This window comes from Sphingomonas lacunae, assembly GCF_012979535.1.
Classification (GTDB): Bacteria; Pseudomonadota; Alphaproteobacteria; order Sphingomonadales; family Sphingomonadaceae; genus Sphingopyxis; species Sphingopyxis lacunae.
On record NZ_CP053015.1, the window covers coordinates 2,616,021 to 2,728,620 of the forward strand.

General features: G+C 62.3%; 110 protein-coding genes and 4 tRNA genes (2 of these 114 only partly in view). 44 read left to right on the top strand and 70 right to left on the bottom strand.

The window, feature by feature from the left end; genetic code table 11:
- Positions 1–452: the 5' end (the start) of an arylsulfatase gene (locus tag GV829_RS12485; RefSeq protein ID WP_246202878.1), read on the bottom strand. It extends 1,369 nt beyond the left edge of the window; only the first 452 of its 1,821 coding nucleotides appear in the window; it begins with the start codon at positions 450–452; its stop codon lies beyond the left edge, outside the window.
- Entirely contained in the window at positions 449–1,528 is a 1,080-nt protein-coding gene (locus GV829_RS12490) for an MBL fold metallo-hydrolase (protein WP_246202879.1), read from the bottom strand. The genes GV829_RS12485 and GV829_RS12490 overlap by 4 nt, the downstream gene beginning before the upstream one ends.
- 136 nt (positions 1,529–1,664) lie before the next feature.
- Between GV829_RS12490 and GV829_RS12495 the strand changes: the two genes are divergently transcribed.
- Positions 1,665–2,777 carry an S-(hydroxymethyl)glutathione dehydrogenase/class III alcohol dehydrogenase gene (locus tag GV829_RS12495; RefSeq protein ID WP_169947135.1) on the top strand — a complete coding sequence of 371 codons (1,113 nt, stop codon included), beginning with the start codon at positions 1,665–1,667 and terminating at the stop codon, positions 2,775–2,777.
- A 36-nt stretch (positions 2,778–2,813) separates the two neighbouring features.
- Complete coding sequence (locus GV829_RS12500; protein ID WP_169947136.1) at positions 2,814–3,191, top strand: VOC family protein; 378 nt, start codon at positions 2,814–2,816, stop codon at positions 3,189–3,191.
- A 72-nt stretch (positions 3,192–3,263) separates the two neighbouring features.
- Here GV829_RS12500 and GV829_RS12505 read toward each other — a convergent pair whose 3' ends face one another.
- The 14 genes from GV829_RS12505 to GV829_RS14425 form a co-directional block, all read right to left on the bottom strand.
- Positions 3,264–4,043, bottom strand: coding sequence for an SDR family NAD(P)-dependent oxidoreductase (locus GV829_RS12505; protein WP_169947137.1), 780 nt, complete (start codon positions 4,041–4,043; stop codon positions 3,264–3,266).
- A gap of 212 nt (positions 4,044–4,255) precedes the next feature.
- Positions 4,256–4,486, bottom strand: a complete 231-nt coding sequence (gene rpmE, locus GV829_RS12510; RefSeq protein WP_169947138.1) for a 50S ribosomal protein L31 — start codon at positions 4,484–4,486, stop codon at positions 4,256–4,258.
- Between the two features lie 119 nt (positions 4,487–4,605).
- Positions 4,606–5,076 carry a 3-hydroxyacyl-ACP dehydratase FabZ gene (fabZ, locus tag GV829_RS12515; protein WP_169947139.1) on the bottom strand — a complete coding sequence of 157 codons (471 nt, stop codon included), beginning with the start codon at positions 5,074–5,076 and terminating at the stop codon, positions 4,606–4,608.
- A 28-nt stretch (positions 5,077–5,104) separates the two neighbouring features.
- Positions 5,105–5,788, bottom strand: coding sequence for an OmpH/Skp family outer membrane protein (locus GV829_RS12520; RefSeq protein ID WP_169947140.1), 684 nt, complete (start codon positions 5,786–5,788; stop codon positions 5,105–5,107).
- On the bottom strand, positions 5,788–8,454 hold the full coding sequence (gene bamA, locus GV829_RS12525; protein ID WP_169947141.1) for an outer membrane protein assembly factor BamA: 2,667 nt from the start codon (positions 8,452–8,454) through the stop codon (positions 5,788–5,790). Before bamA ends, GV829_RS12520 begins: the two co-directional genes overlap by 1 nt.
- 87 nt (positions 8,455–8,541) lie before the next feature.
- The gene (gene rseP / locus GV829_RS12530; protein WP_169947143.1) at positions 8,542–9,663 is read right to left on the bottom strand and encodes an RIP metalloprotease RseP; all 1,122 of its coding nucleotides are present in this window, start codon (positions 9,661–9,663) and stop codon (positions 8,542–8,544) included.
- Between the two features lie 35 nt (positions 9,664–9,698).
- On the bottom strand, positions 9,699–10,856 hold the full coding sequence (dxr, locus tag GV829_RS12535) for a 1-deoxy-D-xylulose-5-phosphate reductoisomerase (protein ID WP_169947145.1): 1,158 nt from the start codon (positions 10,854–10,856) through the stop codon (positions 9,699–9,701).
- On the bottom strand, positions 10,856–11,587 hold the full coding sequence (locus GV829_RS12540; RefSeq protein ID WP_169947147.1) for a phosphatidate cytidylyltransferase: 732 nt from the start codon (positions 11,585–11,587) through the stop codon (positions 10,856–10,858). Before GV829_RS12540 ends, dxr begins: the two co-directional genes overlap by 1 nt.
- A complete protein-coding gene (gene uppS, locus GV829_RS12545; RefSeq protein WP_169947149.1) occupies positions 11,587–12,288 on the bottom strand; it encodes an undecaprenyl pyrophosphate synthase in 702 nt (233 codons plus the stop codon). Before uppS ends, GV829_RS12540 begins: the two co-directional genes overlap by 1 nt.
- A gap of 147 nt (positions 12,289–12,435) precedes the next feature.
- Positions 12,436–12,993 carry a ribosome recycling factor gene (gene frr, locus GV829_RS12550; protein WP_169947152.1) on the bottom strand — a complete coding sequence of 186 codons (558 nt, stop codon included), beginning with the start codon at positions 12,991–12,993 and terminating at the stop codon, positions 12,436–12,438.
- A 4-nt stretch (positions 12,994–12,997) separates the two neighbouring features.
- Positions 12,998–13,723, bottom strand: a complete 726-nt coding sequence (gene pyrH / locus GV829_RS12555; RefSeq protein WP_169947154.1) for a UMP kinase — start codon at positions 13,721–13,723, stop codon at positions 12,998–13,000.
- 175 nt (positions 13,724–13,898) lie between these two features.
- Entirely contained in the window at positions 13,899–14,825 is a 927-nt protein-coding gene (gene tsf, locus GV829_RS12560; RefSeq protein ID WP_169947156.1) for a translation elongation factor Ts, read from the bottom strand.
- Between the two features lie 211 nt (positions 14,826–15,036).
- The gene (gene rpsB, locus GV829_RS12565; RefSeq protein WP_169947158.1) at positions 15,037–15,843 is read right to left on the bottom strand and encodes a 30S ribosomal protein S2; all 807 of its coding nucleotides are present in this window, start codon (positions 15,841–15,843) and stop codon (positions 15,037–15,039) included.
- A 178-nt stretch (positions 15,844–16,021) separates the two neighbouring features.
- On the bottom strand, positions 16,022–16,144 hold the full coding sequence (locus tag GV829_RS14425; protein WP_281356136.1) for a hypothetical protein: 123 nt from the start codon (positions 16,142–16,144) through the stop codon (positions 16,022–16,024).
- Positions 16,145–16,519: 375 nt separating this feature from the next.
- Between GV829_RS14425 and GV829_RS12570 the strand changes: the two genes are divergently transcribed.
- A complete protein-coding gene (locus tag GV829_RS12570; protein ID WP_169947160.1) occupies positions 16,520–16,756 on the top strand; it encodes a hypothetical protein in 237 nt (78 codons plus the stop codon).
- Here GV829_RS12570 and GV829_RS12575 read toward each other — a convergent pair.
- Both GV829_RS12575 and GV829_RS12580 read right to left on the bottom strand, forming a co-directional pair.
- On the bottom strand, positions 16,732–17,571 hold the full coding sequence (locus tag GV829_RS12575; protein ID WP_169947161.1) for a CDP-alcohol phosphatidyltransferase family protein: 840 nt from the start codon (positions 17,569–17,571) through the stop codon (positions 16,732–16,734). The genes GV829_RS12570 and GV829_RS12575 overlap by 25 nt on opposite strands.
- Positions 17,561–18,295 (bottom strand): phosphatidylserine decarboxylase, encoded by a 735-nt coding sequence (locus tag GV829_RS12580; protein ID WP_169947162.1) that lies wholly within the window; start codon positions 18,293–18,295, stop codon positions 17,561–17,563. The genes GV829_RS12575 and GV829_RS12580 overlap by 11 nt, the downstream gene beginning before the upstream one ends.
- Positions 18,296–18,499: 204 nt before the next feature.
- On the opposite strand from GV829_RS12580, the gene GV829_RS12585 reads away from it, so the two are divergent.
- From GV829_RS12585 to GV829_RS12600, 4 genes are all read left to right on the top strand, one after another.
- Complete coding sequence (locus GV829_RS12585; protein WP_169947163.1) at positions 18,500–19,720, top strand: NADP-dependent isocitrate dehydrogenase; 1,221 nt, start codon at positions 18,500–18,502, stop codon at positions 19,718–19,720.
- Between the two features lie 4 nt (positions 19,721–19,724).
- Positions 19,725–20,516, top strand: coding sequence for a hypothetical protein (locus tag GV829_RS12590; RefSeq protein ID WP_169947164.1), 792 nt, complete (start codon positions 19,725–19,727; stop codon positions 20,514–20,516).
- Between the two features lie 185 nt (positions 20,517–20,701).
- Entirely contained in the window at positions 20,702–21,712 is a 1,011-nt protein-coding gene (locus GV829_RS12595; RefSeq protein ID WP_169947165.1) for a hypothetical protein, read from the top strand.
- A gap of 106 nt (positions 21,713–21,818) precedes the next feature.
- Positions 21,819–23,597 carry a cation:proton antiporter domain-containing protein gene (locus GV829_RS12600; RefSeq protein WP_169947166.1) on the top strand — a complete coding sequence of 593 codons (1,779 nt, stop codon included), beginning with the start codon at positions 21,819–21,821 and terminating at the stop codon, positions 23,595–23,597.
- A 21-nt stretch (positions 23,598–23,618) separates the two neighbouring features.
- Here the strand turns inward: GV829_RS12600 and GV829_RS12605 are convergent, their stop codons facing one another.
- Positions 23,619–26,567 (bottom strand): M16 family metallopeptidase, encoded by a 2,949-nt coding sequence (locus GV829_RS12605; RefSeq protein ID WP_343042829.1) that lies wholly within the window; start codon positions 26,565–26,567, stop codon positions 23,619–23,621.
- A 145-nt stretch (positions 26,568–26,712) separates the two neighbouring features.
- Here GV829_RS12605 and GV829_RS12610 point away from each other — a divergent pair, with 145 nt between their 5' ends.
- Complete coding sequence (locus GV829_RS12610) at positions 26,713–27,546, top strand: carbon-nitrogen hydrolase family protein (RefSeq protein ID WP_169947169.1); 834 nt, start codon at positions 26,713–26,715, stop codon at positions 27,544–27,546.
- A 134-nt stretch (positions 27,547–27,680) separates the two neighbouring features.
- Here GV829_RS12610 and GV829_RS12615 read toward each other — a convergent pair whose 3' ends face one another.
- Entirely contained in the window at positions 27,681–27,923 is a 243-nt protein-coding gene (locus GV829_RS12615) for a hypothetical protein (protein ID WP_169947171.1), read from the bottom strand.
- Positions 27,924–28,152: 229 nt separating this feature from the next.
- Positions 28,153–29,001 carry an NUDIX domain-containing protein gene (locus tag GV829_RS12620; protein WP_169947173.1) on the bottom strand — a complete coding sequence of 283 codons (849 nt, stop codon included), beginning with the start codon at positions 28,999–29,001 and terminating at the stop codon, positions 28,153–28,155.
- A gap of 108 nt (positions 29,002–29,109) precedes the next feature.
- Between GV829_RS12620 and GV829_RS12625 the strand changes: the two genes are divergently transcribed.
- A complete protein-coding gene (locus GV829_RS12625) occupies positions 29,110–29,721 on the top strand; it encodes a DUF4126 domain-containing protein (protein WP_169947175.1) in 612 nt (203 codons plus the stop codon).
- On the opposite strand, the gene GV829_RS12630 is transcribed toward GV829_RS12625, so the two are convergent.
- The 9 genes from GV829_RS12630 to GV829_RS12670 form a co-directional block, all read right to left on the bottom strand.
- Positions 29,709–29,784 (bottom strand) — tRNA-Ala (locus tag GV829_RS12630). The genes GV829_RS12625 and GV829_RS12630 overlap by 13 nt on opposite strands.
- 121 nt (positions 29,785–29,905) lie before the next feature.
- The gene (trxB, locus tag GV829_RS12635; RefSeq protein WP_169947176.1) at positions 29,906–30,868 is read right to left on the bottom strand and encodes a thioredoxin-disulfide reductase; all 963 of its coding nucleotides are present in this window, start codon (positions 30,866–30,868) and stop codon (positions 29,906–29,908) included.
- Between the two features lie 790 nt (positions 30,869–31,658).
- The gene (locus GV829_RS12640) at positions 31,659–32,396 is read right to left on the bottom strand and encodes a proteasome-type protease (protein WP_169948347.1); all 738 of its coding nucleotides are present in this window, start codon (positions 32,394–32,396) and stop codon (positions 31,659–31,661) included.
- 87 nt (positions 32,397–32,483) lie between these two features.
- Positions 32,484–33,407 carry a transglutaminase family protein gene (locus GV829_RS12645; protein WP_169947178.1) on the bottom strand — a complete coding sequence of 308 codons (924 nt, stop codon included), beginning with the start codon at positions 33,405–33,407 and terminating at the stop codon, positions 32,484–32,486.
- Positions 33,379–34,308 carry an alpha-E domain-containing protein gene (locus tag GV829_RS12650; RefSeq protein ID WP_169947180.1) on the bottom strand — a complete coding sequence of 310 codons (930 nt, stop codon included), beginning with the start codon at positions 34,306–34,308 and terminating at the stop codon, positions 33,379–33,381. Before GV829_RS12650 ends, GV829_RS12645 begins: the two co-directional genes overlap by 29 nt.
- A 4-nt stretch (positions 34,309–34,312) precedes the next feature.
- Positions 34,313–35,725 carry a circularly permuted type 2 ATP-grasp protein gene (locus GV829_RS12655; RefSeq protein ID WP_169947182.1) on the bottom strand — a complete coding sequence of 471 codons (1,413 nt, stop codon included), beginning with the start codon at positions 35,723–35,725 and terminating at the stop codon, positions 34,313–34,315.
- A gap of 142 nt (positions 35,726–35,867) precedes the next feature.
- The gene (locus GV829_RS12660; protein WP_169947184.1) at positions 35,868–37,313 is read right to left on the bottom strand and encodes a tetratricopeptide repeat protein; all 1,446 of its coding nucleotides are present in this window, start codon (positions 37,311–37,313) and stop codon (positions 35,868–35,870) included.
- Between the two features lie 28 nt (positions 37,314–37,341).
- The gene (locus GV829_RS12665) at positions 37,342–38,130 is read right to left on the bottom strand and encodes a hypothetical protein (protein WP_169947186.1); all 789 of its coding nucleotides are present in this window, start codon (positions 38,128–38,130) and stop codon (positions 37,342–37,344) included.
- Between the two features lie 17 nt (positions 38,131–38,147).
- The gene (locus GV829_RS12670) at positions 38,148–38,870 is read right to left on the bottom strand and encodes a ParA family protein (protein ID WP_169947188.1); all 723 of its coding nucleotides are present in this window, start codon (positions 38,868–38,870) and stop codon (positions 38,148–38,150) included.
- Between the two features lie 263 nt (positions 38,871–39,133).
- Between GV829_RS12670 and GV829_RS12675 the strand changes: the two genes are divergently transcribed.
- Complete coding sequence (locus tag GV829_RS12675; protein WP_169947190.1) at positions 39,134–40,243, top strand: SPOR domain-containing protein; 1,110 nt, start codon at positions 39,134–39,136, stop codon at positions 40,241–40,243.
- Positions 40,244–40,260: 17 nt separating this feature from the next.
- On the opposite strand, the gene GV829_RS12680 is transcribed toward GV829_RS12675, so the two are convergent.
- Together GV829_RS12680 and serB are read right to left on the bottom strand one after the other, a co-directional pair.
- Positions 40,261–40,863: an outer membrane protein gene (locus GV829_RS12680; protein ID WP_169947192.1), complete on the bottom strand. Its 603-nt coding sequence runs from the start codon at positions 40,861–40,863 to the stop codon at positions 40,261–40,263.
- Positions 40,860–41,723, bottom strand: coding sequence for a phosphoserine phosphatase SerB (serB, locus tag GV829_RS12685; RefSeq protein WP_169947194.1), 864 nt, complete (start codon positions 41,721–41,723; stop codon positions 40,860–40,862). The genes GV829_RS12680 and serB overlap by 4 nt, the downstream gene beginning before the upstream one ends.
- Here serB and miaA point away from each other — a divergent pair.
- The 7 genes from miaA (at position 41,713) to GV829_RS12720 (ending at position 50,839) form a co-directional block, all read left to right on the top strand.
- The gene (gene miaA, locus GV829_RS12690; protein ID WP_169947196.1) at positions 41,713–42,669 is read left to right on the top strand and encodes a tRNA (adenosine(37)-N6)-dimethylallyltransferase MiaA; all 957 of its coding nucleotides are present in this window, start codon (positions 41,713–41,715) and stop codon (positions 42,667–42,669) included. The two genes, serB and miaA, sit on opposite strands and share 11 nt — an antisense overlap.
- Before the next feature lie 166 nt (positions 42,670–42,835).
- Positions 42,836–44,581: an acetolactate synthase 3 large subunit gene (locus tag GV829_RS12695; RefSeq protein WP_246203120.1), complete on the top strand. Its 1,746-nt coding sequence runs from the start codon at positions 42,836–42,838 to the stop codon at positions 44,579–44,581.
- A 3-nt stretch (positions 44,582–44,584) separates the two neighbouring features.
- Entirely contained in the window at positions 44,585–45,100 is a 516-nt protein-coding gene (gene ilvN / locus GV829_RS12700) for an acetolactate synthase small subunit (protein ID WP_169947201.1), read from the top strand.
- 145 nt (positions 45,101–45,245) lie between these two features.
- A complete protein-coding gene (gene ilvC / locus GV829_RS12705) occupies positions 45,246–46,286 on the top strand; it encodes a ketol-acid reductoisomerase (protein ID WP_169947203.1) in 1,041 nt (346 codons plus the stop codon).
- A gap of 245 nt (positions 46,287–46,531) precedes the next feature.
- The gene (locus tag GV829_RS12710; protein WP_169947206.1) at positions 46,532–47,158 is read left to right on the top strand and encodes a YceI family protein; all 627 of its coding nucleotides are present in this window, start codon (positions 46,532–46,534) and stop codon (positions 47,156–47,158) included.
- A gap of 230 nt (positions 47,159–47,388) precedes the next feature.
- The gene (gene leuA, locus GV829_RS12715; RefSeq protein ID WP_169948349.1) at positions 47,389–49,047 is read left to right on the top strand and encodes a 2-isopropylmalate synthase; all 1,659 of its coding nucleotides are present in this window, start codon (positions 47,389–47,391) and stop codon (positions 49,045–49,047) included.
- A 97-nt stretch (positions 49,048–49,144) separates the two neighbouring features.
- Entirely contained in the window at positions 49,145–50,839 is a 1,695-nt protein-coding gene (locus GV829_RS12720; RefSeq protein ID WP_212612127.1) for an amidohydrolase, read from the top strand.
- Here the strand turns inward: GV829_RS12720 and GV829_RS12725 are convergent.
- The 3 genes from GV829_RS12725 to GV829_RS12735 form a co-directional block, all read right to left on the bottom strand.
- Complete coding sequence (locus GV829_RS12725; RefSeq protein WP_169947208.1) at positions 50,836–52,188, bottom strand: PepSY-associated TM helix domain-containing protein; 1,353 nt, start codon at positions 52,186–52,188, stop codon at positions 50,836–50,838. The genes GV829_RS12720 and GV829_RS12725 overlap by 4 nt on opposite strands.
- A 10-nt stretch (positions 52,189–52,198) precedes the next feature.
- Positions 52,199–54,226, bottom strand: coding sequence for a TonB-dependent receptor family protein (locus GV829_RS12730; protein WP_169947211.1), 2,028 nt, complete (start codon positions 54,224–54,226; stop codon positions 52,199–52,201).
- Positions 54,227–54,352: 126 nt separating this feature from the next.
- Positions 54,353–54,748, bottom strand: coding sequence for a hypothetical protein (locus tag GV829_RS12735; RefSeq protein WP_169947213.1), 396 nt, complete (start codon positions 54,746–54,748; stop codon positions 54,353–54,355).
- 182 nt (positions 54,749–54,930) lie between these two features.
- On the opposite strand from GV829_RS12735, the gene GV829_RS12740 reads away from it, so the two are divergent.
- Positions 54,931–55,905, top strand: a complete 975-nt coding sequence (locus GV829_RS12740; RefSeq protein WP_169947215.1) for an NAD(P)H-dependent flavin oxidoreductase — start codon at positions 54,931–54,933, stop codon at positions 55,903–55,905.
- On the opposite strand, the gene GV829_RS12745 is transcribed toward GV829_RS12740, so the two are convergent.
- The 9 genes from GV829_RS12745 to GV829_RS12785 all read right to left on the bottom strand — a co-directional run bounded on the left by GV829_RS12745 (position 55,889) and on the right by GV829_RS12785 (position 63,662).
- Positions 55,889–56,446: an AHH domain-containing protein gene (locus GV829_RS12745; RefSeq protein WP_343042830.1), complete on the bottom strand. Its 558-nt coding sequence runs from the start codon at positions 56,444–56,446 to the stop codon at positions 55,889–55,891. The two genes, GV829_RS12740 and GV829_RS12745, sit on opposite strands and share 17 nt — an antisense overlap.
- Positions 56,389–57,228 carry a hypothetical protein gene (locus GV829_RS12750; protein ID WP_169947220.1) on the bottom strand — a complete coding sequence of 280 codons (840 nt, stop codon included), beginning with the start codon at positions 57,226–57,228 and terminating at the stop codon, positions 56,389–56,391. The genes GV829_RS12745 and GV829_RS12750 overlap by 58 nt, the downstream gene beginning before the upstream one ends.
- A 91-nt stretch (positions 57,229–57,319) precedes the next feature.
- Positions 57,320–59,284 carry a potassium transporter Kup gene (locus GV829_RS12755; protein ID WP_246202880.1) on the bottom strand — a complete coding sequence of 655 codons (1,965 nt, stop codon included), beginning with the start codon at positions 59,282–59,284 and terminating at the stop codon, positions 57,320–57,322.
- Between the two features lie 88 nt (positions 59,285–59,372).
- Positions 59,373–60,026 (bottom strand): tetratricopeptide repeat protein, encoded by a 654-nt coding sequence (locus tag GV829_RS12760; RefSeq protein WP_212612128.1) that lies wholly within the window; start codon positions 60,024–60,026, stop codon positions 59,373–59,375.
- Positions 60,023–60,427 carry a cytochrome c-type biogenesis protein gene (locus GV829_RS12765; protein WP_246202882.1) on the bottom strand — a complete coding sequence of 135 codons (405 nt, stop codon included), beginning with the start codon at positions 60,425–60,427 and terminating at the stop codon, positions 60,023–60,025. Before GV829_RS12765 ends, GV829_RS12760 begins: the two co-directional genes overlap by 4 nt.
- A gap of 59 nt (positions 60,428–60,486) precedes the next feature.
- Complete coding sequence (locus GV829_RS12770; protein ID WP_169947224.1) at positions 60,487–61,041, bottom strand: DsbE family thiol:disulfide interchange protein; 555 nt, start codon at positions 61,039–61,041, stop codon at positions 60,487–60,489.
- The gene (locus GV829_RS12775; RefSeq protein ID WP_169947226.1) at positions 61,038–62,999 is read right to left on the bottom strand and encodes a heme lyase CcmF/NrfE family subunit; all 1,962 of its coding nucleotides are present in this window, start codon (positions 62,997–62,999) and stop codon (positions 61,038–61,040) included. The genes GV829_RS12770 and GV829_RS12775 overlap by 4 nt, the downstream gene beginning before the upstream one ends.
- Positions 62,996–63,493, bottom strand: a complete 498-nt coding sequence (ccmE, locus tag GV829_RS12780; RefSeq protein WP_169947228.1) for a cytochrome c maturation protein CcmE — start codon at positions 63,491–63,493, stop codon at positions 62,996–62,998. The genes GV829_RS12775 and ccmE overlap by 4 nt, the downstream gene beginning before the upstream one ends.
- Positions 63,494–63,500: 7 nt before the next feature.
- Positions 63,501–63,662 carry a heme exporter protein CcmD gene (locus GV829_RS12785; protein WP_169947230.1) on the bottom strand — a complete coding sequence of 54 codons (162 nt, stop codon included), beginning with the start codon at positions 63,660–63,662 and terminating at the stop codon, positions 63,501–63,503.
- A gap of 509 nt (positions 63,663–64,171) precedes the next feature.
- Here GV829_RS12785 and GV829_RS12790 point away from each other — a divergent pair.
- Positions 64,172–64,702, top strand: a complete 531-nt coding sequence (locus GV829_RS12790) for a hypothetical protein (RefSeq protein ID WP_169947232.1) — start codon at positions 64,172–64,174, stop codon at positions 64,700–64,702.
- Positions 64,703–64,747: 45 nt separating this feature from the next.
- Here the strand turns inward: GV829_RS12790 and ccmC are convergent, their stop codons facing one another.
- Complete coding sequence (gene ccmC, locus GV829_RS12795) at positions 64,748–65,464, bottom strand: heme ABC transporter permease CcmC (RefSeq protein ID WP_169947234.1); 717 nt, start codon at positions 65,462–65,464, stop codon at positions 64,748–64,750.
- A gap of 228 nt (positions 65,465–65,692) precedes the next feature.
- Here ccmC and GV829_RS12800 point away from each other — a divergent pair, with 228 nt between their 5' ends.
- Together GV829_RS12800 and GV829_RS12805 are read left to right on the top strand one after the other, a co-directional pair.
- Entirely contained in the window at positions 65,693–67,861 is a 2,169-nt protein-coding gene (locus GV829_RS12800) for a putative bifunctional diguanylate cyclase/phosphodiesterase (RefSeq protein WP_169947237.1), read from the top strand.
- 380 nt (positions 67,862–68,241) lie between these two features.
- Positions 68,242–68,403, top strand: a complete 162-nt coding sequence (locus tag GV829_RS12805) for a hypothetical protein (RefSeq protein ID WP_169947239.1) — start codon at positions 68,242–68,244, stop codon at positions 68,401–68,403.
- A 31-nt stretch (positions 68,404–68,434) separates the two neighbouring features.
- Here the strand turns inward: GV829_RS12805 and GV829_RS12810 are convergent, their stop codons facing one another.
- Together GV829_RS12810 and GV829_RS12815 are read right to left on the bottom strand one after the other, a co-directional pair.
- Positions 68,435–69,502 carry a Leu/Phe/Val dehydrogenase gene (locus tag GV829_RS12810; RefSeq protein ID WP_169947241.1) on the bottom strand — a complete coding sequence of 356 codons (1,068 nt, stop codon included), beginning with the start codon at positions 69,500–69,502 and terminating at the stop codon, positions 68,435–68,437.
- 158 nt (positions 69,503–69,660) lie between these two features.
- Positions 69,661–69,737, bottom strand: a tRNA-His gene (locus tag GV829_RS12815).
- A 156-nt stretch (positions 69,738–69,893) separates the two neighbouring features.
- On the opposite strand from GV829_RS12815, the gene GV829_RS12820 reads away from it, so the two are divergent.
- Positions 69,894–70,547: a prolyl hydroxylase family protein gene (locus GV829_RS12820; RefSeq protein ID WP_169947243.1), complete on the top strand. Its 654-nt coding sequence runs from the start codon at positions 69,894–69,896 to the stop codon at positions 70,545–70,547.
- 184 nt (positions 70,548–70,731) lie between these two features.
- On the opposite strand, the gene GV829_RS12825 is transcribed toward GV829_RS12820, so the two are convergent.
- Positions 70,732–71,505: an SIMPL domain-containing protein gene (locus tag GV829_RS12825; protein ID WP_212612129.1), complete on the bottom strand. Its 774-nt coding sequence runs from the start codon at positions 71,503–71,505 to the stop codon at positions 70,732–70,734.
- Between the two features lie 166 nt (positions 71,506–71,671).
- On the opposite strand from GV829_RS12825, the gene GV829_RS12830 reads away from it, so the two are divergent.
- Positions 71,672–73,477 (top strand): ABC-F family ATP-binding cassette domain-containing protein, encoded by a 1,806-nt coding sequence (locus tag GV829_RS12830; RefSeq protein ID WP_169947245.1) that lies wholly within the window; start codon positions 71,672–71,674, stop codon positions 73,475–73,477.
- Here GV829_RS12830 and GV829_RS12835 read toward each other — a convergent pair whose 3' ends face one another.
- Positions 73,478–73,960 (bottom strand): DUF6456 domain-containing protein, encoded by a 483-nt coding sequence (locus GV829_RS12835; RefSeq protein ID WP_169947248.1) that lies wholly within the window; start codon positions 73,958–73,960, stop codon positions 73,478–73,480.
- Positions 73,961–74,070: 110 nt separating this feature from the next.
- On the opposite strand from GV829_RS12835, the gene GV829_RS12840 reads away from it, so the two are divergent.
- The 4 genes from GV829_RS12840 (at position 74,071) to GV829_RS12855 (ending at position 77,173) form a co-directional block, all read left to right on the top strand.
- Entirely contained in the window at positions 74,071–74,640 is a 570-nt protein-coding gene (locus tag GV829_RS12840) for a helix-turn-helix domain-containing protein (protein WP_169948358.1), read from the top strand.
- The gene (locus GV829_RS12845) at positions 74,637–75,848 is read left to right on the top strand and encodes a glycosyltransferase (protein ID WP_169947250.1); all 1,212 of its coding nucleotides are present in this window, start codon (positions 74,637–74,639) and stop codon (positions 75,846–75,848) included. Before GV829_RS12840 ends, GV829_RS12845 begins: the two co-directional genes overlap by 4 nt.
- 37 nt (positions 75,849–75,885) lie before the next feature.
- Complete coding sequence (locus tag GV829_RS12850) at positions 75,886–76,173, top strand: hypothetical protein (protein ID WP_169947252.1); 288 nt, start codon at positions 75,886–75,888, stop codon at positions 76,171–76,173.
- A 133-nt stretch (positions 76,174–76,306) separates the two neighbouring features.
- Positions 76,307–77,173, top strand: coding sequence for an alpha/beta fold hydrolase (locus tag GV829_RS12855; protein ID WP_246202884.1), 867 nt, complete (start codon positions 76,307–76,309; stop codon positions 77,171–77,173).
- Positions 77,174–77,182: 9 nt separating this feature from the next.
- Here GV829_RS12855 and GV829_RS12860 read toward each other — a convergent pair whose 3' ends face one another.
- From GV829_RS12860 to GV829_RS12880, 5 genes are all read right to left on the bottom strand, one after another.
- Positions 77,183–77,959 carry an enoyl-CoA hydratase/isomerase family protein gene (locus GV829_RS12860; RefSeq protein WP_169947254.1) on the bottom strand — a complete coding sequence of 259 codons (777 nt, stop codon included), beginning with the start codon at positions 77,957–77,959 and terminating at the stop codon, positions 77,183–77,185.
- The gene (locus GV829_RS12865) at positions 77,956–79,122 is read right to left on the bottom strand and encodes an acyl-CoA dehydrogenase family protein (RefSeq protein WP_169947256.1); all 1,167 of its coding nucleotides are present in this window, start codon (positions 79,120–79,122) and stop codon (positions 77,956–77,958) included. The genes GV829_RS12860 and GV829_RS12865 overlap by 4 nt, the downstream gene beginning before the upstream one ends.
- A 98-nt stretch (positions 79,123–79,220) precedes the next feature.
- Positions 79,221–80,111, bottom strand: coding sequence for an HpcH/HpaI aldolase/citrate lyase family protein (locus tag GV829_RS12870; protein WP_169947258.1), 891 nt, complete (start codon positions 80,109–80,111; stop codon positions 79,221–79,223).
- A gap of 304 nt (positions 80,112–80,415) precedes the next feature.
- A tRNA-Met gene (locus GV829_RS12875) sits at positions 80,416–80,492 on the bottom strand.
- A 73-nt stretch (positions 80,493–80,565) separates the two neighbouring features.
- Entirely contained in the window at positions 80,566–81,123 is a 558-nt protein-coding gene (locus GV829_RS12880; RefSeq protein WP_246202885.1) for a 2'-5' RNA ligase family protein, read from the bottom strand.
- A gap of 171 nt (positions 81,124–81,294) precedes the next feature.
- Between GV829_RS12880 and GV829_RS12885 the strand changes: the two genes are divergently transcribed.
- The gene (locus GV829_RS12885) at positions 81,295–81,723 is read left to right on the top strand and encodes a hypothetical protein (protein WP_169947260.1); all 429 of its coding nucleotides are present in this window, start codon (positions 81,295–81,297) and stop codon (positions 81,721–81,723) included.
- Positions 81,724–81,733: 10 nt separating this feature from the next.
- Here the strand turns inward: GV829_RS12885 and mltG are convergent, their stop codons facing one another.
- From mltG to GV829_RS12900, 3 genes are all read right to left on the bottom strand, one after another.
- A complete protein-coding gene (gene mltG / locus GV829_RS12890; RefSeq protein ID WP_169947262.1) occupies positions 81,734–82,684 on the bottom strand; it encodes an endolytic transglycosylase MltG in 951 nt (316 codons plus the stop codon).
- A 140-nt stretch (positions 82,685–82,824) separates the two neighbouring features.
- Positions 82,825–84,087 (bottom strand): beta-ketoacyl-ACP synthase II, encoded by a 1,263-nt coding sequence (fabF, locus tag GV829_RS12895; RefSeq protein WP_169947264.1) that lies wholly within the window; start codon positions 84,085–84,087, stop codon positions 82,825–82,827.
- Positions 84,088–84,276: 189 nt separating this feature from the next.
- Positions 84,277–84,513 (bottom strand): acyl carrier protein, encoded by a 237-nt coding sequence (locus tag GV829_RS12900; protein ID WP_169947266.1) that lies wholly within the window; start codon positions 84,511–84,513, stop codon positions 84,277–84,279.
- A 175-nt stretch (positions 84,514–84,688) separates the two neighbouring features.
- On the opposite strand from GV829_RS12900, the gene GV829_RS12905 reads away from it, so the two are divergent.
- Complete coding sequence (locus tag GV829_RS12905; RefSeq protein ID WP_169947268.1) at positions 84,689–85,645, top strand: phosphatase PAP2 family protein; 957 nt, start codon at positions 84,689–84,691, stop codon at positions 85,643–85,645.
- 37 nt (positions 85,646–85,682) lie between these two features.
- Here the strand turns inward: GV829_RS12905 and fabG are convergent, their stop codons facing one another.
- From fabG to GV829_RS12920, 3 genes are all read right to left on the bottom strand, one after another.
- Entirely contained in the window at positions 85,683–86,423 is a 741-nt protein-coding gene (gene fabG / locus GV829_RS12910) for a 3-oxoacyl-[acyl-carrier-protein] reductase (RefSeq protein WP_169947269.1), read from the bottom strand.
- Positions 86,424–86,426: 3 nt separating this feature from the next.
- Positions 86,427–87,362 carry an ACP S-malonyltransferase gene (fabD, locus tag GV829_RS12915; protein ID WP_169947270.1) on the bottom strand — a complete coding sequence of 312 codons (936 nt, stop codon included), beginning with the start codon at positions 87,360–87,362 and terminating at the stop codon, positions 86,427–86,429.
- A gap of 104 nt (positions 87,363–87,466) precedes the next feature.
- The gene (locus GV829_RS12920) at positions 87,467–88,357 is read right to left on the bottom strand and encodes an LD-carboxypeptidase (protein WP_212612130.1); all 891 of its coding nucleotides are present in this window, start codon (positions 88,355–88,357) and stop codon (positions 87,467–87,469) included.
- Positions 88,358–88,426: 69 nt separating this feature from the next.
- Between GV829_RS12920 and GV829_RS12925 the strand changes: the two genes are divergently transcribed.
- The 4 genes from GV829_RS12925 (at position 88,427) to rplI (ending at position 91,215) form a co-directional block, all read left to right on the top strand.
- Positions 88,427–89,818: a Mur ligase family protein gene (locus tag GV829_RS12925; RefSeq protein WP_169947274.1), complete on the top strand. Its 1,392-nt coding sequence runs from the start codon at positions 88,427–88,429 to the stop codon at positions 89,816–89,818.
- Between the two features lie 192 nt (positions 89,819–90,010).
- Positions 90,011–90,379 (top strand): 30S ribosomal protein S6, encoded by a 369-nt coding sequence (gene rpsF / locus GV829_RS12930; protein ID WP_169947276.1) that lies wholly within the window; start codon positions 90,011–90,013, stop codon positions 90,377–90,379.
- An 11-nt stretch (positions 90,380–90,390) separates the two neighbouring features.
- The gene (rpsR, locus tag GV829_RS12935) at positions 90,391–90,615 is read left to right on the top strand and encodes a 30S ribosomal protein S18 (protein ID WP_169947278.1); all 225 of its coding nucleotides are present in this window, start codon (positions 90,391–90,393) and stop codon (positions 90,613–90,615) included.
- 12 nt (positions 90,616–90,627) lie between these two features.
- On the top strand, positions 90,628–91,215 hold the full coding sequence (gene rplI / locus GV829_RS12940; protein ID WP_169947280.1) for a 50S ribosomal protein L9: 588 nt from the start codon (positions 90,628–90,630) through the stop codon (positions 91,213–91,215).
- A gap of 289 nt (positions 91,216–91,504) precedes the next feature.
- Here rplI and GV829_RS12945 read toward each other — a convergent pair whose 3' ends face one another.
- The 4 genes from GV829_RS12945 to folE form a co-directional block, all read right to left on the bottom strand.
- Positions 91,505–92,530 carry an AraC family transcriptional regulator gene (locus tag GV829_RS12945; protein ID WP_169947282.1) on the bottom strand — a complete coding sequence of 342 codons (1,026 nt, stop codon included), beginning with the start codon at positions 92,528–92,530 and terminating at the stop codon, positions 91,505–91,507.
- Between the two features lie 139 nt (positions 92,531–92,669).
- The gene (locus GV829_RS12950; protein ID WP_169947285.1) at positions 92,670–93,566 is read right to left on the bottom strand and encodes a PhzF family phenazine biosynthesis protein; all 897 of its coding nucleotides are present in this window, start codon (positions 93,564–93,566) and stop codon (positions 92,670–92,672) included.
- Positions 93,563–96,019 (bottom strand): zinc-dependent metalloprotease, encoded by a 2,457-nt coding sequence (locus GV829_RS12955; protein ID WP_169947286.1) that lies wholly within the window; start codon positions 96,017–96,019, stop codon positions 93,563–93,565. The genes GV829_RS12950 and GV829_RS12955 overlap by 4 nt, the downstream gene beginning before the upstream one ends.
- A gap of 122 nt (positions 96,020–96,141) precedes the next feature.
- Positions 96,142–96,753, bottom strand: a complete 612-nt coding sequence (folE, locus tag GV829_RS12960; RefSeq protein WP_169947288.1) for a GTP cyclohydrolase I FolE — start codon at positions 96,751–96,753, stop codon at positions 96,142–96,144.
- A 98-nt stretch (positions 96,754–96,851) separates the two neighbouring features.
- On the opposite strand from folE, the gene GV829_RS12965 reads away from it, so the two are divergent.
- Positions 96,852–97,094 (top strand): hypothetical protein, encoded by a 243-nt coding sequence (locus tag GV829_RS12965; RefSeq protein WP_169947290.1) that lies wholly within the window; start codon positions 96,852–96,854, stop codon positions 97,092–97,094.
- A 262-nt stretch (positions 97,095–97,356) separates the two neighbouring features.
- Positions 97,357–100,266: a TonB-dependent receptor gene (locus GV829_RS12970; RefSeq protein WP_169947292.1), complete on the top strand. Its 2,910-nt coding sequence runs from the start codon at positions 97,357–97,359 to the stop codon at positions 100,264–100,266.
- Between the two features lie 102 nt (positions 100,267–100,368).
- On the opposite strand, the gene GV829_RS12975 is transcribed toward GV829_RS12970, so the two are convergent.
- Positions 100,369–100,575, bottom strand: a complete 207-nt coding sequence (locus GV829_RS12975) for a DUF1674 domain-containing protein (RefSeq protein ID WP_169947294.1) — start codon at positions 100,573–100,575, stop codon at positions 100,369–100,371.
- A gap of 92 nt (positions 100,576–100,667) precedes the next feature.
- On the opposite strand from GV829_RS12975, the gene GV829_RS12980 reads away from it, so the two are divergent.
- Positions 100,668–101,996, top strand: a complete 1,329-nt coding sequence (locus tag GV829_RS12980) for an RsmB/NOP family class I SAM-dependent RNA methyltransferase (RefSeq protein WP_281356138.1) — start codon at positions 100,668–100,670, stop codon at positions 101,994–101,996.
- 70 nt (positions 101,997–102,066) lie between these two features.
- On the opposite strand, the gene GV829_RS12985 is transcribed toward GV829_RS12980, so the two are convergent.
- Complete coding sequence (locus GV829_RS12985; RefSeq protein ID WP_169947296.1) at positions 102,067–103,581, bottom strand: replicative DNA helicase; 1,515 nt, start codon at positions 103,579–103,581, stop codon at positions 102,067–102,069.
- 128 nt (positions 103,582–103,709) lie between these two features.
- On the opposite strand from GV829_RS12985, the gene GV829_RS12990 reads away from it, so the two are divergent.
- The 6 genes from GV829_RS12990 to GV829_RS13015 all read left to right on the top strand — a co-directional run bounded on the left by GV829_RS12990 (position 103,710) and on the right by GV829_RS13015 (position 108,077).
- Positions 103,710–104,192, top strand: coding sequence for a UPF0262 family protein (locus GV829_RS12990; protein ID WP_169947298.1), 483 nt, complete (start codon positions 103,710–103,712; stop codon positions 104,190–104,192).
- Complete coding sequence (locus GV829_RS12995) at positions 104,189–104,923, top strand: GH25 family lysozyme (RefSeq protein ID WP_169947300.1); 735 nt, start codon at positions 104,189–104,191, stop codon at positions 104,921–104,923. The genes GV829_RS12990 and GV829_RS12995 overlap by 4 nt, the downstream gene beginning before the upstream one ends.
- Positions 104,920–105,363, top strand: coding sequence for a cytidine deaminase (locus GV829_RS13000; protein WP_169947302.1), 444 nt, complete (start codon positions 104,920–104,922; stop codon positions 105,361–105,363). Before GV829_RS12995 ends, GV829_RS13000 begins: the two co-directional genes overlap by 4 nt.
- 13 nt (positions 105,364–105,376) lie before the next feature.
- Entirely contained in the window at positions 105,377–105,931 is a 555-nt protein-coding gene (dcd, locus tag GV829_RS13005; protein ID WP_169947304.1) for a dCTP deaminase, read from the top strand.
- 136 nt (positions 105,932–106,067) lie between these two features.
- Positions 106,068–107,246: a saccharopine dehydrogenase family protein gene (locus GV829_RS13010; protein WP_169947306.1), complete on the top strand. Its 1,179-nt coding sequence runs from the start codon at positions 106,068–106,070 to the stop codon at positions 107,244–107,246.
- 9 nt (positions 107,247–107,255) lie between these two features.
- The gene (locus GV829_RS13015) at positions 107,256–108,077 is read left to right on the top strand and encodes an acyl-CoA thioesterase (RefSeq protein WP_169947308.1); all 822 of its coding nucleotides are present in this window, start codon (positions 107,256–107,258) and stop codon (positions 108,075–108,077) included.
- A 9-nt stretch (positions 108,078–108,086) separates the two neighbouring features.
- Here GV829_RS13015 and GV829_RS13020 read toward each other — a convergent pair whose 3' ends face one another.
- The 4 genes from GV829_RS13020 to GV829_RS13035 form a co-directional block, all read right to left on the bottom strand.
- Positions 108,087–109,514, bottom strand: coding sequence for an ATP-binding protein (locus tag GV829_RS13020; protein ID WP_169947310.1), 1,428 nt, complete (start codon positions 109,512–109,514; stop codon positions 108,087–108,089).
- Positions 109,514–110,242 carry a response regulator gene (locus tag GV829_RS13025; protein ID WP_169947312.1) on the bottom strand — a complete coding sequence of 243 codons (729 nt, stop codon included), beginning with the start codon at positions 110,240–110,242 and terminating at the stop codon, positions 109,514–109,516. Before GV829_RS13025 ends, GV829_RS13020 begins: the two co-directional genes overlap by 1 nt.
- Positions 110,243–110,392: 150 nt before the next feature.
- Positions 110,393–111,058, bottom strand: a complete 666-nt coding sequence (locus GV829_RS13030; protein WP_169947314.1) for an EF-hand domain-containing protein — start codon at positions 111,056–111,058, stop codon at positions 110,393–110,395.
- 139 nt (positions 111,059–111,197) lie between these two features.
- Positions 111,198–111,271: transfer RNA gene (locus GV829_RS13035), tRNA-Gly, on the bottom strand.
- A 179-nt stretch (positions 111,272–111,450) separates the two neighbouring features.
- Between GV829_RS13035 and GV829_RS13040 the strand changes: the two genes are divergently transcribed.
- Both GV829_RS13040 and GV829_RS13045 read left to right on the top strand, forming a co-directional pair.
- On the top strand, positions 111,451–112,344 hold the full coding sequence (locus GV829_RS13040) for a CPBP family intramembrane glutamic endopeptidase (protein WP_169947316.1): 894 nt from the start codon (positions 111,451–111,453) through the stop codon (positions 112,342–112,344).
- Positions 112,345–112,423: 79 nt separating this feature from the next.
- Positions 112,424–112,600 carry the 5' portion of an N-acetylmuramoyl-L-alanine amidase gene (locus tag GV829_RS13045; RefSeq protein WP_169947318.1) on the top strand. Its footprint extends 609 nt past the window's final position, so only the first 177 of its 786 coding nucleotides appear in the window; its start codon is at positions 112,424–112,426; its stop codon lies beyond the right edge, outside the window.

Sequence of the window (112,600 nt, forward strand, 5' to 3'; positions counted from 1 at the left end):
TGCCATTTGCCCGACAAATAGGTCGCATATCCAGCGGCACCCAATTGTTCGGCGATCGTTACCACGCGGTCGTTGATGTGCGATTCATATCCCGGTTTGCCGAGGTGCTCGGGCGGGATTGTCTCGGGCATGTTGCCCAGGCCGGCGCGATGGTTGATCACCCCCGTCTGCAACATCGCCCGAGTCGGCGAACAACTGCCGGCGACGTGGAAATTGCTGAACCGGACTCCATTGGCCGCTAACGCATCCAGATTGGGCGTCGCCATCTCGCCGCCAAAGGCACCGACATCGGTAAAACCCCAGTCATCGGCCAGCAATATGACGATATTCGGCTTCGACGGATCCGGTTCCACCGGGTTTGCAGGGGAACCATTTGACGATTGTGCACCGGCCAGCGTCAGGCTCGTCAAACCCAACAGGATGATGCCCGCGCCATAAAGCTTCGTCTTCAAAGCAAGTCCTCCCGCTCGATAACCTCACTACCGGCGGGCAGCGAAAACAACATGCCATCCTCACCGACGATTATTGGTCCGTCAAAATCATCCACTGCATCGCCCAGAAAGGCGGCGTAAAAGGCGGATGACGGCAATGGCGGCACCAGATGGGTCAGCACCAGCTGGCGCACGCCCGCCGCCTTGGCGGCCTTGGCCGCATCCTCAGGCGAGGCGTGATAATTGAGGATGTCGCGGGTAATCTGCGCCACATTTGCCTGGCCGCGTGCATCCAGCGCCCGCGTCATGGGCCCGACCATCGCCGGTTGCAGGGCCTCGTGCAGCAAAAGGTCGGCGCCTCGTGCATTGCGCACAATATTGGGACTGGCTGCCGTGTCACCGCTTATGACGATCGACCGTCCCCTATAGTCAAAACGATAGCCAACCGCAGGGTCAACCGGCCCATGGTCAACGCGAAAGGCGGTAATTGTCAGTCCGTCACGCTCCAGCAGCACCACCGGCGTACCATCCGCAGGTGGCTCCGCAAACGGCATCGCCACACCCCCGGCTCCGCCTGGCGGGACAATGCGTTCACCATGGTGGCCAACGCGATAGCCATTGTCGGTGGCGTAAGCGGCGTTGAACCCTGCTACCACCGCCTCGACCCCGGTCGGGCCATGGATCGGCAACGGGCTGGTCGTCGTCCCTTGCGTCCAGCGCAACAGCATCAACGGCCCGATGCCGTCGATATGGTCGCTATGAAAATGGGTGAGCAACAAGCCGTTGATCCGGGCCACCGGGATTTGGCCAAGCCCCAGCTTGCGGGAAGCGCCTTCCCCGCTGTCGACGACATAAATTTGCCGCCCGGCTATCACTGCCGCGCAAGGGCCCGCGCGCCCGGCATCGGGCAAGGGCGATCCGGTTCCGCACAGATAAAGATGCAATCCATCAGGCAAATCGCGCGTCGAGTCACCGCCTGCCCTTGCCTCGACCGCCTGAGCATACAACCGTGCGCCAAGTTCGCGCTGGAACAGCAGCCAGCCCCCGACCAGCAACAGCGCCAGAATCACCAGTCCGATCAGCGGCCTGCGCATCATACTCTCCTCGTTACGCCGATCGTGGCTGATAATTTGGCACTTATACTGCCGATATATTAGCGGTCTGGCAAGCGGCTTGCGCCCTGCCCCTCCCGCTGCAATAGGTTGCAGCAAGAGACTGTTGGAGACCAGAGGAATGAAGACCCGCGCTGCCGTCGCCTTTGAAGCCAAAAAACCGCTCGAAATCGTCGAGTTGGACCTTGAAGGACCACGCGCGGGAGAAGTGCTGGTCGAAATCATGGCGACCGGCATCTGTCATACCGACGCTTATACGCTCGACGGCTACGACAGCGAGGGCATCTTTCCCTCGATCCTGGGCCATGAAGGCGCGGGTATCGTCCGTGAAGTCGGCACTGGCGTCACAAGCGTCGCACCGGGCGACCATGTGATCCCGCTGTACACTCCGGAATGCCGCCAGTGCAAAAGCTGCCTTTCGGGCAAGACCAACCTGTGCACAGCCATACGCGCGACGCAAGGCAAGGGCCTGATGCCCGATGGCACCACGCGCTTCTCCTACAAGGGGCAGCCTATCTATCATTATATGGGCTGCTCTACCTTCTCCAACTTCACCGTCCTGCCCGAAATCGCCGTGGCAAAAATCCGCGAGGACGCACCTTTCCAGACCAGCTGCTACATCGGTTGCGGCGTCACCACCGGCGTGGGCGCGGTGGTCAACACCGCCAAGGTGGCACCAGGCGACAATATCGTCGTTTTCGGTCTCGGCGGCATTGGCCTTAATGTGCTGCAGGGCGCGAAAATGGCCGGTGCCGGCAAGATCATCGGCGTTGACATCAACCCTGACCGGCAGGAATGGGGCCGCAAGTTCGGAATGACCGATTTCATCGACGGGCGAGGCAAGTCGCGCGACGAGATCATTGCCGAAGTGCTCACCCTCACTGATGGCGGCGCGGACTACAGCTTTGACTGCACGGGCAATACCGAAGTGATGCGCACCGCGCTTGAATGCTGCCATCGCGGCTGGGGGACCAGCATCATCATCGGCGTGGCTGAGGCCGGCAAGGAAATCAGCACTCGCCCGTTCCAGCTTGTTACCGGCCGCAACTGGCGCGGCACGGCGTTCGGCGGAGCCAAGGGCCGCACCGACGTGCCCAAGATCGTCGACTGGTACATGAACGGGAAGATCCAGATCGACCCGATGATTACCCACGTGCTGACGCTGGATGAGATCAACAAGGGTTTCGACCTGATGCATGCGGGTGAGAGCATCCGCAGCGTCGTCGTTTACTGAGACCCCACACCGACTTCACAAGGAGAGGAAAAGCCTATGTTCTCACATATCATGGTCGGCTCGAACGACATTGCCAAGTCAAAGGCCTTCTACGACGCGACCTTCGCGGCGTTCGGGGGCAATCCGGCGATTGTCGATCCCAATGGCCGCCTCATCTACATGCACAATGGCGGCATGTTCCTGGTTACCCCGCCGATCAATGGCGAGCCGGCAACCCACGCCAATGGCGGCACGATCGGTTTTGCGATGACGCCGGAACAGGCCGACGCCTGGCACGCGGCAGGTTGCGCCAATGGCGGCACCGCCTGCGAAGACCCGCCGGGTGTGCGCGCCGGCGGCTTTGGCGATCTCTACCTCGCCTATCTGCGCGATCCGGACGGCAACAAGCTCTGCGCCCTGCACCGCATGGGCTGAGGCAAACAGCCCCCTCCCCATCGTCTCGCGATGGGGAGGGGGCAATCCTCAGGGCTGACGGACGGCAAATCCTCAGAAAATCGTGTACCCCCCGTCGATCACCAGGCTGTCGCCGGTATGAAACCGCGACGCATCCGAAGCCAGATAGACAGCAACCCCGGCGAAATCCTCGCCCTCGCCCCACCGCCGCATCGGCACTCGGCCAATCGCCTTTTCGTTGAACGTGTCCCACGCCTGCAACGGCTTTGTCATGTCGGTGGCGATCCAGCCGGGCAGCACAGCATTGGCGCGAATGCCATATTTGGCATATTCAACCGCCAGTCCGCGCACCATAGCCTGCACCGCCGCCTTGCTCGAAGCATAGGCCTGGTTACGCGGCGCCCCGTGAATGGCCGATGTCGATGATGTCACCAGCAACGACCCGCCCCGATCCCCGGCCTCGCTGCGCGCGACCATATGTTTCAGCGCCTCGCGGAACGTCCAGAATACTGCATCCAGGTTGACCGTCATCACCCGGCGCCAGCCTTCGGTCGTCTGATCGGTGAATGGCGCCCCACCGCCGATCCCGGCATTGGCCGCGCAAAAATCGAGCCGTCCGAACCGCTCCAGCACGCCCGCCACGCCGGCCACCACCGCGGCTTCATCCGCAACGTCGACTTGCTGCACCAGCACCTCGATGCCATGCGCTTTCAAACGTGCTTCCGCCTCGGCATTTTTCTCGGGCTTCATCCCCCAGATCGCAACATTGGCTCCCGCTGCGGCCAGTCCTTCGGCCATGCCCAGCCCGATGCCGCCGTTGCCGCCGGTCACCAGCGCAACCTTTCCGCTAAGGTCAAAAGGTGTGAAGGCCATTTCTTTCTCCCATGGGCTGCTTTTCACCACAGTGGGCGATCACAAGGGTCATGCCAACCCACAGCCGTGACAGGAACGCATTCTCCCATCGCCATGCGATGAGAAGTTGGCAGCGCTCATGGCTGACGAAGGGGAAATGCCGAAACAGAAAAAGGGGCCGCCCGAACCCGGACGACCCCTTTTGATCCTGTACAAGCCAATGCGGCGTTCGATCAGCTCTTCTTGAGGCTGAGACCACCGAAACGCTTGTTGAACTTGGCAACCTGGCCGCCCGAATCGAGCATCGTGCCCTTGCCGCCGGTCCAGGCCGGGTGCGCCGACGGATCAATGTCGAGCTGCAGCGTGTCGCCTTCCTTGCCCCAGGTCGAGCGGGTTTCGAACACGGTTCCGTTGGTCAGCTGGACCTTGATCATGTGATAGTCGGGGTGGACATTCTGCTTCATGTTTGTGTCTCCAAATTGGCTGGTTTCCGACCAGCCGGAGGATGGCCGCCTGACGCGACCGGAAAAGGAAGGCCGCCCGTTAGACGGACAGACACCTAATGGCAAGCCTTTTGCCAGTCTCAGGCCGGCGGATCAGCGATCATCGCGGTAAAGCTGCACTCCGCTGCCACGCTGCCATCGTCGAACAGCGCTTTGCCGTTGAATTTGCAGATCGTCCGCTTGGCCTGCACGATTTCGGCATGAAGGTTCAGCAGGCAGCCGGGCTCGACCGGCTTCCTGAACTTCGCCCCTTCGATCGCCATGAAATAGACCAGCTTGCCACTGTCGGCGAGTCCCATCGATTCAATGGCGAGCACCCCGGCGGCCTGTGCCAGCGCCTCGACGATGAGGACGCCGGGCATGATTGGCCGGCCGGGGAAATGGCCCTGGAAAAAGGGCTCGTTCATGCTGACCGCCTTGACCGCATGGATGCTCTGGTCGGGAACCACAGAGACCACCCGGTCAACCAGCAGCATCGGGTAACGATGCGGCAACAGGGCCGTGATGCGGCGGACGTCAAATCCACCGGTCGTGGCTGGCGTGTCACTCATGCGTGCGAGCCCCCAATCAGCTGCCGGATCAGCGCGTCGGTGCGGCGGCAGGCGCCGGAACTGCAGGCGCGGCCGGAGCAGCAGCCTGCGCCTGGGCGCGCAGCAACATGCCCGGCTGGTAGCCGGCTGGCGGGACCGCCTGAACCGAAGGCACCAGACGATTGAGTTCGGCAGTGATCGCCTGCGTCAGGTCGGCGTTGGCATTGTTCCAGAACACGGCATCGCTATTGACCAGCATGTCGATCCGGCGTGCGGTGGTCACGGCATTGACCGCATCCTGCAACTTCAGCGTGATCTGCTCACGCACATAGGTGACGGCGAGTTCGATCGGCGCCGAGAGCTGTTGCAGTTCCTGCTGTGCAGCGGTTTCGCGCGTGCGATAGGCGGTGATGGCATTCTGCAGTGCGGTCGCATTCTGCGGCTGCCGGGCCTGTTCGGCCTGCACCGTCGCGCCCAGCGTCTGCAATTCGGTCTGCAGCGCCTGTGCACGGGTGGCGCGATTCTGGATCTGCGGGGCATAAGAGGTCTGGATCTGGGTGACAGCGGCGGTGAACGCCGTTGTGCCCTGGATCGCGCCGTCGATGTTGGCGGTGGCCACGCTGGGTGCAGCCGGCGCAGCCGTACGCGACTGGGCAAACGCCGGAGCTGTAGCAACGGTCGAAGCTGCGATTGCGGTCGCCGAAAGGGCGACAGCCTTGATCAATGTTTTCATCAGAATTGGGTTCCTACGTTGAATGTGAACAGCTTGGTGTCGTCACCCGGTTCCCTCAGCAGGGCGCGGGCAAGGTCGATACGGAAGGGACCAAAGGGTGAATTCCAGTTCACCCCGATACCGACCGAAAGGCGCGGCGAAATGGTGTCGCCAAAGAATCGCTCGTCGAACGGACGAATGCCGCCAAAACCGGTCGGGCAGACGTTGAACTCGCCACTGGTAGCGCCGGTCGGGCGTGTGCCAAGCTCGGTCGCACCGGTGGTCTGATTGCGGCACAAAGTCTTGTAATTGCCGTCAACGGGGTCACGGAATGTTGCCAGCGACGTCAGCGTCGGCTGGCGCACGTTGAACACCGCGCCCACATCCATGAATACCGAAGGTCGCAGGCCCAATTCGCGGGCACCGCTACCCAACGGCAGGTCGACTTCAAGCCTGCCCTGGTAATAGGCGCGGCCACCCAGGGCGTCATCGACGGTCGTGTTGCGCTCTTCGCCAACCACCGGTGCGGCCGTGTCGGTCAGGTCGACGGCAGTATAACGGATCACACGCGGACCGACGCCGCGAATGTCAAAGCCACGCATCTGTGGCTCGCCCAGGAAGAAGCGGTCGGTCAGGCGGACACGATCGGCACCGGCAGTGTTGCTGTTGTTGCCGAGCGGCTGGATATAGCCACCTTCGGCATAAGCCGAGAGGATGAAATTGCCGAACAGGCGCTGGTGCTTCGATGCATTGGCGCGGGCACGGATGTAGCGAACGCTGCCGCCAAGGCCGGCGACATCGACGCTGAGCACGGCGGACTGGCCGCGTGTTGGACGAATGCGATTGTCGCGATCATCATAGATCAGCGAGAAACCAAGCATCGAGGTTGTCCGCGTGCCCAGGGCATCGCACAAATAGCGCCCCGCAATCAGCGGATCGCACTGGCCATTGAAGAAATAGGTCGCGCGATCGAGCGTCACATCGTCATAGTTGAGCGAATAACGCAGCAACAACGACATATATTCGGTCAACGGTACGCCCGCCTGCACGGTCAGGCCGGTGGTCACCTGCTGGAAGGTGGTCTGCCGATTGTTGTTGATGAAGTTGAACGAATTCAGGTCGCGCCGATAAATGCTGCCCGCGACCGAAATGTTCCGGTCAAAAACATAGGGCTCGGTAAAGCCCAGCTCGATTGACTTGGAATAGCTCGAATAATTGACCGAGGCCGACACTGTCTGGCCCAGGCCACGGAAATTGCGCTGGCGGATCGATCCCTGCAGGATGAAATTCTCGATCGAGGAAAAACCGGCCGACAGCGAGAGTTCGCCGGTCGCCTTTTCTTCGACACTGGTGGTCAGCACCACCCGGTCGGGCGTGGTGCCCGGTTCCTGCCCGATCTCCAGATTTTCCTGGAAATAGCCCAGACTGTTGATCCGGTCCTGTGAGCGGCGAACAAGGAAGCTGTTGAACGCATCGCCTTCATTCAGACGGAATTCGCGACGGATCACCTTGTCCTGCGTCAGCGTGTTGCCATCCACGTCAACCCGCTCGACATAGGCGCGGGGGCTTTCCTGGACCTGGAACACGATTCCCATCGTCCGCGTTTCACGGTTGCGGGTAAAGCGCGGTCGCACTTCGGCAAAGGCGTACCCAAGGAGACCGGCGATTTCCTGCAACCGCTCAACCGTGTCTTCGACCATCTTGGCGTTATACCAGTCGCCTTCCGCCATCGGCAGCTGCGTCTGCAGTGTCTCGGGCGTGAAATCACGCAACTGGCTGTCCACCGAAACCGGGCCGAAACGGTAACGCTCACCCTCCTCGACCACATAGGTGATGATGAAATCCTGCCGGTCGCTGGTCAGTTCGGCCACTGCCGACACCACGCGGAAATCGGCATAGCCGTTGGTCAGGTAGAATTGCCGCAGTTTCTGCTGGTCATAGGCCAGTCGATCAGGGTCATAGGTAGTGTTGGACGACAGAATGGTCGTCAGGCGCCGTTCCTTCGTCGCCATTTCATCCTTGAGGTCGCCGTCAGAAAAGGCTTCGTTGCCGATGATGTTGATCTGGCGGACCCGGCTGCGGTCACCCTCGTGAATTTCAAAAACAATGTCGACGCGATTCTGGTCGAGCCGGACCAGCTGCGGTTCCACCGTCGCCGCATAACGGCCCTGGCGCTTGTAGAGCTCGATGATGCGGGCGACATCGGCGCGCACCCGGCTGCGGGTGTAGATCTGGCGCGGCGCGAGGCGCAGCTCTGGACGGATCTTGTCTTCCTTGAGCCGGCTGTTGCCTTCCAGGATGACGCGGTTGATCACCGGGTTTTCGGTAACCTGGATCACCAGGGCACCGTCATTGTCGGTAATCTGGAAATCGGCGAACAGCTCGGTTTCGGAAAGGTTGCGCAGCGCCGCATCCAGCGTCGCCCGCGAATAGATCTGACCAACACGCAACTGGGCATAGGACCGCACCGTATCCGCTTCCAGTCGCTGGTTCCCAACCACAGTGATTGCGCGGATCGCTCGCGCCGCGGGCGGCGTCGACGCGTCGGCAGCAGCCGGAGAGCCGGGCACGGGCGGCTGCAGCACAGGCGCTGTCTGGGCATAGACCGCGGCAGTCTGGCTGGCGAGCACCGACCCGGCGAGCAATGTCGACAGGACCGAACGGCAATAGGGGCGGCTAGCCTTCACGGGCAACTTTCCTTTTCGAAAAACATCTTGTTGGACCAGATGGTCGCGCGTGGGGCGATCGCGTGCCGCACCTCTGCCCCATGCTGGTCAGCCAATCAAGCCAGCGAGCTTCTGCCAGAGCCCAAATCCGGACAAATCGTTGAAGGTGACAATCAGCATCAGCGTTGCCAGCGCGGCAAAACCAAAGCGGAAAGCCCATTGCTGGGTCGCGATGCTTACCGGACGCCGGCGCACCGCCTCGATCGCGTTAAACAGCAAATGTCCCCCATCGAGCATCGGCAGCGGCAGCAAGTTGACAAAACCGAGGTTGAGCGAAACCATCGCGACAAACATGATGAACGGCAACATGCCCAGCGATGCCTGTTCACCGCTCGCCTTGGCAATCGCCAGCGGTCCGCCGAGATCCTTGATCGACCGCTGACCGAACAGCAATTGGCCGATCACTTCGCCAATCTGACGGGTGATCGCCCAGCATTCCTCGACAGCCGCGATCGGTGCCGCATACCATGCCACCGGCATCAACTCGATGCTCTGGTTGCCGACGCCCAGCATCCCGCGCTTGATCACATTGCCGAACTGGTCGGTTTCCTCCACCAGACGCGGCGTGATGGTCAGTGTGCGTTCACTGCCATTGCGCTCCACGACCACCGTCAGCGTCTGGCCGGGACGATGCGCGACTGCCATCGGAATATCCGGGAAACTGTCCATCGACCGCCCGTCAATACTGACGAAACGGTCGCCGGGCTCTACCCCGGCGGTCGCAGCAGCGGAACCGGGCTGTACCACTTCGGCCACCGGCGGCGTGCCGATCCGGCCATAGGTCGCAAGGAATACCGTCAGTATCACGATGGCGAGCAGGAAATTGGCCATGGGGCCGGCCAGCACCGTCAGACTGCGCTTCCATAGCGCCGCCGCACCAAAACTGCCCTGGGGCTCACTGCCATCCAGTTCATGCGGGGTCGACATGGCGTCGCTGTCGCCGGCAAACTGGACATAGCCACCCAAAGGCAGCCAGCCGACCTTCCAGCGCGTGCCGCGCTTGTCGGTCCAGCCAAATATCTCCTTGCCGAAACCGACCGAAAAGACGTCGGCGCGAATGCCACACCAGCGTCCGACCAGATAATGGCCCAGCTCATGGAAAAACACGAGCGGTCCCAGCACGGCGATGAACGCCAGAACGGTAAAGGGTATGGACGGCGCATCAAACATCGGCGGCATGTCCGGTCTGTGTCGTCATCATGCAATCAGGCTTTGGCAAATGTCACCACCAACTGTTCGGCTCGGGCCCGACTTTCCCGATCCAGGTTGAACACATCATGAAGCGAATGTGGCGCAATAGGGGCAGTCTCGTCAAACAGCCGGGCCGAAATGGCGGCGATGTCCAGGAAACCGATGCGCCGGTCGAGGAAAGCCGCCACCGCCACCTCGTTGGCGGCGTTCAACTGGGCTGGTCGTCCCCCGCCTTCCGCTATCGCCGCCCGCGCCAGCGTCAGGGCCGGGAACCGCTCGAAATCAGGCGCTTCAAACTCCAGTCTGGCCAGTTTGGCGAGATCGAGTGGCGAACAGGGCGTCGCCATCCGGTCGGGCCAGGCCAGCGCCGAGGCAATCGGCACGCGCATGTCCGCCGGTCCCAGCTGGGCGATCGTCGAGCCGTCGACATATTCGACCATCGAATGCACCACCGATTGCGGATGAACGATGATGTCGAGCCGCGCCAGCCCCACCGGGAACAGGTGATAGGCCTCGATCAGTTCGAGCCCCTTGTTCATCATCGTCGCCGAATCGACGCTGATCTTGGCGCCCATCGACCAGTTGGGGTGCGCCACCGCCTGTTCGGGCGTCACGCTGCCCATCTCATTGTGTGAAAAGGTGCGGAACGGCCCGCCGCTCGCGGTCAGCGTGATCTTCGCCACCCGGTCAAGATCGCCCGACAGACACTGGAAAATCGCATTATGCTCACTGTCGACCGGCAGGATCGTCGCGCCCGAAGCGCGCGCCGCCGCCATCATCAGCTCACCGGCCGCAACAAGACTCTCCTTGTTGGCCAGCGCCACCGTCTTGCCGCACTCGATCGCCGCCATCGTCGGTGCCAGCCCCGCGCAGCCAACGATCGCCGCCATCGTCACATCGGCGCCGAGCTTCGCCGCCTCGACCAGCGCCGCCTCACCCGCGGCGACAGCAATGCCCTCACCCGCCAGCGCATGGGCCAACAGCGCCTCGCACCCGGCATCGGCCACAACCGCAACTTCAGGCCTGAACTCGCGCGCCAGCGCCGCCAGCTCGGCGACATTGCCATTGGCGGTCAGTGCAACAACGCGCCACTCATCCCGGTTGCGCCGCACCAGATCAAGCGTCGACTGACCAACCGATCCGGTCGCGCCAAAGATGGAGATGGAGCGCATCACAGCAGGCTCCTCATGAGCATGACCACGCCCAACACAAAACAGACGGCCAGCAAGCCATCGGTACGGTCAAACAGTCCGCCATGCCCTGGTATCAGCGACCCGGAATCCTTCACTCCCGACCGCCGCTTCATCCAGCTTTCGAAGAAATCACCGGTCTGGGCGATGATGGCACACAGCAACGCCACACCAGCCAGCACCCACCAATCCAGAACGATGATATAATCATCATGGGCGACTTGATCGACCGACCCACCGCTTTGCAAGGCAGGATTGCCGTTGAAGCCGACCAACAGCACAGCCGCGGCCAACGCTCCGCCAATCAGCCCCGACCAGGTTTTGCTCGGGCTGATCTTCGGCGCAATCTTCGGCCCGCCAAAGGTCCGGCCAGCGAAATAGGCGCCGACATCGACCGCCACGACAACCGCCAACGGTGCCAGTGCCGCTGCCAGCCCCATCCAGCGCAGCATCACCAGCGTCCAGACCGCCACGCCGATATAGGTAACGCCCGCCACGGCCCACATCGCCGCATCGCCCCGCGTCTTGGCAATCCCGCGCGCAAGGTTCGACCATTCCCACAGCACGCCCAGCCCCACCGCGCAGGCAAACGCCGTCCACCACCAGCCGCCGAGCCACAGCGCCGTTCCCGCCACCGCGACCATGACAATCGCCGACAGCGTCCGCACACCAAGATCGGATTTCTGGCGCACCGGGGTCCCGCGTTCACCCATCACAATCCCCCGTACCGCCGCTCACGCCGGCCAAATTCCTGCACCGCTTCGGCCAGATGCGCCGGTGAGAAATCAGGCCACAACACATCGGTGAACCAGAACTCGGCATAGGCCGCCTGCCAAAGCAGGAAGTTCGACAGGCGCTGTTCCCCACTCGTGCGGATCACCAGATCGAGCGGCGGCATGTCGGCGGTATAGAGGTGCTGCTCTATCCCCTCGACCGTGATCGCCTCGGGTCCACCCGCCTCGACCAGCATCCGCGCCGCGCGCACCAGTTCGGCCTGCGATCCATAGTTGAGCGCAATCGCCAGCTGCGATCCCGTGTTGTCGGCGGTGCGGGCCAGCGCGCCCTCGACCACCTCACGCACATCGACGGAAAAGGCGGAAAGGTCACCGATGATCTTGAGGCGCACATTGTTGGCGTCAAATTCGTCAATGTCACTTTCGATGAAGCGCTTCAACAGGCCCATCAGCGCCGACACCTCATCCTCGGGCCGCTTCCAGTTCTCGGACGAAAAGGCATAGAGCGTCATCGCCTCCAGCCCCATGTCGCGCCCGGCGCGGGTGATCGTCCGCACCGCCTCAACGCCCGCCCGGTGCCCGGCGACGCGCGGCAGCAACCGCTTCTTCGCCCAGCGGCCATTGCCATCCATGATGATGGCCACATGGCGCGGCAGCGTCAGGGCCTTGGCGTCAGCCACCCAAATCCTCCCCGCTTGCGGGGAGGTGGCAGCCGGAACGGCTGGCGGAGGGGGCTATCCTGTTGCACCGAAGTTGGCGGGCCTCGAAAGCCGCCTCCGTCAGTCTTGCGGACCGCCACCTCCCCGTATCGGGGAGGGTAACATGACTCACTGTCCCAGGATTTCCTTTTCCTTGGCGACGGCGGCGGCATCGATGTCGGCAATCGCCTTGTCGGTCATCTTCTGCACTTCGCCTTCGAGCTTCTTCTGCTCGTCCTCGCTGATCTCGCCCTTCTTCTCGTCGGTCTTCAGCGCGTCATTGGCGTCGCGGCGCACATTGCGCACCGCAATCCGTCCCTTTTCGGCATATTGCCCGGCGAGTTTGGACAGTTCCTTGCGGCGCTCCTGAGTCATTTCGGGGATCGGCAGGCGCAGCGTCTGGCCATCGACAATCGGGTTGAGGCCAAGGCCCGCCGAACGGATCGCCTTGTCGACCGGGCCTACGTTCGATTTGTCCCACACCTGCACGCTCAGCATGCGCGGCTCAGGCGCGGAGACCGACGCGACCTGGTTGATTGGCATGTGGCTGCCATAAACCTCGACCGTTACCGGATCGAGCATGCCGACATTGGCGCGGCCGGTCCGCAAGCCAGCCAGGTCATTCTTCAGCGCCTCGACAGCGCCGTTCATGCGGCGCTCGACATCGGCCTTGTCATATTTGGGCATGGGTTCAGTCCTTCCTGTTGCCGACCAGCGTCGATGTTCCCTCACCCGCCAGCACGCGGGCAAGGTTACCCGGTTCGCGGATGTTGAAGACGATGATCGGGATATTGCTGTCACGGCACAGCGCAATGGCGCTCGCGTCCATGACCTTGAGGTTGTCGGCCAGCACCGTGTCATAGGAAACGACATCATAACGCTTGGCCGATGCATTGGTCTTGGGGTCGCTGTCATAGACGCCGTCGACCGACGTTCCCTTGAACAGCGCGTCGCACTTCATCTCGGCGGCCCGCAGCGCGGCGCCCGAATCGGTGGTGAAATAGGGGCTGCCGACACCGGCGGCAAAAATCACCACCCTGCCCTTTTCAAGATGACGTTCGGCCCTGCGGCGGATCACCGGCTCGCACACCTGGTCCATCTGCACCGCCGATTGCACGCGGGTATGGACGCCGATCTGTTCGAGCGCATTCTGCATGGCGAGCGCGTTCATCACCGTCGCCAGCATGCCCATATAGTCGGCCTGCGCCCGGTCCATGCCCTTGGCCGCACCGGCCATGCCGCGGAAGATGTTGCCACCGCCGATGACGAGGCAGATTTCGAGGCCGGTTTCCTTGGCCGCCTTCACCTCGGCGGCCATGCTCGCGACTGTCGCCGGATCAATGCCAAAACCCTGTTCCCCCATCAGCACTTCCCCCGACAGTTTGAGGAGGATGCGGCGATAGGTCGGGTTGGTCATGGTCAGCCTGTCGGTTGTGGGTCTTGGTCGGCGCGGACCCTAGCGGCGGGGGCAAGCCTTGGAAAGGGGAAGGTTGCTCCGGTAACCGGATCAACCGCCCTCAATTTGTCAAAGGGCCGCCCTCGCTTGCGGCAAGGACGGCCCTCCAAATGTCATGCGAACCGGAAGTCCGGGATCAGACGCCGGCAGCAGCCGCGACTTCGGCAGCGAAGTCGCTTTCCTTCTTTTCGATGCCTTCGCCCAGCTGCATGCGGACGAACTGCGTCAGGGTGATGGTCGCACCGGCTTCCTTGCCTGCGGCAGCGATCACTTCGGCGACCGGGGTCTTGCCGTCCATGACGAACGGCTGGCTGAGCAGCGCATTTTCCTTGCGGAACTTGGCCATCGAACCGTCGACCATCTTGGCGACGATGTCGGCCGGCTTGCCGCTTTCGGCAGCCTTTTCCTCGGCGATCGCGCGCTCGCGGGCGACGAGGTCGGCGTCGAGCGCCTCACCGGTCAGCGCCAGCGGGTTCGAAGCCGCGACGTGCATGGCAAGCTGCTTGCCCAGAGCTTCGAGGCTGGCAGCCGGCGCGGTGCTTTCCAGCGCGATCAGCACGCCGATCTTGCCCATGCCGGCGGTGGCGGCATTGTGGACATAGCTGACGACAGCGCCTTCCTTGACCTCGACAATCGCGGCGCGGCGCAGCGACTGGTTTTCGCCGATGGTGGCGATGTTGCTGGTCAGCACATCACCAACGGTGCCGCCGGCCGGATGCTCGGCGCCCTTCAGGGCTTCGACATCGGCCTCACCCTTGGCAAGGGCGATATCGGTGACCGAACGGACGAAGTCCTGGAACTGCTCGTTCTTGGCGACGAAGTCGGTTTCCGAATTGACTTCGACCAGCGCGCCGCGCGTACCACGGGTGGCAACGCCGACCAGGCCTTCGGCGGCAACGCGGCCAGCCTTCTTGGCAGCGGCGGCAAGGCCCTTGGTGCGCAGCCAGTCAACCGCTGCTTCGACGTCGCCATTGGTTTCGGCAAGCGCCTTCTTGCAATCCATCATGCCTGCGCCGGTACGGTCACGCAGGTCCTTCACGGTGGCGGCAGTAACTTCAGCCATTGTCTGTTCCTTCATATTGGCGGGGCGGGCGCAACGGCACTTCCCCAATCCCGTTCGGGCTGAGCCTGTCGAAGCCCCGTCCTTGCTTGCACTGGACGGCCTATCGACGGGCAGAGGGCGAACGGATCAAAAAGCGGAATGGCCCCATCGCCTGACAGGGCCGCTATCGGCGAAAAGCGACGGCGCCATGACAGCGCCGTCACCCTCAGTCTCAGGCTTCCGGAGCCGCTTCTTCGGTCGCGGCTTCTTCAGCAACCGGAGCGGTTTCGATCAGCGTTTCTTCAACCGGCGCTTCTTCCTGCGCACCCAGGTCGACACCGCGCGCGGCAGCGGCATTCTGGTTGCCCTTGGTCGAGGCGGCAGCGACCGCTTCGCAGTACAGGCGGATGGCGCGGGCAGCGTCGTCATTGCCCGGAACCGGGAAAGCGATGCCGTCGGGGCTGACGTTCGAATCGAGGATGGCGACCACCGGGATACCCAGCGTGTTGGCTTCCTTGATCGCCAGCTCTTCCTTGTTGGCGTCGATGACGAACATCACGTCCGGAATGCCGCCCATGTCGCGGATGCCGCCCAGGCTGGCTTCCAGCTTGTCGCGCTCGCGCGTCAGCTGCAGCACTTCCTTCTTGGTGATGCCCGAAGCGCCGTCAGCCAGCTTCTCTTCGAGCGTCTTGAGGCGCTTGATCGAGTTGGCGATGGTCTTCCAGTTGGTCAGCATGCCGCCCAGCCAACGGTGGTTGACGAAATGCTGGCCCGAAGCGCGGGCCGCATCGGCCACGGCCTGCTGCGCCTGGCGCTTGGTGCCGACGAACAGCACCTTGCCGCCGGCGGCAACCGTCTGGCTGATGAAGTCGAGCGCGCGCGCGAACAGCGGCACGGTCTGCGACAGGTCGAGGATGTGGATGCCGTTGCGATCGCCAAAGATGTACGGCTTCATGCGCGGGTTCCAGCGGTGGGTCTGGTGGCCGAAATGCGCGCCGGCTTCGATCAATTGCTGCAGGGTAACGGTGGGAGCCGCCATAACTAGTCTTCCTTCCGGTTGTTCCTCTGGCAGGCAAGAACCTCGGCAGTTTCCCGCTCCGGCACCGGTATGTGCGCCCACCATGTGGAGTTGAGGTGGCGCGCTTAGCCGCAAGGTCGGCGAAAAGCAAGGGGGCATAACCCGCCCGCCCGAGCGGCTTGCCCGGCATCGGGCCCGCTCAGCAGACAATCAAACGCCGGAATACCGATCCCCGCGTCTCGACGCCGCGGTCGCGGAACAGGATCAGCGCCCACTCGCGGCCGCGCCGGTCAAAGTTATAGTCGAGCACGCTGTGGTGCATGCTTTTGCGCACTGACGCGAACAGGCGACCGTTGGGCTCCGAGCGGATGTTGAGTAGAGTCCCCGATGTGTCTCACACGGTACGGGGCATTGGCTGCGCCTTTCTGGGAGTAGCCGTCAGAGCAACCGCTCGGGCCGATCCCGCAACCATCGCCAAGCCAGCTATCGAAGTTTGCGAAACATTCCGTCACCATTTCACCCAATCAGGCCGCCTGACCTAAAAGAACAAAAAGTGAAAATACCCTCTTGACGGACGAGCTGGAGCGGAACATGTTAGGAACATGGAGCGAAAGGCCCTGACCCGACGTTCCACCGCACTTCAGGACGCTTTGCGCAGCATCGACCGCGCCGGGCTTCCCAGCACAGGAACAGGCACATGGTCCATCTGATGCTCTCGCTTGGTTTCACCGCGCTACTGCTCGTCGGCTTCCGCTCGATCTGGCACGATCTCACCCGCCCGCTGGTCATGCAGCCCTGGGATGATGAGGTCGGGATCGCCCTGCCCGCTCCTGTCAGTGCCGCACGGCCGGCCATGACTGCATCGGTGACACAACTTCACCACGCCGCCCGCTATCGGGCGGACGCGGCTCAGGCGCTGCCGCTCGCCGCCTGATCGGCTGCCGCCGCCGACAGTCGCTGCCGCACCCGGCGATAGGTCAGGACGCTGAACGGGATGGTCGCGAGATAGACGAGCGCAAAACCGAGCAATGTCTGCAAGGGGGCGGAGACGAGGGCGGCGCCCAGCAAGGCGATGCCGGCAATGGCCATCAACCGCCATTCACGGCGGATACGCAGGCTCGACCAGTTGAAGGTCGCGATATTGCTGATCATCAGCAACGCAACAATGACCACCCAGGGCATGACCACATACCAGCTGCGGAACAGTGGCTCATGCGTGATGAGCCACAGCGCCAGCGGAATGAAGGCAAGGCCCGCGCCCATCGGCGCCGGCACGCCTGTGTTAAATCCTGCGGACTTGTGCGGCTGGTCAGCCACATCGATATTGGCATTGAACCGCGCCAACCGCAGTGCGCAACATACCGTCAGTGACAGCGCCGCCGTCCAGCCGAACTTGGGCGCATCCTCCAGCGACCACAGGTACAAAATCGTCGCCGGAGCGACGCCAAAGGCGATGACGTCCGACAGCGAATCCAGTTCCGCGCCAAATCGTGTGTTTGCCTTGAGCAACCGGGCGATGCGCCCGTCGATGCCATCCAGCATCCCTGCGCCGACCACCAGCAACAGGGCCAGCAACCATTCTTCGGAGATCGCGGCGCGCACGCCCGACAGGCCGCAGCACAGTGCCAGTGCCGTCACGGCATTGGGAACAAAGGCCCGCAGCGGTATGCCGCCCACCTTGCGATAGGCGCGCGGCGCCTCTCCGGCTGCGACTGCCTCGGTCGACGCGGCTTCAGCCTTATTGGGCAACGCCAAGCCTTTCGAGCGTGTCGCCGATTTCGGCAATCACCGTTTCGCCGGCCACCGTGCGCTGCCCCGAAAGCACGCGCGGCACCGTTCCGGCGGGGAGATAGACGTCAACCCGGCTGCCAAATCGGATCAGGCCGATACGCTGCCCCGCCTCGACATGGTCACCCGGCTTGGCATGGGCCACGATACGCCGCGCGACCAGCCCGGCGATCTGGGTAAAGCCGATGCGCAGCCGGTCGTGCCGCTCGATCAGGAAATGCTGCCGCTCATTCTCCTCGCTCGCCTTGTCGAGGTCGGCATTGAGGAAGGCACCGGCGATATAGTGGCGGTGCGTCACCGTGCCCGCGATCGGCGCGCGGTTGATGTGCACGTCGAACACATTCATGAAAATCGACACACGCGTCACCGGCCCGCTGCCCAGCGCGTCCGCGCCCTGCAATTCCGGCGGCGGCGGCACCATGGCGATCTGTGTCACCAGCCCGTCAGCCGGAGAAATGATCAGCGAGTCACCCTGGGGTGTTACCCGCACCGGGTCGCGGAAAAAGGCCGCGACCCAGATGGTCACGCCCGCCATCGGCCATGCCAGCGTTTCCCACGCCATCCACGCCAGGAACAACGTCACGGCGGCAGCGATCAGGATGAACTTGCGGCCTTCCGGGTGGATGGCCGGCCATGCCCAGCGAGCGCTGGAACCGGGGGTGTTGGCACTGGTGGGGGCAGTCATAAGCTCTTTCAGGCGACCTGGGGATGGCCCTTCCTAATGCCTTGTCGCCCAACGCACAATCGCTGCCTTCATTCTGACACCGAAATGAAGCATGGGGACCGGGCGCTGACGCCGCTCCGCTTATGCATATTGCGCGCGGGCCCGGCTTTGCCTAAGGGCAGCGCCATTCCACTCCCCAGTGATTGAACGAAAAGGCACGCGCGCATGGCCAAGATCAAGGTGAAAAACCCGGTTGTCGAGCTCGACGGCGACGAGATGACCCGCATCATCTGGCAGTGGATCCGCGAAAAGCTGATCCTGCCCTATCTCGATATCGATCTGAAATATTACGACCTCAGCGTCGAAAACCGCGATGCCACCGATGACCGCGTCACCGTGGAATCGGCCAATGCGATCAAGGAGTTCGGCGTTGGCGTGAAGTGCGCCACCATCACGCCGGACGAAGCCCGCGTCGAGGAATTCAACCTCAAGAAGATGTGGAAATCGCCCAACGGCACCATCCGCAACATCCTCGGCGGTGTTGTCTTCCGCGAACCGATCGTCATCCGCAACGTGCCGCGCCTCGTCCCCGGCTGGACCGACCCGATCGTCGTTGGCCGCCACGCCTTTGGTGACCAGTATCGCGCCACCGATTATCGCGTGCCCGGACCCGGCAAGCTTCGCCTCGTCTTCGAAGGCGATGATGGCACTGTCATCGACGAGGAAGTGTTCGTCTTCCCCTCGTCCGGCGTCGCCATGGCGATGTACAACCTCGACGATTCGATCCGCGATTTCGCCCGCGCCAGCATGAACTACGCGCTGGGCCGCGGCTGGCCGCTGTACCTGTCGACCAAGAACACGATCATGAAGGCCTATGACGGCCGCTTCAAGGATCTGTTCGAGGAAGTTTTCAACAATGAATTCAAGGCACAGTTTGATGCTGCTGGCATCAGCTATGAACATCGCCTGATCGACGACATGGTCGCTTCGGCGCTCAAGTGGAACGGCAAGTTCGTCTGGGCCTGCAAGAATTATGACGGTGACGTGCAGTCAGACACCGTCGCGCAGGGTTTTGGCTCGCTCGGCCTGATGACCTCGGTCCTGCTTTCGCCTGATGGCAAGACGGTCGAGGCCGAAGCCGCGCACGGCACCGTCACCCGCCACTATCGCCAGCATCAGCAGGGCAAGGCGACCTCGACCAACCCGATCGCCTCGATCTTCGCCTGGACGCAGGGCCTCGCCTATCGCGGCAAGTTCGATGACACGCCCGAAGTGGTCCGTTTTGCCGAAACGCTGGAACGCGTCTGCATCGAAACGGTCGAAAATGGCGACATGACCAAGGATCTTGCCATCCTGATCGGCCCGGATCAGCAGTGGCAGACCACCGAGCAATTCTTCGAATCGATCCGCGCCAATCTGGAAGCCGAAATGGGCAAGTGGTCATAAGGCGTTGAACCTCAACGCTTTCACTCGAAAGACGGCAACGGCGGCGGGCTTACTCGCCGCCGTTTTGCTGTCGTCCACCGGGCCGGCCAGTGCCGAGCCGACTGCTGCCAGTGCCGATGCCGAACTCTCCCCGGACAGCGGGCCCGCGGATGCTGGCGACAGCGATGACATCGTCGTCGTCGGCGACAATGGCAACCTGTTCCGGCTGACCGCGGATTCATTGCGTGATGCCGCCCGCGCCTATAGCCAGCATCGCGGCACTTTTGCCCCGGCGGCCAGCCTGTTTCTCCAGGTCGAAGCGGCCGATGGCAGCAGCCTAGATGATGTCGAGCTTTACTTGCGCGCCCGTCGCCTCGGCGCCGATGGCGACCGACAAGGCATCGACCTGCCGCTCGATGCCAACCATCGCGCCGTCCTGCCGGTGGATCAGGTCCTCAGCGGCCAATGGGAATTGCGCACCAACCGGGCACGTGGCGGCATCCGCATCCGGCCATTGGTGCTATCCCCCGGCAGCTCGCTGGCTGACCGCCGCTTTGGCGACCTCCGGGTGCAATGCCGTGTCTCAATCGCCTTCTCGCGGCTCAGCCTGCCGATGCGGGCACTCGCTGGCGCTCTTGGTCCCTGCGGCAGCAGTCGCGTCACCCTGTTGACCCGGGCCAGCCGCCCCATCACTACCGCCACCGTCACCGGCTATCCCGCACCGCTGCCGATCCGCGATGACGGAGTGACCTACGCCGTGCCCCTGCACGATCAGACCATCTCGAACGAAGCCCGCCTGCGCCTCACCTACCGCTGAGTGGCGTTGCACCTGTCCTCCCCATCGACCTGCGATGGGGAGGTGGCATCGCGAAGCGATGACGGATGGGCACGGATCAACGCACCGGGATAAGAACAAAACCAATACGAAATCCAGCAATGGATTGAATTACCGCCAGTCTTTCAGCTGTCCTACATATAACCAAATGGGTTATTCTTTGGCCCATGCCACAGAAACCCAAATGGACCGCCGCGACCCGTGCGGCCTTTATCGCCCGGCTTGCGGAATGTGGAGAGGTGCGCGCCGCCCTCGCCACCGTCGGCCTGTCGCCCAATTCGGCCTATCGCCTGCGCGCGACAGATCCCGACTTTGCCCGCGCATGGGACGCCGCGCTGCTCCACAGTCGCCAGACCATCGTTGCCGAACTGACCAGCCGCGCCCTGCATGGCTGGCAGGAGGAGGTGTGGTTTCGCGGGGAGCTGGTCGGCACCCGGACCCGGCACGACAGCCGCCTGTTGCTCGCCCTCATCGCGCGGCTCGATGCCGCAGCGGGCAAGGCGGATGAGGAGCGCGTCCGACGGGCCGCGCCTCATTTTGGCGATGTGTTGGCGGCATTGCGGCATGACGTGCCGCTTGACCCATGGTTTGCCGCTTCGCTCGCGGAAAAGCAGGAGCAGGCGATAGACAAGGCATGCCGCCGCCAGCGCTTCTGGCATTTTGCCGCGCTGATGGACGATGAGATGATCGCGGACGTCATGGGGCCTGACCCCCGCTGCGCGGACGAGGAAGAAGAGTGGCCTGAAAAAGACCAAGACGAAGAAGAGGAAGAGGACGACCAAGAAAGAGAAGCGCTGCCCACATCGGCCGTCGGACATCCGGCCTTTTCGTGCGCAGCGGACGCCCCGGGGAGCTCTAAGGTGCCGCCCTGCTCCAAGCCCGCTGGCGCACAGCCCCTCACCAGCATAGCCGAAGGGCTCGGGGCCGAGGCTGATCTTTCTCCGCCACGTGGGTGTCACCCTGTGTCAACCATGGCCAGCGAAGCACAGGGAAAACCGCCATCCGTCCTCGCGTTACCAGCCGATGTGACACCGCCGCCAACACCGCCTCAGCCCGAACCCATGCCCGGCCCGCTCAACGCCATCGAGCGTGAGGCGGTCGAAGGCGACATGGCGGTGCTCTGTCTCGCCCGGATCGGCTCGATGGACAGCCTCACGCCCTATCCATTGCCGCCATGACGTCATGACGGCGTGGCGCCACGCCCTGCCCGGTCACCAACCCCAACCACTGCCCAGCCCACGGCCGCCCTTGCATCCCCACATGCTTGCCGTAAAGATTTGACCCATGGCCCTTTCCCTCACCAATGCCACCCTGTCCGACGCGCTGGTCATCCTTGGTGCGGCGGGCATCGTCATTCCCGCTTTTGCCCGGTTAAAGATAAGTCCGGTCATCGGGTTCATCCTGGTCGGCATTGCCGTCGGGCCGCACGGGCTCGGCACATTGGTCGATCAGTTTCCCTGGCTGTACCACGTCACCATTTCAGACCCGCACGCGATAGAACCCTTTGCCGAATTCGGGATCATTCTGCTGCTCTTCACCATCGGGCTCGAATTGTCGTTCCGGCGATTATGGGCGATGCGCCGACAGGTGTTCGGCATCGGTGCCAGTGAATTGCTGCTCGGTGCTTTTGCCATTGCCGCCGCGCTGATCGCCTTTGGCGAAGAACCGCTGTCAGCCTTTGGCCTGGGCTTTGCCCTCACCCTTTCCTCAACCGCGCTGGTCCTGCCGATAGCGGGCACCACCGGGCGGGTCGGGCAGAATGCCTTTGCCATGCTGCTGTTCGAGGATCTGGCCCTCGTACCGATCATCTTCATCCTCGGCGCGCTGGCACCCAGCACCAGTGGCGATGCCGTGGGGGATTTTGTCACAACCATGACCGAAGGTGTGGCAATGGTCGCCCTGCTGGCTGTTGCCGGCTGGTTCTTGTTGCCCCGCCTGTTTGCCCAGGCCGCGCGCGCCAAAAAGCCTGAACTGTTCCTCGCCGCCAGTCTGCTCGTCGTCATTGCCGCCGCTCTCGCTACCACCAGCGTCGGCCTGTCGCCCATCGTCGGTGCCCTGCTTGCCGGCCTGCTAATCTCCGAAACCGATTATCATGGCGAGGTTGAATCCATCATCGAACCCTTCAAGGGGCTCGCGCTCGGCATTTTCCTGCTCACCGTGGGGATGAGCGTCAATATCGCCGCAATCATTGCCGACTGGCCTTCACTGTTGCTCGCCGTGGTTGGCATCATCCTCATCAAGGCTGTCGTCACTGGCCTCTTGCTGCGCCTCGCCCGTGTCCGACGTGGCACGGCGGCAGAGGTCGGCCTGCTGATGGCCAGTCCGTCGGAAACGACGCTGATTGTGCTCGGCGCGGCGGTCCAGGCTGGTGTTGTCGCCACCGAAACAGCCGCCTTCTGGCAGATTGTAACCGCGATCGGCCTGACGATCACCCCGCTGCTCGCCAGTCTGGGTCATCGCGTTGCGCGGCGTATTGATCTTGCCGCGCATGACGAGGTGCTGGTCCGGCCCGATACACCCATCGTCCTGATCATCGGTTTTGGCCGCGTCGGACAGATTATTGCCGCGATGCTCGACCGGCATGACCGGCCCTATCTGGGTATCGAGGCGGATGTCGATGCCGTCGCCCGCGCCCGTTCGCGCGGCTATGATGTCCGCTTTGCCGACGCCAGCCGCACCCAGTTCCTTGACCAGTTCGCTAACCAGCCACTGTCAGCCATCGTCCTCACCATGGATGATCCTGTGCAACAGTTGCAGCTGACCCGGCGTCTGCGCGAACGCTATCCCGAATTGCCCATCGTCACCCGCGCGCGCGATGCGACCAATGCCTCGGCCCTCTATGCCGCCGGTGCCAATGATGCGGTGCCAGAGGCGCTGGAAGGATCGCTGCAGATGGCAGAAGCGGTCCTGACCGACATTGGCGTTGCCGTCGGCCCGGTCATTGCCTCCATCCATGAACATCGCGCCGAAGTCCGCCGGGCGATCATGGAGCGCGGCGAACTCGAAACCGAGCCGAGCCCGCGCAAGGCAGTACCGGGGCGCGCGGGCGACACTCCACGCTGAAACCGGCACCGGGAGCGTTGCTCAGCGCGGCTGACCGGTTCCCGTCACTGCCGGCACTGCTGCGCTTTCGGGCAGGATCAACAGCGGGATACCGCGTTCGGGGCGCAAATAGGTCTGGGCGAGCCGCTGAATATCCTCCGGCGTGACGCTGTTCAGGTCGGTCAGATAGGTACGCAATGCATCAATCCGCCTTGGATCACGGGAGGCCCCTTCGGTTTGGATCATCCAGAACACATTGCCGGACGAAGCCCGGATGATCTGCTCCATCGCAGGGCCAATCGCCCGCCGGAGCTCATCGTCAGTCACCGGGGTTGTCATCAACTCCTGGGCAATAGCGGTCGCCGATTGGAGCATCAGTCCGCTGTCCTCCGGCTTCACCAGTCCGCCGACAAAAATATAGCTGCCATTCGGAAAATCGAGCGACCAGTTGCTCGTCACCGCCTGACTGTAGCTGGCCCCTGCCTGATCGCGCAGCCGCTCATACAGGCGGTCATTATAGATGGCCGCCAATATATCGAGTTGACGGGCCGTGCGGATCGCACCCAGTCCGCCGCCGGTGGGAAAGGCAAGCACAGCGGCGGCCTGCGTCTCCCCGCCGCTATGGCGAGCGACCAGCGGCGTCGCCGGAACCGGGGTCGGTCGCAAATCGTCGGCGCCGGGCGGTACACGCACGGGCGGCCGTGGCCTCAGTGCGCCGAAAGTGTCGAGCATCATGGTCTGCAAGTCGACGCCGGACACATCGCCAAAAATTTGCACCTCGACCGGCCCTTCGGCCAACAGCGGTTCCCAAAACCGACGAAATGCAGCCGGGGTCAGCGCTTCAACCTCGCTGCGGCTCGGCACGGCAAAGCGGCGGTCACCACTGAACAGCAACGACTGCATGTCACCTTCGAGCACCGCCATCGGCGAATTGCGCATCGCATCGTAACTCGCCAATCGAGCCGCTCGGGTCCTCTGCACTGGCGCGGGCTGCCAGCCAGGTTGGGTCAGCTTGGCCACCAGCAAACGCAACTGGTCAGCCAGATCCTCAGGGCGCGTTTCCGCAGACAAGGTAAAGGCGTCATCCCCAACCGAAAAGCGCATGCCGATCTGTCGCCCGCTTACCAGCCGGTCGAGGGTCGTCTGGTCAAATCGTCCGATGCCGCTTTCGACCAACGCGCCTTCACCAGCCCACAGCAAATTGGTCCCGGTCGCCGATACGGCACGGCGGCCTCCGCCAAATCGGACCGTGATCCGAATCTTGTTCGGTTCAATGTCGGTGCTGCGCACAAGGGCGGTTACGCCGTTGCCAAACTCCCATCGCTCGAGATCGAACCGCTCGATCGGCGTCCGCGAAACCAACGCGCCCCTGCGTCCAGGCGATGGCAAATCGGCAAAGCGGATGTTTGGCGTTGTCCGCCCGGCCGCGCTGGCTGCCGCAACGCTCGGTGGCCTGGCAATCAACTCGGCCAACGCTGCCTCGCCACCCTCGATCGGGACTGGGCTCGTCATGTGCACACGGGTCACTGGTCCATTGAAAATGGCGCGAGTGACTTCCAGCATCCGTTGCGGTGTCGCGAGCGGACGTATCGATTGCCAAATCGCCAGGGCATGGTCAGGCGATGTCACGGTTTCACCGATGTCCACAGCGTTCAACAGATCATCCGCCTGCTTTGTACCGGGTTCATTTTGTGCATTGGCCAGTTCGCGCCGCAAGAAAGTTTCCACGTCAGCAAATTCGCGCTGGATGTCAGCTTCGCTTGGAGGCGTCGCCATTGCAACGGCCACTACCGCTCGCGTATCATCGATCGCGCGCTGCCAATTGCTCTCCAGCGGTATGATCGAAATGGTTGTCATGTCGGCGGAACGGCTGGGCTTGTCTGTGGACACCTGAGCAGCAAGATAGCTGGCGCCCCCACGCGCCCGTTCTTCCAGCCGCCTGTTGATGATCAGACTGGCCAGAGTGTCGAGCATCAGTCCTTGGGTATAGGCAACACTGTCGGTCACTCGCTGCCATGGGCGTATGGTGGCCAAATGAACAACCATAGGTTGCGTCGGTTCAACGATTATGTTCGCGGTTGGCCGCGCTGGATCAGGTTGACCAAAGTCAGGTTCGGTCGGTGCAGGCCCTGTAGCTCGCCAGTCCGCAAAATTGCTGACAATGGCCTGCTCGAACAAGGCAGGGTCCATGTCTCCGGCAATCGCGATTACAACCCGTTCGGGCCTGTACCAGCGATGGTGAAAAGCCTGTACTGCAGAAGCGTTCGCAGCTGCCAATGTCTCTTCCGTACCAATCGTGGAACGTTCACCCAGCAACTGACCAGCGAAAAAATGCTGCCGACTTGCTTCGTTAATACGGAAATCCGGGCCATCCCGTTCGCGCCGTTCAGCCATAACGATCGGCCGCTCGGCGTTCACGGTCGCCTCTGTGAGCAACGGCTCACGGATCATCCCGGACAGCAAGCGGATGCTCTGAGCCACACTTTCAGGAGTAGCCGCAGGTATGTCGAGTTGATAAACGGTTGCCGTTGTACCTGTGGTGGCGTTGGAATCACTACCGAAACTGACTCCAAGTCTCTGCCACTCCCGCCGCGCTTCTCCGCTCTGCAGGTAACGCGACTCCCGAAAACTAAGATGCTCGATCAGATGCGCCCAACCCGCTTCGTGCGGCTGCTCCATCAGCGATCCCGCGTCGACCCGCAGACGGATGGTTACCTGGCCCGGTGGAACACCATTACGCCGGACCGCAAAACGCAGTCCATTGCCGAGGGCCCCAAACTGCCAGCCTCGATCTGGAGGAATGTCGCTACCGACGTAAAGCCAAGGGGTCCGGTCAACACTGGATCGGCTGTCGGCAGTCGGAACATTTGCTTGGCCAACCGCTCCACGATCAGTTGCCGAAGCTCCAGCAGGCGAAGTTACAACCAGAGACGAAGCCGCGAATGCAAGTGCCACTCGCCGAAGAAAGTTCAAACTCATTGGGACGAGCATAGGACAGGTATCTTTCGCTTGGCTGAACGCAGAGCCGCTTCAAGGCCGATGCGAGCCATGACAAAAGCGTGGTGGCGTTGCCAGCGCTTTATCAGCAAAAGACTGGGATAAACGCATTGTTGCCAGGAAGACTAGAGGATTACCCATGAGCCAGAAAGTCGCTCTTTTACAGATGAACAGCGGTGTCGACCCCATCGTCAATGGCGAGACAGTAGCCGACGCCGCGGAGCAGGCTTCGGGCGCGGGCGCGGTCATGCTCTTCGCTCCGGAAATGTCGGCAATACTCGACCGGAACCGAACCCGTGCCGCCAGCCAGATAGTGTCGGAAGATGAGAACCCCTTCATTGCCCGGGTGCGCAAAGCGGCGCGCGACAACGCAATTTGGCTACATCTGGGATCGCTCCCTGTTCTATCTGGAGCAAGTGGTTCCAAATGGCGCAATCGAAGTCTTGTAATTGATTCCCAAGGAGCAATTCGCGCCCGCTATGACAAAATTCACTTATTCGATGTCGATCTCCCTAACGGCGAACGCTGGCGGGAATCGGCTGCTTATGAACCTGGTGAAACCGCGGCAATTACGTCGACGCCGATTGGGCTTCTTGGTCTCACCATATGTTATGATCTTCGCTTTGCGGCACTATTTGATGCCTTGGGATCAGCCGGCGCCGATGTCATTGCTGTGCCGTCTGCCTTTACTGTGCCAACCGGAGAGGCGCATTGGCATACCCTGTTGAGGGCTCGAGCCATTGAGCAGGGTTGCTACATCATTGCGCCAGCACAAACTGGTCACCATGAGGATGGAAGGTCAACCTATGGCCACTCGCTGGTAGTCAACCCTTGGGGCGAAGTAATCCTCGACATGGGCTGCTCACCCGGATTGGGCTTTGCTTCTCTAGACCTTGATATGGTTCAAGCCGTTCGAAAACGAATTGCAGCTATCAGGCACCGACGGCCTTTACCCGCAGTTGAAACGAAATGAATTTAAAGAGAGCATACAAAGCAGCCAAGGTGGCAATCGACACGATACCAGCACCCCGCTTTCTGGCACGACAAAACCCGCCACCCAAAGGGCAGCGGGCATGTCAACCCACCAAAGGTGGTTTCAGGCTAAGATCAGACCGAAACCGGGTTATTCGAGCTGCCACCCAAGCCGACAGCCAGACCACCGAAGATTGCAGCGATCGCGGCCAAGGCAACAAACCAACCGCCGAAACCCTCGCCCTGAGCCGAGGAATCCTCAAGCTGAGCCGAAGCGCGCACGCTGTCGACAGCTACCGGAGCAGCCGAGGCGGCAACCGGCGACACAACCATCGAAAATGCAGCAGCAGCAATGGCGGCTTTCTTAAGGGTGTTCATACTTATCTCCACTGGCAATATCATGCTCAAATTTCGCAGCAATCGAGGGTGGCCCTAGAGCCGCTCCGCCGAGACCTCGACTACTCTTCTTGCAACTAACCTCTGAACGCGGGAATTGCAAGCCATTTGTAGAGCTGAGCAGGATTCATATAAGGCAGACTGCGGACGCGAGATCGTCCAACACCATACCATCTCCCAGCGGGCTACACCCGGATGGAAAAACAGGATGTCACTTCAGCGCGGTAGTGACTACCTCGCTCGTCACCGGGTACCCACAGTCCTCTCTGATGCACAGGTGCATTTCCCCGCCTACATCCGCCACAAAAGGTATGACCCGTCGTGGAGGGTATAATTCCGCCGATTGCCTGGCTTCGCCAAAATTGCTGACCATCGCCAAACGTTCGAGATTGCGCCGCGTTGGGAAGATGATCTGCAACTTGTCTTCCTGTGCCTCCGTCAGCGCAATCAGAGGGTCGATCCAGAAAATGTGGCTGTTTTCGCCATCTGAAACAGTGAGGTCAGGCAATGCCCCGGAGACGCTTGTCAGATAGAAGCGTGTATCAAACAAACGGGAGTGCTCAAAATTTGGACGCCAGCGGGAAAAGGCGACCAGCGATTCGAGATCGAAGCTGGACCGGGTATCCCTGATCAAATTTGACAGCAGTTCTCCTGCGTGGAGGCCGTCGCGCAGTGCCTGAGTCCGTTGGTCATCACCGTCATGGCTCAGTCCGATCAGCAGGCCTGTTTCCTCAAGTGTTTCACGAATCGCCGCAACTCGGGCCGCCGCATCCTCAATCGGCATGTGAGGTGCAAAAGACCTTGCGAGGACATGATCATCAGAATCAACGCGGCCGCCAGGAAAAACAGCTGCGCCGGCAGCGAATTTCATCGCAGCTGAGCGCCGTACCATCAGAACCGGCGAGCGCTGCGCGCCGGTGCCCTCATGATAAATGATCAAGGTAGCAGCCGGATGGGCCGGCATCAGGCCGCTATCGTCATCATCGTCCAAATCCAAGGGGCCGTTACCGAATCCGTGGCTAACCAAGGGCAAGACTGTTGTCATTTCAGGAGTATCCATGGCTTGCCTTGCTCCCTATCTCTGGCTGGTCCAACCTGCACCCGACCAAGTGAAACAAGCAAGTCCCGGACCTGCAAGCCTGCCACAGACAACAGGGGGGTGATCAAGATGTCAGCAGTAGAAATCATTGCACTGGCCGCGAGCTTTAGCCTGCTGTCCGGCTGGCGCTTGTATTTCACCTTGCTGGTCACTGGCCTGGCGATGCATTTTGGCTTGATCGCCCTGCCGGAAAAGCTTGCGATGCTCGACGTTCTGGCCAATCCGTGGGTGATGGTCGTGGCGACCTTGGGGTTTATCGCGGAGCTGTTTGCCGACAAGATTGCTTGGATCGACAGCATATGGGATGGTTTGCACACGGCCATACGGCCACTTGGCGGGGCCTTGCTGGCACTGGCGATAGTCGATCCCGGTCAGGCCGAATGGCAAGTCATTACCTTTCTGCTGGGTGGCGGTGCCGCCCTGTTGAGTCACGGCGTCAAGGCGAGCACGCGTGCGGTCGTGAATACGAGCCCCGAACCGTTCAGCAACGTCGCCGTATCGGCCGGAGAGGATGTGGCGGTGGCCGGTGTTGCTGGTCTGGCCTTGGCGTTTCCGATGGCCGCCATGGTGATCGCGGTTGCCATGGTGATCGCGTCAATAATCTGTCTGGCTGCCCTGAGGCGCGTTTTGCGCCGCATGTTCGGCGCTGCAACGGAACGTCAGAAAAATGGTGGAGCCTAGGGGGATCGAACCCCTGACCTCGTCATTGCGAACGACGCGCTCTCCCAGCTGAGCTAAGGCCCCACAAGCGACTGGGGCTTTAGCCATGGTCGCAAAAGCGCGCAACGGCTTTGTTGAAAGCGTGGGCGGCTCCTCCTGCTGAAAACCGCCAGTGACGTCGTCCTCTGATGAAGGCCTGCCCCGGTCAGGCGGACGTTGCGGCGAACTCGCTGGCGGCAAGGAAACGCTCGGCATCGAGCGCAGCCATGCAGCCCATACCGGCCGCCGTCACTGCCTGGCGATAGACATGATCGGCGACGTCACCGGCGGCAAAGACACCGGGCACCGAAGTTTTCGGCGTACCCGGCTCCACGACCAGATAGCCATTGGCATCCATCGGCAGTTTGCCGACGAACAATTCGGTCGACGGCTTGTGGCCGATGGCGACAAAGGCACCGTCAGTCGCGACGTGGCTCTTGTCCCCGGTGACCGTGTCAACAAGGTCCACACCGACCAGACCGGCCGTGCCCTCACCAGCGACAAAGCGTTCGACAGCCTTGTTCCACAGCACCGAAATCTTCGGGTTGGCGAAAAGGCGGTCGGCGAGGATCTTTTCGCAGCGCAGCGAATCGCGGCGGTGGATCAGGGTCACGTCATCGCTGTGGTTGGTGAGGTAGAGAGCCTCCTCAACCGCAGTATTGCCGCCGCCGATGACGACGACTTTCTTGCCGCGATAGAAAAAGCCGTCGCAGGTAGCGCAGGCGGAAACGCCCTTGCCGCCCAATTCCTGTTCCCCCGGAGCGCCAAGCCATTTGGCCTGTGCGCCGGTGGCGATGACAAGCGTGTCGGCAATATAGACATCGCCGCCATCACCAACGGCGCGAAACGGGCGGTTGGTGAGGTCGATATCGACAATCTGGTCCCAAATCATGCGCGTGCCGACATGCTCGGCCTGCGCCTGCATCTCCTCCATCAGCCATGGTCCCTGCACCACGTCGCGGAAACCGGGGTAGTTTTCGACATCGGTGGTGATGGTGAGCTGACCACCCGGTTGCATGCCCTGCACGACAATCGGCGTCATGCCGGCACGCGCCGCATAAATGGCGGCGGTGAGGCCAGCCGGGCCAGAGCCGATGATGAGCATGCGGGTTTCGTGGGTGGTCGGCATCGAAGGAAGCATCCTGCAAATCGAGAGCGAAATCGTCGCGGTGGCATGTGCTGTGCTTTACCGCTGATGGCAAGGGGGTGGATCGTCCGGAGGTGTTCCACTGTATTGTTCGAACAAGACGCATGGTTGACACAGGGTGACACCCACGTGAGGAGAAAGTGCAGCACTGGCGCAAGGATTTGAGCGGGTTTGGCGGCGCCAAGGGTGACGCATGGTTGACGCATGGGTGACACATGGATGACACCGGAGGCGGGTAAGGCGCTGTGACCCGCCCCTGACGGCCACCCTTGCAGGCATAGATTCACGCCAGACAAGACGGGTGTCACGAAGGCGCGTGTCACGAGGATGACGAAAGCGGCAGGGAGCAGGATTGCGGACATGCCGGGAGTGTCTCACGAATCAACTCGTGTAGGAAAGCAAAAAGAACATAGATAGAACACACCTCGTTCACAAGCGCCTTCTGTCCTCGTTTCGAACGGGGACCGATGGTCTGAGCTCTCCCGTAACGCCGGGTGAGAGGAGATGAGCAGGAGTCGCGCCAAGCCGCCAATTCGCCAAGCTGTTTGTCGCGTGGTTGGGGAGGCTCGGGATTGAACCGCTGTGCTCTTGGTGAGGCTCGGGCAATGGGTCGCCGATCAGGTCAGGGACGGCATTGTGTTTGGTATCGGGCCCTCCCCGCAAGGGAGGGGTTGGAGTCAGTGCGAGCGGTTAGCAAGCTGCGGGCTGCGCCCTCCCAATCTGACCCGGTTGAGGGGTTTGCTCGACCGGTCGACGGAATGTTGCGCGCCCGCTATTCCTCGAACGGCGGGAGTTCGGCGAAGGCGTGGCGGAGGGCTTCGGACCAGGCGGCCGAGACCTGGGCGAACTGGGGGTCGCCGGCTTCGATACGGCGGCGGGCGTGGAAGCTGTAGGTGTCGCGTTTGATCACTGTCAGATCGAGGGGCATACCAACCGACAAGTTTGAGCGCAGGGTCGAGTCCATTGAGACGACCGCGGCGTTGATCGCGTCGGCGAGCGACGTATCAGGGCGGATCACCCGGTCTAGGATCGGCTTGCCATATTTATGCTCACCTACCTGAAGGAAAGGCGTGTCGCGGGTCGCCTCAATGAAATTGCCGGCCGAATAGATGAGGAAGATGCGTGGACGGCCGCCCTTGCGCTGGCCCGCGAGAATGATCGAGGCTCCGGCCGAAACGCCCTGCTGGCTGATCGCCTCTCCATAGCTTTCCATCATCTCGCGCATCTTGCCGCCGACAATCTCCGCCGCACGGTAAAGGGTGGAGCAATTGAGTATGGTCTCAATGTCTTCGCCAGCCTCCGTCCGGTCGATCGCGGCCTGTATCCGGGTAATCACACCCTGGGTGATGGAGAGATTGCCAGCGGTCATCAACGCGATGGCGCGCTCTCCCGGCAATTCCCAGGTGAACATCTTGCGAAAGCGGGAGATATTATCGACGCCGGCATTGGTCCGCGTGTCGGAAAGCAGGACCAGTCCTTCTTCCACGTTGATTGCCACGCAATAGGTCATCGTTTCGCCTGCCCCCGTTCGTTGAGTCACAATCGCCAGCCTGCCCCCCGCGTTCCCGCCGGAGACAGGATGGCGTCATTTCAGTTTCTATTGCTGCTGGCTCTGCTGTTGCTGGGCGCGCAGCCGGGCCTCCATTTCGCCCTCCCCTGTGCCATGGCCGGCCGAGGGGGCGATGCGGACATCGGCGTGAACACCAACAGACCCTCCGCCGGTCGCATGGCCACGAATGGGCGACGCGTCAAATGCATCAAGACCGGTAGACATGCGAATGTAGCGTTCTGTCGGGCAAAGGCCGGTCGAGGGATCAAAGGCAGTCCAGCCGAGGCCATCGACCCAAGCCTCAGCCCAAGCATGGGTTTCATGCAGGTCCTGCTCACCTTCACCGGCCAGCATGTAACCGCACACATAGCGGGCCGGCACACCGTGGGCGCGGGCGGCAGCGATGAACAGATGGGCATGATCCTGGCAGACCCCTCCACCGGCCTTGAGCGCTTCCATTGCGGTTGTTTCAACGGTTGTCGCCCCGCTGACATAGGGCAGCCGGTCCTTGATCGTCGCCATCAGACTGTGCAGCCAGGGAATGCGGTCCTGCCCCGGTGGCGGGGCCAGATCGCGGATGGCCTTGTCGGCCCGGGTCTGATCCGTCTCCCGCAGGAAAATCGCCGGATTGGGGCGGACGGTAAGGCCGGTGACGAGGCCGCTGCGATCCTCTGTTTCGATGATGCCACTGGCGGCAATGACGACATCACCTGGTGCGGCGGCCGCGCTCCACAGGGCGCAACGGTCCCCATGGCCAGTGCGCGCGCCGGGCTGAACCACCTCGTCATTGACCGTTACCTGCCATTTGCGGACAACCTGCCCCGCGTGCGGTTCCGGCCACAAGCGCAGGACGAGTTGCAGGCGGCTGGCACCCATCGGGTAATGATAGGCGGTGCTGTGGCTGACCAGCAGGCGCAGCCGGCGCGGTGGGGTGGAGCGGGCTTCAGAAATGATACGCCTCCCCGATTTCACGCGAAATGCGATTGAGTTCGGCCTGCGATTCGAGAACGAATTCGTGAAGCCCGTACTGAAATATGTCGCCATCGCCCATGCGCGCCAAGCGGTCGTCGAACAATTCGATACTGCGGTGGCAATCCGTACGGCGGCCATGTTCCTGTGCCAGCCGTTCGAGATGATAGCGCATTTGCCCGACGCTGAAGGCCAGACTGCGCGGGAAGACACGGTTGGTCAGCAGGAAATCGGCGATGTGCCAGGGGCGGACATTGTCGCGATAGACATGATAATAGGCGCGAAGGCCCGACAACGTCTGGAGCAGCGCGTTCCAGCGGTAATGATCACGGTGACCGCCGATTGCGTCCCCTTCGGGCAGCAGCAGGTGATAATTGACGTCGAGCAGGCGCAAAGTCGTGTCCGCGCGCTCCACTGCGCTGCCGATGCGCAGGAAATCATGCCCTTCGTTGCGCAGCATCGAGGTGGAAACGGCACCGCGGAAGCGGGCGACGTAGCCGCGTGACCAATCGACGAGGCCAGCGAGATCGCGCACCGCCTTGTCGAGCGGCATCCGTTCGAGACGGCGCCAGCCATCGTTGAGTGCCTCCCACATTTCCAGCGTGATGGCGGTGCGAACGGCGCGGCCATTGGCCCTCGCCTTGTCGATACAAGCCCGGACCGAGGCGGGATTGGCAGGATCGAGCAGGAGGATGCCGACGGCATCGCCCTCACTGACATCGGCTTCGGGCGTGACAAAGGATTCCGAAGCAGTGACGCGCAGGACCGAGCGCCAGTCATCGCCCGAAACGCCATCAGGCAACATGGCGAGTTTGCGCCCCATCATCAGGAGGCGACCGGTCGAATCGGCCCGTTCGGCGTAGCGGGCCAGCCAGTATAGGCCATCGGCAGTGCGGCTCAGCATCGCATCAACCCTCCAGCACCCAGCTGTCCTTGACCCCGCCACCCTGGCTCGAATTGACCACCAGCGAACCCGGGGTCAGCGCAACGCGGGTGAGGCCTCCCGGAACCAGACGCACTTCCTTGCCAACCAGGCAATAGGGACGGAAATCGACGTGGCGGCCGACCAGGTCAGCATCGTCACCCAGCGTCGGCGCGGTCGACAGGTCAAGCGTCGGCTGGGCGATGAAATCGGCCGGGTTGGCTTTGATACGCCGGGCGTAGGCCTCGACCTCGGCCTTGGTCGATTTGGGACCGATCAGCATGCCATAGCCGCCGGAGCCGTGGACCTCCTTGGCTACCAGTTCATGGAGGTTATCAAGCACATATTGGCGCTCGTCCGGCAAGGCGCAGCGCCAGGTTTTGACATTGGGCAGGATCGCCTCCTCCCCCAGATAGAATTTGATCATGTCGGGGACGAAGACATAAATCGCCTTGTCATCGGCGATGCCGGCGCCGGGGGCGGACACGATGGTCACCTGCCCTGCCCGATAGGCATGGAACAGGCCGGGGACGCCAAGCAGGCTGTCGGGCCGGAAGGCGAGCGGATCGAGATAGTCGTCGTCTATGCGGCGGTAGATGACATCGACCCGGCGCGGGCCGGCGGTGGTTTTCATCCACACGCCCGCGGCATCGACAAACAGGTCAGCCGACTCGACCAGTTCGACGCCCATCAGGTCAGCGAGATAGCTGTGCTCATAATAGGCCGAGTTGAACGGCCCGGGTGTGAGGACAACCGCCATCGGCTCACCCTTCGCAGCGGGCGGCGCGACTTCGCGCAGGGTATCAAACAGGAGCTGGGGATAGGTTTCGACCGCGCGGACCGATCCGCCTGCGAACAGGCGCGGGAACATGCGCTGCATGATCGCCCGGTTTTCGAGCATGTAGGAAACGCCCGAGGGTGTACGGCAATTATCCTCCAGCACCGCATAATCATGTGGTCCGGTGCGGACGATGTCGATGCCGACGATATGGCTGTAAACGCCGCCGGGAGGATCAAAACCCAGCATTTGCGGCACGAAGGCGGCGTTGGAATAGACAAGGTCGGCCGGGATGATGCCGGCGCGGATAATTTCCCCGCGGTGATAGACATCATGGATGAAGGCGTTGAGCGCACGCGCCCTCTGGCGAATACCGCGATCCAGATGCGCCCATTCGGAGGCGGCAAAGACTCGGGGAATGAGATCAAAGGGAATCAGCCGCTCCGGGTCCCCGCCCTCCCCATAGACAGCGAAGGTAATGCCGATGCGTCGGAAGATGGCTTCTGCCTCTTCCCGCCGTTGCGCCAAATTATCGAGCCCGGTCGCCTCGATCCAGCGGGCGACCTCCGCATAAGCGGGGCGCACCGCACCTGATTCGTCGCGCAACTCGTCAAAGGCCATGGCGGCTCCTTTTGCCTATGACAGGCATATGACGATGGATTTTGTTGCAGTGCAAGAAAAATGCACGGATGCTCAAAAAGGCGCAAGGGGCCGCTGCCTTTTGGCAACGGCCCCGAAGCTGAGGATAAGGTGTGTCGACAGCTTAGCGGCTGGCCACGCGGGTCGCTGTCTGACGCGAGGCCCAGCGGACATTCTCTCCCGCCGGAAGCTGACGGACAAAGCAATCGCCACCGGCGCGAACCAGCGCAGCGCAGGTGCTGGCGGCAGCAGCGCGCGTGGCAAAGCCGGTCGCCGACAGACGGTAGACCGTGCGGCCATTGACCGTGGCCGAAGTGCTGACGCCATCATAGGCGGCGAGATGCGCGGCATGACGGCGCGACAGGCCCTGCCAACGTTCCTGTGCAACGGCGAGGCGTTCAAAGGCGCCGAGCTGGACCGACCAGCCAGTCGTGCGAACCGGACCGGTCGGCGCAGCAGCTGGCGCGACAGCCGGAGCCGCAGCGGTGCGCGCCGGGCGGGCAGCCGGAGCCGGAGCCGGACGGGCGGCAGGCGCTTCGTTGGCCAGCGGCGCAACCATGGCGACCATGCTGCGAAGCGGCTGGATCACCGGATTGGAAACGAAGACGATGCCGTTGCTTTCGACAACCGGAGCAGGTGCGGCCGCAACCGAAGCCGGGACATCCGCCTGGGCAATGGCAACAGGAGCGGGCTCGACCTCACCAGTGAACGGACCGGATTCGAGCGCGGCCGACACCAGTTCTTCGGTTTCCCCACGCGCTGGTGGCGCATAGAGAGCGAGCGGTGCCGGATCGTCACTGGCTGCAAGCATGGGCGCGATCGGAGCGGCCGGACGCAGGGCCAATTGCTGGGGCATGCCGCCATCATTGACCGGACGCGCGCCAATAAGGCTGGCCACACGCACGGCAGGGCTGTCGGCCTGCGCCAGCTGGGTCCATTGAGTCATGCGGGCCTGGACCTGATCAGGCACGAGATCCTGTGCGGCAATCAGGCGCGCTTCGAGCCAGCGGCTCGACAGGGCATAGGCAAGAGCAAGGTTCTGGCGGTCACGCGCCGAAGACCTACCGGCACGAACAACATCGGTAAGGACAAGCGCGCCGCGCTCTGCCTGACCGGCCATTGCAAGCGCAAGACCATAGTCCGAAGCCGGCAGCGACTGGGCGTTGCTATCCAGCAAGGCAACGGCCTCAGCTGACCGGTCCGTGGCGATCATGGCCAGGGCATGACCAATGATGCTGCGCGAATCGACCGCGCCAAGCTGGCTGGCCGCATCGAAACTTTCCGCCGCAGACTGGAATCGGCCTGAAGCCAGATAGGCCTGGCCCAGCAACGAACGATGCGCCGGATCATTCGGCGAAAGCAGCACGGCCGATTCCGCCAGCGTCACCGCCCGTTCAATGCGGCCGCGCTCCAGAGCGCTCTCGGCACGATCGGCAGTGCGGGCCGCACGTTCCGGGTTCGCACGCGGCGCTTCGCCACCGTTCGCCATGACGACCGCCGAAGGCGCGCCGAGGCCAATGGCAGCAACGACACCTGTTGCAGCGAGTTTGAGAAAGGCAGTGCGGGTCATGGTCATGATTCCCTGTTGCGCAGGCGGTTCAATTGGAGGTGCTCGATGCAGGCACCTGCGCGGCGAAAGCATCGATTTCAGGAAGATCGGCGAGATAGTCGTCGATCAGCTGGATGATGATCTGCTGGGCAGACCGGTTGCTGGTGGCGCTGGCCAGGCGCAGCCGCAGATGGCGGTGCGGGTCAAGGCGCAACGTGAAGGCGAAATTGCCCCGTGATCCGGCGCGCGAGCGCGCCCGCGGTTGCCGAGTCGCGGCAGTATCAGGCGCAGCCGGCATGGCGGTGCGTAACGAAGGTGTCGCCGCTGCGGTCACTGCCGAACGGATCGCTTCAAATGCGGTTTCCGAAACCGATTCAACCGGCAAAGGAGAATCGGAAACGGCCTGTTCAATGGCGCCAAGCGCCTGTTCGATCCGCTGCTGCTGTTCGTGGACGGCAGGCGGCATCACTGATTCTGGAATGGCAACCCGCGAGTCCAGCGGTTCGACGCTGGCCGGTTCTGTAGCGGGGCTGATCGCCCGTTCCACAGCCTGCCCCAGCGCGTCGAGCGCGTCAGGAAGATGACCGCCGGGCCGGGTTGCCTCCAGGCCCTGAACCGTCGCCATCGGCGACAGGCCGTGATCGACCATCCGGCCGTGATCCTGACCGCCATGCTGGGGATCAACATCATAGCCCATGTCGTTCCAGCCCAGGTCTTCCTGGGCGCCAAAGGCACCAAGGCCAAGCGCCTGTGCCTGCCGACGCATGGCTGGGCGAGCCGCCCCCTTGCGAGCGAGCAAACCTGCACTGAGCGAGGCGAGCGGTTTGGGATCGGCCATTATCGGTCCTTTCCCGTTCAATTCGCGACGCGGCGGCCAAAGCCACCACCAAGCGGACGAATCGCACCCGGCAAGGCCTGGGCGGTCATTGCGGGTGCGGAAAACACTGTCCGACGGAAGTTCTTTTCCAGACGGTCGGAAACATAGTCCCACAGCGCCCTGATTTCTGCTGCAGAACGGCCATTGGGATCGCATTCCATGACGGTGCGCCCATCGATCATCGACGCGGCATAATCGGTGCGGTGGTGCAGTGTGACTGGAGCAACCGTGCCATGTTGTGACAAGGCGACGGCGGCCTCGCTCGTGATCTTGGCCTTTGGCGTTGCGGCATTGACAACGAAGATCAAGGGTTTGCCAGCGCGGTCGCACAGGTCAACTGTCGCGCCAACAGCCCGCAAGTCATGTGGGCTGGGCCGGGTCGGCACGATGATAAGTTCGGACACCGAAATCACGCTCTGGATGGCCATGGTAATTGCCGGCGGTGTATCGATCACGGCGAGGCGGAAGCCCTGTTGGCGGAGTATCTCAAGATCCGATGCAAGGCGCGCGACGGTTGTCTGGGCAAAGGCGGGATATTCGCTGTCGCGTTCATTCCACCAGTCGGCAAGGCTGCCCTGGGGATCAATATCGATAAGCACCACCGGGCCGGCACCCGCCAGTTGCGCCTGAACGGCCAGATGCCCGGAGAGGGTCGTCTTGCCCGATCCACCCTTTTGCGAGGCCAATGCTAGAACGCGCAATCGCTGTCCCCTTGCGAAAAATCCGCTGAACGTGCGATCTCTTTTTCATTTCTGCCCTAAAATCTGGTTAACGCGTAATCGCCGGACAGTAACAAACGGCCCTCACCCGATGGGCTATGCTAACGGCAGGTTCACCATTAAGCTGTTAAGGCGTGCGCATGACCTGCCGCAAATGGGGAGCCCTAACGACCATGTCCCAACAACACAGCCGAGGCCTGACACGTCTTTTGCGCAACGCGGCCTTGGCCGCCGCGGCAGGGACCATGATGGTGGGCGGAACCACGGCATCCGCAGATGTGCGCGCCGGTGTGACTGCATGGGAAGCCGGGGATTATGCACGGGCAGTTGCCGAATGGCGCCCCTTGGCAGTGCAAGGCGACCCTGACGCGCAATTCAATCTGGGCCAAGCCTATAAGCTGGGCCGGGGCGTGCCCCAGGATTTCAGCCAGGCCATCATCTGGTTTCGTTCCGCGGCAGATCAGGGCCACTTGCAGAGCGAGGACAATCTGGGCCTGGTCATGTATGAAATGGGCCAGAAGGCTGAAGCCCTGCCCTGGCTGCAGCGATCAGCCTCACGCGGCGAACCCCGCGCCCAATATGTTCTGGGCGCCGAGCTGTTCAATGGCGAACGCATGTCACGCGACTGGCCCCGCGCCTATGCACTGATGAAGCGCGCCAGCGACGCTGGCTTGCAGCGGGCATCCGCGGCGCTGGTGCAGATGGACCAGCATATTCCGCTGGAACAGCGGCAGCAGGGACTCGCATTGGCGCAGACCATGGAACAGTCGGAAGGGCAGGCTCGCATGGCCGCCATGACCGCAGTCCCCCCGGCACCGGTCCCGGCCCGCGCACCCACTGTCCGACCCGCCCCGGTGCCGCCGTCGCAGCCGGGCACCAGCTATACGCCCCCGCCTGTCGGTGGGCCGGTCGCCGTCGCTGCCTTGCCCCCCGCTGTTCCATCTTCGCGCGCGCCGACCGGCCCGCTGGCCGACGGTGACTTGGGCCCGGGTCTGTCAGCCACCGCCGGCGTCAACGTGCATCAAGGCGTACCTCCGGCAGTTCGTGCCAATGTACGGAATGGCACACCGCCGGGAATCGACCCGAATGTATCGACGGCTGTGGCTCGACGCACGGGACCGGCCACCGCTGCACACGGCGCCTGGCGCATCCAGCTGGGCGCCTTTGGTGATCGTGGCCGAGCCACGGCGCTGTGGTCGCGCGTTTCCGGCCGGCTGGGGGATGCCGAACCAACCTATGTCGCGGTCGGGAACGTCACCAGGTTGCAGGCCGGTCCCTATGCCAGCCGCAACGCGGCGCAGAGCGCTTGTGCCGCCGTCCGCGGACTTGCCGACTGCATCGTGGTCAGCCGCTGAGCCACGGCCCTGGGGTTTCAGAAACGCAAGCCGACCGCCAACACACCCTGGTGGCGGTAAAGCCCGTCGTGGAAATTGGCGTAGCGATACTCACCGCGCAGCAGCCAGCGGCGTGACAGTGTCAATTCCACACCGGCACCCGTGTAAAAACCGTCGAGCGCTCCGGGTCTGGTGAAGCTGTGCAGATCAGTGCCGCTGCCCTGATAGCTGACTGATAGGCGGGTGTTGGCATAGCCACCCTTGGCATAGGCCGACAGGTTGGTGATGACCGGCAAGCCGACGCGCAGGCCGCCGCTGATGTCGAGGCCGTAGGCCACGCGGATGACATCGCCCGGCGCGGCATAGTCGCGCATCGTTTTGTCAGCGTGCGAGCTGCCCAGTTCCGCCTCAACACCGAAAAACCAGCCCGGACGCTGCCAGTCATGCCCGATGGCGATGGCTGCCATCGTCTCCGGGCCGTCCTTGTCGGGCAGTTCGCTGGCATCGTAACCCGCCATGATCGCGGCCCAGCTGGCGGGGCGCGGATCAGCCGGGCCGGTCAAACCGTGCGCTTCCGCAGGCGCTGCGCCGATCATTGCGGCGGCAGTCAGCAGGATGCCCGAGACAAGCAGCTGCTTCACACGCTCCATTGCTCCATCGGGATACCCTGTGCCCAGAGCAGCGAGGTCAGATTGCCGTGACGGACAGCCGCGTCAGCCGCCCGGACGGCAGCCGCATGACCATGATAGGCGACACCCAGCCCGGCGGCCTCGATCATTGGTACATCATTGGCACCATCGCCAATCGCCAGCACATCCGACGGGGTGATACGCAGAGCAGCGCACTCGGCATGGAGGGTGGCGAGTTTTGTGCCACTGTCCACGACTGGCTCGATCACCTTTCCTGTCATATTTCCATCTTTAATTTCAAGAACATTGGCTATTGCCTTATCAAACCCTATCAACTCGCCGACCGGTTCGGCAAAGCGGGTGAAGCCGCCCGAGACCAGCACGCAGCGCGTGCCATGCGCCTTCATCGTGCGGATGAGTTCGCGTGCACCGGGCATCGGCCGGACGCGTTCGGCTAGGCACAGTGCGATGACCTCTTCCGACAGGCCCTCAAGCAGCGCCACGCGTTCGGCCAGCGCGGAGCGGAAGTCGAGTTCGCCCTGCATGGCGCGCTCGGTAATCGCGGCGATCTGGGGCTTGATGCCGGCATAATCGGCCAGCTCGTCAATGCACTCGACGGTGATCATCGTCGAATCCATGTCGGCGATGAGCAACGTTTTGCGCCCACGTGCCGTTGCTGGCTGAACAAAGACGTCCCATGCCGCAAGCTGTTCCAGCGCGGCGCGAACCGCGCCAACATCGCCCGAACAGGCAATGTCGACGGCAAAACCGTCAACCACGGGACCTGCCGTGCCACCGACAGCGTCACAAGCGGCAGAAATGTCTCCAACCGCTATGCCATGCGGTGCTACGAGCGTTGCTATGAGTGTCATTCGTCCTCCGAAGGTCGCGCTTATCGCGGGACCGACCGCCAGCGGCAAGAGCGCATTGGCAATCGCGCTGGCAAAATCACTGATGGCGGCGGGACGCGAGGCGTTGATCGTCAATGCCGATGCCAGCCAGGTCTATGCCGATATTCCGATCCTGTCGGCCGCGCCAACCGCTGCCGAACAGGCCGCTGTGCCGCATGCGCTGGTCGGACATGTGGATGCGTCGGTCAACGTCAATGCGGCGATGTGGGCAGCGGAGGCGCGCGATGCCGTCATGACGTCATGCGCAGAGGGCGTCGTGCCGATCATCGCGGGCGGCACCGGCCTTTACATCAGGACTCTGATTGATGGCATTGCCCCGGTTCCCGACATTGACCCGAACGTCAGGGCAGCGGTCCGCGCCTTGCCCCCCGCCGAAGCCCATGCCCGGCTGGCACCACTTGACCCCGTAGCGGCGGCTAAGCTGCCGCCGACTGACCGGACCCGGGTGCAGCGGGCGCTGGAGGTGGTGCTGTCCAGCGGGCGTACTCTTGGCGACTGGCAGCGAGAAATGGTCGGAGGGATTGGCGGTGAGGTCAGCCTTGAACCCGTTGTGCTGCTGCCGCCTCGCGACTGGCTCAAGGCGCGTTGCGACCAGCGTCTTGACGTCATGATGGCAGCGGGAGCGCTCGCCGAGGTGGGCAGATTGATAGCACGCGGGCTTGATCCGGCCCTGCCGGTGATGCGAGCGATTGGCGTGCCCGAACTGGCCACGCATTTGGCGGGTGAGATGGATCTCGATGCGGCGGTGACACAGGCCAAGATCGCCACCCGCCAATATGCCAAACGGCAATATACATGGCTGCGCGGCCAGTTGCCGCAGAACTGGCAGCGGGACGGACGACCACTTAATGATTCGCTTGTTGACGAAATTGTAATTAAATTACGTCAAAGGCTGTTGACAGATTAGATTATGCCGCCTATCCGGCGCGGCCATATCGTGCTAGGGCGTCTCCGTTCACAAGAACCGACGGATACCCCGAGTGCCCAGCCAAGATTGACCTTTGACCATGACAGCGCCCTTCTCCACCCCCGCCTCCGGCCCTGCTGCCGGCCAGACCGACACCCCGCGCGAAATGTCGGGCGCCGACATCATCGTGCAGGCATTGGTGGACCTCGGCGTCGACACGGTGTTCGGCTATCCGGGCGGCGCCGTGCTGCCCATCTATGACGCGCTGTTCAATCATCCGTCAATCAAGCACATTCTCGTCCGTCACGAACAGGCGGCGACCCATGCAGCCGAGGGATATGCCCGTTCGACCGGCAAGCCAGGCGTCGTGCTCGTCACCTCCGGTCCCGGCGCGACCAATGCGGTTACCGGCATCACCGATGCGCTGCTTGATTCGATCCCGATGATCGTGCTGACCGGTCAGGTGGGCACGCAGCTGATCGGCACCGACGCCTTCCAGGAATGCGACACGGTCGGCATCACCCGCCACTGCACCAAGCATAATTATCTCGTCATGGACCCGGCGCGGCTCGGCCCGGTGATTCATGAAGCCTTTTACATCGCCACCAACGGCCGTCCCGGGCCGGTGGTCATCGACATTCCCAAGAATGTGCAGGTGGCGACTGGCGAATATGTCATCCCCGATGTGCTCGAGCACAAAAGCTACCGCCCGCAAGTGGAACCCGATGCCGCATCGATCGAGGCAGCCGTCGCGCTGATCGCCTCTGCAAAGCAGCCGATTTTCTACACCGGTGGCGGCATCATCAATGCCGGGCCGGAAGCCAGTGCGCTGCTGCGCGAACTGGTCGAGGCGACCGGCGCACCGATCACCTCCACACTGATGGGGCTCGGCGCCTTTCCGGCAAGCGATACGAAATGGCTCGGCATGCTGGGCATGCATGGCACCTATGAAGCAAATCTCGCGATGAACCGGGCGGACCTGATCATCGCCATTGGCTCACGCTTTGACGATCGGGTGACCGGCCGGCTCGATGCTTTTTCGCCAAACAGCAAGAAGATACACGTCGATATTGACAGAAGCTCGATCAACAAGATCGTCCATGTCGATTGCCCGGTGGTCGGTGATGCGCGCAGCGCGCTGGCCGCTATGCTCAAGGAATGGAAAGCCAAGGGCTACAAGAAGCAGGACCTGGGCGAATGGTGGCGGCGTATCGACGGCTGGCGCGCGGCGCGCTGCCTCGACTTCCCCGAGAATGCGGCCGCCGATGCCGAGATCATGCCCCAGCGCGCGGTCAAGGCGCTGTATGAGGCGACCCGCCATCTCGACCCGATCATCACCACCGAGGTTGGCCAGCACCAGATGTGGGCGGCACAGCATTTCGGCTTTGACGAACCCAACCGCTGGCTGACCAGCGGCGGGCTCGGCACGATGGGCTATGGCTTCCCCGCTGCCAATGGCGCGCAGATTGCCCACCCCGACCGTCTTGTCATCTGCATTGCTGGCGAAGCGTCCCTGCAGATGAACATCCAGGAGATGGGCACGGTCAGCCAATATCGCTTGCCGGTGAAAATCTTCATCCTGAATAATGAGTGGATGGGGATGGTGCGCCAGTGGCAGGAGCTGACCTATGAGAGCCGCTATTCAAACAGTTACAGCGACTCCCTGCCAGACTTCGTCAAGCTGGCTGAGGCCTATGGCTGGACCGGCCTGAAGGTCGAGCGGCTGGGCGATCTGGACGCAACGATCAAGACAATGATCGAAACGCCGGGTCCGGTGATCGTCGATTGCCGCGTGGCCAAACTCGCCAATTGTTTCCCGATGATCCCGTCGGGTGCCGCCCATACCGAAATGCTGCTCCAGCCGAGCGACGTCACCGGCACGATGGACGATGAAGCAAAGGCGCTGGTGTAAGTCATGAAAATTGCCAAACAAATGGCCGAGCGCCACGTCCTTGCCGTCACCGTCGATAATGAGGCGGGGATCCTTGCCAAGATCACCGGCCTGTTTTCGGCACGCGGTTACAACATCGAAAGCCTGACGGTGGCAGATATCAGCGCCGACCATGCGCTGTCGCGCATCACTATCGTCACCAATGGCCCACCTCCTGTGATCGACCAGATCATCGCGCAGCTCGACCGGCTGGTGCCGGTGCATAGCGTCACCGACCTGACCGATCAGGGCGCGCATGTCGAACGCGAGATCGCACTGGTGAAGGTCGCAGGATCAGGTGACAAGCGGATCGAGGCGCTGCGCATGGCCGATGTTTTCCGCGCCAAGGTGGTCGACACCACGCTGACCAGCTTCATTTTCGAGATTACCGGCACGTCGGACAAGGTCGACCGCTTCATCGCGCTGATGCGCGAATGCGGACTGGTCGAGGTCGGCCGCACCGGTGTGGTCGCCATCGCCCGGGGAGCGGAAGCGGCCTGAGGATTTCACGGGTTCAACCAAAAATATTTTCACCTTCGTCATTCCCGCAACAGCGGGAATCCAGCTGATGACATTGCCCATGGCACCGTCAGGTGACGGACCCCGGCCTTCCGCGGGGGTGACGAGCAGCAAAAGGAACAGGCACATGCAGGTTTATTACGACAAGGACACCGATCAGGAACTGATCAAGTCAAAGAAGGTCGCGATTGTCGGATACGGCAGCCAGGGCCATGCCCACGCGCAAAATCTGCGGGACAGCGGCGTCAAGGAGGTAGCGATTGCGCTGCGTCCCGGTTCGGCAACCGCCAAGAAAGCCGAAGCCGCCGGCTTCAAGGTGCTGTCGAACAAGGAAGCGGCCGAATGGGCCGATGTCGTCATGATCCTCGCGCCCGATGAATATCAGGCGAAGATCTATGCCGACGATCTTGCCACCAACATGAAGCCCGGTGCCGCGCTCGCCTTTGCCCACGGCCTCAACATCCACTTCGGCCTGATAGAGGCGCGCCCCGACCTCGACGTGTTTATGGTTGCACCCAAGGGCCCGGGCCACACGGTGCGCAGCGAATATCAGCGCGGCGGCGGCGTCCCTTGCCTGATCGCCGTGGCGCAGGAAGCCGAAGGGGCTGCTGCCAGCGGTAATGGCTATGCCAAGGCGCTCGCCCTTTCCTATGCATCAGGCGTTGGTGGCGGCCGGGCGGGCATCATTGAAACCAATTTCAAGGAAGAGTGCGAAACCGACCTGTTCGGTGAGCAGGCTGTTCTCTGCGGCGGCATCACCCACCTGATCCAGGCGGGCTTCGAAACGCTGGTAGAGGCCGGTTATGCTCCGGAAATGGCCTATTTCGAATGCCTCCATGAGACCAAGCTGATCGTTGACCTGCTATACGAAGGCGGCATCGCCAACATGCGCTATTCAATCAGCAACACCGCCGAGTATGGCGACATCACCACTGGCCCACGCATCATCACCGCCGAAACCAAGGCCGAAATGAAGCGCGTGCTGGCCGACATCCAGTCGGGCCGCTTCGTCAAGAACTTTGTCCTCGACAATCAGGCTGGCCAGCCGGAGCTGAAGGCCGCACGCAAGGCCGCAGCCGCTCACCCGATCGAACAGGTCGGGTCCAAGTTGCGCTCCATGATGTCGTGGATCGGAAAGAACAAGCTGGTGGACAAGGCGGTCAACTGATCGCTTTGTGCTGCTGGTACCCAACAGCGGGGGCGGTCCTTCGGGGCCGCCCTTTTTGCTTGGGGAGGAATGGGAGGCAGGCCAGCCCTCCAAAGCGCTTGATACGGGAGGTCTGCCGAAAAGACGGACGACATCATGGCTGCGCCATTCCTGGAAACGATCCGTTACGATTGTGGCCACTTGCTGCACAGGGCGAGGAAGCGCATCATGGTGGGAAGAGAGACAAATTCGAGGAGCACCCGACCATGCGCAAGCGTTTCATCCTGACTGCTGCCCTGCCCTTTGCCCTCATCGCAGGAGCAGGCACGCTGGCCGCGCAAAGTGCGCCGTCGCTGCCCGGTGTTGCCGATACCGGACGGGTCACGAGCGGCACCTATGCGCCCGATGCGGGACACACGCTCATAGGCTGGAAAGTCGATCATTTCGGGTTCAACGATTATTTCGGCCAGTTTGGCAATGCGACGGGCACACTGGTGCTGAACAAGGAAAACCCTGGCGCATCGACAGTGGACATCACCATTCCGGTCGATTCACTGAGCACGGTCAGCGCCGGTCTCAATCGCCATATGGCGACGGCGGATTTCCTTGATGCCGCCAACCATCCGACTGCGCGCTTTGTTTCCCGCCATGTCATGGTCAACGGCAATCAGGCGACGATCCATGGTGAGTTGACCCTGCGCGGGGTGACCCGGCCGGTGACGCTCGAGGCACGCTTTGTCGGCGCCGGAACCAATCCGATGAACCGCAAGGAAACCGTCGGCTTCCATGCGACGGCCAGCATCAAGCGCAGCGAGTTTGGCATGACCTATGCCGTGCCGATGGTCAGCGACAATGTGGACCTGACGATCTCCGTGGCGTTCGAAAAGCAATAAAAGTTCGCTCAGAGTCGAAAAAACGCAAGGCTGCGGTCGTGTCAGCACTGGACAGCGCTGCGGCCTTGCGCCTAAAGACGCGGGCAATGATCCGCTCCGGTCTCCTTCTTCTGCGACTTACACGCCCTTGGGCGTGAGATGGGCTGCGCGCGGGGCGCGCGGACAACGACCCAAGGGTGAACCTGCCGACCAGCACATCCCTTTCTGATGCAGAAGATTGACACATGACCATGCTCAAGGATCCTTCGGTCAAGTACCGACCCTTTCCCCAGATCAACATTCCCGACCGCCAATGGCCCAACCGGACCATCACAAAGGCGCCACGCTGGCTGTCGACCGATCTGCGCGACGGCAACCAGTCGCTGATCGACCCGATGAGCGCCGACAAGAAGCGGCGCTTTTTTGACCTGTTGTGCAAGGTCGGCCTGAAGGAAATCGAGGTTGGCTTCCCTTCCTCGGGCGCGACCGACTTTGACTTCATCTCGGGACTCGTCCGGTCGGGCGCGGTGCCTGATGATGTAACGGTGCAGGTGCTGACACAGAGCCGAGCCGACCTGATCGCCACCAGCTTTGACAGTCTGGAAGGGGCGAAAACCGCCATCGTCCATCTCTACAATGCGGTCGCACCGATGTGGCGCAAGATCGTGTTCCAGATGGAGCAGAGCGAGATCAAGCAGATCGCCATAGACGGTGCCAAGCTGCTCCGGGACAATGCCGCGCGGCTGCCCGGCACAGACTGGCGATTTGAATATTCGCCCGAATGTTTCTCCACCGCCGAACTGGATTTCAGCCTCGAGGTGTGCAGCGCGGTGATGGACGTGCTGCAGCCCACCGCTGAAAAGCCTGTCATCTTCAACTTGCCGGCGACGGTCGAGGCGGCGACACCCAATGTCTACGCCGACCAGATCGAATATTTCAGCCGCAACATCCCCAACCGGGAAGCGGTGGTCATCAGCCTGCATACCCACAATGACCGCGGCACCGGCGTGGCGGCTGCGGAACTGGGCGTGCTGGCCGGTGGTGACCGGGTCGAAGGCTGCCTGTTCGGCAATGGCGAGCGGACCGGCAACACCTGCCTCGTCACGGCCGCTCTCAACTTATATACTCAAGGCGTTGATCCTGAGCTGGATTTCTCTGACATTGATGAGGTGATCCAGACGGTTGAATTTTGCAACCAGCTGCCTGTCCATCCGCGCCATCCCTATGGTGGCGAACTGGTCCACACCGCCTTTTCGGGCAGCCACCAGGACGCGATCAAGAAGGGCTTTGCCGCACAGGCGGCGCGCAATGACCAGCTGTGGGAAGTGCCCTACCTGCCCATCGACCCGGCTGACATCGGTCGCAGCTATGAGGCGGTAATCCGTGTGAACTCGCAATCCGGAAAGGGTGGCGCGGCCTGGGTTATGGAACAGGACCATGGCCTGAAGCTGCCCAAGAAGTTGCAAGCAGATTTCAGCCGCGATGTGCAGGAACTGGCCGACAGCAGCGGACGCGAGCTGGTTTCCGCCGACATATGGCAAGCCTTTGAGAGCGCCTATCTCAGCGAGGAAAGCCGCAAGTTCCAGTTGATCGACTGGCAGGAGAATCACAGCGGCGCCGATCGCATCTTCGTCGGCTCGATCCGGGTCAATGGCCAGGAATCGCGCCTGTCCGGTCGGGGCAACGGCTTGATGTCGAGCGTGATTGCCGCCTTGTCGGAAGCCGGCGGTCCTGACCTCGACATCGTCGATTATTCGGAACATGCCATTGGCCATGGCAGCGACGCGCGCGCTGCCGCCTATGTTGAGTGCAGGACCAGCGACGGGCGCAGCGTGTTCGGCGCCGGCATTGACCCGGATGTTGCCACCGCCAGCGTGCGGGCGCTGTTGAGCGCGGCCAACCGCGTGTGATTTGTCTGATTCGTCGGGCTTCACAGTCCCGGCGAATAGGCTAGTTTGCGACGGCTCCGATGGTCCGTGAGAGACCGGGGCGTGTCAGGGAGAGATTATGCGCGTGATGATGACCGCCATCGGGTTTGCAGTGGCCGGTGCAACTGCAGCCAATGCCCAGGAGCGGCCGACCCTCTACAGCGGCGGTCCGATCATCACCATGGAGGGTGAGACTCCGCATCAGGCGGAGGCCGTTGTGACCCAAGGCGGGGTCATCCGTTTTGTTGGTCCGCGCACTCAGGCTGAAACCCGTTTTGGTGGGGAGCTGGATCGAGTGGAACTGAACGGGCGGACGATGCTGCCCGGGTTGATTGACGCGCATTCGCATTTCGGCATGGCCCTGATGCAGGCCGGCGGTGTCAATCTCGGCAGCCCCCCGGTCGGGCCAGTGAGCGATGTGGCCGGACTGATCGCAACGATACGCAGCCACATTGAACGCCAGTCCATCCCCGCTGGCAGCTGGGTGGTCGGCTGGAACTATGACCAGAGCCAGCTGGCTGAGGCGCGGCATGTGACACGGACCGAACTCGATGCCGCCTTCCCCGATCACAGAATCGTCATGCTTCACGTGTCGATGCATGGCGCAGTGCTCAATGGCGCGGCGCTGACCGCGTCAGGCATCTCGGCCGCGACAGCCGACATTCCCGGCGGCGTCATCGGCCGTGACGCCGATGGCGAACCCAACGGCCTGCTCATGGAAACCGCCATGTTCAGCGCCATGGCTCATCTGCCCCAGCCAACCATGGAGCAACGGCTGGCAGCACTGGAGGCGGCGCAGGCTGCCTATTTCGCGCAAGGCTATACCCATGCGCGGGAGGGTGCGGCGCAAATGGCAGATATCCGGTTCCTGACCAGCGAGGGCGCCCGCGCCCGGCTGCGCATCGACATGTCGATCGAAGCCCTGTTCACGGAACTGCCGACGCTGCTCGCCAATCCGGTCCAGCCCTTTGGGGAGTGGCGGGACCATGTGAAGCTGCAGGGGGTCAAGTTCATCCTCGACGGATCGCCACAGGCACGCACAGCCTACTTCAGCCGCCCCTATCGCCACGGCGGACCGAACGGCGAACGGGACTGGCACGGCACGCCGATTGTCGATCAGGCTACGTTCAATGCGCTGGCCGCGCAGGCCCATGGCGCGGGATTGCAGCTGTTCATGCACGCCAATGGCGATGCCGCGATCGACATGGCGGTGACAGGGCTGGAAGCACTGGGCATACGGGCAGCCGACAACCGCCGCCCGGTGGTAATACATTCGCAGTTCCAGCGGCTTGACCAACTGCCCCGCTATGCGGCGATTGGGGTGGGCCCCAGCTATTTTACCAACCACACCTTTTTTTGGGGCGATGTCCATGTCGACAATGTCGGTGAGGCCATGGCGAGCGGTATCAGCCCACTGGTTGCCGCGCGGGCTGCAGGCCTGCATGTGTCCAACCACAGCGACTATCCGGTGACCGCGCTCGACACGCGCTTCATGCTGTGGTCGGCGATGGCGCGAACGTCACGCAGCGGCCGAGTGATCGGTACCGATCAGCGAGTCGATGCCTATGCCGCGCTGCAAGCGCTGACGACGGGGCCGGCATGGCAGTTGTTCGAGGAAGATCGAAAGGGACGCATTTCCGAGGGGTTGCTGGCCGATTTCGTTATCCTCGACCGCAATCCGCTCGAAACGCCGGTGGACGCCATCCGTTCGATCAGCGTGGTAGCGACGATCAAGGATGGCGTTACCGTCCATGGTGGCCTGTCTCGGGACTAGGCAGAAGCGGGCTTGTTCTCCCAGCCGATCACATGATCCACCAGCGCGACGATGATCAGCGAAATCAGCATCATCGGCAGGAAAAGGGCGGGGATGACAACCAGCAGCAGCAAGCCTCTGCGCCGGCTGGTTGGCAGTGGGGGCGCGTCAAGACCTGATCCAGGAGTCCGGCGGCGCCACCACATGATGCTGCCGCTGATCGCTATGGCTATCAGCGCCAGGCCGGTCAGGACGCCAATCAGCTGATTCACCCAGCCGAAAAGCTGGCCCTCATGCCAGGCAATGCCATAGTTGATCACCCGGTCGATTGGATGCTTGTCGGCAAATCCCTGCCGGCCGGTCACAGCCCCGGTCTGCGCATCATAGGTGACGGTGCGAATAAGCGGACGATTCTGTGCTTCGCTGGACAGTTTCCAATCCGGGCCATTGGGCGGCCCGAAACGGGAGGGCGCATGGGGCGGCTGGATGATCACCGGAAAGGGGAGCCTTTCCCGTTCGGACAAGGCCACGATGCTGGCGAAATTCTGCCCTTGCGTCATCCGGCTATCGGCTGGGGACGCCGTGGATGCGTTGCCGCCATGATGGTCATGAGCGGCATGACCTGGCGCGGCTTCAACCACCATGCCGCCCTTCCAATCCTGTGATCCCTGATTGACCCAGCCAGCCTGTTGCCTGACCATCCTGAAAGCCGTGGCCCACCCATCGGTCCAGGGCAGGCCACTGACCAGCAAGACCAGCGCGAGACCCGACACCCAGAAACCGGTGACGGCATGAAGGTCGCGCCACACCAGACGCTTGCCAGCCGCAGACAATCGAGGCCAAACAACGCCAGCCAGCCCCCTGCCGCGCGGCCACCAAAGGTAGAGGCCGGAGAGAATCAGCACAATGGCCCAGCTGGCTGCGGTTTCGACAAGCAAGCCGCCGGCCCGGCCAAGCAGCAGCGATCCGTGAAGCCGTTGCAGCCAGTTGCTCCAACGTTGATCGGGATTGATGATGACCGTGACCTGGCCGGTTGCGGAGACGAAGACCTCCCGTTGTCCGCCACCATCTGGCAGGTCAAGCCAGACGGCAGCTGGCTCACCCACGCCGCGCGGCAGGCGATAGGACCTCAGCGTCGCCCCAGGCGCGACAGCCAAAGCTGCCGCGACCTGTGCATCGGGCGACGCCACAGGTGCACCGGATTGCAGCGGTGGACCGCGCCACGCACTTTCTTCCCAAGCGTCAATCTGGGGTTTGAACAGAAAAAGACTGCCGGTTGTAGCCAGCAACAGGATGAAAGGTATGACGAACAGGCCAGCATAGAAATGCCAGCGCCAGATCATCCGGTAGAGCGTGGAGCGGTCCATCATCGACCTCCGCTCAGAAGCGCATCCGAACGCCACCAAAGACGGCTCGGCGCTCGACTGGCTGATAGATTGCAGAGGCAGCGGTAGCCGTTATGACCGCACTGATGTCACCAATCGCCTTCTTGCCGGTCAGGTTGCGGGCATCAAGAAACAGGTCGATGCCATCAGCAATCTGTGCACCGGCCGAAAGGCCGAGCAAGGCATAGCCACCGGTGCGGGTCGTGTTGCGATAATCGGCGACACCACCATTGGGCACCCATTCAACATTGGGTGAAACGTGCAGCGAGTCTGCGCCAATCCGCAGCTGGGCACGATAAACATGGCGGGGAACGACCGGCAGACGATTGTTGCCGAACTGGGCATCATTGCGGAAGCGGAAATCGGAATAGCTGTAAGCTTGTCTAAGACGCAGCCATTCGGTCGGCGCAATGTCCAGACCCACCTCTATACCCTGGTGCAATGTCCGGTCAGCATTGAAGGTCGCCGCCGGGATGCCTGTGCCGGGGCTGACTACATATTGCAGCATTTCATCGCGCAATGTCGCGCGGTAAGCGGCGATATCCCAGCTGACAATGCCCGCCTCGCCGCGCGTGCCAATCTCGGCTGTCCATGCCCGCTGAGGCTTGATTGTGCTGATCAGCGTGCTCGTTGTCCCGACCGTCTGAAAAACCTCGCCAAACCCAGGGAACTCAGCCGACCTGCTGTAATTGGCGAAGAACTGGATCGAACTGGCCGGTTCGAACAGCACACCGAAACGGGGCGAGAAGGTATCGAAACTGATTCCGCCATTTTGCGCCGGACTGGCTGAAAAGTTGATAGTACGGCGGCGGAATCCGTCGGCATAAATGCCGCCGGCGATAAGCGAGAGATGATCGACCGGTCGGACCCGCACTTCGCCATAGAGGCTTGCAGTCCGCGCTTCCTGTTGGGCATCGAAGGTAATGGCGCCGCGCCGGCCGGCCAAATTGACAAATTGGCGCGCTCTGGTGGAACCGCGGCGATACTCTCCACCGAGGGTCAGCGACAGGGGCCCTGCCTCATGTTCCAACCGGGCAAAACCGCCGCGGTCTTCCGAATTCTGGTCGATCACCTGAAAAATAGGGTGATAGAGCGATTTAAAGTTGCCGAAAATACCAACGTCGAGACGGGTCGCACCCCAATCAAAGCTGGTCCGGTTTTGCAGCCTGATCGAATCAATATCGCGCGCCTGATTACCTGCCAACGCCGCAGGAGCGGCGGTCCGCGGCGCGGTCAATGCCACGGCTTGCGTCAACGCACCCGGCAAACGCTGATTGATATTGTTGAAGCTGACATAAAAACGTGTCGAGGCAACAGGTGAAAGGGCAAGTCCCACATTGCCGTGAAACCGCAACGAGCGCCGTTGGGCGTTGAGGCGGTCGCCATCGGACGTGTCTGCGCTGATCGCTCCCCACGCGTCGACCCTATCGTCTGCCACTCCCATCGCCGCAAGGCCACGAGCGGTGTTGAAACTGCCGCCGTCGGCACGCAAATAGAGACCTTCTGCAGTGCGGCCCGTCGGAGTCACACCATTGATCGCACCGCCAAGCGTGCCCGAACCGAACCGCAAAGCATTGGCGCCGCGATAAACGGCAAGATGATCAAAGAAGATTGGTTCCAATTCCTGGAAATCGCCATTGTCATCGGCAAGGTTGATCGGGATACCGTCCTGCAACAGCGTCAGGCCGCGCATGTGAAAGCCACGCGATATACCCGATCCACGGATCGAGATGCGCACTTCCTGGCCATAGCGCGGCTGGAGGTACACGCCGGGCGAGAAGGCAAGCACATCGCGCAGTGATACGGGCATTCGGTCTGCATAGTCGCGATAGCTGACGACATCAGTACCGCCAGCGGTGGATTCAGCCTGCTGTTCTGCAGCGCTGGTCTGTGTATCCGCAGTGACGATGATCACCGATCCGTCACCGCTGCTGTCTTCGACAGCTTCGGCAGAGGTGTTGGCAATGGCAGGGTTGGCCGCACAGAGCAGCGACGCGGCAAGCGCGAAACGGGAAATAGTCATGTTCGAATCTCATCTGATTTTGCCGGCCGGTCAGGTAAGGCCATCAGGCAGGCAGGAATTGGAAAGCCGACATGGACCGGCCTGCCCGATGGAACTGGCCGTCAACAGGTCGGAAATTTCATGGGATCAGATGAGAGCGGGTGGGCCCCGCAGCGGCGGCGTCTGGAAACGGAGAGACCGCCGCTCGGGCACCGATACCGGAGCAAAACCCAGAGCGAGAATGAAGGCAATGGCCGTGGCCAGCAGGAAAGGATCAGCCCCGCCCAAGGTCAGCTGATCAGCAGCCCCGGCATGGCAGGCATGTCGGTCAACCGCATTCTTCTCCGCATCACGCGGCTGTTTGGGAATGGTAATCATGGTCTGCTGACCTGCCATCCCGGAACAGACGCTGACGGTGAAGCTGTCGCTTGTAGGTGACAGCATGTAGCCAGCAGGCAAAAACGCCTTCATCGCCAGCGCCAATGCCAGCATGATCGCAAACACTGAGCGATGACGCAGGAAAAAGATGCGCAGGCGGAACATTTGGCAGCGGCTAGCAAAAGCGCACGGACAAATAAAGGCCTGAGCAGCCGCAAAATCACCTGGGTTGTCACTAAGCGGTCGAGACCACGGCGTATGCCGGAAGCGGCTTGCACTGCTTTCCGTTTACGTTAAGGTGAGCCAATCGGTCGCGAAACGGCCCCCGGACATTCCACGGAGAGATCATGCCCCTGCCCGCCATTTTCGACAAGCTGCGCCTGCCGGTCATCGGTTCACCGCTGTTCATCATCTCTACCCCTGAACTCGTCATCGCACAGTGCAAGGCAGGCGTGGTCGGATCGTTCCCGGCGCTGAATGCGCGTCCACAGACCCTGCTCGATGAATGGCTGCACCAGATTACCGAGGAACTGGCGGCTTGGGATCGGGACAACCCCGATCAACCGTCGGCCCCCTTTGCGGTCAACCAGATCGTCCATCGTTCGAACAACCGGCTCGAAGGCGATCTCGCCATCTGTGAAAAGTGGGCGGTGCCGATCACGATCACCTCTTTGGGTGCGCGTGAAGAACTGAATCAAGCGGTGCATGGCTGGGGCGGCATCACGCTGCATGACATCATTGACAACCGCTTCGCCCACAAGGCGGTGGAAAAGGGCGCAGACGGCCTGATTCCGGTGGCAACAGGCGCTGGTGGCCATGCGGGCACCCAGTCGCCTTTTGCCCTGATGCAAGAAATCCGCGAATGGTTTGACGGACCGATTGCACTGTCCGGCGCAATTTCAAATGGCCGCTCGATCCTCGCTGCACAGGCGCTGGGTGCTGACTTTGCCTATATCGGCACGGCCTTCATTTCGACCGAGGAAGCAAATGCGGTCGATGGCTACAAAAATGCAATCGTTGAAGGGGACGCTGCGGGCATCGTTTATTCAGACCTTTTCACAGGCGTTCACGGCAACTACCTGCGTTCATCAATTGAGGCTGCGGGCATGGACCCCGACAATCTGCCAAAGGGTGACATCAGCACGATGAACTTTGGTTCGGGTGGCAACACTGAAGCCAAGGCGTGGAAGGACATCTGGGGCGCCGGACAGGGTGTCGGCGCGATCAAGAATGTCACGAGCGTCGCTGAACTCGTGGCCCGTTTTGAGGGTGAGTATCACGCGGCCTATGATGCGTTGGGTCCGCTCATCCGTCGGCGCTGACCGGCAAGTTGACGCCGTGCAGCGCGCCAATCGCGGCATCGAGCTGGCTATAGTCCTGAAACAGACGCAACGGGTCCCGACGGTTGAGCTGCACCAGCCGCGGGCCCGCGCCGGACAGAATATGCGCCAATACCCGCTGCAAGCGGCATAATCGCCGAAGGGCAAGCAACTCACGCTGGGAAGCAGAAAGCCCCTGTCCCCCTGACCTGATCCGTTCGACACGCGCCGCCACAACCTCGGTGTAACGCGGGTGGGGGCCACGATGCAGGGCGGATCCGGTACGCCAGGCCAATCGTTCCTCGGCCGGAAGCCACAAGCAATTGGCTTGGCGATCAGTCAGGCGAAATCCGACAGGACCAAGAGAAGCCAGAAACTGCGCTATTTGCGCGCGCCGGGCCAAGGCCAAGGGAAGCAGGTGATGATGCTGATAACCGGTCTTTGCCGGGGCAATGACATCTGGACCGCGGGATGCCCGCCTGACCATCAGCGATTTTGCCAACCGCTGATGGTAACCGGCAACCACCAATGCCCGTCTTGCCATGCCAGCGGCGCGATACTTACAGTTTCTCCTGCTATGAGACCGGGCAAGTCGACCGGCCCCGACGGATCGCCGTTGAGCAGTGAGTCTATTGCCAAACGCGCCGCACGCCGAACCACCTCCTGTTCCGGCATATCAGCAGGGGCATCCACCATCATCTCAAAACCCGAGAACCAGTCAAGGCCACGGGTGCTCACGTCCAGCCTGCGGCCTGAACTGGCCACGCTTGCAACAAAGGCGATAAGGTGCAGCACGGGAGGCAGGCCGGTTGCCTCCATCGCGGTGACAGCCTGTGCCAGCGCATCAACCGCACTCCACAAACGAGCAGGCTGCCAATAGAGATGACGCGCCCCGACAAAGGGCGCCAGCAGCGCTGCAAGCGCACATAAACGCTGCGTTTCCATCGCTCGATCCAACGATGGTTGACCATGTTCCAAAGCGATTACTGCGCTGCCCACTGCGGCCATGTGCGGCGGCAACTCTGCCACACTCTTGGTTGTCCGTGTGGCATCTCGCGACAGGCTGTCATCAAGCATCGCCCGCGCTGCGCCCCCCTGAACCATGTCTATGCGGGCATCGCCAAAGAGAAGCCGTACAGGTTCCCCTCCCATTTCCGGGAGGGGAAGGGACAGCAAACCCAGGCGAAGCAGCAGATCGCTCCATTGGGCGGGTTGGCTTATAGCGGCCTCTGCCCGTTCCGGATCACACAGCATGAACAGCCGCCCCGGTCCATTGGCTGGAATCAGGGGGGGCAGTTGGCCGGGCAGATCGTCTGGCAACGTCATGGCAGTGACATGGCTGGCCCATTCGCCAGCCGGATGCCAGTGAATTCCTCTTCATTGCCTCGGGATTGGAGCAATCCCCGAACAGGCAAGGTCAGATTTCCACCTGGCTGCCCAGTTCGACCACCCGGTTTGTTGGCAGACGGAAAAACTCCATCGCGCTTTCCGCATTGCGCAACATCCAGGCGAAGAGCTTTTCCCGCCACAAGGCCATGCCCGGCCTTTGCGCGGCAATCAGCGTTTGTCGCGAGAGGAAGAAGCTGGTGTCAATCATCCGGAACTGTGGCCCACAATTCTTCACATTAGCGAGCGCGACAGGAACATCAGGCGTCTGCATGAAACCGTAGCGCAAAATGACCCGATGGAATCCCTGCCCAAGATCTTCGACTGCAAGCTGCTTGTCGTCATCGACATAGGGCACGTCCTTGATCTGGACGGTCAGCAGGATGATCCGTTCATGAACCACCTTGTTATGTTTGAGATTGTGCAACAGGGCGTGCGGCACACCCTGCGCGGTCGACGTCATGAAAACAGCGGTGCCGGGAACGCGGATGGCGCTGTTCGCTGCGCTTTGCACAAACAGGCTTACAGGCATCGACGCCTCGGCCATGCGATCATGCATCAGTTTGCGCCCGCGCGCCCAGGTGGTGAGCATGGTGAAGATCACCCCGCCAATCAGCAGCGGCGCCCAACCGCCATCAGGCACCTTGGTCAGGTTCGCGCCGAGATAGGCGAAATCAACGATGAAGAAGATGATCAGCAGAGGCAGGGCATAATAGAATTTCCAGCGCCACAGGTTGAACAGCACAACCACCAGGAGGAACGTGTCGATGGTCATCGCGCCGGTCACCGCAATGCCATAGGCACCGGCAAGGTTTGTAGACGACTGGAACGTCATCACCAACAGCAAGACCATGATCATCAGGCCCCAGTTGATGCTGGGGATGTAGATCTGGCCTGCCGCCGTTTCGCTGGTGTGCTGAATCTTGAGCCGCGGAATGAAACCGAGCTGGATCGCCTGCTGGGTGAGGGAAAAGGCGCCGCTGATCACCGCCTGGCTGGCGATGATCGAGGCAAGGGTCGCCAATATGACCAGCGGCAACTGGAAGCTTTCAGGTGCCAGCAGGAAGAAGGGGTTTTTGATCGCTTCCTGAGCTTCGGCAGGTGTGAGAGCCATGATCATGGCGCCCTGCCCCAGATAGTTCAGCATCAACGCCGGCAAGACAAAGGCCAGCCAGGACACCCGGATGGGATTGCGGCCGAAATGTCCCATGTCGGCATAGAGCGCCTCAGCCCCTGTCACTGCGAGCACGACCGATCCCAGCGCGAGAAAAGCCAGCCAGCGGTCGGTCAGGAAGAACTGGAAGGCGTACCAGGGATTCAGAGCCATCAGGATTTGAGGATGATCGACGATATGGCCGATCCCCAACACTGCCAGGGTCAGAAAATAGATGAGCATGATCGGGCCAAACAAGGCCCCGACCTTGGCCGTCCCGCGCGCCTGGATGAAGAACAGGAAAAGCAGAATGCCGATAGCAATAGGCAGCACCAGCGGTTCGAACCGCGCTTCCACAACGGTCAGGCCTTCTACCGCGGACAATACGGTCATCGCTGGCGTGATCATGCTGTCGGCATAGAAAAGCGCAGTCGCAAAGACGCCGAGCAGGATGATGGAGGTCGACCAACGCCGTGTGCCGCCGGTTTCACGGTTGATCAGCGCGAGCAGGGCCAGGCTGCCGCCCTCCCCCTTGTTGTCAGCACGCATGATGACCGACACATATTTGATCGTCACCACCAGCATCATCGACCAGAAGACGAGGCTCAACACGCCGTAGATGTGCAGCGCATCGGGAGCGAGCGGGTGATGGCCGGCAAAGGTCTCGCGGAAAGCATAGATCGGACTGGTCCCGATATCGCCAAACACGACACCGACCGCTCCGACCGCCAGTTTCACAAAAGGATCGCGCCGGTGACCACCAGCCGACTCGAGCTGATCATCCCCATCATGTCCGGGCCCCATCGGGGACTGGGCAGATTCCTCAAGGCCTTGTGCGGTCATGCCGCAACTCCGCTATCAACCGCTGCCGCTTGGACAGCGGGCGCGCCTATCACGCGCGCTGGCTCGATTCAATCGCCATTACGCGGCGTCACCGGACCGGCACGCCAGCGGCATCAGTCGGAGAAGAAGATGCCGCCGGAGGTAGCATCTGTAGCCGACCGCTGAGATCCTCACGCCATGGGGCGCCCGGCGGGGAGCGGTCAAGCAGCGCCTGCCACACTCGTCGCGCGCCCTCTATATCTCCCGACTGCGCCAGTCCCAGTCCGGTGAAAAAGGCCGGTGCAGGATGTTCAGGGTCGAGCTGCGCTGCCCGCTGAAACGCCATTTCAGCCGCCGGCGTGACCATGCCATTGCCATGCGCGACCAGCGCGTTGCCATAACCTACCCACAAATCAGCATCGCGCGGATGCTGTCGAAGTCCACTTTCCAGCGCAATCGCCGCCATCTGGCTGTTGCCGGACCTGAGCATGCCATCGGACAATCCCAGCCACATAGCCGCAGGACCCCGCACATTGGCCAAACCATTGCGCGGATCGCGCATCGCCTCGCCAAACCCTTCCAACTGGGGGGGCGGCTTCGACGCACCGGGCATTGAAGGGCTGCCGAGCAGGAAATAGGCCGAGAGCCCAAGCATGATCACAGCCGCCATCGGCAAGCGCTGTGACGGTGCTATCCGCCCGCCGAAAGCAATGGCCGCCCAGACCAGGCCGCCAACCAGAAGAGCGACGCCTATCATTATCATGCCGCGTCCCCCTGACCCTTGCCGGATTGATCCTTTCCAGCATCGCGCCGCATCCGGCCGATCGCAAGCCAAAGGCCAAAGGCAAGCGCCAACAACGGCGCGATGTAGAGGATCAGCGTATCCATCCCCAAGGGCGGATCATAGGTCACCCAATTGCCATAGCGGTCGATCAGAAACTGGCGAATGGCATCCGGACTTTCCCCCGCCGCAATCTTTTCCCGAACCTGGCTGCGCATATCGCCGGCAAGCGGGGCATCGCTGTCGGCGATCGATTGTCCCTGACAGACGAGACAGCGCAGTTCTTCCATCAGCAACTTGGCCTTGGCCTCCTGTGCCGGATCCTCAAGCTGCTGATAGGCATAGGGTGCCGGCGGCAGACGGTTCTGCGCCGCGGCGGTCATCGGCAAAAGTGTCAGACAAAACACCGACACAGCAACGAAACAGGCAAAAAGGCGAAGCATCAGCGCATGGCCTCCAGCTTCGCAATCAGTTCATCTACCTGTTCAGGCAGGATCACCCCTTGGATCTGTTCGCGAATAACGCCACGTCCGTCCACAAGAAAGGTTTCGGGCACACCGGACGAACCCAGCGCGATCTGCACCTCGCTACGGTCATCTGCGCCGATGCTGGCATAGGGGTTGCCGTGTTCGGCAAGAAAGCGCTGCAAATCATCGCGCCGGTCCCGGATGGCAATGCCTTCGATGATGACACCGCGGCGACTCAATTCCTCAAGCACCGGAGCCTCCACCTTGCACGGAATGCACCAGCTGGCAAACACGTTGATCAGGCGCGGGCGGCCATCACTGAACACCCTGCTGGACAGTCCTGGCCGCTCAGGCACCGCTGCCGTCAGGGCAAAGGTCGGCACCGGCTTGTTGATCCATTGTGACTGGATCGCCTGTGTGTCACCACGAGTCAGGCCCCAGACGAACAGGACACCGAGCACAGCGATAACCGCCAGAGGTGCCCAACTGATCCAGCGGGAAGAGGACGGCGGCGTCTCCAACTCGCTCATCGTCCATATCTCCCGTTCGGGATGCTGCGGCTTTGCAATCTGGCGAACCAGACCTTGACCATTCGCACCGGCTGCATCCGGCCGATTAGCGCCAAGAGTCCGCCAAGCGCGATCAAACCGCCCCCTGCCCAGATCCACCAGACCAGCGGTTTCCACCACAAACGTAGCTGCCAACGCGGCTTTGCTCCATCTGTGCCATCGATCCGGTGACCCAACACCGCATAAAGCTGGCCATTCCAAGTCGTCAGCAGGGCTGCTTCGTTGGTCTCGGTCGACGGCTGGCTGAAATAGCGGGCCTGCGGCCGCATTATGTCTGAAGAACCGCCCCGACGTGCCGTCAGCACCGCTTCGACCGCTGTCCAGTTTGGACCAGCGACCGGCCGGATTTCATTAAAGGTAACCTGCCAATCACCCACTTCAACCCTGTCGCCGGGGCTGGCAGCAACCAGCCTTTCCTTGATGAAGGCCGTTTCGGTAGCCATTCCGGCCAGAGCCATGGCCACGCCGAAATGAGCGATTACCATGCCCCAGATCGGCAACGGGGTGCGCAGCAGATTGCGCCCGGCGAGCGGCACGAGGCTAACGATCGCGATCGCAGCCGCAAGCGCCAGCCCGAGCAACGGCAGGAGGCGCATGCCTGGCGCCAGCCAGACGAGCAGGCCGATGCCGAGCATTGTTACAACCAGCATGACCGGAGCCCAGCGCCTGACCTTGACCCCATCATCACGGCGCCAGCGCAGCAGCGGCCCAATCACCATGACGGCAAACAGGGGCAAGGCAAAAATCGCTGATACCGGGTTGAAATAGGGTGGACCGACGGAAATTTTTGACCCCATCGCCTCGGCCACAATTGGGGCCAGAGTGCCTGTCAGGACGACGACGAGGATAACCGAGAGCAACAGATTGTTGATCACCAGCGATCCTTCGCGACTGAGCAGGGCGAAACGTTTTCCTTCGGCCACCGCGCCGATACGCGCACCGAACAGTGCCAAGGCGCCGCCGATATAAAGGGCCAGCAGCGCAAGGATGAAGCTGCCGCGCTCCGGATCGACGGCAAAGGCGTGGACCGATGTGAGCAAACCCGAACGGACAATGAAGGTGCCTATCATCGACATCGAAAAGGCGACGACCGCCAACATGACAGTCCAGGCGCGCAGCGCATCGCGGTTGGCAGTGACACTGACCGAGTGCAGCAGCGCCGTTGCGGCCAGCCAAGGCATCAACGAGGCATTTTCCACCGGGTCCCAAAACCACCAGCCTCCCCAGCCCAGTTCATAATAGGCCCAATAGCTTCCGGCGGTGATGCCCAGTGTCAGAAATATCCAGCTGGCCAACACCCAAGGGCGCATGGCGCGCGCAAAGGCGGGACCGACATCGCGCGTGATCAAGGCACCGACCGCAAAGGAAAAAGCGACCGACAGGCCAACATATCCAAAATAAAGGGTCGGCGGATGGAATGCGAGACCCGGATCCTGCAATAGCGGGTTAAGACCCATACCTTCGGTCGCTGGCGCGGGCAGGCGCTTGAACGGATTGGAGACGAACAGCAAAAAGGCAAAAAAGCCCAGCGACAGGGCGCTCTGTGCAACCAGGGTCGCGGTCAGCGTGCGGGGTTTGAGGCGCTGTTCGAACAGGGCTACTGCCGCACCCGCCGCACCAAGCACCGAGAGCCATAGCAGCATCGAGCCTTCATGATTACCCCAGGCGCCCGAAATCTTGTAAAGCATCGGCTTGAGCGAATGGCTGTTACGCACCACCAGATCGACTGACAAATCCGTGACAATGAACAGCCAAATCAAGAGCAGGAACGCCAGGCCGGTAAGCGTACCTTGCGCAATGGCGAGCGGGCGGGCCGGCGACAGCGGCCCGCCACGTAACTCTACAACGCCCGTGTAAATCTGGAACAGCGCCAAGGCCGCAGCGATCCACAGAAAGACATGGCCGATTTCCGCGATCATTGGCCGGGCGCCCGTGCCGGAGCCGTCGCAGCGGCGGTTGGCGCGACCGGCGCGCCCCCATCCACGACGGTGTCAGTCAGATGTTCTGGCATCTCACCCATCTGTGGCGGCATGTAACGCTCGTCATGTTTGGCGAGTATTTTCTCGGCGACGAAGGTGCCGTCGGCATTGAACTGGCCATCGGCAACCGCGCCGGACCCTTCAGCGAAGAGATCAGGCACAATCCCTGTATATCGCACTGGCACAGATGCCTTGCCGTCTGTCAGACTGAACAGGATGGTCAATCCGTCGGCATCCTGGCGGAGAGTTCCGACTTCCACCATGCCACCCAAGCGGGCCGCCTCGCCAGGTGTGATCGTTGCCGCCTTGGCTTCCGAAGGCGTGTAGAAATAGGCGGCCTGATCACGCAGGGCAGCTGCGGCCAACAAACCGGCGCCAACCACGGCGACCAGCGCGAGGATGGCGAGAATGAGACGCTGCTGCTTGGGTTTCACTCGTGGCTCACTGCTGAGGCGGGGGAACAGGGGTTTCGCCACGGTCGCGCAGGCCATCCGCCTGCTGCTCGGCGCGGCGCAGGCGCATCCAGCTGTGCAACAGCACAGCCACCGTCCCCAGCGCGGTGACGGCATAGGCAGCGATGACAAAGTCCCACTGGCTGGTCATGGCGGTCGCTTTGCCGGACTGGCGTCAAACTGTCGAGAGCAGATCGACCGAATTTTTCGTTCCTGAAACAGGCGATGCCGTGACGGGCATCACGGACAAGTCCGGCCTGATCAACCAATAACCGCTTGTCGGCTGCGTGGGGGGGGCGGGGCGTTGATGCGATACATGATCAGGGCATTGGTTGCGACGGTCGTTATGGCCGACGTCGCATGGCCAGCGGTCGTTCAGGCCCAGGTGGAGGCCGCCGCTTCTGGGCGGATCCCTTGCTCCCCTCGCGATGGGTATCGCAATCCTGTTACCGGGGGCCGCTTGCCCCTTTGTCCGCCCGGGCAGATCACAACACAGGATGACATCATCAGCGCACGGCGGGAAATGGAACGCTACGAACGCGATTTAAACGAAGCCCGCCGTAACAGGACGCTTGACCCAGACATTTTGAGGGAAGCCGAGAAAGTAGATCGCGCCGCCCGAGTAGTGCTTGAACGCGCCGAACGCGCACCGGAGGGATCGTGAACGACATTTTGCCGGCCTTTGTCGATTTTTTCGATTTGGCGGTACCAACCTTCACCATCATTGCCGCAGTCACGCTATTGGCATGCTTGCTGATGTGGGCGGCAAATCGGGCAATCCACCGCCATCAAATCGGCCTCATCGGTGCCTTTGCCATAATTGGTGGGTGCCCCGGTCTGATCGCCGGCTATTCCCAACAGGAAATCGCAGGGGCCTTTCTCAGCGGCCTTATCACCATTGTCGCAGCGCTGGGCACCTATGCGCTGGGCAAGGAGTCGCTAGCGATTTACCGCCCCGCGATTCCCTTTGTCATAGCGGCGACCGCCTTCACGGCTGTTGGCGGTTTTGCCGCCGGCTCTTACGCCAAGAAGCAATGGCTTCTCTATGATCAAGGCGTGCAAGACCGTCGCGATGAGATGCAGATGGTCGAACTTCCGGTGGAAAGGGAACGACAGTTGCTCAATCTCCGCGCTTTGGCAGCGAAGCAAGCAGAGCCGGTATCGCGACAGGATTTGGACCGGATTCGATGACACAATGGATCGATCCGGCAGGGCCAGTCAGGACGCCCGCTGGGATCAACCCATCGCCATCCGGCGCAATCGCGCCTCGACCTTTGCCTCAGCCAATATGGTACGCATCCGCATCAGGACGATGGCGCCGAACAGGCAGGAAAAACCGAGCACGGTCATGCCCAGAGGCCAAAGCAGTTCGTTGGCGATCTTGCTACCGCCGACGGTGATGCTGGCCGGCTGGTGCAAGCTGTTCCACCAGACCACCGACCGGTTGATGATCGGCAGGTTGACCGCACCAACCACTGCATAAACCGCGGCGCCGCGGCTGATCGAGGCTTTATCCTCGTTGGCGTTGGCAAAGGCGATAAAGCCGAAATAGAGGAAGAGCAGAACCAGCATCGACGTCATGCGACCGTCCCATTCCCACCAAGTGCCCCATGTCGGCTTGCCCCAGATTGAGCCGGTGGCAAGGCAGATGGCAGTGAACAGGGCACCGGGCACTGCGATGGCCCGGGCCGAGACGCCGGCCAACGGATGACGCCAGACGAGTTGCACCAATCCGGCTATCGCGAGCGCCGACCATCCGCCCATGCCAAGCCAGGCAGCGGGCACATGGATGTACAGGATCCGTGCCGAATCCCCCTGCCGCGCTTCGGCAGGGACGACTGCTAGGCCGGCATAGGACCCGGCCACTATCAAAATCAGACCGACAATTGTCAGCAAAGGGGTGAGCGGGCGCGCGATTGACAGGAATCGCTGTGGATTGGCAAAACGGTGCATGGGCAACGCCTTTATTCCGTCCCCCTGCCAAGGTCCATTGATTTGGGACAATGGCACGCCGCAAAAACCCGAATCCCTTGGCGAGCCAATCTGTGTCGTCATGACGCAACAGCCCTAGGAAGGCACCGTGCGTGAGCGTGAGTTCCTCCAGCCTAAAATCGGCTGTGGCTTATCTAATGTTAAGATTGGCGAACTATCAACCTTCCCGGTCAGGGAAACGATAATCACATGTTCAAAAGGCGTCGCAACAGGGATCGGTTCGGGCTGTCGACGCCCGTTCTCGCTATCCTTGCGACCTTTCTGATCGCGATTATTGTAACCTGCCTCAGCCTTTTGCGTACGGCGAGCGAAACCAATTTCGCGGACAATCAGCGCACCGCCTTAGCAGTCGCCAATGCTCTCGACAGTCAGGTCGATGCGCTGGCGAGTGTGGCAGACGACAATGCCTATTGGGACCTCGCCGCAGCCCACATCATGGCGGACACCCAGGTTGAACGCTTTGCCCTCAGGACATGGGGGGAAAGCAGCAGGCTGGGCAGCAATTACGACTGCGTCATCGTCGTGGACAGCAACGGCCGTATCCGTTTCATGTTGACCGACGGAAAAATCAAGGCTGGCGCACGCAACAGCGCTGCCAGCCCGGCCTTGATGCAATTGGTGAGCACAATCTCCGCCGACGCCGCCCCGAAAGGCGCCATATTGAACGGCAGCGACGGGGTCCGCATCGCCGGCGCCGCGTTGGTCCGTCCACCATCTGCCCCGAACCAAGGCGAAGCGGTCTATCTGATATTGTCCAAACGACTGACACCGGCCATGCTTGAGCGCATCAGCGAGCGGTTGATCGTAAGTGATCTGCGCCTGGCCGACCGTGCGACTGACAGCAGCATAACCTTGTGGGACCCAACCGGCGTCAGCCTGGGTCATCTCAGCTGGCAGGCAGCGTTGCCGGGCACTCTGGCGTTGTGGCGTTCCTTACCCTTTTTCGGCCTCGCTTTCTTTGCCGGATTGCTCGCTATTGGCCTGCTGATGACGCGGACGGTTGCAGCCATGCGCGAACTCAACCGCAGCGCCTTGATTGACTCGCTGTCTGATTTGCCAAACCGCCGCGCCCTTCGCCATGCTGCGAAATCATCTCTTCGCGAAGGGCAACCGATCGCCATCGCCTTTATAGACCTCGACGGATTCAAGGGGGTCAATGACAGTTATGGGCATGCGGTCGGCGACGAGCTCATTCGCCAATGTGCGGCCATTGCCCGCCGATTGCGCCCGCCGGGCGGCATGGTGGCCCGCCTGGGCGGTGATGAATTCGCCATCCTTTCCTGCGGTCCGCGTGCGGATGATGACCTATGCACGAGTGTTGACGCCTTGCTGGAGCAACTGCGCCAAACGTTCCGCATTGGCGAACGCAGCATTTCGATCGGAGCATCAGTTGGCCTGTCGAGCAGTTCGTTGGGCGCCGACCGGGTCAGCGAACTGATGCGACAGGCGGACATCGCCATGTATGCCGCCAAACGCAGTGGCAAGATGCGCCGCCTGTGGTTCACCCCGGAAATGGATCGCAATCAGGCAGTCGCCCGAGCGATCGAAGTCCGGCTCAAGGATGCACTCGACGCCGAAGAATTCGAGGTGCATTACCAGCCGATACTTGATGCCCGCACCGGACAGGTGGCTGGCGTTGAGGGCTTGTTGCGGTGGGACCAACATGGACTGGCCGATATCGGGCCGGACCGCTTCATTCCCGTGGCAGAAGAAACCGGTCTGATCGACCGCCTTGGCCAGTTCGTCCTTCAGCGCGGCTGTCGCGACGCAACAGCGTGGGACGACATCCGGCTGTCGGTCAATGTGTCCGCCGCCCAGTTGCGCAATCCCGAGTTCCCGACACAACTCAAAAGGCTGCTCGATACCAATGGCTTTCCAGCCAGTCGGCTCGAACTCGAGGTGACCGAAACCTATGTGGTGATCGACCCGGTGTTGGCAGGCAAGGTTTTGTCGGACATCCGGGCGCTTGGCGTTCGCTTGGCGCTGGACGACTTTGGCACCGGCTATGCCTCGATTGGCTTTCTGCGACAATTTGCCTTTGATACTCTGAAGATAGACAAGACTTTGATCGCCAGTGCCATTCAAGATCCGGGCGCCCGGGCGATGCTCCATGCCAGCATCGCCGTTGCCCGCGCGCTCAAGATGGTGACGGTCGCGGAAGGCATTGAAAATGAAGCCCAGGCCCATTTCATGCGCGCTGCGGGATGCGACTATCTGCAAGGTTGGCTTTTCTCTCGTGCGGTGGATGCGGAAACCATCCTTGGCTATCTCGCAACGCCTCGAGAAGCGCCGGACACACAATCCGGAAGCGCCGGGGCGACTTCAGTTTCTGACGATAGGCAACGGCTAACAGCCTGATCAGGCAAGGTTGTCCCGGGAGCAAATCGGCGCGGTTGATTGCACAAGAGCCAGCTGCAACTCATAATTGCTAATGCGAGTTAGTTGCATTAATAGGCTTCCGTTCGCCATGGAGGTCCAGAGTGAAAACACCTTTTCCAGCCCTGCCCGAATCTCTCACAAGCCAGGCTCAAACCGGCACTCTTCGGCCATCAGCCCACCGACTGCTTGCCGCCTTGCGTGCTACCGTGATCATTCATCGTTCCGGACAATGCGCGCTACAGAGGCTCGCATCATTGCTGGGCAGCGAAAAACGGGCAACAAGCTGGGTCTTGTTACTGGACAGCGCGGCAAATGTTTGGCCGGAACCTCTGGCCGTCTATGCCCCATGTTGTAGCGTCATGACGCCTGACGAGCGAACGGTCGTCGATCTGGTGGCACTGGCTGCCGCTGACAATCGCCCCGGTTTTGACCAGTTGCTGAGCGACATGATCAACGACGATGGCCGCGAGCATATCTATGCTGCAGCCTGTCGGTTCATCGACAGTTGCCGCTATTGCTGAGGCTTGGCTCGGAAAAAAACCAGGCCTGGGTTCAACCACGCCCGATCAGGCGGCGCGCCATGGTGTCGGCGACGTCACTCGCGGGGATGCCGGTTGTTGCGCTTTCAGCCCAGATGGCTTCGAGGCGCTCCGGAATCTGAGCGATGCGCGCCAGCACGTCGTCCCGGCTGCCGCCTTCACGGCCCTGTGCACCGAGATATTCGAGCGCGACGTTGATGATGCCGCCCGCGTTGATGACATAGTCGGGCGCATAGAGGATGCCGCGATCCTGCACGCGCTGACCGTCGGTCGCCGTCGCCAGCTGGTTGTTGGCACCGCCCGCGACGACCGGTGCCTTCAAGGCGGCAATGCTCGCTTCGGTCAGGATCGCGCCGAGCGCATTGGGGCTGAACACATCGGCCTCAACCGTCATGATGTCATCCGCATCGACCCATTGTGCGCCCAGTTCCGCAGCCAGCGCCTTGGCCCGGTCAGCATTGACGTCAGCCAGCGTCAGCTTCGCGCCATCAGCGGCAAGCTTGCGGGCAAGACCGCCGCCGACGCTGCCAACACCCTGGATCGCGACATGCACGCCCTTGGCACTGTCCTTGCCCAATCCACGCCGGATCGCCGCCAAGACGCCAAGATGCACGCCAATCGCCGTCAGCGGGCCGGGGTCACCGCCGGCCATGCCGCTTGCCACAGGCAGGCCGGAGACGTGGCGCGTCTCGCTGGCAATCGCCAGCATGTCGGCATCGCTCATGCCGACATCCTCGGCGGTCACATAACGGCCGTTCAGCGACTCGATGGCCCGGCCAAAGGCGGCAAGCTGCTCGCGCGTCTTGGGCGGCGTGCCGGCATCGGCGAGGATCACGCCCTTGCCTCCGCCCATCGGCAGACCGGCCATGGCGTTCTTGTAGCTCATGCCGCGTGACAGGCGCAGGGCGTCGGTCACCGCATCGGCGCTGTCGGCATAATGCCAATAGCGCGCGCCACCCGCCGCCGGACCCAGATGCGTCGAGTGAATGGCGATCACCGCCGTCAGGCCAGCATCAGCATCACGGAACAGGTGGACGCCCTCATGATTGTCAAAATCAGGAAGGTCAAAGATGGACGGCATGGCGGCAGCCTTTCGTGCGCATTACGATCGATGCGGAATGAAGTTACAGCCGCGCGCAATAATATGTCACGAGGCGGGAGTCACTAGGGGAGTGCTCTTGCAAGCTGGACACCCCCTGCGACGGCAGGGGAACATGTTGGCGGCTGATGTTGGAAAAATGGGGCGACCAATGGGGCTCGAACCCACGACCTCCGGTACCACAAACCGGCGCTCTAACCAGCTGAGCTATGGTCGCCACACATTACGACAGGTCAAATCCCTGTGCGAGACGGCGCGAATAGGCTGTGGGGGGGCGAATAGTCAAGCAAAGATAGGGCTGGGCGAGCATAAAGCAGCGAAGGCGGTGATCGGCCTTGCCTGACCTGCGCCGGACCGGGCAAAAGCGGTGATCATGGCCTATGACCTGACCCTGTCCGGAGCGGACCTCACCGCCAGCCGCCTTGCCAGCACCCCCGGCGCACGGAAGGTTCCTTCGCCACGGCTGACCCAATTCCTTATCCCGGCCTTCCTCTCAGGCGAGGAATGCGCCGGACTGATAGAGCGTATCGACCTCGCCGTGCGACCATCGACCATTACCGATTTCAACGGTGACGAAGCGTTCCGCACCAGCTGGACCGGCGACCTCGACTATGCCGACCCGTTCGTTCAGGCGATCGACGCCAAACTCTGCGCCCTTGTCGGCATCGATCACCGCTTTGGCGAGCCCTTGCAGGGGCAACGCTATGACGTCGGGCAGGAGTTCAAGGGCCACACCGACTATTTCGAGCCGACCGGCGTAGATTATGAAGAGCATACATGGCGGTCCGGCCAGCGGACCTGGACGGTGATGGCCTATCTCAACAAGGTCGATGCCGGCGGCGGCACCCGCTTTTTCGGGCCGGACAAAATTGTCCAACCCGAACCCGGCAAGATCGTTGCCTGGAACAGCCTGCGCCCCGACGGCACCGTCAACCCCGACACGCTCCACCATGCGATGAAGGTGCGCAAGGGGCGCAAATATGTCATCACCAAATGGTTTCGCGAGCGGGAGTGGCCGTGGGGGTGAGGCTAGACCATCGGTCTGAAAATGCCTCAATGCGCCCCCGACCTGATCGGGGCCCCATGGCCAATACTTTCGCTACATCCAACCGTCAGAATTCAGAAGCCCCGCTGACTTCGTCTGCAACCCGTGACGGTCGACCATGGGTCCCCGGTCGAGCCGGGGACACACGGGTTCGGATAGGATCGTTTTACCTCACCAAACGGTACTGCACATTCAGGGTGATGCCGTTGCTCACCTGCCCCGGCTGGATGACATTGCCGGCGTCGGCGGATTCGGCGCGGGCCATCATCACCGGCATCGGCATGGGCGGTGTGAAGCCACCGCCTTCGGAGACGCTGACCAGCCGCGCGCTGCTGTAGCCGGCGGCCCGGGCGTAACGGTTGGCGCGTTCGGTGGCGCGGCGCAGCGCGGTTTCTCGCGCCGTGTCGAGTGATGCGTCAGGATCAGCGAGGAAGAAGCTCGGCCCGTCGATGTTGGTGCCGCCCGCGCTGACCAGCGCGTCAATCAGTGCGCCGACGCGGGTGGTGTTGGCGGTGATGACGCTCAGCTGGTTCGACACCTGATAGCCGATCAGGCGCGGCGGCTGGCCCTGTTGCTGCGGGGTATAGTCATATTGCGCCGACAGGTTGAATCCGCTGGTCTGGATATCGCGCTGTTCAATCCCGGCACGGCGGGCGGCGGCGATCAGATTGTTCATCGCGGCGGTATTGGCGCGCATTGCCTCAACAGCGGTCGTTGCCGTCGTGGTGACACCGGCGCCAATCCGGGCGCGGTCAGGCGCGCTCTTCACCTCTTCGGTGATCGAGAAAGCGAGCAACGGGGAATCAACATCGGCCATGCTGTGCATCATTCCATGCGGCGTTTGGGGAGCGGGGACAGTCTGTGCCTGCGCAGCAAAGGGCAAGGCGGCGCTGGCGGCGGCCATCGCGAAAGTGGCGGCGGCGGCATGAAGGCGTTTCATCGGGTCTGATCCTCCTTGTGATGGGCAACCCACCGAACGGATCATCGCCCATCCGGTTTCATATGGGTAATGAATAATGGCCTTTGGCTTGCGAGCGGCTGAACCGGCGGCTAGGCGCTCGTTCAGACAAGCTCCTCCCCCATCCATACCCGGAATTTTCCCGCCCATGGCCGCCCCGCTCCTGTCCTATGAAAATCTCGGCCTGATCCAGGGCAGCGGCTGGCTGTTTCGCGGGCTCGACATCTATATCGGCGAGCGGGAGCGGCTGGCGCTGATCGGCCGCAACGGCGCGGGCAAATCGACTCTGCTGCGCCTGCTCGCCGGCACCATCGACAGTGACGAGGGCACGCGGATGATCGTGCCGGGCACCCGTGTCGTCATGCTCGAACAGGAACCCAGCTTCGCCGGATGCTCCACGCTGATGGACTATTGCATCGCTGGCGATGGCGCGCCCGCCATGCATGAGGTCGCGGCGATTGCCGACCAGATGGGCATTGACCTTGGCCGTGACGCCGCCACCGCCAGCGGCGGCGAAAAGCGCCGCGCTGCCCTGTCAAAGGCTTTGGCGAGCGAACCTGACATTTTGCTCCTCGATGAGCCGACCAACCACCTGGATCTTGCCGCGATCGACTGGCTCGAAAGCTGGCTGCAACGCTATAGCGGCGCCTTCATCACCATAAGCCACGACCGGACTTTCCTCACCCGGCTGACGCGCGAGACTTTGTGGCTCGACCGCAGCACCATCCGCCGCAAGCAGATCGGTTTCGGCGGGTTCGAGGCGTGGATGGAAACCGTCTATGCCGAGGAAGCGCGCAACGCCGAACGGCTCGACGCCAAGCTCAAGATCGAGGCGCACTGGCTTGAGCGGGGTGTCACGGCGCGGCGCAAGCGCAATCAGGGGCGGCTTGAGAAACTCTATGAAATGCGTGCCCAGCGCGCCGCCATGCTCAGCCCGCAGGGCACTGCCAAGATCGGGCTGGTCAAGGACGACAGCAAGACAAAATCGGTCATCACCGCCGAGCATGTCACCAAAAGCTATGGCGGCCGGACGATCATCAAGGATTTCAGCTTTCGCGTGCAGCGTGGTGACCGCATCGGTCTGGTCGGGGCCAATGGCGCGGGCAAGACCACCCTGCTCAAGCTGCTGACCGGCGAGATCGAACCTGACAGCGGCAGCATCGCCCGCGCGAAGACGCTCGACGGCATCGTCATCGACCAGCAGCGCGCATTGATGCAACCCGACAAGCGCGTGCGCGACGTTCTCGCTGATGGCGGCGACTGGATCGACGTGCGCGGTGAGCGCAAGCATATCCGCGGGTACCTCAAGGACTTCCTGTTCGACCCGTCGCTGACCGAGGCCAAGGTTGGCACGCTGTCAGGCGGCGAAAAGTCGCGCCTGTTGCTCGCCCGCGAATTCGCTCGCGAATCCAACCTGCTTGTCCTCGACGAGCCGACCAACGACCTCGACCTTGAAACGCTCGACCTCTTGCAGGAGGTGATCGCCGATTATGAGGGCACGGTGCTGCTCGTCAGCCACGATCGCGATTTCCTTGACCGCACCGTGACTGTCACCCTCGGCCTTGATGGGTCGGGCACAGTCGATGTTGTCGCCGGCGGCTATGCCGACTGGGAGGCGCGCAAGAAGCAGGCAAAGTCGAACACGCCCAAGGCGGTGACCCAGGCCAAGGCCGCCGCCACCGCCGCGCAGCAGGCCACCGCCGGCGGCGGCGCGAAGAAGAAGCTCTCCTACAAGGACCAACGTGATTTCGACCTGCTGCCCAGCCAGATCGAGGCGATGGACGTCGCCATCGCCAAAGCCGAAGCCGAACTTGCCGATCCGCACCTCTACACCAAGAACTTCGCCCGATTCGAGGCGCTGACCGCCGAGCTTGAAAAACTGCGCGCCGACAAGGAAGCGGCGGAGGACCGCTGGCTGACCCTCGCAGAAGAAGTGGAGAGCCTCGGCGGCTGATCATCCCGGCAGGCGGTAATGCGCCGCCAACCGGTCAAGCGCCAGCGTCAGCACCAGCCGCCCAGACCGCGCCGGCCAGCCAAGGCCACGCTCGGCCCCGGCCATCCCCTCGCCTGCGCAAATAACCCGCCAGCAAATGTCGGCAAGGCCGCTGCCGACATGCGCCATCGCCGCGTCAAATCGCCGCCTCGCGTCAATCTGCGCGACCGTCGCAGCATCATGGCTGCGCAGCGTGCGTGGTGAACCATCGGGCGGCGCCGCATCCCAGCGCATTGTCAGCCTCGGCGCGAGGCCCGACCGCTCGAAATCGGCTCGCAACGCGTCCCCCGCGAGCAGCTGCCGGTCGCTGATCAGCCCGCGCGCGTGCAACCAGCCTAGCGGACTCTCGGCCAGATTGACCGTCACCTTCCTGCCGCGCCCTTCCGGTGCGGCACAATCAGGATGGCGACGGGTGACAAGCGAACGGACAGCGGCAGGAACCATGGCGATTCTCCTCAACTTCAGCGAATCGACTCTTGTCATATGGTAATAGATGTAGGAAAGAAGTAACCTCTGTGGTTCATTGCTTTTGCCAGCCGCAAGGAAGAAGAATGATGATCAACAGTATTCGCGCCGTTCGCCGTACCAAACGAATGACATTGGACGACGTCGCCAGCCGTTGCGATCCGCCGACCACGGCGCAAACCATCGGACGACTCGAAACTGGCACCCGCACCCTGTCACTCGACTGGCTGAACCGCATCGCCAAGGCGCTGGGTGTCGAACCGCGCGATCTGGTGCAAATGCCCGATGACGAGGAGCTGAGCCTTGCCGCCATCATCGGCCATGATGGCGCCCACGCACCGACACGCGTTGAGAGTATCGCCCTGCTCCGTCCGGAAACTGGCACGGTGGCGGTCCGTTTCGCCGCCAGCGTCGGCGATTATCGTGGCGGCGACATCCTTTGGTGCCGCAAGCTGGCGCGCAATGCCATTGGCACGGCGCTCAACCGGGACATTCTTGTCCCACGTCCTGCCGGGCGCTATCTTTTTGGCCGGCTGCTCGCGGTTGATGGCGACAAGCTCCAACTGCTGCCCTTAATTGACGGCGCCAGGCAACAGGTGCTGACTATCCCAGAATGGGTAGCAGTAACCACACGCTTGGTCAGGACCCTTGGAGCATGAGTGAGGCGCAAGACCAGGCCAACCCGCTTCATATCGTCAGCATCGCCACTCTCTTCCCTGACGCGACACGACCAAATTTTGGCATATTTGTTGAACGCTCGCTTGCCGCGCTCGCCCGACAGCCGGGCATAGCACTGACCGTTATAGTCCCTTTAGGCATCCCGCCCTGGCCATTGTCATTGCACCGCCGCTATGCGGCGCTGCGTCGCCTGCCGCACCGCGAGAACTGGCATGGCCTTGAGGTTGTGCGACCGCGCTTCACACTTTTGCCCAAAGTCGGCAGCCGTTTGAATGCCACCGCCATCGCCCGCGCGCTGTTGCCGGTTGTCAGGCGGATGCAGCAGGAGGGCCGAGTGGATGTGCTTGATGCGCAGTTCTTCCACCCTGACGGACCGGCCACCCATCAGCTGGCAAGCGCGCTGGGTGTGCCTTTTTCAATCAAGGCGCGCGGGGCGGACATTTCGCTGTGGACGCAGCGCCCCGATACTGGCCCGGCAATTCTCGCGGCGGCTCAGGCGGCGACCGGGTTGCTTGCGGTCGGTGAGGCCTTGAAGAAGGACATGGTGACCGCTGGAATGCAGGCGGAGAAGATACGGGTTCATTACACGGGCGTCGATGCCACACGGTTCCACCTGAAGGACCGCGCAACTGCCCGTCGTGAGTGGAATGTACCGGAATCAGCAAAGCTTCTGCTCACTGTCGGAGCACTGATCCCGCGCAAGGGACAGTGGCTGGTGCTGGAAGCGATGCGAGACCTGCCTTACGATGTCCAATATTTTATGGCAGGCGCTGGCGAGGATTCGGCAAGGCTGAAGGCTATGGCCTCCACACTCGGCCTGTCAGAACGGGTCAGACAGCTGGGCCCGGTCCCCAATGACCAGCTCCCTTCACTCTATGCCGCAGCCGACCTGATGGTCCTGCCGTCTGCAAGCGAAGGCTTGGCAAATGCGTGGGTGGAGGCACAGGCATGCGGAGTGCCGCTGGTCCTGAGTGACATTTCCCCGGCGCATGAAATGATCGATAGTCCGGATGCTGGCAGCATTGCCGCGGCAGACCCGTTCGCGCTCGCCAAGGCTATCATCGAAGTCCTGTCGAGACCGATTGACCGCCAGGCCTTGTCAACTCGCACCCATGGGCGGTTCAATTGGGATCGTAATGGCAGCGAACTCGCGGATCATCTGCGCAGGCTCAACAGGGCGAGGGCTTGATCACCTTGCGCGCAACCCCGGTGGCAAGAACAGGGGCATGGAGCGGCCATTCATCTGCCGTGGTAGCCGCTCCATGCGGGGGAACTTTGAATCGTTGGCATCACTCTTGGGAAACCTGCCACTTTCCGTTCCAGTGTTTTTCGAGCTTTTTGCCACAATATTTGCACGGGGCGCGAGCGATATGGCGGTCATCATAGGCCGCACGCCGGCCATCACGCCGATGGAACCCCAAAGTGCAAAGAAACAACCTGCGGATCATCGATACCTCGACACCATGAGCCGTCACCTGATGATGAAGGCTATCCTTGATGGCTGCATCCGTTGATCGGACGTCCGCGCCCCAATGCGATCCGTAGGGCCATCAGATACAGACATTTCTTTGCAAAAATTGGATATTTTTGACATTCGTCGAACATGATGATCGGAACGCCCAGCAATAAACAAAGGCAGTTACGGCGATGATGGCGAAGGCTACACACCATATGATCAACGGCAGCGGCGGACTGAAGCTCTCAGTCGATGTTTCAGGACCTGTCGATGGCCAGCCAGTACTTCTTGCCCATGGCGGCGGCCAGACCAAAAGGGCCTGGCGCAAGACTGCCGAAGTTTTGGCCGAAGCCGGATATCGGGCCATCGCTGTTGACCTTCGTGGTCATGGACAGAGCCAATGGGCGTCCCCCGACGGATATGATGTTGGCCATATGGCGGCGGACCTGCTGGCGATTGCCAATACGCTGGATCGCAAACCCGCAATGGTCGGCGCTTCTCTTGGCGGCTTGTCCGGGCTTGTAGCCGAGGGTGAATTGCGTCCCGGCAGTTTTCAAAGCCTGACCCTTGTCGATGTAACACCCAACATGTCGCCTGCCGGAGTTGATCGTATCGTTGGCTTCATGCTGCGTCACATGGACGACGGTTTCGCAACACTGGACGAAGCAGCCGACGCCATTGCCTCCTACACGGAGAACCGCGAAAGGCGCAGTTCGTCAGAAGGCTTGTCCCACTATCTGCGACTGGGTGACGATGGTCGATATCGCTGGCACTGGGACCCAGCATTTCTGGGCAATGCGCAAGAAAGGCGGGGCAACGGTCTGCAGGACGACCGGCTCGAACTCGCGGCACGCTCGCTTTCCTTGCCGGTGCATCTTGTCAGGGGGGCAAACAGCGACCTGGTCACCGTTGAGGCCGCCCGAGCCTTCCTCGACTTCGTCCCTCATGCACGTTTTGACGACATTGCCGGCGCCGGTCACATGGTTGTCGGCGACAAAAATGACATTTTCAGCGCCGTCATCCTCGATTTCCTCAAGGGTCTGGAGGCAAAGGGATAAAGCGTCCAATCAGCGGCCAGTGAAGTTGGCTTCACGCCGTTCAAACACCGATGCCACACCCTCCGCATAGTCAGCGGTCGCACGCAGCACCGCTTGCTCGGCATGTTCATGATCCAAGCGGGCGCGAATCTCCTCGACCATGCCTGAGCGCAATGTGGCCCGCGTAGCGACCAATGCCAGCGGTGCATTGCCGGCGATTTCGGCTGCCAGAACATGCGCGCCCTCCAGCGCTCCGCCCGACGGTGCCAACCGGTCAACCAGACCCCAAGGGGCAACATCTTCAGGCTTATAGCGCGCCGAGGTCATGAACATTTCGAGCGCACGCTGGTGGCCGATCAAGCGCGGCAGAGTCACAGTCAGCCCGAAACCGGGGTGAAAGCCGAGCCGGGTGAAATTGCCGGAAAAACGGGCTTCCGGGGCCGCCACACGAAAATCGGCCGCAACAGCGAGGCCAAGGCCCGCGCCAATCGCCGCGCCCTGAATCGCCGCCACGATCGGCTTCTTCGCCGCAAAAATCGTCAGCGCCTGATCGTAAAACTCCCGGATTGGATCGTCAGTCGCCCCGCCAAAGCCATCGGCGGAGGCAAGGTCAGCCCCGGCGCAGAATGGCTTTCCCTCGGATGCCAGCACGACGGCGCGGACGTTGATGTCGGCATCAAAGGCTGCCAGCGCCGCACCCAGATCCTTGAGCAGGCCAACGGTCGCATGATTGTGCGGCGGATTTGACCAGATGATCTCCACGACATGGCCAACAATGCGGGTGGAAATGCTGTGCGAATGGCTCATGGGCGGGTATCCATCAAATTGCGGGCAACGACCATGCGATGCACCTCGGAGGGGCCGTCGTAAATGCGCATCGTGCGCACCCGTCCGGCAAGCAGTTGCAGCGGCATTTCCTTGGTCATGCCCATCGCGCCAAAACATTGCATGGCATTATCGATGACCTGCTGTGCCATCTCGGTGGCCTGCACCTTGAGCATCGAGATTTCAGTGCGCACATCGCGGCCCTGATCCAGCTTCCATGCGCAATCATAGGCCATCAGGCGTGTGGCGTGGATCGCCATGGCCGCATCGGCCACCCACCATTGCACCGACTGGCGGGTTGACAATTTTTCGCCGAACGTGACGCGCTGCGGCGCATAGTCGGTCATCATGTCGAGCGCGCGCTGGGCGGCACCAATGCACCATGCGGCCATTTCCATGCGGCGGGTACCGAGGCGGATCTGCATCGGGCCAAAGCCCTGCCCTTCGGTTCCCAGCAGCTTCCAGCCGGGAACCCGGCAATCCTCCAGCGCGACCTCGTAGGTGAATTCGCCACCAACCATCGGAATGCGGCGCAACACGTTGAAACCCGGCGTGTCGCGGTCGACCAGAAAAGCGCTCATGCCGCCGCGCGCACCTTTTTCCGGATCGGTCAGCGCCATGAGGATGGTGAAGTCCGATTCAGCCGCGCGAGTGATCCATATCTTTCGGCCATTGATTACCCAGTCATCGCCGTCACGCACCGCCTTGGTCTTCATGCCCGCCGGATCGGCACCCGCACCGGGCTCGGAAATGCCAATTGCTGACACGGTCTCGCCCCGGGCATAAGGCTGGAGATAGGCGACACGCTGTTGCTCATTGACCGTCGCGGCCAACATCCTGAGGTTCGGGCTATCAGGCGGCAGCGTATATTTGGCGACGGTGCTGCCCAGCGCCTCGTTGACCGCAACCAGCGCGACATGCGGCATGCCCATGCCACCGTCCTCGACCGGGGCATCAAGACTCCAAAGGCCCAGTTCCTTGGAGACAGCATCCAGCCGGGCCTTCTCCTCGGGCAGCAATTCGCCATCGCCGGTCAGGCCTTCGCGTGCCATCACCGCTTGTTCCAGAGGCATCAGGTGGTCCGCGACAAAGCGCTGAACCAGGTCACGCAGCATACGGTGATCGTCTTCGAGTTCGAAATGCATCTATGCCTCTCCCGGGTGGGTCACCCTCTCTCTTCAGGCGTTAGGACGCGGCCACCTGCTCGCCAATCTGCCATTCCTGCCAGTCGGCCTTGCCCAGTTCAGCTCTCTCCCGCCTGCGCCAGCAATTGTTGCGCGCGGGACAGGTGCGGCCGGTCCAGCATGCCGCCCTTGTGACCAATCGTCCCGGCACCGGGGTTGGCTGCAAATAGCGCGACTACTTCGCGGGCATGGGCGATCTCGGCCTCGTTGGGCGTAAAGGCAGCGTTGATCACCGGCACCTGGTCCGGATGGATGGCCAGCATCCCGCGGTAGCCCTGCTGCCGGACCGTCTCCGCCCTCATTCGCAGCGCATCGATGTTGCGGAAGTCCGGCTCGACGGTGTCAATCGGGGTTACCTCGGCCGCCGCCGCACCGAGCAGACACAGGCTGCGCGCCATTTCATAGGTGAAGCCATAGCTGCCGTCGGCATTGCGATTGCTTGATGCGCCAATGGAATCGGCCAGATCCTCGGCACCCCAGGTAAGGGCAACCACTCGCGGCGCTCCCTTGTAATCGCCGGTGGTGAACATGGCGGCTGCAGTTTCGGTTACAAGGACAATCACCGGCGTCGTCCCCTCGGCAATGCCATGAGCCACTTCCAGCGCCGACAAATAATGATCGAGCCGCTCCACATCGCCGCGCCCTGATGCCTTGGGCAGCATGATGCCGCCCGGCCGACCCGGCATGATTGCCGCCAGATCCTCCAGCGTATGCGGCCCGTCAAGCGGGTTGACCCGTACGAAGAGCCGCTGCCGAGCTTCCTCATCAGCGGAATTCAGAGTCGCCAGAACCATGGCACGCGCACCAGCTTTGCTTTCGGGCGCCACCGCATCTTCCAGATCAAGGATGACAATGTCGGCCTCGCTTGCCTGCGCCTTGGCCATCTTGCGCTCGCTGTCACCCGGGGCAAACAGCCAGGACCTCATCGGCAGCGCACTCTTCAAGGTCATCACACCCTCCCCTGGGAATCACGGAACCAGCGTTGAATTCTTCCCTTTTCGTGAATCGGCGCAAAGTCGCAAGAACATGCTGTCGATAACCAACGCCCAATCGCCCTGACTGGCCCAATCCGCACCCGCGACATCGCACTGACGTCAAGGGAATGGCCGTTTTTAACCAAGCTGATGGCGATCCAAACAGGGTGCGACAGATGCCCAGCAATCGAGACCGCCAGTCCGGGACCAAGGCAGGGCCATCGTGCCCAATGCCCAATGTACTTTCGGGTAGCGATGCCGTTGCGAACCAAAGAACGGATGGTAGCGGAGGAGGGACTTGAACCCCCGACACGCGGATTATGATTCCGCTGCTCTAACCAACTGAGCTACTCCGCCGCACCATCGGCATCATCCTGAGAGGGATGTCAGGCGGCGGGCTATAAGAAGCGGGACCCGGCCGGTCAAGCGGTCAAGGACGCGAAGCACCGCGAAATTTGACATGGCCTACCGCTTCCCATGGCCCACCTCGGTAATAATGCGCAGCCAACCCGACGATGCTGAATGGTCGTGGTCGAAAACCGCGCGACAGTTCCTCAAACAGAGCCTTGGCCTGCTGTGGATCAACCTTGTTCTGAATTGTGATGTGCAATCGGGGCGGCTGTTGATCCTGAGGCGTGAGCAAACCGTGGAATGACTCGGCGATCCGCTGCCGAATTGCCAGCAGTTCGGGCGATTCCAAGCGATAAGCTACGCCCCTGCCCAGTGACATGACGGCTGCAAGCCGAACCTTCGGCGGCGCGGCTCTACATTCCAAGCGCAGCAGGGGCATGAGCTGCTCAAGGCTGCTTGGCGGCAGATGGTGGAAAAGGGTGATGTGCGCCTTTAGCCAGTTCCTTTCGGCAGGAAAATGCTGTTTACGCAGGGCGTCTGCCCATGCGAAATCTGCTGACCCCATCATCGCTGTCACGATTATCGGGGCTGTATCTTCTGAGCGATCGTCAACAGCGGTGTGGATGTCCATAGCCATCCGACATGCGGTGGTCCGCAGATTTCCGGCAGTCAAGGCGCTTTCCTGTAACTTTCATCACGCGTTCCTCCCTTCCTTTTCCGAATGCCCTTGCGCCGGTGATATTACCGGCCCACCCTTGGCCACATTGAAAAAATGCGCAGGTACCTCGCCATGCACAGGAGAAAAACTATGGCAAACCAGGAAGTACAAACGGCGCCCCGCTGGTTCGTTCCGCTGGCTGCTATCGCCCTGCTGTGGAACCTGTTGGGATGTGCGGCGCTGACCATGGACGCACTGGCCGTTGGTCCACCATTGACCGACGCGCAATTGGCTTATGCTTCAACGGTGCCTTTGTGGGCCAAGGCCGCAAGCTGGACGGCGGTCGGAGCAGGCGTAGCGGGCAGCATTTTGCTCTTGTGGCGCAAGGCGAGCACAATTTTTGCCTTTGCCGTCAGCCTCATTGCAGTGCTGATTCAGGATCTGTGGATGTTCATCCTGTCTGATGCACAGGCAGTCTTTGGGTCCAGCCCATTGGTCATGCAGGCTGGTGTCGCCGCGATTGCCATGGTTTTGCTTTGGCTCGCCAACCAAGCGCGAACGCGCGGCTGGATAAGCTGAACACAACAAATCAATTGCTGGCAGAATCCCGGGCAGCCCGCTGCGCGCGAATTTCCCGCCAGCGGGCGTGGTTGGCGTTATGTTCGGCCAATGTGCGCGAGAACACATGGCCCCCAGTGCCATCGGCGACGAAGTAATAGAGATCGTGGGATTCCGGGTTCAAGGCGGCCCTCAGCGATTCTCTGCCGGGGTTGGCAATGGGCCCCACAGGGAGTCCGGCCATGCTGTAGGTATTGTAATCGTTGACCGCATCAATCTCTGACCGCCGGATGGCCCGGCCGAGTGGCTTGCCGCGGGTAATGGGATATATGATGGTCGGGTCAGCCTGGAGCCGCATGCCGACACGCAAGCGGTTTGTATAGACACCAGCCACCCGGCGGCGCTCTTCGGGCTTCGACGTTTCCTTTTCAATGATCGAAGCAAGCGCAAGCACTTCGGTGCGGTTGTTGACCATCGCGTTAGCACTCCGCCCGGCCCATGCCTCTGCAAAGGCACGGTCCATGGCCTGCTGCATTCGCTGCAACACCGCAGCACGGCTTTCCCCTTTCCGATAGGCATAAGTGTCAGGAAGGACGCTGCCTTCAGCCGGCACGTCAATATCCCCGGTAAGGTTAGGATTTGCCATCAGCCGATCATAGACCATGATTGATGGCATGCCTTCGGGTATGGTCACGAACCTCTGGAGAATACGGCCTGACTGCAGGAGAGCAAGGACCTCACCGTTGGTTGCGCCGGCCTCGACCTCATATTCGCCCGGCTTGATCGGCGTATCTCCGCCAAACAGGCGCGCATTGCGCAGAAAGGCCCCGGCGTCTTCGATTGCCCCGGCTTCTTCCATGATCGTGGCGGCGCGGCTCATGCTTGCCCCCTCCGGAATGATGAAGGTGGCATCGCGCGGCGCGCCGCCGGAACAGGCGGCGAGCAGCAGGGCAAGCAACATGGCAAGGAGGGCTCTGGTCATCGTCACCAATTTACCACGGGGTGTTGCACGTAGGAAAGACGATAGTGAAAAGACAGTCGCAGCCATGCCGGCCGAGCTGATAACCGGCCAATTTCCGCTCACCCTGAGCAAGGTCAGCAAGGGGGCGGGAATGCCGTTACTCAGTCATCCAGCGCCTTGACGATCAGGCTGGCGTTGGTACCCCCGAAACCGAAGCTGTTGTTGAGGGCTGCCCGGACACGACGTTTGCGCGGCACATGGGGAACGAGGTCAACTCCTTCCGTGCCTTCGTCAGGATTGTCGAGATTCAAGGTGGGCGGGACAATCTGATCGCGAATGGCAAGGATGCAAAAGATCGTTTCGGCCGCGCCAGCGCCACCAAGCAAGTGACCGATGGCGGATTTGGTCGAACTCATCGAGACATTGCCGATGGCGTCGCCAAACAACTCCTTCACAGCGCCCAATTCGATGGTGTCAGCCATGGTCGAGGTGCCATGGGCGTTGATATAGTCAATGTCAGCAGGAGTCATGCCTGCCTTTTTCAGCGCCATTTCCATCGAGCGATAGGCGCCATTGCCTTCCGGGTGGGGGGCCGTCACGTGATGCGCGTCGCCCGAGAGGCCATAGCCGATCACCTCGGCATAGATTTTCGCGCCACGTGCCTTGGCATGCTCATATTCCTCAAGGCAGACGACGCCGGCGCCTTCGCCCATGACGAAGCCGTCACGGTCGCGGTCATAGGGCCGGCTCGCTTTCTCCGGCTCATCGTTAAAGGCGGTGCACAGGGCCCGCGCCTGGGCAAATCCCGCAATACCTATCGGGCAAATTGCACCCTCGGCGCCACCCGCAAGCATCACGTCAGCGTCACCGTCGCGAATCATGCGCGCCGCGTCACCGATCGAGTGGGCTCCGGTCGAGCATGCCGTGACAACGGCATGGTTCGGGCCCATCAGACCATATTTGATGCTGACCTGGCCGGAAATCAGATTGATCAGGCGCCCGTGGACAAAGTGCGGCGAAACGCGGCCCGGACCCTTTTCAGCGAGAACCAGCGATTCCGACTCGATACCGGGCAGTCCGCCGATGCCGGAGCCAATCGAGCAACCCATCCGATAGCGCAGTTCCTCGCTGGCATCGGTCAGTCCTGCATCTTCGAGAGCCTGTCCGGCCGCGTCGATGCCGTAAATGATGAAGGGATCGACCTGCCGCTGGATCTTGTGATCGACGCGCTTGCCGGGATCAAAACCGTAGGGATGATCGGCCGGCTTTACTTCACAGGCGATGTGGCACTTCTGGTCGCTGGTATCAAAGCGGGTAATCCGCCCTGCCCCCGACTTTGAAGCGAGAATGTTCGCCCATGTTGTTTCCACATCCGCGCCGAGCGGCGTGACCAAACCAAGACCCGTGACGACAACGCGCCGCATATATCTTCCTTCCAGCTGTGCTGAACTCTTTCCCGAGGGATGGCTTTAACGGAAAGGTACCACCGACGACAAGGCTCCCCGGAAACTGTCCGCAAAGGGAAGTCGCCGGGGAGCCTTGCTGCCAAATCAACATGGCCATGTCATGGCGATGCATGACGAACCAATGCCGGCGGACCGGCGCTGGCCAGATCAGCCGTTGGTGGCGTCGATAAAGTCGATGGCATCCTTGACGGTGCCGATCTTTTCAGCGGCATCATCAGGAATTTCAACGCCGAATTCTTCTTCAAAGGCCATCACCAGCTCGACAATGTCGAGGCTGTCTGCACCCAGATCATCGATGAAGCTTGCGTCTTCGGTGACCTTGTCGGCTTCGACGCCGAGATGCTCGACGACGATCTTCTTCACCCGGTCTGCGGTGTCGCTCATGGCGTATGTTCCCTTAGAATTATGAACGTGGGTTCAGGCGCTGCACTAGAGGCGCAGACGCCGGTGCGCAAGAGGGGGCAGACGATCGGCGCCATCGAACCCGTTAACCATGTGGTGGCTTTTCGAGCTTAAGACAGCGCCCATCATGAACCTTTGCCCATCTGTCCGGAGCAACATGGCTGAAACTCGCAAAGGCAGGGATGATCTGGCCTGGATCACCCTTGCCCTCATCCTCCTCTCCATTGCCATTCTGCAAGGACGGGGGCCGTTGTGGATTGAGCTAGCCAGCTTGCTGCCCATCAGTCTTGCGACCGTGGCGCTGGGTGCCGCCTCGATATTTTATACGAGAGTGCGCCAACGGCCAAATTTCGCCGCCATGTGCCTGTCCCTCCTGCAAATCCTGCTGTTCAGCGCCGCCGGCTCTCTGCTCTCCTATCTGCTTGCCCGTGAAGGTGGTGCATTGTGGGATTCAACGTTCGCACAATGGGATGCGGCTATCGGATTTGACTGGCTGGCTTATGTCCGATGGGTCGATAGTCATGGGTGGATGGTTCTGCCGCTCAAGCTGGCCTATGCATCGCTCATTCCCCAAATCCTTGTGCTTGTCCTTGCCCAGGGCTTTTCCGGTCAGATCCGCGACATGCGGCGGATGATCCTGGCCGCCATGCTGTGCGGTACGGTGACCATCCTGCTCTCCCCGCTGTTTCCCGCCGTATCCAACTTTGTTCATCTCGGCCTGACCACCGCCGATTTCCGACATGTTGACCCTTGGGCCGGGTACATTCACCTGGCCCATTTCGAGGCCCTGCGCGCTGGCACCATGGAAAGCCTGTCGCTCACCAAGGCCCAGGGCATCATCACCTTCCCCAGCTACCATGCCGGGCTTGCCACAGTGACACTATGGGCCTTCTGGCGCACGCCATGGGTCCGCTGGCCAGGCGTGATCACCGCTATTCTGACCATTGTCGCCACACCGGTCGATGGCGGCCACTATCTGGTCGACATTCTAGCCGGGACCGGGCTTGCGCTGGCTTGCATTGCTGTTTCGGCCAAGGCGGTCGACTGGGATTCCAACCGCCTGCTGGCTCTGCTGACGGCCCGCCAGCGCCAACCGCAACTCGTCACCACCTGACACGGCAAGTAGCGACAGAGCGCGATTCGCGCTGGTATCAGATCATCGCCATGCCGCCGTTGACGTGCAGTGTCTGACCAGTGACATAGCCGGCCTCACGGCTCGCCAGATAGGCGACGGCAGCGCCAATATCCTCGCCTGTACCCATGGCTCCGGCCGGAATGCGGGCGTTCAGCGCTTCCTTTTGCGCGTCAGGCAGAGCGTCAGTCATCGCCGAGGCGATAAAGCCCGGTGCAACGCAATTAACGGTGATGCCCCGGCTGGCGAGTTCCTGTGCCAGCGCCTTGGACATGCCGATGATTCCCGCCTTGGACGCGGCATAATTGGCCTGTCCCGGGTTGCCGGTGACGCCGACGACGCTGGTGATCGAAATGATCCGGCCGAAACGCGCCTTCATCATCGGGCGACAGGCAGCGCGGGCGAGGCGGAATGCGGCTTCGAGGTTGATCCGGATGACATCCTCCCATTCCTCATCCTTCATGCGCATTGCGAGATTGTCCCGCGTCACACCGGCATTGTTGACGAGAATGTCGAGCTTGCCGCCCAGTGCCTCGACCGCTTGGCCGACAAGGGCATCGACGGCCGCGGGATCTGAGAGGTTGCAGACGAGCTGGACATGATCGCCGCCCAGTTCAGCAGCAAAGGCAGCGAGTTTATCGGCATTGCTACCCGACAGCGCGAGGCGTGCGCCCTGCGCCGCAAGGCTGCGGGCAATCGCTGAACCGATACCGCCCGAAGCACCGGTGACCAGTGCGGTCATCCCTGTAAGGTCGAACATAACTCAGATTTCCTTCAACAGAGCTTCAATATCATCCATGGTGATGATGCTGGTTGCGGTCACGTCGGGGGCGATGCGCTTGACCATGGGGGTGAGGACCTTGCCGCCGAGTTCGACGGTGCTGTCAACGCCGCCGACGACCATGTTTGCAACGCTTTCCCGCCAGCGGACGCGGCCGGTGACCTGTTCGACGAGCTGGGCGCGGATGGTGTCGGCATCGCTGACCGGTGCGGCGGTGACATTGGCGTAGAGCGGAACGAGCGGCGCGACCGGCGGGTTGGCGCCGAGCGCTTCGGCCATGGCGTCGGCGGCGGGTTGCATCAGCGCGCAATGGAACGGGGCAGAGACGGGGAGCAATACGCCGCGCTTGATGCCATGATCCTTGACCAGCGCGACAGCACGTTCGATCGCAGCGCGATGGCCGGAAATGACGACCTGCGAGGGGTCATTGTCGTTGGCGACCGTGCACACTTCTCCTTCGCCAGCAGCGTCGCACAGGGCCTGTGCGGTCTCGATGGTCGCGCCCAACAGGGCCGCCATGGCGCCGACACCTACCGGAGTGGCGGCCTGCATCGACTGGCCGCGCAGCTTGAGCAAGCGGGCTGTGGTGGCCAGATCAAAGGCTCCGGCGGCGCACAAGGCAGTATATTCACCGAGGCTGTGTCCTGCGACAAAATCTGCCTTGTCAGCAAGGCGGATGCCGCCTTCGCGTTCGAGAACCCGGAGCGTGGCGATGGCGTTGGCCATGATCGCCGGCTGCGCATTTTCAGTGAGGGTCAGCTGATCCTCGGGGCCTTCGCTCATCAAGGCAAAGAGCTTTTGCCCTAGGGCGTCATCGACCTCCTGAAACACTTCACGCGCGGCGGCGCTGGCGGCGGCCAAGGCTGATCCCATGCCGACTGACTGGCTGCCCTGACCCGGAAAGATGAATGATCGCATTGCTTGTTCCTGTTGTTTTGTCCCGGATAGGATCCGGGTGAAAGTCCTGCGGGTCGCTGCATCGACAGTCGCTCTGGGTCAAGCCCGAGGCAACGATCATCGCATCATCCTCCGAACAGGCCAAAGGGGACAATCTTGTTGTCCGGATAGTGTCCGATTTCACAACGGCCACCGTAGCGGATGTTGCTGCGCTGGCACCAATCACGGGCTATGCCGACCTCGTCCTTGCCGAAGGGTCGATCATTTTCCTTGATGTCGGTGACCTGCCCCAAGCGGATTTCGGCGGGCTTGTCGCGCCAGACCGCAGAGGTCAGTGCAAAGAAGCACCGATCGACGGCATACAGATATTCGCCGACTTCCTCGACCATGAGCACATGACCTGAAATGTCAGGGAACAGGGGTGTTCCGACCATCATCGCCGCGCTGATGAGGTTGAAGGCGACATATTTCTCCCCACGCTTCAATCCCGGCTCCAGACTGCGGGGGTCCTTTCGCGCCATCCAGGCGAGCGCACGGGACAATTGCCCCTCACTGCTGTCGATCACCATCGGGCCGTGGCAGAGATGCGGAAAGCCGGCGCGATAAAGCAATGCAAGCATATAGCTGGCATCGCTGTAGCCCATATAGGTTTTGCGCCGAGCTGCGGGACCGAGTTGCGGCAGCACGTCGAGCGCGATGCGCCCTGCACCATAGCCACCGCGGGCGAACCAGATGGCGTCAATATCCTCGCGATTGGCCATTTCGACAAAGGCGGCGGTGCGCTGCGCATCACTGCCAGCGAAGTGGCCATGATGCGCCGGTTCGGGAACATGGGTGAGATCGGAAAGGACAAAGCCGGTGTTTCCGCTGACCTCATCGGGCGAACGGGCAAACACCTGGGGGTGCCAGACCAGCTCGACATCGGGGAATTGCGCGGCGACCAGAGCGTTCACGCGCTCATAATGGCGCGGAAAGATGTAGACACTGGGCGCAACGATGCCGATCCTTGTCACCATCTCTGCCATTCCCCCCTTTGACCGACCAGATTGATTGCGAACTTTGCCAAAAACCCATAGCGGTGAGGCATGACTGACGCCAAACGCTATTTCTTTTGCGGCATCGCCGGGTCCGGGATGCTGCCGCTCGCCATGATCGTCCGTGCGCAGGGACATGAAGTGTGGGGCAGCGACCGCAACCTGGACCAAGGGCGGGTCGGGGACAAGTTCGCCTGGCTCGAACAACAGGGCGTGCGTCTTTTCGCGCAGGACGGCAGCGGCATCGAATCGGGGGAGCAGATTGTCGTCGCCTCGGCGGCGGTGGAGGCGACGGTGCCCGATATTGTCCGCGCCACCGGGCTGGGCTGTCAGCGCATGACCCGGGCCGAGCTCAATGCCGGCCTGTTCAATGCGGCGGGCCAGAGTGTCGGAGTGGGCGGGACAAGCGGCAAATCGACCGTCACCGGCATGATCGGCTGGATATTGCATCAGGCGGGCCGAGATCCGACGGTGATGAACGGCGCGGTGATGCGCAACTTTGCCGGACCGGACAATCCCTTTGCCAGCGCCCTCGTCGGCGGGGCGGACTGGTATGTCAGCGAGGTCGATGAGAGCGACGGGTCGATTGCGCTTTACCAACCCGACGTCGCTGTGGTGACCAACATCAGCCTCGACCACAAGAGCCTCGACGAGTTGCAAGCCTTGTTCGGTGATTTCGCCGCCAAGGCGGGGACGGCGGTGGTCAACGCCGATGACGAGGAGTCGGCGCCGCTGTGGGATGGCAATGTCACCTTTGGCTTTGCCGATGAAGCCGATGTGCAGGCGGTCGATTTCGAAGCGCTGACCGATGGCAGCCGTTTTGCTGTGCTGGTCGATGGGACGCAGCATGTAGCGAGCCTGAAAATGCCGGGGCGGCACAATGCCGCCAATGCGCTGGCGGCGATTGCCGCAACGCGGGCGCTGGGTGTGCCGGTGGCGGAAGCCGTGGCGGCACTTGCAGAGTTTGCCGGTCTCGCGCGGCGATATGAAGTGATTGGCACAGCGGGCGGCGTGACGGTGATCGACGATTTCGCCCATAACCCGGACAAGGTGGCGGCAACGCTGGCGGCGGCGACAGCCCTGCCCGGCCGGTTGCTGATCTTTTTCCAACCGCATGGCTATGGTCCCCTCAAGCAGATGGGCAAGGAACTGGCGGCGTCGTTTGCGGCGGGGATGCGCGACGGCGACAAGCTGTTCGTCTGTGACCCCGTTTATTTCGGCGGCACGGTCGACCGGTCGACCGGCAGCAAGGCGCTGGTGTTCGATGTCATCTCCGGCAGCGGCTATGCGGTGCACATGAGCCGGCGGGAAAGCTGTGGCGAAGCCATCGTCAACGAGGCGCGGCCGGGTGACCGGGTGCTCGTGCTGGGCGCCCGTGACGATACGCTGACCGACTTTGCACAAGCACTGCTGAGAGGCCTTACCAACGAGGCGGGGCAATAGCGGGGCGCAGCCCTTGCTTCGCGCGCAAATCCCTGTATAGGCCCGCCCTTCACCGTGACCGGTACGCCGGATCGCGCGTGATTCTTTTTCGAGTACCGGCAGCGCCCGACAGGGCAATGCCACTGACGACAGCCGGAGGGGTGTGGGCATGGTGCCCCCATCAGCGATCGGCCAAAGGCAAGGACATAAAGCATGGCTCTTTACGAGCATGTCTTCCTCGCGCGTCAGGATCTCAGCCAGGCGCAAGTCGACGCCCTGGCCGAAGGTTCGGCGAAGATCGTGGAAGAGCACAACGGCAAGGTTGTGCGCACCGAGACCTGGGGTCTCAAGCAACTCGCGTACAAGATCGCGAAGAATCGCAAGGCTCATTTTGTGATGCTTTCGCTGGATGCCCCCGGTGACGTGGTCGCCGAGCTGGAGCGCCAGTCGTCGATCAACGAAGACATCATCCGTTTCCTGACCATCCGCGTCGACGAGCATGAAGACGGCCCGTCGGTGATGATGCGCAAGAGCGACCGTGGCGGTCGTGGTCGTCGTGACCGCGACGGCGAAGAAGGCTGAGGGGAACGATCATGGCACGCCCATTTTTCCGCCGGCGCAAGACCTGCCCGTTTTCGGCCAAGGACGCACCGCGCATTGACTACAAGGATGTCCGGCTGTTGTCGGGTTTCCTTTCCGAACGCGGCAAGATCATGCCTTCGCGCATCACTGCCGTCTCCACCAAGAAGCAGCGCGAGCTGGCCAAGGCGATCAAGCGCGCCCGCCACATCGGCCTGCTGCCCTATCTCGTGAAGTAAGGAGCAGATATCATGCAGATCATCCTGCTCGAACGCATCGAGAAGCTCGGTGGCATTGGCGACGTTGTGACCGTCAAGGACGGTTATGCGCGCAACTACCTGCTTCCCAACAAGAAGGCCCTTCGCTCGAACGCCGCCAACCTCAAGGTGTTTGAGGCCAACCGCGCCAAGATCGAAGCCGACAATGCGGCCCGCCGCACCGACGCCGAGAAGCTGGCCGAAACGGTCAACGGCGTACAGGTTGTCCTGATCCGCCAAGCATCGAATGCCGGCCAGCTTTATGGTTCGGTCAGCGTACGCGACATCGTCGAAGCGCTGCACGAAGCCGGCCACAGCTCGGTCAGCAAGGCGATGGTCGTGCTTGAGCGCCCGATCAAGACACTCGGCGTGTTCGACGTTCGCGTCAACCTGCACCCCGAAGTCGCTGTGACTGTTTCGGCCAACGTCGCCCGCTCGCCGGACGAAGCCGAACTGCAGAAGCAGGGCATCAACGTGATCGACCAGCAGTTCGCCGAAGAAGCTGCCGAAGCCGAAGCCGCTGCCGAGGAATTCCTCGAAACGCAGGCCGAAGCCACCGCCGAACAGGACGACGCCGCTTAATCGGCACTGTCTCCGTCCGACTGGACAGAATGAGCCGCGTCCTCCCAAGGGGGCGCGGCTTTTTCGTGGCAGCCGGGGGGTCAACAATCGCCGGCTGATTGTAACCCTACCCTTCGCGCGGGGACAGCGGGGCCAGCCGGTTGACAGGCCCACGACAAACCGGTCTGTCAGCCGGACTAGCCAGAAGGGGATTTTTGGTTTTTCGTAATTCCATATGGTAACCGATTTGGTTATATGTGGGGAAGCAGCTACTGCGTCGAATTGGAGCGTACCGCGACGGCAACGGAACTCAACGAGCCTGCTGCCGCTTGCGCCACTCACTCGGGCTTTGGCCGGTCCAGCGGCGGAAGGCAGGAACAAAGCCGGCATGATTGGCATAGCCTAGCGACAGGGCGATGTCCGCCACCGGCAGATCGGTGACCGAGAGCAATTGCTGTGCGGTCGTTGAACGGACATGATCGAGCAGCGTCTGGTATCGCGCGCCTTCCGCCGACAGGCCGCGCGCCATGGCCTTGGGATGAAGACCAAGGCGCCCGGCCGTGCGGGTGGCGGTTACCTCCCCGGTCAGGATGCCAACGCGCAGGGCGCGAATGACATCAAAGGTCATTGACGCTGGCGGTGGCGGCATGCCCTTTGCCGCCTGACGTTGCAGACTGGCCAACCGACCGGCATCCGCGCCTTTGCTGCAATCTCCCGCAACAACAGGCAGAAGCATCGCCGAACGGGGCAGGATAATCCCGTTTTCAGGCTGGTTGAACCGCGTCGGCACACCGAGCAGGCGGGACCAGAGAACCGGATTGGCCGGGGGGCGGAAAGCGAAGATCATTTCCAACGGTTGTGCGCGTCCGCCGGTAAGATTGCGCACCATATTGAGGCCAACGGCAAGGACGCTGCCCAATTGCTGCGTCGCCAGCAGATTGAAGCGGTCAACCGTGCCATAGCCAAGGATGATGTCGTTGCCATAGCGGTTGAGATAGGCGACCCCGCCGCGGGTTGCCGTAGGCTGGATGGCGATGAACCCGGCGAGGGCTGCGCCCAGCGTGGGTGCCGCCATCATCCATTGCCCGGCCTCTCCCATGATCCGGTGATCATGGCGAAGGCCAAGCAGCAGCCCGAAATGGGCACAGCCGGTCAGTTCCGCCGCACGGGTCAGCAATCGGGAGGCGGTGCCATAAGCAATGCGCGCGTCCGGGTTGCCGAAGCAGTCGGGTGGCAGATCAAGCCCGTCCGTCACGCTGGCCAGTGGCACACCATGTTCCGCCAGCAAGGCGGGCAGGCCGACAAGCGCCGACATGCGTTGCAACGCGCGTTCCATTGGCCACCCCATATGTCCAATATTCGTAAACGCCTGCCCTTGCGTCTCGCTAGTGTCAAGCCAAGTGGACGGAGCCCTTCGGGTCGCAAACCGACGGCAAGTCAGGTCGAGGGGTATTTTCCGTCCACAGATTTGCGCTTCACAGGCGCAACTGCCCTTCAATCACAGTGACCGCCTGGCCGCCGACATGGATGCCGTCCGCGGCATAACGGATGGCGATTGTGCCATCGCGTCCCACCTCGCGGCCCTGACTGGCGAGATAGGCGTGCCCTACCGCCGTTTGGGCGAGGTTGAGCCGATAGGCGGCGACGGCGCCGTTGCCGCTGCCACACACAGGATCTTCGGCAATACCATCGGCGGGCGCGAAGCTGCGCACCGCCACCCTGCCCTGCCCATCCGCGGCGAAGACCGTAAGGCCGGTCGTCGCGTGGCGTCTGTCATAGGCAGCAAGGCAGGCAAGGTCGGGCGAGAGGGCGCGCACCGTGGCTCCATCGGACAGCTCGGCAATCACCCAGCGCGGACCGACATTGACGATGGCCGGCGGGGCGAGCGGCGGCGTGCCGAGCGCGGCGGTGAGTGCATCCGGATCAGGCGCGGGGCTGATCTGGTGCGGGGGCAGACGGAAGGACAGACCCGCTTCGCGCCAATCAGCAGGCACGGCAACCTCTACCGGGCCGACCGCGCTGTGCTGAATCAGGATGCCGTTTCGCGGTGTCACCAGCCCGGCGGACAGCAGGGCATGGGCCGAACCAATGGTCGGGTGGCCGGCAAAGGGCAGCTCGGCGCGAGGTGTGAAGATACGAATGTGGTAGTCCGCAGGGGCGGTATCCGCAGGATCTGCCCCTCCACCGGCTTGACCGGTGCCCTTCCTCGGAGGGGGAGGAAGGATGAAGGTGGTTTCGCTGAGGTTGGTCCAATTGGCGATGGCCTGCATCTCCCCGGTCGAGAGGCCATGTGCGTCGAGGACGACCGCGACCGGATTGCCCTTGAGCGGGGTGGAGGTGAAGACATCGACAGTGTGGATCCGGCGGATCATGGCTCCCCGTCGCTTTCAGCCCAGCCATCCCCCGAAAGGCTGCCGATCGGCATGCCGGGTGGCACAGCGGGGGTCCGCACGCCCTCCGCCAAGAGAGCACGACGGCTTTCGCGGCTGGCCAGCAGCGTCGCCAAGCTGCGGCCCCAGTTCCGCGCCTCGACCGATCCTCCCCGAGCGAGGCCGGCGGCAATGCGGGCAAAGCGGGCGTCCAGGGCCAGCATGACTTCCGGCGAAGTTTCGGCATGACCTTCCACCGCTGCCATTTGCGCAAGCGCCCGCCAAGCGATGCGGCGACCAACTGGATTGTCACGATGTGCGACAATGTGCGCTTCGAGACGATCAAACAGCAGGTCAAGGCCTGGCAGCGCCCGATCGGCCTGATGCTGGACATAGAGGCGGTGAAGGCGGGCAGGGGCCAGCAGATTGGCGAGTGTCAGACGGGCGGCACTGTCAGTCGCGACCAGGGGGTCAAAGACCGGATGGCCGGCAGCGGAGGCGAACACCTCTATGTCGGTCTGCCGGTCGGGCGTGTTGATGGACTGTCCCGACATCAGCGGGACGAGCGCAGACGGCACGGTGAGCGCGGCAGGATCAAGCGTGGCGAACAGGGCGTCGAGCGCGGCCTGTTGATCCCCGGCCGGGACCGGCGGGGCATTGACGATGGCTTCGCCATTGACCGCATAGGGAAATTGGACGCCGCCGAGCAGCTTGGCCGCCGCTTCGGTCTGATAGCGGTGAAGCAGCCAGAGCGGTACGAAGCGGCGGCGCAAGGCTGACATGGGCTCACCGGGACGCAGGTTGGCGGTGCCGAAGCGAGCAAGCGCGACGCGGCGCACCTCCATCATGCGGGTGAGTTCGGCGGCAGGATCGGCAAAATCATCCCAGATGGCGCCATGGGGATGGCCGGTTTCCGTCCCGCGCCCGTCACCATCAGCAACAAAGCGCAGCCCGGCAGCCATGGCGGCGGTCGCCTTTTCGGCGGCATGGGCATCAGGATCGGCTGTGCCGGGCGCGGGATCGGCATAGAGCCAATCGACGACATAGTGGTCCCACGCACCGGTACCGACGCCATAGGCATCGGAGAGGTCCGGCACGCCGTCGCTCAGCAGGATACGCGGTGCGGGATAATCCATCACCGAGGCGCGATCCTGGGTGCTGGCGGCGAAATTGTGCGCGATGCCGAGCGCGTGGCCCACCTCATGCGCGCCAAGCTGGCGGATGCGGGCCAGCGCGACCTGGGCCGGATCATTGGGACCGCCCTGCCCTGTCGCCGCCGTGCCGACCAGCGATTCATAGATGAGGATGTCCTGACGGACTCGAAGGGACCCGAGCAGGACCGATCCACGGACAATCTCTCCCGTGCGCGGATCGGTGACGGTCTGGCCGTAGGACCAGCCGCGCGTCGCCCGGTTGACCCAGTTGACGACATTGTAGCGGACATCGAGCGGATCGGCCCCTTCGGGCAGGATATCGACGCGGAAGGCATCGACGAAGCCGGCCCGGTCAAAGGCTTCGGCCCACCAGCGCACACCATCCGCCAGGGCGCTGCGGATCGGTTCGGGAGCGGCGCGGTCTATGTAGAAGGTGATCGGCCGCACGACGGTGGAACGGGCGGCGGTGGGATCGGTCTTTTCGAGGCGGAAACGGTTGGCGAGGTCATAGACGATATCCTGACCCAGCGGCGCACCATAATCGACCACTTGCGTGCCAAAGGCCCCGCCGCGCGGATCGAGCCGGCGCGGAACATAGCCGGGTGCCGGCAAGCGAACGAGCGAGTGGCGGACGGTGACGCTGACCACCCGGGCATCAGGCGCGATATTGGTGATCTCCGCGCCGGCATTGTCACTGACAAAGCTCTGCAACGCCTCAAACACGAGATTGTCGGGAAAGACGCGGGTGGCCATGGCATCGGTCACGCTCAGGCTGGACTCACGGCGGAAATTGCCGAGCTGGCGGCCAATGCCCATGACGTCCTGTGACAGGAAGGCGGTGATGTCGACGGTGAAGCTGCCATCAGCGCGGGTCCAGACGATGTCGCCGAGCCAGACGGTCGAATAGGCAAAGCTGTTGCGGGCTGCCGCCTGTTCCTGTGCTGTGCCGCCGGTGGCGCGGAAGCGGGGATTTTCAAACTGGATGGCGAGCTTGCCGCCAATGCGGCGGAAGGCGAGCAGCTGGGTCGGCCCGAACTGGGCGCGATCAAGCCCGAGCGAGGCGGAGCCGATGCCAGTGCGCAACTGGGTGGTATAGAGATAGCGGCCCGACAGCCCCTGTTCGTCGGGCGCCGGAAGCGTGATCAGGACGCGGCCGTTCAGCGGATCGACATGGACCGGCAGAAGCCCTTGGCGGGTCGTCGTTCCGGCCAGCGCCGGATCGGTTACCGCGGTGCCCGCCGGGCCGGTTGCGGGACCGGACTGGGCGCTTGCTGGCAAGGATGCGCACAAGGCGAGAGCCATTGCGCCCAAGTTGCCCCGCCATGCCGCTTTTTGCCGCATGCGGTTTGATCGCCGATCCATCATGTGAGTGCCCCTGTTGCCTGACATCCGGTTCCGCTTGTGCGTTGCCGGTCAGGCCAGGGTCAATAGCCCATCAGGCTCATCACTTCCTTGCGGCTGCGATGATCGTCGAGGAAGCAACCGAGCAGGCGGCTGGTGACCATGCCAACCCCGGGCGTGCGGACGCCGCGCCCGGTCATGCAGCCATGCTGCGCCTCGATCACCACGGCAACGCCATGCGGCTGGAGATTGTCCCAGATGCATTGCGCGACCTCGGCGGTGAGACGTTCCTGCACCTGCAAGCGACGGGCGTAGCCGTTCAAGACGCGGGCCAGCTTGGAAATGCCGACGACTCGGTTCTTGGGCATGTAGGCGATCGACGCCTTGCCGGTGATCGGCGCCATATGATGTTCGCAATGCGACTGGAACGGAATATCCTTGAGCAGGACGAGCTCATCATAACCGCCCACTTCCTCAAAGGTCCGTGACAGGTGGACCGAGGGGTCTTCGGCATAGCCCTGGCAATATTCCACCCAGGCGCGGGCAACACGCTTGGGCGTATCGATCAGGCCTTCGCGGGTGGGGTCGTCCCCGGCCCACTCTATCAGCGTTCGGATGGCATCGGCCACATGATCCGGAACGACGGGCTTGCCGTCAGGACCGAGAGTCTTTGTAGCAGTGGAATCAGAAGTCACTCGAGTCTCCCCCCGGAAGTCGCAGCCGATGTGGGACGTCCGACGCCCGGTTGCAATGGACAAAGCTGTCAGAAGCGTCGATTTTTCGTCGCTGGAGCATGACCATGGCGGCCCGGCCGGAAGTGGACCGCAATCCTGATTCAGGCCAGAGACGGGGCCTGGACGTGGTATTTGCGCCACAATGCCGCGTAAACATGCGCGTAACGGATCGCTCCCGGACTGTCGCAAATCAGCCGAATATCCCGGAAAATCGGCCTTTCCGCTACGTCACCCTTATCCAATTGGATGAGAAGCGTACCCGGCTTTCGATTTTTCGCAGCCTGCTGCGCCTTTCAGGTTGACCGCAACCAAAGTTCATCGCACATTTTGTCATAGGACGGCGTCAGACCGTCCGATGATGGACTATCCGAGACTGGCGGCAAGCCAGCCGGATCGGGCCTACCCAAGGGCACAAGCCCAAGGATGGCCAACAGTGCAGGAGCGCAAGCCCGGCACAGTTTCCATGACCTTCCTTCTCCCCCGAACAGTCGGCCGTTTCGCGGTCGGCAGGTGATCAGGGACGCCGCATCGCGGGGTTCAATGAAAGTGAGAGGGAGGAAAAGCATGCGCTTTCGTAATATGATGGGTGCGTCGGTTCTGGCTCTGGCCATTGCCACACCGGCCTATGCACAAGACAATCCGCAAGCCGACGAGGACAATGGCGCCTTTGGTGGCGACATCGTCGTTACTGCGCAGCGCCAGTCGGAACGTCTGCAGGATGTGCCTATCGCGGTCAGCGCCTTCTCGGCTGAAAGCCTGGAAGCACAACAGATCGAAAACACGTCCGACTTGCAGCTGACCCTGCCGAACGTCACTTTCACCAAGGGCAACTTCACCAGCGCAAGCTTCACCATCCGCGGGATCGGTGACCTTTGCGTCGGCGTGTCGTGCGACAGCGCCACCGCCATCCACATGAACGACGCGCCACTGTTCGGCACGCGCCTGTTCGAAACCGAATTTTTTGACCTTGAACAGATCGAAGTGCTGCGCGGACCGCAGGGCACGCTCTATGGCCGCAACGCGACCTCGGGCGTGGTCAATTCGCGTACCGCCCGTCCCGACCTGTCGGGCTTTGCCGCTTCGGGCGAAGCCGAATATGGCAATTACAACTCGATCCGCCTGAAGGGCATGGTCAACATTCCGATCGGCGAAACGCTCGGTGTGCGCTTTGCCGGTTTCTTCCTTGAGCGGGACGGTTACACCCTCAACCAGTTCAACGGCGAACATTATGACGACCGCAGCATGTATGCGGTCCGTGGTTCGCTGCGCTGGGAACCGAGCGACAATACCACAGTTGACCTGATGGGTTATTACTGGCGCGAAAATGACAATCGCATGCGCATCCAGAAGACGATGTGCCAGAACGACCCGACCGGTGTTCTGGGTTGCTTGCCCAACGCCCGCCTGTTCGAAAACACCAACACCAGCTCAACCTTCACCGGCACGCTGACCAGCCGCGAATTCCTCGCGGTCCGTGGCATTCCGACGGCTTTTGGCCTTGGCAGCCTCTATGATGGCGGCACCTATCTGGGCCTGACCAATCCCGCCGATTACCGCACGATCAGCACCGCCTATGAGCCGAGCTATTTCTCTGACGAGCTGATCATCCAGGGCCGTCTGGAGCATGAGTTCGACAATGGCCTCGCCATCTCGTTGTCGGGCAACTACCAGAAGGTCCGCGTCGACTCGCAACAGGACTATAACAACGCCATCGGTAGCCGCGCGGGCTTTGCCACGGCGCTGAATACACTGGCCGCTGCGGCAGCCGGTAACGTTCCGGGCCTGCCTGCATCCTATTTCTCACCGATTGCGGCAGCCCTGATTCCCAATGGCCCGACCGGCAACCTCTGCACCTCGCTGCAGGAAGAAACCGGCACGGGTTCGTTCGGCGGTCACCGAATCTGTTCGGCGAACACCTTGCAATTTGACCGGTCCAACCAGGACCAGTCGAGCTGGACCGCGGAAGCAATCATCTCGTCTGACTGGGATGGTCCTTTCAACTTCCTGCTGGGCGGCATTTATGCCGACTTCCATCTGACCGAGAACAGCTATTATGTGAACAGCTTTGCCATTGACTATGTCACGGGCATTCTCGGCAGCTTCACCGCACTGGGTTCGGCCCTGCCGCCGGCCTATCTCGGCACGCCTTTCTTCCGCAACCACACCGATGACCTGACGGTCAACAGCTGGGGCGTGTTCGGCGAGGCCTATTATGAGTTCAACGACGATCTGAAGCTCACGGTCGGCATCCGGTACAATGACGACCAGAAGTCCGTCCGCGCCCGCTCAACTCTGGCCAGCTTCCTGGTGCCCTACAACTCGACCTCGGCCTTCTCCTCGCCGTACGTCGGTTCGTTCGACGCCGATCCGGGCATCGCCGGCAACCAGCTGTTCCAGGAGCGCGACGTTTCGTTCAGCGAATGGACCGGTCGCGCGGTGCTTGATTACCAGATCACACCGGACAACCTGCTCTACTTCTCCTACTCGCGTGGGTACAAGTCGGGCGGTATCAACCCGCCGCTGCAGCCGATCTTTGCCGTGCCTGACTCGTTCACGCCGGAATCGGTCAATGCCTTTGAAATCGGTTCGAAGAACCGTTGGGGTGCCCTGCAGCTCAACCTGACGGCCTTCTACTACCAGTATCAGGACCTGCAGCTGAGCCGCATTGTTGCCCGTACATCGGTCAACGACAACGTCGATGCCAACATCTACGGCCTCGAAGCGGAAGCGATCATCACGCCGACGCGTGACCTCGCCATCAACCTCGGCTTCAGCTACCTCAACACCAAAGTGTCTTCGGACAAGTTCCTGTCGAACCCGCGTGACCCGTCGGGCGGCCGTTCGGATGCTGTCATCATCAAGGACATCACCAACGGTTCGAATTGCGCCGTCGTCGCCAATACCGCCGGTAACGTTGCTGGCGTCAATGGCTTCGTCAACGCGGTCAACGCTGGCCTTGGCCTGCGTCCGACGACTAGCTTTGGTGCGAACAGCGGCCTGACCGCTAACGGTGCGTTCGGCATCTGTTCGGTCCTGGCCGCCCAGACCGCCAATCCGGCTCTCGCGCCGTTCGGTGGCATGACGGTCGAAAACGCCGGTGTCGCGGTCAACATCCGTGGCAACGAACTGCCGCAGGCCCCGAACTTCAAGTTCTCGGTCGGCGCCCAGTACACCATCCGCACTGCAACCGACATGACCATCGTTCCGCGCATTGACTTTGCCTACACTGGCGACAGCTATGGCAATATCTTTGGCGGCCGGGTCAACGAGATCAACGGTTATGGCCAGGCCAATGCCCAGATCCAGGTCAATGGTCCTGACAATCGCTGGTTCGCCCGCGCGTTCGTCCAGAACATCTTTGACAGTGCCTCGATCACCGGTCTCTATGTCACCGACCAATCGTCGGGTCTGTTCACCAACGTGTTCACGCTCGAACCGCGCCGTTACGGTCTGGCTGTCGGCTTCAAGTTCTGATCCGGAAGGGAGCGGGTTTCGGCCCGCTCCCTTTCACTGCCACCAAAAAGTCCGGTTCGCTGTCGCGAACCGGGCTTTTTGCATGGGCCATTGCTTGGCCCGTCAGAAATCGATGGCGATGCCCTTGAGCTCCCAGTCGCCATAACGGACTGGATCGGGCCGACCCTTTACCTCCTGCCCCTCGAACGGGATCGCCTGGGGGGCGGGCGGGCCATCGTCCTTTTGCCAATGCGCCGGTGCGGAAACGCCAGCGGGACGGCGCTTGGCGCGGGGCGTGCCACCGATGGTGTCGGGATCGTGTTCTGTCATGGGCCGGAGATAGGCGCCCGCACGGGACTTGTGAAGTATCCGGGGCCGGGTTGGCGCTTGCCCTGCCCTGCCCGGCGCTCTACCGGGCGTGAGTGACTGATCCCAAGACCCGCCGTTCGCGCCCTGCGCGCCGCTCCCCTGCCCAAGCGGATGATGATGGCCGCAATGTCCCCGGTTTTCCGGCACGACTCGCGGCGATGAAGTTGCTCGACGCGGTGATCCGCCGGGGCGAATCCATGGACGCGGTGGCGGCCAATGCGACACGCGGCCTTGCCCCGCCCGACCGGGCGCTGGCGATCGCCATCAGCGCCGAAGTGTGCCGCCATCTGGTCGATCTCGACGCGTTGATCGACAGTGCGACAGCGCAGCCGCTGCCCGCCGACGTCAAGGCGCGGATGGCGCTGCGCATCGCGCTGGTGCAGGCGCTGGTGCTGGGCACGCCGCCGCATGCCGCCATCGCCACCGCGCTGCCGCTGGTCAGTGGCGGGCCGCGCAAGCTGGTGCATGGGGTGTTCGGCACGCTGATCCGTGCCGAGGCCAAGCTGCCCGCAATGCCGACTCTCCCCGAAGACGTGGCGCTGCGCTGGACGGCGGCATGGGGCCCGGCGATGGTCGAGGGCGCGAGCGCCGCGCTGGCTGCCGCGCCGCCGCTCGACCTGACGATCAAGGAGCCGGCGCGTACAGCGGAATGGGCCGAACGGCTCGGCGGCGTTTCGATGATCCCCGGCCATGTCCGCCTGCCACGCGGCGGCGATGTGACCAGACTCGGCGGCTTTGCCGAAGGGGCATGGTGGGTGCAGGACCTGTCCGCCGCGCTGCCGGCGAGGTTGCTCGGTTCGGGCAAAGGGCGGACGGTGCTCGACATTGGCGCGGCACCGGGCGGCAAGACGATGCAGCTGGCGGCGGCAGGCTGGACGGTGACAGGGCTTGATGCCTCCGAACGGCGGCTCGACCGATTGTCGCAGAATCTGGCGCGGACAGGGCTGGAGGCCGAATGCCTGCGCGGCGACGGGCGCAAGCTGCCCGATGACCGCGAATGGGATGCAGTACTGCTCGACGCACCGTGCAGCGCGACCGGCATTTTTCGCCGTCACCCCGATGTGCTCCACCGCATCATGCCGCGCGATATCGCCAACCGCGCCGAATTGCAGGCGCTGATGCTCGATGCAGCGGCGGGCGTGGTCAAGGCTGGCGGATCACTGGTCTTCGCCACCTGCTCGCTCGAACCCGAAGAGGGCGAGGGACAGATCGACGCCTTTCTGGCTCGGCAACCCTATTGGTCGATCGATCCGATCCGCACTGACGAGGTGCCGGCAGGCGTGCATGTCGCCGAACAGGGCTGGCTCAGGATCACCCCGCCCGATCTGGCCGAGGCCGGTGGGGTGGACGGATTTTTCATGGCGCGGCTGAGGCTGGGGTAGGAAGGCTCATCACCCGCCCCAACCCCTCCCTTGGAAGGGCGGGGCTATTGAGCGAAATGCTCTCCACGTCTCACTCGTCGTCGTCATAGCCCTGGTAGCGGTCGTCGGCGAGGTCGCTGAATTTGGTGAACTGGCTTTCGAAGTGCAGGCGGACCTTGCCGGTGGCGCCGTGGCGCTGTTTGGCGACGATCAGTTCGGAGATGCCGGCGACACGTTCGAGTTCGGCGGCCCATTTGGCGTGATCGTCATAGATTTTGACATCGTCGCCGTCGACCGGGCGCTTGGGTTCGCGGCCGAGGACATAATATTCCTCGCGGAACAGGAAGAGCACCATGTCGGCGTCCTGTTCGATCGAGCCTGATTCACGCAAGTCAGCGAGTTGCGGGCGCTTGTCCTCGCGGCTTTCGACCGCGCGGCTGAGCTGTGACAGGGCGAGGACGGGGACGTTGAGTTCTTTGGCCAGCGTTTTGAGGCCGCGGCTGATCTCCGAGATTTCCTGCACGCGGTTGTCGCCCGCCTTGCCGGTGCCCTGAAGCAGCTGGAGATAGTCGACGACGATCAGGCCAATGCCATGCTTCCGGTTGAGGCGACGGGCGCGGGCGCGCAGGCCGGCGATGGTCAGCGCCGGCGTATCGTCAATGAACAGCGGTAGTTCGTGGAGACGGGCGGCGGCTTCGGTGAGTTGGTCAAATTCATGATGGCTGATGCGGCCCATGCGCAGTGCCTCGGACGAAATGCGCGCCTGTTCGGCGAGGATACGCGTCGCGAGCTGATCGGCCGACATTTCGAGGCTGAAGAAGACGGTCTTTGCCCCCATATTCTTGTCATCGGGGATGCCGTCCGCCTTGTCCCGGACCCAGCGTTCGGCTGCGGCGAAGGCAATGTTGGTGGCGAGCGAGGTCTTGGCCATGCCGGGACGGCCGCCAAGGATCAGAAGGTCGGACTTGTGAAGGCCGCCAATCTTGGCATTGACCGAAGCAAGACCGGTGGTGACGCCCGAGAGATGGCCGCCCGAGTTCAGCGCCTTTTCAACGCCGGCGATCGCGACGGTGACGGCCTGACCGAGGCTGCGCGCCTGTCCCAGCTCTGCCTCTCCCCCCGCGACGCGGTAGAGAGCGCTTTCGGCCTCCTCTATCTGTGCCTGCGGATCAAGCGCCTCACTGGTATCAGTGGCCCGTTCGACGAGGGTGCGACCAACGCTGACCAGTTCGCGCAACAGGGCGAGATCATAGATTTGGCGGGCAAAGTCGCGCGCGCCAATCAGGCTGGCACCCGATCCGGTAAGCTGCGCGAGATAGCCGGGGCCGCCGAGGGCGCGCATCGCTTCATCAGATTCGAAATAAGGTTTCAGCGTGACCGGATTGGCCAGCATATTATTGCCGGCGACCTGCGCCATCCGCTCAAAAATGCGGCCGTGGATGGGCTCAAAGAAATGATCGGGCGTGAGCGGGACGGGCAAATCCTCCAGCACGCGGTTATCGATCAGGCAGGCGCCGAGGAACGCGGCCTCCGCCTCGATATTCGCAGGCAGCGCCTGCTCGGTGCGGCTGGTCTGAGTCGCCGCCAATTCCACTACTGTTGCCATGGCGCCTTTATGCGCTGGCCGGGCGGGACTGCGCAAGCGATGCCCCGCCCGCTGAGGCAATTTAGCTGTGGACAGATCGGGGGATGGCCTTGCGCGGTCGCAGTCCTTGGGCAAAAAGGGCGGCAACCATGGCCGACCCCCGCATCATTGACGTGACACTCGACGAAGCGACGATCATCTGGCGCAATGCCGATGTCGAGCAGGAGCGGCGCATTGCCATTTTCGATCTGTTGGAAGGCAATCATTTCAAGCCGTTGCGCGACATGGGTGATGGCTATGCGGGGCCGTGGAAACTGGCGATATCGGTCGAGGAAGGCCGGCTGGTCCTGGCCATTGGCCGTGAGGACGGCACCCCGCACGAAACAATCATCCTCAGCCTCGGCCGGTTCCGCCGTCCGATCCGCGACTATTTCGCCATATGCGACAGCTATTATCAGGCGATCCGCACATCGACCGCCGACCAGATCGAGACGGTCGATATGGCAAGGCGCGCCGTCCACAATGAATCCGCGGAGCTGCTGATGGAACGGCTCGACGGCAAGGTCGAACTGGATTTCGACACGGCGCGGCGCCTGTTCACGCTGATTTGTGTGCTGCACATCAAGGGATGAGTGCCGCCATTTCCCCTGTCCGCCGCTGGATGATCCGTCTGGTGCTGCTGATGCTGCTGGCCGGCGCTGTTGTGATCGGCTGGAAGGTCTGGGCCAATGGCTGGCGGCCCGACCGCAGCGAATGGCCGATGCAGGGCGTGGCGATCGGCCCCGAAAACGCGCCGGTCAGCTGGCCGAGCCTGGCCAGCCAAGGTGCCAATTTCGCTTATATAGACGCAACCGACGGCACAGGCCGGGCCAATTCCGCCTTTACCCGCGAGCAGGCGGCTGCCCGGGCATCGGGGTTCCGCGTCGGCGCGATCCATCACTTCGGGCTGTGCACCCTTGCCAGCCAGCAGGCCGACGGTTTTGTCCGGCTGGTGCCGCGCGACCGAGACGCGCTGCCCACCGCGATCATCCTCGACCTCGACGAGGCCTGCCCGAGGAAACCGACCCGGGCTCTGCTGCTGACCGAATTGTCGACCTTTCTCAACCAGCTGGAAACGCATATGGGCAAGGCCGCGATCATCGCGCCGGACAGGGCGTTCGAGAGCGAGTATAGCGTCAGCGAAGCAATCAACCGGCCTTTGTGGTTACGCAGCAACCGGGCCGAACCAGCGACAGAAGGGCCGGACTGGATAATCTGGCAAGCCAATGACACGCTGAAGGTAGCAGGATCGACCGGGCCGACGCGGTGGCTGGTGCTTAATGAAGGCCGCCATGTCGCGGGCGATGCGGGAGAGGGCGAATGACACGTGACCAACTGATCGCGGCGGCCAAGGCAGCAGCGGCCAACGCCCATGCCCCCTATTCCCGCTTTGGCGTGGGGGCGGCGCTGTTGCTCGATGACGGGCGGGTGGTCACCGGGACCAATTTCGAGAATGCCAGCTATGGCCTGACGCTGTGCGCCGAGACAGTGGCGCTGGCACGGGCCAATTGCGAGGGCGATTTGCGCCGGGTGGTCGAGGTGGCGGTGATCGGCGGCGCGTTGCAGACCGATGGATCGATTGCCGGCGGCGACGCGATCTATCCCTGCGGTCGTTGCCGGCAGATGATCCATGAGGCGGCAAGCCTTGGCGGACGCGACATCATCGTGCATTGCAGTTCGGCCGATGGCGCGGTGGTCGAAAGCCATCGGATGAGTGAGTTGCTGCCCCATGCCTTTGGGCCGGGCGATCTGGGTGTCGAATGAGGCTGGGGGACATATGGCAATTTTGTCGGACAAGTGGATCCGCGAGCAGGCGCAAGAGCATGGCATGATCGAGCCATTCGTCGAGGCGCAGCGCCGCGACGGATGCATCAGCTATGGCCTGTCTTCCTATGGCTATGACGCGCGCGTAGCCCCCGAATTCAAGATTTTCACCAACGTCCATTCGACGGTGGTCGACCCCAAGCAGTTTGACCCGAACAGCTTTGTTGACATGGAAACCGACTGTTGCGTCATCCCGCCGAACAGCTTTGCACTCGCCCGCACGGTCGAATATTTCCGTGTGCCGCGCGACGTGCTGGTCATCTGCCTTGGCAAGTCGACCTATGCGCGGTGCGGGATCATCGTGAACGTCACGCCGCTCGAACCCGGCTGGGAGGGGCATGTGACGCTGGAATTTTCCAACACCACCCCCCTGCCCGCGAAGATTTACGCAAATGAGGGGGCCTGCCAGTTCTTGTTCCTCAAGGGGAATGAGCCCTGTGAGACGAGCTATGCTGACCGGGCGGGCAAATATATGGGCCAGCGCGGGGTAACCTTGCCAAGGCTGTAGTCAACAGACGGCGGATGCAGGGCTGACGCTGCGGCATCCATTCATTCCTGATTTTCGCTTGCGCTGAGGCCATCATTCGGGCCAGTTGCGTTATGAAATCTTTTCGGCTGCGCGCCGGATATGGGAGCGATGAGACATGGCAGACACCCCCCGGACCTATGACCTGATCGTCTATGGCGCGACCGGCTATACCGGTCGGCTGGTCGCCGAATATCTGGTGCAGGAATATGGTGGCAAGGCCGATGCCCCGAGCTGGGCGATGGCCGGTCGCAGCCTTGAGAAGCTGAAAGAGGTGCGCGACCTGATCGGCGCACCGGCCGACACACCGCTGGTCAAGGCCGACGCCAATGACCCCGTCTCGCTCGACGCGATGACCAAGGCGGCGCGGGTGATCGTTACTACCGTTGGCCCTTATCAGCTCTATGGCAATGAGCTGGTCGCGAGCTGTGTCGCCAATGGCACCGGCTATGTCGACCTGTGCGGCGAGCCGGCGTGGATGCGCCAGATGATCGACCAGCATGATGCCGCCGCCAAGGCGAGCGGTGCGCACATCACCTTCTCCTGCGGATTTGACTCGATCCCCTTCGATCTGGGCGTGCAGCAGTTGCAGGCCGAATGCGTCCGCCGCTTTGGCGCCCCTGCCCCGCGCATCAAGGGCCGGGTGCGGGCGATGAACGGCAAATTCTCTGGCGGTACCGCCTACAGCCTGCGCGCCACGATGGAAGCGGCGGCCAAGGACCGCAGCATCATCGCCATCCTCGCCAGCCCGTTCGGCCTGACACCGGGCTTTGAAGGGCCGGAACAGCCGCGCGGCGACCAGCCCGAATATGACGAGGCGCTGGGCAGCTGGGCGGCGCCGTTCATCATGGCGACGATCAACACCAAGAATGTCCATCGCTCCAACGCCCTGCTCGGCCATGCCTGGGGCAGCGACTTTGTCTATGACGAAATGCTGCTGACCGGCCCCGGTGATCAGGGCGAGGCAGCGGCCAAGTTCGTCGCCTCCACCCCGATGATCGGCACACCCAATGACCCCAAGCCGGGCGAAGGCCCGACCAAGGAGGAGCGCGACAACGGCAATTATGACGTGATGTTCGTTGCCGAATATCCCGATGGCCGCACCGCGCGCCTGTCGATCAAGGGCGACAAGGACCCCGGCTATGGCTCAACGTCCAAGATGCTGGCCGAAGCGGGCATCGCCCTCCTCTCGACCGACAAGCCGGGCGGCGTGTGGACGCCGGGCGCACTGCTGGGCGATGCGCTCGTCAAGCGGTTGCAGGACCATGCCGGCCTGACCTTCACGGTCGAGGGCTGAGACTGAGGCATGAGCGAAACGGACGTAAAGGCCAGTGAAGCCGTGCTGTCGCTGGACGAATTGCTGGCGGCTGGCACGGCCGGCGATGGCAAGCGGCATTATCATATCGGCAGCGACTGGATGCAGGGGCGCACGGCCTATGGCGGCATTTCCGCCGCTGCCGCGTTGCACTCGGCGATGGTCGAGCATCCCGGCGACGCGCCCTTGCGCACCGCCCAGATCAGCTTCATCGGTCCGGTCGGCGGGGAGTGCGACGTAACGACGCGAATGCTGCGCCAGTCAAAGTCGAGCCGCTTTGTCGGTGCCGATCTGGTGTCGGAATCGGGTTATGGCACCAATGCGGTGTTCAGCTTCATGAAGCCGCGTGAGAGCCATGTGGACCTGGAGCAGATCCTGCCGCCCGAAATACGTGAGCCCGACCAGCTCGAATGTGTGCCCGAGCATCCGGCGCGGCCCAGCTTCACCCGCAAGTTCGAGATGCGGCCGGTGAGCGGGCGCGGTTTTGGCCATGGCAAGGACGAGGCGTTGATCGTCACTTGGGTGAAGTGGATCGACCAGCCGGCCTGTGACCCGCACATTGCCCTGCTGGCGCTGGCCGATGCCCTGCCGCCGGCTGCCATGACGGCGTTCCACCAGTTCGGCCCAATCAGTTCATCGACCTGGATCCAGCATTTTCTGACCGATCACCCGGTGACCACCGATGGCTGGTGGCTGCTGGTCACCCGGTCCCACCATGTCCGCAGGGGTTTTTCGGCGCAGGACATGTATATTTTCGACGCCGACCGGCGGTTGGTGTCGATGGGCGGACAGGGGGTCGCGCTCTACATCTGAGCGGGGCTCTTAGCCTTCGGGCGGTAAGGTGATCCTTGCGGAGAGGCCGCCAGTCGGGCGGTTGCCTAGCGTCAGCGTGCCGCCTTCCGCCTGGGCGATGGCCCGGGCGAGGGTGAGACCAAGGCCGGAGCCACCAGTGTTGCGGTTGCGTGACTGTTCCATCCGGGCAAAGGGTTCGAGCATGTCCGCCATGCGGTGCGCGGGGATGCCGGGGCCTTTATCATCGACGCTGATCGTCACGCTGCCGTCACTGCCCCGTGACAAGCCGAGTTCGGCTGACCCGCCATAGGTCACCGCGTTGTCCACCAGATTGCGGATCGCCCGGCGCATCGACGATGGGCGAATGCGACGGCTGACCAGCGCTCCCTCCGCAGCCAGCGTGACCGGGCGGCCCATCGCCTGATAATCCTCGGCTATCGCCCCGATCATGGCGGCAAGATCCGTCGGTTCAGGTTGTTCGACCGGCTGGCCGGCCCGGGCGAGCGAGAGAATGTCGTCAAGCATCGCCGCCATATCGGTGATGGTGGCGGCCATCCGGTCACGCAGTGCCTCATCCTCCACCTGCTCCACCCGCACCCGCAGGGAGGCCAGCGGGGTTCGCAGGTCATGGCCGATGGCGCCGAGCATATGATCCTTTTCGCTGAGCATGGCGTGGATGCGGCGGCGCATGGCGTTGAAGGCGCGGGTCAACGCACGGACATCCTCCGGTCCCGATTCCCTCACCGCCTCTGCCTCGACACCGGGCCGGGTATCGCTAGCAGCCTGGGCCAGGCGGGAGAGCGGCCGCGATACGCGCCATGCAACGAACAGCAAGGGACCAAGCAGTAAAGCGAACAATATCAGCGTCTGAACGAGCAGCATGTTGCCCAGCCACGGCGCGGCACCGGGCAGACGGGCACGAATGGTGATCCAGCGGCCATCATCGAGACGTGCCGCCACCGCGACAATCTGTGCCCCACGCGGGCGGGCCATCATTGCCGCGATCGGCGCTGGGGCGTCCATATGGGCGGCGCGGACGTCCTGCACAGCAACGCCATTGTCAGCGAGGTGGCGGCTCACGCGGTAGGCAAGCTCTGGCCACTCGTTCATTTCGGGCCGAAAGCGGGGAACATCATCAATCAGGACGCGGCGGCGGCGCATGTCCTCAGGCCGCCGGTCATCATCGTCATCATCATCAATTCGGTCGCGTCCGCGCCGTCCATCATCATCCCTGCGGTCGCGCCGGAAACCGCCGCGGCGGTCCACAGGGACACCCAGTTCCAGCCGTTCGCGAGCCTCACCGATCTGGGCGGCCGCACCGGCGGCGATGGCTGCGACCCGTTCGTGCCGCTGACTCTGGACAAGCAGCGCGAGGTTGATCGCCTGCGCCAACATCAGGGCAATCGCCGTCACCAGCATTAACTGGCCGGCGAGACTGCGTGGACCAATCCGTGGCATCAGCCCCCGCTGCGGCGCACTTCAGCGCCAAAAGTATAACCGCCACCCCATACGGTCTTGATCAGATGCGGCTCACGCGAATCATCCTCGATCTTGCGGCGAAGCCGGCTGATGAGATTGTCGATCGAACGGTCAAACACATCAGCGTCACGCCCCCTGACAATGTCGAGCAACCGGTCACGGCTCATCACCTGCCGGGGATGGCGGACCAGCGCCAGCAGCAGTTGATATTCACCGGTCGACAGGGCGACCTCGCGCCCGTCGCCATGGCGCAGGCCGCGTTCGGTGGTCGACAGCGCCCAGTCGCCAAAGCGATAGATTTCGCCCTCCCCTTCGGCGGCGACACGCTGTTCGGCGGCGGCACGGCGCAAGACGGCGCGGATACGGGCGACCAGCTCACGCGGGCCAAAGGGTTTGACGACATAGTCGTCAGCGCCAATCTCCAGGCCAATGACCCGCTCCGTCTCTTCGCTGCGCGCGGTCAGCAAAATGACCGGAAGTCTGTGCACTTCACGCAGGTGACGGGTGAGCGACAGGCCATCCTCCCCCGGCATCATGATGTCGCTGATCACCAGGTCATAACTGCCCGACAACAGCAGCGAGCGGGCCTCTGCCGCGCTGGCGGCGCTGTCCACCACAAAACCCTGACCGGTGAGATACTCGCCAAGCGGCTCACGGATAGAGCTTTCGTCATCAACAAGGAGAAGGCGGGTCGGCTGGTCGGTCATTGTCGCCATCATTAGCGGCTGTGGCTGGGAAACAAAGCCCCCGGTCAGGCATGGGGGCGGCCGGACCGGGGGATGATGCCCGGCGCCTGACGGGGTCGCAGGCGCCGGACGGGAAGCGGGGAGAGAGGAAAGGCTGGGCAGATGCCAGCGTCAGTTGGTGCCAGTGGCCGGTGACGGTGTTGACCGGCGGTCATCATCACCGCGTCGTTCGCGACGCTCCTGCCGCCGCTCACCCATACGCTCACGCATGGCTTGGCGCTCGGCGGCGCTTATCGTGCCGTCATTGTTGGCGTCCGCGCGCTGGAAGCGGCTCTCGGCGGCGGCGAGGAATTCGGCGCGGTCCACCGCATTGTCATTGTTGGTGTCGGCGCGGCGCATCATGGACATCCCACGGTCTTCACCGCCCGCCCGGCCGTGCATGTCGTCACGGCCACGACCACGACCGCGATGTTCGCGCCTGTCATCGTCATCATCAGCGCGGGCAGCGCGTCGTTCGGCCATCCGGGCATGATGAGCGTCCCATTCGGCACGGCTGATGGAACCGTTGCGGTCACTGTCCATAGCGGTGAACATTTCACCATGGCGACGTTCACGCGCTGCACCCCTGTCCTCAGAAGTCAGACGGCCATCATCATTGGCATCCATCCGGGCAAAGCGCGCGGTGGCAGCGGCCTGCGCCTCGGCGCGGGTGACATTGCCGTCATTGTTGGCGTCCGCCGACATGGATCGCCGATCACCCTGCTGGGCCATGGCGACACCGCCAGCGGTCAAGGCAAGCGCTGCTGCACCGATGCTGATTTTCACGATAGTTTTCATTGGTCAATTCTCCTGCGGCGGCGGCGCAACGGGGGATAACACCGCCGCCTGAGACAGGCTATCGGCCACAGCCGTCACAGCCATGTGTCAGCAAAGCGGAAAATTGTCGCAAATTGTCGCAAAGCCCGGAAAGAGTGCCTGGAGCGGGTAAGGGGAATCGAACCCCTCTAGCTAGCTTGGAAGGCTAGAGCATTACCACTATGCTATACCCGCTCATCGCTCCGGGCGAGGCGGGCAAATGCCACGGCGGACGCGGGGCGTCAAGGCGAGTGCGACCTGGGCCCCTGCAAAAACAACCATCATTTCGACTGCAAAATGATGCTGGACATGCCGGCGCTGTCCGCTAGTGTATTATTAAAGCAATACGGATTGGAATGACGAGGAGCGGACTGATGGGTTCCATTGATACCGAAAGTCTGGGTCGGCGGATCATCGCGCACCCCTTTGTATTGATGATCATTTCGGCGGTGATGGTAATCGGCTCGGTGATCGGCATCGGCATTATCGGCAACCAGATCCACCGGCAGGTTGGCGGCAACATGTGGCTGAGCTTGGGGCTGAGCTGTGCTGTCGCCGTCGTCGCAACGGGCGTCTATTGGCTGTTCGTCCGCTATGTCGAGCGCAAGCCGGTCACCGACCTGGCAACAGGCGGGGCACTGCGCGAATGGGGCACCGGCGTCGTGCTGGGCTTCGCCGCGATGGCGCTGAGCATCGGGGTGATTGCCGTGCTGGGCGGCTATGTCATCACCGGCACCAATCCGGTAAGCGTGCTCGTCCCGGTACTCGGCATGGCGATCATGGCTGGCGTGTGGGAAGAGATTTTGTTCCGGGGCATCCTGTTCCGCTTCACCGAACAATGGCTGGGCAGTTGGTTCGCGCTGGTTTTCACCTCGGCCCTGTTCGGCCTCGCGCATATCGCCAACCCCGCCGCAACATGGCTGTCGTCCGCCGCCATCGCGCTGGAGGCAGGCATATTGCTCGGCGCCCTCTATATGCTGACCCGGCGGCTCTGGGCAGTGATTGGCCTGCACATGGCGTGGAACTTCACGCAAGGCGGCATTTTCGGCGTGGCGGTTTCAGGCGGGGAAACCCGCGGACTGATTGCCAGCCAGATGCAGGGCCACCCGCTGCTGACCGGTGGCGATTTTGGCGCCGAAGCCTCGCTCCCGGCGATGGTGGTCTGCACCGCGATGGGCCTTGCCGCCCTGTTCCTGGCTTGGCAGCGTGGCCATTTCGTGTCCGCCAGCTGGCAGCGGTTCAAGAGCGGGCGCGGTGCAAGGGACTGATCTGTCGCCGTGACCATGGTCACAGACAGCACGTCCATGAATTGCCATTGTGCCACCGGGAAAGACCATGGCGGGGAAAATGGAAATGGCCACGATTGTTATTGATCCGGGTCACGGTGGCTCCAAGGAAATTGGCGACAGCAGCGCCAACAACGCCACATCGGTGTCGGGCGTGAAGGAAAAGGACTTTACGCTCGATCTGGCAAAACGGCTGCGCTATTCCCTTCTCCACGGCTCGGCAAAGGCCTATGCGGCA

Excerpts from the sequence above, each read along its gene's own strand:
- GV829_RS12490 (WP_246202879.1), bottom strand. The coding sequence starts at position 1,528 with ATGATGCGCAGGCCGCTGATCGGACTGGTGATTCTGGCGCTGTTGCTG.
- GV829_RS12495 (WP_169947135.1), top strand. The coding sequence starts at position 1,665 with ATGAAGACCCGCGCTGCCGTCGCCTTTGAAGCCAAAAAACCGCTCGAA.
- GV829_RS12500 (WP_169947136.1), top strand. The coding sequence starts at position 2,814 with ATGTTCTCACATATCATGGTCGGCTCGAACGACATTGCCAAGTCAAAG.
- GV829_RS12505 (WP_169947137.1), bottom strand. The coding sequence starts at position 4,043 with ATGGCCTTCACACCTTTTGACCTTAGCGGAAAGGTTGCGCTGGTGACC.
- rpmE (WP_169947138.1), bottom strand. The coding sequence starts at position 4,486 with ATGAAGCAGAATGTCCACCCCGACTATCACATGATCAAGGTCCAGCTG.
- fabZ (WP_169947139.1), bottom strand. The coding sequence starts at position 5,076 with ATGAGTGACACGCCAGCCACGACCGGTGGATTTGACGTCCGCCGCATC.
- GV829_RS12520 (WP_169947140.1), bottom strand. The coding sequence starts at position 5,788 with ATGAAAACATTGATCAAGGCTGTCGCCCTTTCGGCGACCGCAATCGCA.
- rseP (WP_169947143.1), bottom strand. The coding sequence starts at position 9,663 with ATGTTTGATGCGCCGTCCATACCCTTTACCGTTCTGGCGTTCATCGCC.
- dxr (WP_169947145.1), bottom strand. The coding sequence starts at position 10,856 with ATGCGCTCCATCTCCATCTTTGGCGCGACCGGATCGGTTGGTCAGTCG.
- GV829_RS12540 (WP_169947147.1), bottom strand. The coding sequence starts at position 11,587 with ATGGGTGAACGCGGGACCCCGGTGCGCCAGAAATCCGATCTTGGTGTG.
- frr (WP_169947152.1), bottom strand. The coding sequence starts at position 12,993 with ATGCCCAAATATGACAAGGCCGATGTCGAGCGCCGCATGAACGGCGCT.
- pyrH (WP_169947154.1), bottom strand. The coding sequence starts at position 13,723 with ATGACCAACCCGACCTATCGCCGCATCCTCCTCAAACTGTCGGGGGAA.
- tsf (WP_169947156.1), bottom strand. The coding sequence starts at position 14,825 with ATGGCTGAAGTTACTGCCGCCACCGTGAAGGACCTGCGTGACCGTACC.
- rpsB (WP_169947158.1), bottom strand. The coding sequence starts at position 15,843 with ATGGCGGCTCCCACCGTTACCCTGCAGCAATTGATCGAAGCCGGCGCG.
- GV829_RS14425 (WP_281356136.1), bottom strand. The coding sequence starts at position 16,144 with ATGCACCACAGCGTGCTCGACTATAACTTTGACCGGCGCGGCCGCGAG.
- GV829_RS12570 (WP_169947160.1), top strand. The coding sequence starts at position 16,520 with ATGGTCCATCTGATGCTCTCGCTTGGTTTCACCGCGCTACTGCTCGTC.
- GV829_RS12580 (WP_169947162.1), bottom strand. The coding sequence starts at position 18,295 with ATGACTGCCCCCACCAGTGCCAACACCCCCGGTTCCAGCGCTCGCTGG.
- GV829_RS12585 (WP_169947163.1), top strand. The coding sequence starts at position 18,500 with ATGGCCAAGATCAAGGTGAAAAACCCGGTTGTCGAGCTCGACGGCGAC.
- GV829_RS12595 (WP_169947165.1), top strand. The coding sequence starts at position 20,702 with ATGCCACAGAAACCCAAATGGACCGCCGCGACCCGTGCGGCCTTTATC.
- GV829_RS12600 (WP_169947166.1), top strand. The coding sequence starts at position 21,819 with ATGGCCCTTTCCCTCACCAATGCCACCCTGTCCGACGCGCTGGTCATC.
- GV829_RS12605 (WP_343042829.1), bottom strand. The coding sequence starts at position 26,567 with ATGCTCGTCCCAATGAGTTTGAACTTTCTTCGGCGAGTGGCACTTGCA.
- GV829_RS12610 (WP_169947169.1), top strand. The coding sequence starts at position 26,713 with ATGAGCCAGAAAGTCGCTCTTTTACAGATGAACAGCGGTGTCGACCCC.
- GV829_RS12615 (WP_169947171.1), bottom strand. The coding sequence starts at position 27,923 with ATGAACACCCTTAAGAAAGCCGCCATTGCTGCTGCTGCATTTTCGATG.
- GV829_RS12620 (WP_169947173.1), bottom strand. The coding sequence starts at position 29,001 with ATGGATACTCCTGAAATGACAACAGTCTTGCCCTTGGTTAGCCACGGA.
- GV829_RS12625 (WP_169947175.1), top strand. The coding sequence starts at position 29,110 with ATGTCAGCAGTAGAAATCATTGCACTGGCCGCGAGCTTTAGCCTGCTG.
- trxB (WP_169947176.1), bottom strand. The coding sequence starts at position 30,868 with ATGCCGACCACCCACGAAACCCGCATGCTCATCATCGGCTCTGGCCCG.
- GV829_RS12640 (WP_169948347.1), bottom strand. The coding sequence starts at position 32,396 with ATGACCTATTGCGTGGCAATCAACGTGGAAGAAGGACTGGTCCTGCTT.
- GV829_RS12650 (WP_169947180.1), bottom strand. The coding sequence starts at position 34,308 with ATGCTGAGCCGCACTGCCGATGGCCTATACTGGCTGGCCCGCTACGCC.
- GV829_RS12655 (WP_169947182.1), bottom strand. The coding sequence starts at position 35,725 with ATGGCCTTTGACGAGTTGCGCGACGAATCAGGTGCGGTGCGCCCCGCT.
- GV829_RS12660 (WP_169947184.1), bottom strand. The coding sequence starts at position 37,313 with ATGACCCGCACTGCCTTTCTCAAACTCGCTGCAACAGGTGTCGTTGCT.
- GV829_RS12665 (WP_169947186.1), bottom strand. The coding sequence starts at position 38,130 with ATGGCCGATCCCAAACCGCTCGCCTCGCTCAGTGCAGGTTTGCTCGCT.
- GV829_RS12675 (WP_169947190.1), top strand. The coding sequence starts at position 39,134 with ATGATGGTGGGCGGAACCACGGCATCCGCAGATGTGCGCGCCGGTGTG.
- miaA (WP_169947196.1), top strand. The coding sequence starts at position 41,713 with ATGAGTGTCATTCGTCCTCCGAAGGTCGCGCTTATCGCGGGACCGACC.
- serB (WP_169947194.1), bottom strand. The coding sequence starts at position 41,723 with ATGACACTCATAGCAACGCTCGTAGCACCGCATGGCATAGCGGTTGGA.
- GV829_RS12695 (WP_246203120.1), top strand. The coding sequence starts at position 42,836 with ATGTCGGGCGCCGACATCATCGTGCAGGCATTGGTGGACCTCGGCGTC.
- ilvN (WP_169947201.1), top strand. The coding sequence starts at position 44,585 with ATGAAAATTGCCAAACAAATGGCCGAGCGCCACGTCCTTGCCGTCACC.
- ilvC (WP_169947203.1), top strand. The coding sequence starts at position 45,246 with ATGCAGGTTTATTACGACAAGGACACCGATCAGGAACTGATCAAGTCA.
- GV829_RS12710 (WP_169947206.1), top strand. The coding sequence starts at position 46,532 with ATGCGCAAGCGTTTCATCCTGACTGCTGCCCTGCCCTTTGCCCTCATC.
- leuA (WP_169948349.1), top strand. The coding sequence starts at position 47,389 with ATGCTCAAGGATCCTTCGGTCAAGTACCGACCCTTTCCCCAGATCAAC.
- GV829_RS12720 (WP_212612127.1), top strand. The coding sequence starts at position 49,145 with ATGCGCGTGATGATGACCGCCATCGGGTTTGCAGTGGCCGGTGCAACT.
- GV829_RS12725 (WP_169947208.1), bottom strand. The coding sequence starts at position 52,188 with ATGATGGACCGCTCCACGCTCTACCGGATGATCTGGCGCTGGCATTTC.
- GV829_RS12730 (WP_169947211.1), bottom strand. The coding sequence starts at position 54,226 with ATGACTATTTCCCGTTTCGCGCTTGCCGCGTCGCTGCTCTGTGCGGCC.
- GV829_RS12735 (WP_169947213.1), bottom strand. The coding sequence starts at position 54,748 with ATGTTCCGCCTGCGCATCTTTTTCCTGCGTCATCGCTCAGTGTTTGCG.
- GV829_RS12740 (WP_169947215.1), top strand. The coding sequence starts at position 54,931 with ATGCCCCTGCCCGCCATTTTCGACAAGCTGCGCCTGCCGGTCATCGGT.
- GV829_RS12745 (WP_343042830.1), bottom strand. The coding sequence starts at position 56,446 with ATGGCAAGACGGGCATTGGTGGTTGCCGGTTACCATCAGCGGTTGGCA.
- GV829_RS12750 (WP_169947220.1), bottom strand. The coding sequence starts at position 57,228 with ATGACGTTGCCAGACGATCTGCCCGGCCAACTGCCCCCCCTGATTCCA.
- GV829_RS12755 (WP_246202880.1), bottom strand. The coding sequence starts at position 59,284 with ATGACCGCACAAGGCCTTGAGGAATCTGCCCAGTCCCCGATGGGGCCC.
- GV829_RS12760 (WP_212612128.1), bottom strand. The coding sequence starts at position 60,026 with ATGATAATGATAGGCGTCGCTCTTCTGGTTGGCGGCCTGGTCTGGGCG.
- GV829_RS12765 (WP_246202882.1), bottom strand. The coding sequence starts at position 60,427 with ATGACCGCCGCGGCGCAGAACCGTCTGCCGCCGGCACCCTATGCCTAT.
- GV829_RS12770 (WP_169947224.1), bottom strand. The coding sequence starts at position 61,041 with ATGAGCGAGTTGGAGACGCCGCCGTCCTCTTCCCGCTGGATCAGTTGG.
- GV829_RS12775 (WP_169947226.1), bottom strand. The coding sequence starts at position 62,999 with ATGATCGCGGAAATCGGCCATGTCTTTCTGTGGATCGCTGCGGCCTTG.
- GV829_RS12785 (WP_169947230.1), bottom strand. The coding sequence starts at position 63,662 with ATGACCAGCCAGTGGGACTTTGTCATCGCTGCCTATGCCGTCACCGCG.
- ccmC (WP_169947234.1), bottom strand. The coding sequence starts at position 65,464 with ATGCACCGTTTTGCCAATCCACAGCGATTCCTGTCAATCGCGCGCCCG.
- GV829_RS12800 (WP_169947237.1), top strand. The coding sequence starts at position 65,693 with ATGTTCAAAAGGCGTCGCAACAGGGATCGGTTCGGGCTGTCGACGCCC.
- GV829_RS12805 (WP_169947239.1), top strand. The coding sequence starts at position 68,242 with ATGACGCCTGACGAGCGAACGGTCGTCGATCTGGTGGCACTGGCTGCC.
- GV829_RS12810 (WP_169947241.1), bottom strand. The coding sequence starts at position 69,502 with ATGCCGTCCATCTTTGACCTTCCTGATTTTGACAATCATGAGGGCGTC.
- GV829_RS12820 (WP_169947243.1), top strand. The coding sequence starts at position 69,894 with ATGGCCTATGACCTGACCCTGTCCGGAGCGGACCTCACCGCCAGCCGC.
- GV829_RS12825 (WP_212612129.1), bottom strand. The coding sequence starts at position 71,505 with ATGAAACGCCTTCATGCCGCCGCCGCCACTTTCGCGATGGCCGCCGCC.
- GV829_RS12830 (WP_169947245.1), top strand. The coding sequence starts at position 71,672 with ATGGCCGCCCCGCTCCTGTCCTATGAAAATCTCGGCCTGATCCAGGGC.
- GV829_RS12835 (WP_169947248.1), bottom strand. The coding sequence starts at position 73,960 with ATGGTTCCTGCCGCTGTCCGTTCGCTTGTCACCCGTCGCCATCCTGAT.
- GV829_RS12840 (WP_169948358.1), top strand. The coding sequence starts at position 74,071 with ATGATCAACAGTATTCGCGCCGTTCGCCGTACCAAACGAATGACATTG.
- GV829_RS12845 (WP_169947250.1), top strand. The coding sequence starts at position 74,637 with ATGAGTGAGGCGCAAGACCAGGCCAACCCGCTTCATATCGTCAGCATC.
- GV829_RS12850 (WP_169947252.1), top strand. The coding sequence starts at position 75,886 with ATGGAGCGGCCATTCATCTGCCGTGGTAGCCGCTCCATGCGGGGGAAC.
- GV829_RS12855 (WP_246202884.1), top strand. The coding sequence starts at position 76,307 with ATGATGGCGAAGGCTACACACCATATGATCAACGGCAGCGGCGGACTG.
- GV829_RS12860 (WP_169947254.1), bottom strand. The coding sequence starts at position 77,959 with ATGAGCCATTCGCACAGCATTTCCACCCGCATTGTTGGCCATGTCGTG.
- GV829_RS12865 (WP_169947256.1), bottom strand. The coding sequence starts at position 79,122 with ATGCATTTCGAACTCGAAGACGATCACCGTATGCTGCGTGACCTGGTT.
- GV829_RS12870 (WP_169947258.1), bottom strand. The coding sequence starts at position 80,111 with ATGACCTTGAAGAGTGCGCTGCCGATGAGGTCCTGGCTGTTTGCCCCG.
- GV829_RS12880 (WP_246202885.1), bottom strand. The coding sequence starts at position 81,123 with ATGGCTATGGACATCCACACCGCTGTTGACGATCGCTCAGAAGATACA.
- GV829_RS12885 (WP_169947260.1), top strand. The coding sequence starts at position 81,295 with ATGGCAAACCAGGAAGTACAAACGGCGCCCCGCTGGTTCGTTCCGCTG.
- mltG (WP_169947262.1), bottom strand. The coding sequence starts at position 82,684 with ATGACCAGAGCCCTCCTTGCCATGTTGCTTGCCCTGCTGCTCGCCGCC.
- fabF (WP_169947264.1), bottom strand. The coding sequence starts at position 84,087 with ATGCGGCGCGTTGTCGTCACGGGTCTTGGTTTGGTCACGCCGCTCGGC.
- GV829_RS12900 (WP_169947266.1), bottom strand. The coding sequence starts at position 84,513 with ATGAGCGACACCGCAGACCGGGTGAAGAAGATCGTCGTCGAGCATCTC.
- GV829_RS12905 (WP_169947268.1), top strand. The coding sequence starts at position 84,689 with ATGGCTGAAACTCGCAAAGGCAGGGATGATCTGGCCTGGATCACCCTT.
- fabG (WP_169947269.1), bottom strand. The coding sequence starts at position 86,423 with ATGTTCGACCTTACAGGGATGACCGCACTGGTCACCGGTGCTTCGGGC.
- fabD (WP_169947270.1), bottom strand. The coding sequence starts at position 87,362 with ATGCGATCATTCATCTTTCCGGGTCAGGGCAGCCAGTCAGTCGGCATG.
- GV829_RS12920 (WP_212612130.1), bottom strand. The coding sequence starts at position 88,357 with ATGGTGACAAGGATCGGCATCGTTGCGCCCAGTGTCTACATCTTTCCG.
- GV829_RS12925 (WP_169947274.1), top strand. The coding sequence starts at position 88,427 with ATGACTGACGCCAAACGCTATTTCTTTTGCGGCATCGCCGGGTCCGGG.
- rpsF (WP_169947276.1), top strand. The coding sequence starts at position 90,011 with ATGGCTCTTTACGAGCATGTCTTCCTCGCGCGTCAGGATCTCAGCCAG.
- rpsR (WP_169947278.1), top strand. The coding sequence starts at position 90,391 with ATGGCACGCCCATTTTTCCGCCGGCGCAAGACCTGCCCGTTTTCGGCC.
- rplI (WP_169947280.1), top strand. The coding sequence starts at position 90,628 with ATGCAGATCATCCTGCTCGAACGCATCGAGAAGCTCGGTGGCATTGGC.
- GV829_RS12945 (WP_169947282.1), bottom strand. The coding sequence starts at position 92,530 with ATGGAACGCGCGTTGCAACGCATGTCGGCGCTTGTCGGCCTGCCCGCC.
- GV829_RS12950 (WP_169947285.1), bottom strand. The coding sequence starts at position 93,566 with ATGATCCGCCGGATCCACACTGTCGATGTCTTCACCTCCACCCCGCTC.
- GV829_RS12955 (WP_169947286.1), bottom strand. The coding sequence starts at position 96,019 with ATGGCTCTCGCCTTGTGCGCATCCTTGCCAGCAAGCGCCCAGTCCGGT.
- GV829_RS12965 (WP_169947290.1), top strand. The coding sequence starts at position 96,852 with ATGACCATGGCGGCCCGGCCGGAAGTGGACCGCAATCCTGATTCAGGC.
- GV829_RS12970 (WP_169947292.1), top strand. The coding sequence starts at position 97,357 with ATGCGCTTTCGTAATATGATGGGTGCGTCGGTTCTGGCTCTGGCCATT.
- GV829_RS12975 (WP_169947294.1), bottom strand. The coding sequence starts at position 100,575 with ATGACAGAACACGATCCCGACACCATCGGTGGCACGCCCCGCGCCAAG.
- GV829_RS12985 (WP_169947296.1), bottom strand. The coding sequence starts at position 103,581 with ATGGCAACAGTAGTGGAATTGGCGGCGACTCAGACCAGCCGCACCGAG.
- GV829_RS12990 (WP_169947298.1), top strand. The coding sequence starts at position 103,710 with ATGGCCGACCCCCGCATCATTGACGTGACACTCGACGAAGCGACGATC.
- GV829_RS12995 (WP_169947300.1), top strand. The coding sequence starts at position 104,189 with ATGAGTGCCGCCATTTCCCCTGTCCGCCGCTGGATGATCCGTCTGGTG.
- GV829_RS13000 (WP_169947302.1), top strand. The coding sequence starts at position 104,920 with ATGACACGTGACCAACTGATCGCGGCGGCCAAGGCAGCAGCGGCCAAC.
- dcd (WP_169947304.1), top strand. The coding sequence starts at position 105,377 with ATGGCAATTTTGTCGGACAAGTGGATCCGCGAGCAGGCGCAAGAGCAT.
- GV829_RS13010 (WP_169947306.1), top strand. The coding sequence starts at position 106,068 with ATGGCAGACACCCCCCGGACCTATGACCTGATCGTCTATGGCGCGACC.
- GV829_RS13015 (WP_169947308.1), top strand. The coding sequence starts at position 107,256 with ATGAGCGAAACGGACGTAAAGGCCAGTGAAGCCGTGCTGTCGCTGGAC.
- GV829_RS13020 (WP_169947310.1), bottom strand. The coding sequence starts at position 109,514 with ATGCCACGGATTGGTCCACGCAGTCTCGCCGGCCAGTTAATGCTGGTG.
- GV829_RS13025 (WP_169947312.1), bottom strand. The coding sequence starts at position 110,242 with ATGACCGACCAGCCGACCCGCCTTCTCCTTGTTGATGACGAAAGCTCT.
- GV829_RS13030 (WP_169947314.1), bottom strand. The coding sequence starts at position 111,058 with ATGAAAACTATCGTGAAAATCAGCATCGGTGCAGCAGCGCTTGCCTTG.
- GV829_RS13040 (WP_169947316.1), top strand. The coding sequence starts at position 111,451 with ATGGGTTCCATTGATACCGAAAGTCTGGGTCGGCGGATCATCGCGCAC.